Source organism: Herbidospora galbida, from assembly GCF_005233835.1.
GTDB lineage: Bacteria > Actinomycetota > Actinomycetes > Streptosporangiales > Streptosporangiaceae > Herbidospora > Herbidospora galbida.
This window is the reverse complement of the sequence record NZ_SZQA01000003.1, coordinates 168285-269814: the sequence shown is the minus strand read 5'-3', so window position 1 is coordinate 269814 and position 101530 is coordinate 168285. Positions and strand designations below refer to the sequence as shown.

Below are 101530 nucleotides of genomic sequence, written 5' to 3'. Positions count from 1 at the left end.
CAGCAACACCCACCGCGCCGACGCCCTGCAACCATGGATGGAGCACTACAACACCCGACGACGTCACAGCGCACTGGACGGTCACCCTCCGATCAGCCGACTGTCACCAACGTCATGACCGAGTACATCTAGAGCCAGCCGTTGCGCCGGAACGCCCGGTGCAGCAGGGCGCAGGCGACGACCATGACGCCGACGACCACCGGGTAGCCCCAGACCGCGTCGAGCGCGGGCATGTGCTCGAAGTTCATGCCGTAGATGCCGGCGATCATGGTCGGTACGGCCAGGATCGCCACCCACGACGAGATCTTGCGCATGTCCTCGTTGGCCAGGGCGTTGGTGCGGGCGAGCGCGGCCTGCAGGATCGAGTCGGAGAGCTCGTTGCTCGACTGGACCTGCTCGCACACGCGCGACAGGTGGTCGGAGACGTCGCGGAAGTACTCGCGCATGTCCGACGGGATGCTGCGGCGCTGGGGAAGCTGCGAGAACGGGGTGTGCAGCGGCGCGACGGCCCGCTTGAGCTCCAGCATCTCGCGCTTGAGGTGGTAGATCCGGTTGATGTCGCGCGAGCTGACCTCGGCGAACACCGCGGCCTCGACCTCTTCGAGCTCGGCCTGCATCTGGTCGGCGACGTAGAGGTACTTGTCGACGACGTGGTCGGCGATGGCGTGCAGGACGCCGGTCGGGCCCCGGTTGAGCAGCTTGGGCTTGTCTTCGAGCTTGTCGCGCACGTCGCTGAGCGGGCTGTGGGCGCCGTGGCGCACCGTGACGACGAAGTCGGGACCGACGAACACCATGATCTCGCCGGTGGCGATGATCTCGGCCGACTCGGTCAGCACCTCGTGGTCGAGGAAGGCGACCGTCTTCAGCACCACGAACAGGGAGTCCCCGTAACGTTCCACCTTGGGCCGCTGGTGGGCCTTGACCGCGTCTTCGACGGCAAGGGGGTGCAGCCCGAACGTCTCGGCCAGCCACTCGACCTCGGGGGCCTCCGGCTCGAAGAGCCCGACCCACACGTAGGCGTCGGGCTTGGCGGCGTCTTCGTTGTGCTGCCGGACCAACTGGACGGCCTGCGCTATTCCGTCGGCCGCGACCTTCCGGCCGCCGATGTAGGCGCCGAAGGTGATGAGCGAGTCGCTCGACGGGACGCAGGGGAACTTCTTGTGCTCGAGAACGGGGGAGGCCACGGTGGCGGCACGGGTGTAACGACGGGGGAAAAGCGTGGCGGAGCGCATGTCGGTCCCTTCGAAGGCCGAGCTCACATGCTCCACGCGAACAGCGGAGTCACCCCTTACAAGGGCGCGGGCATGCGGGCGGCGTGCATATGGAAATGGACAGGGATGTCGCGCACGTCAGACGTGCGCGTGCACGTACTGACGGGATCGCCAGAAGACACCCGTACCACCTCCAATCGCCACTTGACACCGCAAAGCCAACCCAAAATATCACAGGGTCCCAGGATAACCGTGGTTGCCGGGCCTGAGAGAATGCGTGGGTGCGAGTTCTGGTGATCGGTTCAGGAGGCCGTGAGCACGCGATCTGCCGTGCTCTCCGACCCGCCGAGGTGCACTGCGCGCCCGGCAACGCGGGCATCGCCGAGGTGGCGCGGCTCCATGACGTGTCGCCGCTCGACGGCTCGGCCGTCGCGGCGCTGGCGCTCGACCTCGCGGTCGACCTCGTGGTCATCGGCCCCGAGGCGCCCCTGGTCGCCGGGGTGGCCGACGCCGTCCGGTCGGTCGGCGTGCCGTGCTTCGGCCCGTCGCGCGAGCCCGCCGCGATCGAGGGCTCCAAGAGCTTCGCCAAGTCGGTGATGGAGGCGGCCGGCGTCCCGACCGCCCGCGCCTTCTCCTGTACGACCCCCGAAGAGGCCCTCGACGCCCTCGACACCTTCGGGCCGCCCTACGTGGTCAAGGACGACGGCCTGGCCGCGGGCAAGGGCGTCGTCGTGACGACCGACCGCTCGGCCGCGCTGGCCCACGCCGCGGCGTGCGAGCGCGTGGTGATCGAGGAATACCTCGACGGCCCCGAGGTGTCGCTGTTCGCCCTGTGCGACGGCAAGACCGCCGTGGCCCTGCAGCCCGCACAGGACTTCAAGCGCGCCCACGACGGCGACGAGGGCCCCAACACGGGCGGCATGGGCGCCTACACCCCCCTGACGTGGGCCCCCGAGGGCCTGGTCGACGAGATCATGACGACCGTCGTGACCCCGACCGTCAACGAGCTGGCCCGCCGGGGCATGCCCTACACCGGCGTCCTCTACGCCGGCCTGGCCCTGACGAGCAAGGGCCCCAAGGTCATCGAGTTCAACGCGCGCTTCGGCGACCCCGAGACCCAGGTCGTCCTCGACCGCCTGGAGACCCCTCTGGCCGACCTGCTGCTCGCCTGCGCGACCGGAGAGCTGGCCGCCCAGCCCGCCGTGGTCAGCCGTCCCGGCGCGGCCGTCACCGTGGTGATCGCCGCCGAGAACTACCCCGGCACCCCGGTGAAGGGCGACGCCATCGAGGGCCTGGCCGAAGAGGTCGAGGGCGCCTACGTCCTCCATGCCGGGACCGCCCGGAAAGACGGGCGGGTCGTCTCCAACGGCGGTCGGGTGCTGAACGTGGTGGGCACGGGCGAGACCGTGGCGCAGGCGCGCGAGCGGGCCTACGACCTCGTCGGCCGCATCGAGATGCGCGGTTCCTTCCACCGAAGCGACATCGCCGCGGGGCGTTAGTCACACGAGTCGCTGTTTTCCCTGATCCGGGCGCCGCGTCCTGACAAAATAGGACAAGTGAAAGGGCGGTATTCCGGCAAGGCGCGCTGTCGGTACGTGACCGACGGCGCCGCCCGGCCGGTGGTGGCGGTGTGCCGGATTTCGGACCTTGGTTGCGTACACGAGACCGTAAATCGCTGTGCGGGAAGTGGGGAAACCTGCCCCTCGCCAGGGCGGATGTCGGTTTTGGGGTTGAATTCGAAGCGTTTCGGTCGTTCGATCAGTCGTTCGTGTTCCTTGCGCTGAAATCCGGCGAACTTCGCATTCCTGGTCAGAACACCGGGGCTCTAAGTGGGGCCCTTTAACGGCCTTACGGGCCGTACTTTCCAGGGGTGGTTTCGCCGCGAATGACCCCGGCTAACGGCTACTGTGGGCCGATACCCGGCTACCGCACCTGCCGCACCATCCTCTCCACCCCCAACCGAGGAGACTCATTCATGGTTCGTTACCGCGTGCGCGGTGGCAATGCGCTGCGTGGAACCGCGTTCGTTCAGGGCGCGAAGAACGCCGTGCTGCCCATGATCGGGGCGGCCCTGCTGGCGGCAGAGGGCCGGACGGTCCTCCGCAACGTCCCGCTGATCGAGGACGTCCGGCGGGCGATCGAGCTCGCCGAGGCCGTCGGCGCCCGGGTGCAGTTCCACGAGGCGGAGCGCACGCTGGTCATCGACGCCTCGGGGGTGCACACCCCCGTGCTGCCCGAGGAGATCGCGTCGCGGTTCCGCGGCGTGATCCTGTTCGTGCCGGCGCTGCTGCACCGGGTCGGCGAGGTCATCGTCGAGGGCGTCGGCGGGTGCAATCTGGGCGCCCGCAACCTCGACTTCCACTACAACGGCTACAAGCGGCTCGGCGCCCTGGTCGACGAGCAGGAGAGCGCGATCCACATCAAGGCCGCCGGGCTGACCGGGGCCACGCTCTACCTCGACCGGCCCTCCCACACGGGCACCGAGAACCTCATCATGGCCGCCGCGCTGGCCCAGGGCACGACGGTCATCGAGAACGCCGCGCTGGAGCCCGAGGTCCTCGACGTCATCGAGATGCTGCGCAAGATGGGCGCGAACATCAGCGGTGAGGGGACCGGCTTCATCACCGTCGAGGGCGTACGCGAGCTCAAGGCCGTCGAGCACACCGTCATGGCCGACCGGCTCGACGCCGGGGCGTTCATGATGGCCGCCGCGATCACCGGCGGCGAGGTGACCCTGCTCGGCACCTCGCTCGAACACCTCGGTGTCGTGCGGTGGAAGCTGGAGCAGATGGGCGTGGAGTTCTTCCAGGAGGGCGCGGTCGTGCACGCCCGCCGCGACGGGCAGCTGCGGCCGATCAACGTGATCACCGACACCTACCCGGGCTTCGCGACCGACCTCCAGCCGCAGCTGATGGCGATGGCGGCGCTCGCCGGCGGCCCGAGCTACATCCACGAGCGCATCTTCGACGGCCGGTTCGCGCTGGCCCGCGAACTCAACAAGATGGGCGCGCGGGTCGAGGTGAACGGCAGCCGGGCGGTCGTCCACGGGCCCACTCCGCTGCGCGGCGCGACCGTCGAGGCGCACGATCTGCGGTCGGGCATCGCGCTCGTGCTGGCGGGTCTGGCGGCCGAGGGCGAGACGGTGATCGAGTCGGGCTACCGCATCGACCGGGGCCACGCCGACATCGCGCAGCGCCTCCGAGCCCTCGGAGCCGATGTGGAACGCGAGATTTCCCCTTTTGCCTAGTTCGACGTCCATAATGGCATTGACCAGCCACAACATAATGGGAAAGGACCGTGCCGCCCTTCTCAGAACGGTATTCCGGAAAATCCGGGCGTGACATTACGGCCTCCGGGAGCGATCGTTCCAAAGAGAAGTCAATCGAGAAGGCGCGCGGGATGGGACGAACATTGGTCGAGCGCACTGAAGACTCGCCGCGCGGACGCGTGGGGGGCGGAATGGGCGCTGGGACGCCGGACCTCACCATCGGTGTGGTGGGTCCCCATGACCTCGTCGAGCGGGTCATGCTCATGGGACACGCCGCCGCCCCGGTGCCGTGCCGCCTCGTGGCGGCCGCATACCGGGACGAGCAGGAGGCATCCGACAAGGTGACCCGGCTGGGCGGCGTCGACGCCTGCCTCTTCGCCAGCCCGATTCCATACGAGCTGGCGCGGCGGGCCGGGGTACTGACGATGCCGGCGACCCACGTCCAACTGGGCGGGGCGGCCCTGACGGCCGCGATCGCACGGGCGGCCCTCGACGACCGCATCGACCCCAGACGGGTCAGCGTCGACGTGCTGAGCCGGGGCGAGGTCGACGAGGCGTTCGCGGACCTGGGCATATCCACGGCAGAGGTACACAGCCGCGACGAGCCGGGAGCGACCGGCACGATCGCGGCCTACCACGAGCGGCTGGTCCGCCAGGGCGCCACTACGGGGGCCCTGACCTGCATACCGGGCGTGGCCGACCGATTAACGGCCGCGGGCATCCCCACGGTCCGCATCCGGCCCACCTCGGCGGCGGTCCGGACTGCTCTCCACACGGCGGCCCTGCTCGGGGCGCACCACCGGCTGGAGGAATCCCAGCTGACGGTGATCCTCGTCGAGGTGCCGACGCTGCGGGAGCCGATAAGGCGGGCGGCGCCGCGATACTGGCGTGACGAGCTGCGGCTCTCCCTGCACCGCCTGCTGGTGCAGGAGGCCAACCGCATCAACGCCAGCGTGTGGCCGATCGACGACCACAGCTACCTGGTGGTCGCGACACGGGGATCGATCGCCGGCGCGACCGACGGCTTCCGGGTGCTGCCCTTCGCGGCGAGGATCCGCGACGAGCTGGGCCTGGCGGTCGAGGTGGGCGTCGGCATGGGCCGGACCACCCACGACGCCGAGACCCACGCACGGGCCGCACTGGCCCGCACGCAGGCCGGCAAGCAGGCCCAGGGCTTCGCGGTCGACCGGGAGGGACGCACGCTGGTGCCCCCGCCCCGGATGCCTCCGCAGTCGGCGGGCCCCGCCAAGCCGAAGGGCGTCGAGGTCCTGGCCAGGCTGGCGGCCAAGCTGGAAGGCGGCGACACCGTCGTCGACGCCGAGGGCGCGGGCAAGATGCTGGGGGTGACACCGAGAACGGCGCGGAGACTGCTGCGCACGCTGGTCGACGAGGGACTCGCGTGGCCGCTCCCACCGAACCGGACACCCCAACCGGGCCGGCCCCGGCAGCTCTACCGGCTGATCGTGGAGAAGCTGAACCGCTGAGACGGCGGGCGAGTGCCCGGCATCCTCTTTCCCGAGGGTGCCGGGCACTGCTTTTTGTGTACGGATACGTCCGGATAAATCCGGACAGGGAATTCACTTCACCGGATAGAAGAAAGTGCGGGACGGGCGGGGCTGGAGTTGCGCAACATTGCGCAAATTCGATGAAAGTCGTGAAATGCCAGCCTTGTGAACGCCCGCCCGGTGTGCGGCCTGGAGAACGCGAGTTCGCCCTCACAGAACGTTTATGGCGTGTCTCTGGAGGCGACCGTCTGGCGCCGGCCAAGGGCTCGACGGCTTTCCACCAGGTGGAGTCATCGTCGGCTCTCGTCGCCGATGGCGGCGGTCTTCTGGAGGGCGGCCTCCACGTGCAGGAAGGCCTGTATGAAGATCACGTTGCGTTTGGCCGGGTGGGGCCGCCGGAAGGCCAGCTCGCCCGCCGCGCGGAGGAGGCCGTGGCCGTGTAACGGCAGGGTCAGCGCCTCGGCGACCGTGCCGGTCGCCTCCTTCTTCCATTCGGCCGCCGCTTCGAGGAGCAGGCGGCGGTAGGCGGGCGTCACCTCCTCACGCGTGGCCTCACAGGCCAGCAGGACGGCGGCCTGGTAGGCGGCGACGGCGTCGCCCTGTTCGGCTCGGCGGAGGATCGAGGCGCCGATGCGGCCCCACGCTCTCGGCATGCGGAAGGCCGCCGACTTCACCGGGGGCAGGCGGACCTCGTCGGGAGCCTGTTCGAGGATGTCGCCGGGGACGTAGGGCATCCGCGTCACCGGCCTGGCCGGGGCGTCGCGGGTTTCGACGGCGTCCCACACTTCGGCGAACTCCCGGGTGAGCGTACTGATCGCCTGCGGCGAGGCCGCCATGCGGCCGTTCATCGTGCCGAACTTGTAGAGGACCGTGACGATGGTGCGGATGAGGGGCCAGCCCGGCAGCAGGGTGAACCTGCCCTTCATGATGTTGGACAGGTGCGAGGTGGAGAGCGAGCGCCACTCCTCCCCGGTCTCCGCCCTGATCATCGACTCCGCCAGCTCCACCATCCGGCCATAGCTGGGCCGGCCCACCTTGCGGTACAGGCTGTCGAGCTTGGCCAGGAGGACATCGCAGTCGATCCGCTCTCCACGTGCATCACCCATGAGCGAGTTCCGTTTCTCAAAACAGTCAGACAGCGCGACCGCGCGTGGGCCGGAAAAGGCCGAGAACCCCGTTGAAAGATCACCGGAGCGACCGGTGATGATGGCGAGATTAGTGGGTTCACAGGGGCTACGCCCCATAATTCCCAAACGTCGTGAGCGCGAGGATTAACCAGGTCATCCGGTTACGTCCAGAGTCGTCCACAGGCGTCCAGACCTGCGGAAATCCGTACAGGAACAGATGATCTTCGGGTCTCCGGCGACCGGCGCTGATATCTGTCTGTGGTCACCCACTATGCGCTATCAGAAAGAAAGTCAGGAAATGTCGCCTGTCGTTTCTTTGATCATCGCGGCGCTCGTTTCCGCCGTCATCGCGCTGATCTGCTACATCGTCAGTCTCCGGTCGGGAAAGACCGCACCGACCGCGCTCATGACGTCGGGAGGCGCCTATCTCGGGACGGCCACGCTGTGCCTGCTGGTCCTGGAGTACCTCCGGTGAGCCGGCTCCGCCTGAAGGAGGTGCACCCCCGGCTCACGGCCACGATCGTCGACCTGCTCGAGGGCGATCCCCTCGCGGGGACCGTCGAGGATCTCCCTTATTTCGGGGTCTGCGCGTGTACGCAGGCCTGCCGGAACCTGCTCACCTCACCGCCGGGGTCGGCGAGCCCCCGGTCGCTGCCGTTGCTGCTGGCCGGGACGGAGGTCATCGGGCTCAGCCTCGACCCGACGGGCACCGCCATCACCGACATCGAGGTGCTCGACCCAGCCTTTTACGGTTGATGCCCGATTTCGGGCCCCGCTCTGGAGGGGTTTGCCGACGTTTGGCTATTGTCAGCAGTCATGCAGCGGGACGGTCGTGACATACGCGTGTGGGTCCTCCTGACGACCGTCTACATCGTCTGGGGATCGACCTATCTGGGCATCGGAATCGTCATCGAGACCATGCCGCCCTTCGTCTCCGGCGGCCTCCGGTTCGTGGTGGCCGCCGCGATCCTCGGCGTGTTCCTGCTGGTCAAGTCGGGCCCGCAGGCGTTCCGGATGAACCGCCGCGAGTTCCTCGACGCGGCCCTGGTCGGGCTGCTGCTCCTCACGGGCGGCAACGGCATGGTCGCCGTGGCCGAGCAGCACATCTCCACCGGGCTCGCCGCGCTGCTGGTCGCCTCGACGCCGCTCTGGCTCGTCATCATGCGCACGGTCTTCCGCGACCGGCCCCACGTCCTGACGTTGACCGGCGTGCTCATCGGGTTCCTCGGCGTGGCCGGGATCTCGCTGACCGGCGGGGCGTCGGGGGGCACGGTCGGCGTGGTGGTGATCCTGCTGGCGTCGTTCTCATGGGCCGTGGGGTCGTTCATGTCGGGGCGGGCGCCGATGCCGAAGAACCCCTTCGCCGCCTCGACGGTGGAGATGGTCGTCGGCGGGGCCGGGTTGCTGGCGTGCAGCGGGCTGGCCGGGGAGCACCTCGTGCTGTCGGAGGTGTCCGGGCGGTCGTGGCTGGCGCTGGCCTACCTGATCGTCGTGGGGTCGCTGGTGGGGTTCACGTCGTACGTGTGGCTGCTCGGCAACGCGCCGATCTCGCTCGTGTCCACCTACGCGTACGTGAACCCCGTCGTCGCGGTCGCCCTGGGGATGATCATCCTGGGCGAGACCGTGACGGCCATGATGGTGGCCGCCGGTCTCGTCATCGTCGCCGGGGTCGCGCTGGTGGTCTCTACCGAGCGGAAACGTGTGTCCTGAAGGCCTGCGCGGCCCTCAGGAACGCGTCGTTGGCCTCACGGTCACCAATGGACACACGGGCACCCTCCGTGCCAAATGGACGCACAGCGACGCCCTCAGCGGCGCACGCCGCCGCGAACGCCGGGGTGTCGTCGCCCAGGCGGAGCCAGACGAAGTTGGCCTGCGACTCGGGGACCGTCCAGCCTTGGGTGATCAGCGCCTCGCGGACGCGGGCGCGCTCGGCGACGACCCGCTCGACGCGCTCCAGCAGCTCGTCCTCGGCGGCGAGCGACGCGACGGCGGCGGCCTGGGCGAGGTGGTTGACCGCGAAGGGGATCATCGTCTTGCGGACCGCCGCGGCGACGGGCTCGGGGCCGATCAGGTAGCCGACGCGGAGCCCGGCCAGGCCGTAGGCCTTGGAGAAGGTGCGCAGCACCGCCACGTTGGGGCGTTCGCGGTAGACGGTCAGGCCGTCGGGGATCGCCTCGTCGCGCACGTACTCGCGGTAGGCCTCGTCGAGGATCACGAGCACGTCGGACGGGACCGCGTCGAGGAACGCGGTGAGCTCGGCCGCGCGGTTGGCCGTGCCCGTCGGGTTGTTGGGGTTGCAGACGAGGACCATGCGGGTGGCCGGGGTGATCGCGGCGCGCATCGCGTCGAGGTCGTGGGTCTCGCCGGCGAGCGGGACCTGCACGGAGGTGACCCCCGACAGGTCCGCTAGCACCGGGTAGGCCTCGAACGAACGCCAGGCGTAGACGACCTCCGCACCGGGCTCGCCGATCGTCTCGAAGAGCTGCTGGGCGACGGTGACCGAGCCCGCGCCGAGCGCGATGTGCTCCGGCGGGACGCCGTAACGGGCCGCGAGCGCCTCGGTCAGCCGGACCGCCGCCGGGTCGGGGTAACGGTGGACGGTCGCGGCGGCCTCGGCGATGGCGGCGACCACGCTGGGGAGCGGCGGCTCGGGGGATTCGTTCGACGACAGCTTGTACGACCGCCCGTCGGCCGACACCACCGCCTTGCCCGGCGCGTAGGCCGGCATGGTGTCGAGCACGGCCCTGAACTGCGGCATTCTTGCACCCCTCCGTTGCGGCGATGTGCCCACACCCTACTTGAGGTCATTCGTGCCGATCTCAGAGTCGTCCCAGGAACACCCCTTAGGATTCGGCACCATGCGCGTGATCGTCCGGGGGGCACTCGCCCTCGCCTTAACCACGTCCCTGATCGCCCCGGCCGCACCGGCGAACGCGAAGGCCAAGCCGTACTGCGAGCGCCACAAGTGCATAGCGCTCACCTTCGACGACGGGCCCTGGCCCTACACCCCCGCCCTGCTCGACACCCTGAAGAAGCACAAGGCCAAGGCCACCTTCTTCGTGCTGGGCCGCAAGGTCGAGAGCCGCGTCGAGATGATGAAGCGCATGGTCGACGAGGGGCATGAGATCGGCAACCACACCTGGGACCACCCCGACCTGACCAAGCTCTCCGACGAGGAGATCATCTCCGAGATCGTCGGCACCCAGGAGGTCATCCAGCAGACCGCCGGCGTCACGCCGACGTTCATGCGCCCGCCGAACGGCGCGACCAACTCCCGGGTGGGCTCCCTGATGGAGACGCTCGGCCTGCCGCAGATCCTTTGGACGGGCTCGACCCTCGACTGGCAGGCCCGCAACACCAAGGTCATCAAGGAGCGCACGCTCAAGTTCGCCCGGCGCGACGCCGTCATCCTGCTGCACGACATCGTGCCGGAGACCGTCAAGGCCATGGAGACCGTGGTCGACACCCTGACGAAGAAGGGCTACAAGCTCGTCACCGTCTCCACGCTGCTCGGCGACCGCGTCCTCAAGCCCGGCGAGGCCTGGCCGAAGCCGCCGAAGCCGGCCGAAAAGAAGTAGCTAGTCGGCGATTTTGAGCGAGCGGGACAGCGCCGCCTTCAACCGTGGCTGGGCGGGCACCTCGACGAACCGGTAGACCGCCCACGCCACGACCAGCACGATCCCGATGACCACCGGCAGCGTGACCCGGTGGCCGAGGATCGGGTTGAGCCACTGGATCATCAGGAATCCGACGTGGTGGTGGAACAGGTAGAGCGGGTAGGTCAGCGCGCCCAGCAGCGTCAGCCCGCGCCAGTCGATCCCGTCGAGCCGCCCGAGCGCGACCAGGATCATCACGAGGAACATCAGTGAGATCACGCCGACGACCAGCGCCGTGCCCAGCGGCTCGCCGAACCGCTCGACGGCCGACGGCCCCTCGCCGAGCAGCTGCACCAGGCCGAAGGCGTAGGCCAGGCCGACGAACAGCCACGGCAGCAGCGAGCCGCCGAACCGGTAGATCAGGTAGAGGGACATGCCCGCGATGAAGTAGGGCGCCCCGAACTGGGCCAGCCCGACCTTCAGCAGCGAGATGTCGAGCCGCTCGGCCAGCGCGAGCAGGAAGATCCAGCCGCCCATGAAGCCGAGAACCCTCCGGTATGTGATCCCGACCACCGCGAAGCAGGCGATCATCACGTAGAAGACGAGTTCGTGCCAGAGCGTCCAGTAGACGATCTCCAGGTCGCGGATCCGCAGGCCGTGCTGGAACATCGTCAGGTTGGCGAGCAGTTCGCTCAGAGTGGGCCGGTGGTCGGTGATGAACCCCATCAGCGCGATCGCGCCCAGGATGATCACACTGGCCCAGTAGGCCGGATAGAGACGGGCGATCCGGGAGACCACGAACTCACCGGGCGTACGCCCCCAGGCGCTCATCAGGATCACGAAGCCGCTGATCATGAAGAACAGCCGGACTCCGTAGGAGCCGAACATCGTGACGCCGGATAACGCCGGGAAGGCGTTGACCGTCCCCCACGCGCGCGTCTCCCCGAAGTGGAACAGCACCACCGCCATGGCCGCGACGAATCGCAGCAGGTCGAGCACCCGTAAGCGGGGCTGGACGAAGGGTGGGTCAACGGCGGCCGCCGCCGGCACAGTGCGCGGCTCCGATATCAGCACAGGGGGAGAATATCCCCAATCACACTGACAACAGTGGGCCCAATCACGTCAAACGGGTCAGATCCGCAGCATCGGCGGGTGCAGCGCCTCCGCCGGGCCCCGCCGGTAGAGCATCGCGGGGCGGCCGCCGTCGCGGGTGGTCGTCCGGCCCGACGGCACCAGGAAGCCCTCGGTCTTGGTCACCTTGCGGTGGAAGTTGCGGGGGTCGAGCGGGCGGCCCCACACGATCTCGTAGACCCTGCGCAGCTCGGCGACGGTGAACTCGGTCGGGCAGAACGCGGCCCCGAGCGAGGTGTATTCGAGCTTCGACCGGGCCCGCTCCAGCCCGTCGAGCATGATGCGGCGGTGGTCGAAGGCCATCTCGGTCAGCTCGCTCAGCGGCTGCCAGCTCATGTGGGCCTCGGTCGAGGCCGGCAGGTCGGGGGCCAGCCCCAGGTAGGCGACCGACACGACGCGCTGGCGCGGGTCGCGGTCGGGGTAGCCGTAGGTCCGGAGCTGCTCCAGGTGGACCGGCGCCCCTGCCATGCCGGCCCGTTCGGCCAGCACGCGGGCCGCCGCCGCCGGAAGGTCTTCGTCGAGGTGGATGAAGCCGCCCGACAGCGCCCACAGATCGGGGTAGGGCGGCCGATCCCGCCGCCACACCAAGGCGCACAGGGCGCTCGACCTCACTGTCAGCACGACGAGATCCACGCTGACGGGGATGCGCGGGACCATGTCAGGCACGTTACACGCTGTCGCGATCAATCGTTGTTGTGGTAGTAGACCGGCTCGGCGGCCTTGCGGCCGTCGGCGGAGGTCACCTCTACCCTGACCCACGTGCCGGGCGGCACGCTCGCCCAGTCGACCGGGATCCAGACCTGGCCGACGGCGGGTGGTAAGTCGGCGATCGGCTGCCCGTCGAACCAGCCCACCGACTGCGAGTCGACGACGCGCGGGGTCTCCAGGCCGGTCCAGCTCAGCGTCACCCGGACGTTCTCCAGGTGGTAGCCGCGGATCTGCAGGCCGTCTTGGATCTGCCGCTTCTCCCTGATGGCCTGGATGGCGATGGGGCGTTCCCAGTCGGTCGCGAGGTCCTCCGACAGCGACGGGGTGCCGCAGGTGAAGAAGTCGCTCCACATGTACGAGATGATCTTCGAGACGTACGGCCCGACCAGCGTGACCGCAGTGTCGAGGCGGGGTTTGTCGGTGCGTCCCCGGGTCCCCTGCGTGCCGCACTTCTCGGTCGCCGACGGTTCGAACGCCTCGACGTTGGCCCACAGCTGCACGTCGATGTCTTCCTCGTCGCGCAGTTCGAGGCGGGATTCGTACATGGCCCGGTAGTAGTCGCGGGTGGCGCCGTAGTAGGCGGTGCCGTAGGTGCTCTCCCCCACCACCGGCTTCAGCCGTTCGTCCACGGGCTGGTTCTTCCAGTTCGGCCAGAACAGGCCGACCTTGCCGGTGCCGCGCGAGTCCTGCGGCGCGATGATGCCGACGCCCGTGCGGGCCAGCGCCTTGAAGCCCTCGCCGACCTGCGCGGGGGTCGAGGTGTAGTCGACCCGTTTGCGGGCGTCGAGGTAGGGGCTGACCAGGATCGGCTTGCCCGGGAGTACCTGCTCGACGATGCGGTGCTGTTCGGCGTACACCTGCAGTGTCGGAACGTTCTCAGGGTCGGCCCAGTCTCTGATGACGAGCTCGAAGGGCTGGTAGACGCCGCCGAGCGACTCGCGGCCCGCGAAGCGGGTGCCGTAGTCCTGCAGGATGCGGCGGGTCAGCGTGGTGAGGGTGCCGATGTGGCGCGGGTTGGCGCGGGTGACGCCGGTCGGGTCGCGCGGGGCCAGCGGCAGCGACGGGAAGACCTTGATGCCGAACTGGTCGCCCAGGTCGAGCAGCTCGGTCAGGCTGTCGGTCGCGCCGGCCGACACCAGGATCAGGTGGTAGCCCTTGCCCTTGCTGGAGAAGTCGCAGGTCGCGTCGTCGGAGCCGTCTTCGTCGGCGATCAGGCGGAAGAACACCCGCTCGCCGACGACGATCTTCTTCTCCATCTGCGGGCAGCGGAAGACGCCGTCGCCGTACTGCTCGTCGGTGCGGAAGACGAACGACCACGAGACGCGGTTGCCGGGGTTGGCCGCCTTCAGGTCGCGTTCGGCCGCCTGGTAGCAGGTCAGACCGTCTTCGACGCAGTAGCCGTAGCGTTCGTCGGGCTTTGCCTCGCTCCCGTCGTCGGGGGCGGTCTCCAGGATGCGGCCCTCGTCGTCGACCCCGCGCGGCTGCAGGCCGAAGCCGATGCGGACCACCGTGTCGCCGCCGACCTTGTGGATCTCCTCCAGCTGGCGGCGCCAGTTGCAGCGGTCGGCCGACGGCATGATCCAGTAGCCGGTGATCGCGTAGGGGGTGCGCATGTTCGTGTCGAACGTGCCACACGGGTCGGTGAAACCGGTGTCGGACGGGGTCGGGCTCGGCTCGGACGGCGAGGTGCTGCCGATGCGCGCGGCGTGTGGCGTCTCGGGCTCCTGGAGGGCGATCACCACGGTGGCCACGCCACCGAGGATCGCGATCCCTAGAAGCAGAGCAAGCCAGCGCAAACCGTCACCTCATCCGATCGACGTTCCGGGGGCTGATTACGGCTTGACACCGTTCCAGGCTTCGAGCTGGGAGACGAATCGGCGCGCGGAGTTGGGCCAGTGGTGGTTGCCCCGGGCGGCGGCGTAGCCGCGGGCGCCGGCGTTGCGGCGCTCCTCGACGTTGTCGCGCAGCGCGAGCACCGCCTTCGCGACGGCCTGCGGGTCGCTCCAGGGGACCACGACACCGCTGCGGTACCGCTCGATGAGCTCGACCGCGCGGGGCGAGGGGGTGGTGATGACCGGGATGCCGTGGGCCATGTACTCCACGATCTTCGTGGGCATGGAGTGGCGGTAGTTGGGTTCGTCGTGCAGCAGCGACAGCCCGGCCAGGGCGCCGTCGAGCCGCTTGAGCGCCTCGTCGTTGGGCATGAAGTCGCGCCATTCGAGCGCGCCCTCTTCGACGGCGGCCGCGAGCATGCGGCGCGACTGCGGGTCGGCGTACCCGATGAGTTCGACGACCACCCGGTGCGGCCGCAGCAGGCGCCCGACCTCGATGGCCTCGCGCACGCCCCGCGCCTCGGACAGCCAGCCCAGGTAGACCACCCGGTCGTCGCCGGGCGGCGAGACCGTGTCGGGCACCCAGGTCTCGTTCGGTACGACCAGATGCGCCTCCCGGAACCGGCCCGCGTAGGCGGTCTCGGCGAGCAGGAGGTGGAAGTTGCGTTCGGCCCAGCTCTCCAGCATGCGGGCCACGAACCGGGTCGGCGGCCGCAGTAAGGCCGGCAGCCACGGCTTCAGCGACAGCGTCGCGGGGGTGTCTTCGTGGACGTCCCACACGACCGTCGGCCGGTTGCGCACCCCGGCGACCGCGAACAGCAGCTCGGGGTCGTGGATGAGCGCCATGTCGACCTTGCCGCGCATGCTCTTGAACACCTTGCGCGCGGCCCGCACGGCGGACATCCGCCGCCGCTCGGCCGCCCGGGGCAGGTCGACCCCGTTCACCCACGACCGGGGCACGACGCCCCGCGCCGAATACGGCGCGGCGTACGTGACCTCATGACCGGCGTCCACGAGCGCGCGGATCTGCCGGTGCAGGATCCGGGCGTCCTCGGGGTGATGCACCACCGTCATGACGAGCACGTGCACGCGCCTGGCCCCCTTACAGCCGCTCGACGCGTTCGCTGGTGGCCAGCACGCCCCGGGTGTCCAGCACCAGGCGGGCCTGCCGTTCGACCAGCTCCAGGTCGAACATCGAGTGCTGCTGGAGCAGCACCGTGACGTCTGCCTCCCGGATGGCGGTCGCGAGGTCTTCCTCGCGGGGCACCGGGCTGCCCTCGACCGACCACTCCTTGACGTAGGGGTCGGCGTAGCTGACGACGGCGCCGAGCTCCATGAGCGCCTCGGCGACCGGTATCGCGGGCGTCTCCCGCTCGTCGGCGATGTCGGGTTTGTAGGTCACCCCGAGCAGCAGCACCTTCGAGCCGTTGACGGCCTTCTTGTCGCGGTTCAGCAGCCGCTGCACGCGGGTCACCACGTAGGACGGCATCCGCTCGTTGATCTCCTGGGCCAGCTCCACGAACCGGAAGGGGAAGCCCAGCTTGCGCACGGCGTACGACAGGTAGGACGGGTCGACGGGGATGCAGTGACCGCCCACGCCCGGACCCGGCAGGAACTTCTGGAACCCGAACGGCTTGGTCGCGGCGGCCTCGATCGACTCCCAGAGGTTCACCCCGAGCTCGTCACAGAAGATCGCCATCTCGTTGACGAGCGCGATGTTCACGTGGCGGTAGGTGTTCTCCAGCAGCTTGGCCATCTCGGCCTCGCGCGTTCCGGAGACGGGGACGACGCGTTCCACGAACCGCGCGTAGAACTCGGTCGCCCGGTCGCGGCAGGCGGTGGTGTAGCCGCCGACCACCTTCGGGGTGTTGCGCAGGCCGAACTTCGGGTTGCCGGGGTCGATGCGCTCCGGCGAGAACGCCAGGTGGAAGTCGGCGCCGGCGACGAGGCCGGACTTCTCGAGGATCGGCCGGGCCACCTCGTCGGTGGTGCCGGGCCAGGTCGTCGACTCGAGCACCACGAGGGTGCCGGCGGTCAGCTGCTCGGCGACGGCGCGGGTGGCGCCCTCGACGGCGGACAGGTCGGGACGGTGGTCTTCGTCGAGCGGGGTGGGCACGCAGATGACGATGGCCGCGGAACGGGCCAGGACCGTCGGGTCGAGCGTCGCGGAGAAACCGTTCGCGAGCATGTCGTCGAGGTCGGCGTCCGTCAGGTCGTCGATGTAGGAACGTCCCTCGTTGAGCGCGTCCACCTTGCGCGCGTCAACGTCGAGGCCGACGACTTTCAGACCTGCCGCCACAGCCTCCTTGGCCAGCGGCATGCCGACGTAGCCCAGCCCGATAACCGTGAGATCGATCTCGCTCACGACATGGCCTGGGGGTGGAGAGAACACTTCATGGTCGCAAAGGCTATCTCAAGTCGGCACCAATGATGCCTGATGCTGCACATCCGGCGTCCCCGGTGAATTTATCTAGCGGGCCAGTGATTCGTAAATTTCCCGATACGTGTTGGCGAGGCTGCTCCAGGTTCGCTTCGCGGCAACCTCCTCCTTGCCGGCCGCGCCCATCTTGCGGCGGCGTTCGGGGTCGTCGCGGAGCTCCGCCACGGCGTTGGCCAGCGCCTGCGCGTTCCCGGCGGGCACGAGGACCCCGGGCTCGCCGTCGCCGATGAGCTCGGCGAGGGCCGGCAGGTCGCTCAGGATGACCGGCTTGCCCAGCGCCATCGCCTCGACGGGCTTCAGCGGCGTCACCAGACGGCATACGCGCAGGTCCTCGCGGGGGCAGATGAAGATGTCGATGGCCGCCTGGGCCTGCAGGGCCTCGTCGGGCCCGACGCGCCCGGGCACGATCGCGATGTCACCTATACCGAGTTTGTTCACCTGCGCGAGCAGGTTCTCGCGCTCGGTGCCGTCGCCCACCAGAAGCACCTTCACGGGGGTGCCGGCGCTCTTGAGCAACGCGGCCGCCGACAGCATCGTCGCGAAGCCCTCGTAGGCCACGATCGACGACACCGAGCCGATGACGATCTCGTGGTCGCCGATGCCGTACTGGCGGCGCAGCGACGCGCCGTCGTACTCGGCGGTCAGCAGCGACGCGTCGACGGCGTTGGGCGCCAGGAAGATGCGCTCACGCGGGACGCCGCGCTCGACGATCTCGCCGACCATCGTCTCGGCCAGGGTCACCACGGCGTCCGCCGAGTTCATGATGGTGGCCTCGCGCTCCCGCATGAGGCGGTGGCGCTCGGTGCCGACCCGGGCGGGGTCGCGGCTGGCCCAGGTCTCCTCCAGGAAGCCGCGGACCTCGTACACGAACGGGGTGTTGGTTCTCTCCCGTACGGCCATCGCGACCGACCCGTTGCGGTGGTCGGTGGCGGCGTGGAGGACCTGCGGGCGCAGCTGGCGGACCAGCTCGGTGATGTCTTCGGCGCCGCGGGTGATGCGGCCCCGGGTCTCCATCGGGATGTCGGGACCGCTCGGCAGCAGGCGGCGGTAGGGGATGCCGTCGATCTCCTCGAACGGCTCCACGTCGGGGAAGCCCTGAAGGGCCGGCCAGCCCCAGCTCGTCACCACGTGGGGGTCGAGCCCGGCGGCCTTCTGCGCGGTCACGATGCGGTGGGTGCGCACGGTGTAGCCGGCCTGGGTGAACGGCAGCGCGTTGGTCACGATGTGCAGCGCACGGCCCGGCACCCGCTCGCCCATGATGACCTTGGGCTTCGGCGGGATCGGGTTGGGCAGCAGCGCGCCGCGCTCGCCCTCGTACAGGGCCAGCCGCTTCTTGATGAACACCCAGCGCTCATGGGGCTTGAGCATGTCGATGGCCTGGGTCATGTGCCCGGCGTCGAACACGGCCCTGGAGTCGTTGAGGGGAGCCCTGGCCATCCGCCGCCACATCTTGCGGATCGTGACCTTGGCGACCCGCGCGACCGGCCAGGCCACCTTGCCCACGAGCGGGCGAAGCGGTTTCGGCACGGTCTCCGCGGCTGCGTGCGCCACCCGTAGCGGGTCCTGCACGACCTTCCCCACGAAGATCCGGGAAGTAGTCACCGGGTTCTTGACGAACCCCTTCATGAACCTTCGGGCACTGGCCTTCGCGGCCTTTGCCGGAATGGGCTTGTTGGCCTCAGCTACCACGGCGTGACCGTACCATAGGCAACGTTTGCCCCCATCATGGATGAAAGGCAAGGTCAGTGAGGGAATCGAGTCTCCAGGACACCCTCGTCCTGCACGTCCTGGGTGCCCGGCCCAACTTCGTCAAAGCCGCTCCCGTGGTCAACGGACTCGCCGACCTGGGCATCCGTCAGGGGATCATCCACACCGGGCAGCACTACGACGCCCTCATGTCCGACGTCTTCTTCGCCGACCTCGGGCTGCCCGAGCCGATCGCGAATCTCGGCGTCGGCAGCGGCTCCCACGCGAAGCAGACCGCGGCCCTCCTCGTCGGTCTGGAGGAGGTCGTCGAGCGGGAGAACCCGTCTCTGGTCGTCGTGTACGGCGACGTCAACTCGACCCTCGCCGCCATCCTGGTCTGCGCGAAGCTGGGCGTGCCCACCGCCCACGTCGAGGCGGGCCTGCGCTCGTTCGACCGCACGATGCCCGAAGAGGTGAACCGGATCGTCGTCGACAGCCTGTCCGACATCCTGTTCGCGACCTCGCCGGAGGCGCTGTCCTACCTGGCCAACGAGGGCGTGCCGTCGTCCAAGGTGCACCTGGTCGGCAACCCGATGATCGACAGCCTGTTCGCCGCGCTGCCCAAGCTCGACCCGGTGCCCGTGCAGGAGCGTCTGGGCGTCACCGGCAAGTACGCCGTCGCCACGCTGCACCGCCCGGCCAACGTCGACGACCCGGCCGCGGCGAAGGAGCTCGTCGACGCGGTCCTCGGCGTCGCCGAGCAGGTGCCGGTCATCGTGCCGCTGCACCCGCGCGGCCGCACCCGCCTGGCGGAGGCCGGCCTGGTCGACGGCCCCAACCTGCGCATCGTCGACCCGCTCGGCTACGTCGACTTCCTGTCGCTGGTGCGCGGTTCGGTGCTGGTGGTGACCGACTCGGGCGGCGTCCAGGAGGAGACCACGATGCTGGAGGTGCCGTGCCTGACCGTGCGGCCCAACACCGAGCGCCCCATCACGGTGACCCACGGGACCAACCGCCTGGTGACCCCCGCTTCGCTCCCCGCCGCCGCAACGGTCGCGCTGGCCGAGGGCGCCACCACCCCGTCGGGCGACCTGCCGATGCTGTGGGACGGCAAGGCCGGTCCGCGCATCGCCCGGGTGATCGCTTCTTGGCTCCAGGGTGAGAACCTCTCCCCCGCCTCTCGGAACGCCGTCGGGGACTAACTCCGACAAACACACCAAACGACCACGGCCTGCGCCGTACGATATCGACCCTTGAGACGACGAGCAGGGACGAGGCATGTCTGAGACCGACGAGACCCCCGACGAGCCGAGATTCCAGCGCCTCGGCCCGGTCAACTGGCTGCCCGAGGACCGTCGCACCGTCGAGTTCTACGAGGAGACGATCCGCGAGCTGGAGACCCGGCTCGCCTACCAGGAGGCGCGCGCCGAGTACGCCCTCTGGAAGGCCAAGGCCACCCAGACCGGACGTCAGTACCGCGTGGGCGAGGCCATCACCAAGGCCGGCTCCAACCCCAAGAAGATCGTCAAGCTGCCGGGCGACCTGCGCAAGGCGTGGCGGGGAAACAAGGCCCCCAAGGCGCCGCCCTCGGCCTTCGACGTCCAGGCCGAGGCCGAGAAGCGCGGCCCGACGGTCAGGATCCCGAACCTGAAGTGGCCCGAGCCCGAGGGCATCCAGAACCGCCCCGACCTCAAGGTCGCGGTCATCCTCGACGACTTCTCGCGGCTCGCGTTCAAGTACGAGTGGGACCAGATCGAGTTCGGCCTGCACGACTGGCGCGAGATCTTCGCCGAGAAGCGCCCTGACGTGCTGTTCTGCGAGTCGGCCTGGCACGGCAACCAGGGCCGCTGGCGCTACCAGATGACCGGCACCAACGCCCCCAAGCAGGAGCTGCGCGACCTCATCGCGTGGTGCAGGTCCGAGGGCATCCCAACGGTCTTCTGGAACAAGGAAGACCCGCCGAACTTCGACTTCTTCATCGACACGGCCAAGCTGTTCGACCAGGTGTACACCTGCGACGGCGACATGATCCCGAAATACCGGGAGATCCTCGGCCACGACCGGGTCGGCGTCCTCCAGTTCGCCGCGCAGCCGCGCATCCACAACCCGATCATGACCCGCTGGGGCCGCAAGTACGACGTCGTCTTCGGCGGCATGTACTTCCGCGACAAGCACCCCGAGCGCCGGGAGCAGATGGAGACGGTCATCGCCCCCACCCGGGAGCTCGGCCTGCACATCTTCGCCCGCAACGCCTCCGTCGCCGACAAGTACGCCTGGCCGGAGGAGTACCGCCCCCACATCGTCGGCGAACTGCCCTATGAGCAGATGCTGGCGGCGTACAAGATGTACAAGGTCTTCCTGAACGTGAACTCGGTGATCGACTCGCCGACCATGTGCGCCCGCCGCGTCTTCGAACTCTCCGCCTGCGGGACGACGGTCCTGTCGGGCTGGTCGCGCGCCATCGAGGAGACCTTCGGCCCGCTGATTCCGATCGCGCACTCGCAGGAGGAGGCGTACAACCGGGCGCTGTACTACATCAACAGCCCCGAACTGCGCGCCCGGCAGGGCCACCTCGCGATGCGCGAGGTCTTCGACAAGCACCTGTTCTCCCACCGCGTCGACCAGATCCTCGGCGACCTGGGCCGCCCCGTGTCCGAACGCTCCCTGAGCGTGTCGGTCGTGCTGCCCACGAACCGGGCCGGCCAGTTGGAGCACGCCATCTCCCAGGTAGCCCGGCAGCGGCACCGCAACCTGGAGCTGATCCTGGTGCTGCACGGGCTGTCGGAGGACGCCGACGTGGTGCGCGACAAGGCCCTGGCGGCCGGCATCCCGGCGGTGAAGGTGCTGCACGCGCCGCCCCACTTCACGCTGGGCGAGGTGCTGAACCTCGGCATCGCCCAGGCCGAGGGCGAGCTCATCTCCAAGATGGACGACGACAACCTCTACGGGCCCAACTACCTGTGGGACCTGGTCCGCGTCTTCGACTACGCCGACTGTGAGCTGACGGGGAAGGGCGCGCACTACACGTACTTCCCCGACTCGAACACGACCGTGTTCCGGCTTCCCGGCCTGGAGAACCGGTACACGCACCTGGTGCAGGGGGCGACGATCCTGGCACGGGCCGACCTGCTGCGGACGTACCCCTTCGAGGCGGTCAACGCCGGCGAGGACACGCGGCTGGTGCGCAAGCTGAAGGAGGAAGGGGTCCGGATCTACTCGTCGGACCGCTTCAACTTCGTGTACATGCGCGGGTCGGACGCGTCCCAGCACACGTGGCAGGCGGCGGACTACAAGCTGACCCGCAACGCGGTCTTCTCGTTCGTGGCCCACCCGGATGAGCACGTGATGATCTGACCTGTACGCCACCTGACGGCGCCACCTCTTTGTTTGGAGGGGCGCCGTTCGGCGTTTCAGGGGTGGCCGGGTGGGGGTGTGCGGTCGCCGGGCCGGGGATGGAGGGCGCCGCCCTGTGCAGTTTGCTGCGGGCCCTCGTTTGCCCAGGCCGGTGTGGTCGGCTGGGCGGGCGGAGTCGTGCGCTCATCTGGCCAAGCCTGGGATGTGTGGCCCTGTGGCCAGCCGGCTTGCTGCGGGGGGTCCTGGTTCGGCGGGGTGGGTGGGGGTGATTGGCGGCCGGGGTCGGATTTGAAGGCCCACTTCAGGTTGGGCTCGATCGCCCATTTGAAGAGGCGGCGGAACGGTGGTGTGCACAGGACGGCCGTGAGGGCGATGCCGAAGAGGATGACGGCGGCCACGCCGATGGGGTTGTTGAGTTCGTCGTGGAAGCGGTCGAGGCCCTTCACGACGAAGCCGTGCAGCAGGTAGGCGTAGATGGTCAGCCCGCCGAGCGCGGTGAACCACGTCTTCCTGGACGTGATGATCGACAGGAACGCCCCCACCAGGACCGCCCCGATGACGAGCATCAGCAAGCGGATGCCCGCCCCGGTGAGGTTGTCGACCCCGATCTTCGTGTACGCGTGACGCCACCGGATCCACTCCGTCGGCACGTCGTAGTGGACCAGGAACGTGATCCCGAGCCCCGCCACCAGCACGAGCGCTCCCGAGATCCTGACCCACTTCCTCTTCAGGATCTGGAAGTGCTGCGGCGTCAGCACCAGGCCGAGGACGTAGAACGGCAGCAGACCGAGGGTGCGGTTCATCGACAACTCGTCGGGCAGCGCCGACGCGCCGCTGATCAGCGAGATGCCCACCGCTACCGCGAGCGGCCACTTCACCTGGAACCAGACCGGCGTCGAGAGCCGCCAGATGAACAGCGACAGCAGGAACCAGGTGAGGAAGTAGGGGTCGAGCAGGGTCAGCTGGAACTTGCCGTAGAGGATCCACCGCGGCAGCGAGTAGGCGATCTCGAAGATGACGTAGGGGACCAGCAGCGTCGAGACGAGCTTCTGCGCCCGCAACCGGGTGAAGTTCCGCGACAGGTAGCCGCTGATCGTGATGAACAGCGGCATGTGGAACGTGTAGACGAAGAGGTAGAGCGCGTGCGCGTACGGTACGTCGCGCAGATCCTCCACCAGGTGCCCGCACACGACCAGGACGATCGCCCAGAACTTGGCGTTGTCGAGGAAGGGGTCGCGCTGCGAGACAACCGGGGGGCTGGAAGAAGTCACTGCCGCTGCCACCCGGGGACGCTATCGGCCCGAAAGAGAACGGACCAGGGAGCTGACGAAAACGCTAGGAGAACACTTGTGGGGACGCGTTTGGGAGCGCCGGCGGGAGAGAATCACGCCTGGTTCCGCCGTGGGGCGAGGGTGTGGCGGGGTGGGCGACTCGCTGCTTATGGGCACTGACATCGGCCTCCACCTTCCACTCGACCGCTGAACGACGGCTCACCCTGCTGTTCTATTCGACCGCTGAGCGACGGCTTACCCTGCTGTGTTCGATTGCGCCAATGTCGATTCACACATCCCGCCAAGGTTCGGGAACCTCCCCATCCAGACAGGCTGTGTTCCCAGCGATCCAGACGGTGCCCCGCTCGGGGAAGCCGTGTACAGACATCTCGATCAGCCGCCCACGGACGATCACTTCAGGCCTGTTGGGATGCTGTGTGCGATCCATCTGGATGGTGAGCCCCTCCCGGCGCCACAGTTCGCCGACGGCGACGACGGTCGCTCGCGGATCGCGGGCAGCAGCGGTGAAACCGAGCTGGAACGCCTGCCCCTCCCCGAGCTTGCACCACCACCTTCCGGGTGTGCGCTTGGGAATCTCGGTGAGTGAACTGACTCGTATTGCCCGTGCAAGCGCGGCGTCGAGATCTCTGAGCGCTTCGGATATCGGTGGCCGAGGCTCGGACGCGCATCCGGCGACCAGTAGAAGAAGCGCCATCACGATCCGCTTCACAGAGCGGCCCTCGCTTCCTCGTATGTCTCGTAGTCGTCACCGACGATCACCCTGGCCAGATTCAGCCCAGCGAGACGACCCGCCTCGCTGCCGCCGAAGTAGTCAGAGTGGGCATCCATGTCGATGCCAAAGACAGGGTGCGCTTCCGATCCTGACGACAGACGCTCCACCCCAGCCATGTAGACGGGGTCATCACCGTGGCCTGCGACAGTGTCTGGTAGCGGCACGAGCACGCCGAGGGTCTCGTCAGCGGTCGGGGCGAGCTTGATGATGTCGCCCTGGTGCCGCATGGCGAACAACTTCGTCCCGGGAGCGTTGAGCTCGTCGACGGACGTGACACCCCACCCCGGACTCGCGACCGCGACCAAGTTGTCGGGGTGGAGGCCCGCCCTCACCGCGTGCCCCGTGACCACGCTCCCGTAGGAGTGACCGATCAAGGTGGTACGCACCTCGGGCGCGAGGCGAAGGTCGTCGACGAAGTCCCGCAACTCCGGTGCGCCACGATCGGCCTGGAGGTCGAGCGTTGCCGCTCCCAGACTCTGCGGCAGTGGCGAGCCCATCCAGAGAATCGTGGCGGTGCTCACAGAGAGACCGGCGGCTGCCCCGTGGAGGGTCTGCAGAGTGCCCTCGGACCCAGCGAGATAGTTGGCCAGATGGTTTCCGGTGCCCGGAACGAAGACGGCTACATGTTTCGCGGTGGCGAGGTCGCCCTTGACCTCGGCGATCTTGCCCAGGCCTCTTGGATCGAAGAGCAGAAGTTGCCGGTCGGGGTTGAGAAGTCTGGTGTATCTGGCCGCGGCCGCCTGGTCACCCACTCGAACGGCCTCGGCGTGTGCCTGGCGTACCAGCTGCCGGTTCGCCGCGAAGCGGAGTTCGAACGGAACCCCCGCTCTGGCACCCACCTGCGCCGCACGAGCCAACGCCACGCCGAGCGCCTGAACCGGCGTGAGCGCCGCGAAGAACGCCGCCACGTCACCGTCTTCACCCAAGGTGTCGAAGGCGGCAAGCTGGTCGTCCAAGCCACCCGCCGCCGCAGTCATCAGGGCGTCGTAGGCGAGGTTGTCGCCGGCCGGGCTCCAGCCGATGAGGTCGGCCTGCGCGGCGACGGCCGCTCGCCTGCGGATCTCGGCGGCCGAAGTGTGGCACCACTCGACCAGGTTGCGCAGCGGTCCTTCGTAGTGCGCCAACTCGGGCGCAGCCGTTATGGGAAGCCCGACGGCCACCGAAGCGCCCTGGAGCCGGGTGATCTCCTCGGCCGCCTCATCGAGGCGGGAGGCCAGGAGGCGCATCGACGTGGCATCCGCGAGACAGAAGGTCACCAGCAGATGGTAAACGAACCATCACGCAAAGTTACCTCATAGTCCATATCCGCTATAGGACGCTGCGCCACGCACCCGGCACCTCGCCGTTGAGGCAGATGGTGTTGCCGCCGATCCACACCGTCCCGCGGTCAGGGAATCCATGGATCGAGATCTCTATGAGGCGACCACCGACGACGGCCCAAGGCCTGTCGGGATCAGCCGGCCTGTCCGCTTCGACGCGCAATCTCTCCTTGCGCCAGAAGGCGAGCGGAGCGGTGACGGCGGCCCTCGGGTCGGCCGACTTCAGGTCGATGTCCACGCTGAACGCGCTCTGCCGCTCCGTTCGACACGGCCAGGGACTGTTCTCCCGCTCCGGCGGAGCCGTCGGCCGCACCACTTCGACGGCTCGGCCCAGCGCATGCTCCAAGTCGGCCAGACCTTCCGCGATCAGCGCATCGCGGGGCTTCTTCATCAGGAATCCTCCGATCACGAGAACGACTACGGTGGTCAGGCCCACGGCAGCGGTCCAACGGGTCATCGCGCACCCTCCGCTTCGCCGGACCCGACCGGCTGTCCAGCCACCACGATCTCCGCGATGTTCATCGTGGGCAGGCGTGCCCGCCCCTCGTCTCCGAAGTAACTCGAATGCGCTTCGAAGTCTCCGCCGATCGGCAACAGGCGGTCATCGGTTCCGGAGGTCACGCGGGTCACTCCCGGCATGAACGCGGGATCACTTCCGTGTCCCATGACGGAGGTCGGCGAGACGACGCCCACCGATTTGGCGACCTCGTCCAGGGGCGGGATGAGGCGGATGACGTCGTCTGGATGTCGCACCGCATACAGAGAGGTGTCGGGTGCGTTGAGTTCCCCCGCCAATGTCATGCCCCACCCGGGGCTGCCCACCGCGATGAGATTGTCGACGGCGGGGCCGGCCCGTGACCTCAGCGATCTTGCCTTGGCCTCGTGGGTCGAACAGCAGAAGTTGCCGGTCTGGGGCCGGCCTCTCTGCCGCCGTCCTGTCACCCACTCGAACGGCCTCCGCATGCGCAAGACGTACAAGACGGCGGTTGGCCGCGAAGCGCAGTTCGAACGGAACCCCACCCCGCGCCCCCACCTCCCCGCCCGGGCCAGCGCCACCGCGAGCGCCCGCCCCGGCGTCAGCCCGACGAAGAACGCCGCGTCCCTGTCTTCCCCCAACCCGTCGAACGCCGCGAGTTCGTCGTCGAGGCCACCCGCCGCCGCCGACTTCAGCGCCTCGTAAGCGCCGGCAAGGGGTCGATCAGGTCGGCCTGGGCCGCGACGGCCGCTCTCCGTCTGAGGTCGGCGGCCGAAGAGTGGCACCACTCCACGAGGTCACGAAGAGGCCCCTCGTAGTGGGCGAGTTCAGGCCGACGGCCACCGACCCGCCCTGCAGGCGCGTGATCTCTCCGGCCGCCTCGTCAAGGCGGGTGGCCGGCAGGCGCATCGATTCGGCATCCGCCAGGCAGAACGTCACCAGCAGACGGTAAACGAATCATCACTCTCAGTTAGGCCAGCCCGACCGCTTCCGCGCTCGTCTTCCACAGGCGTTCGGCCAGGTCAGGGTCTTTCATTCCGGTCGGGACCTTGTCGGGGCGGTTGTCGCGGAAGTAGGCGCCGGCCAGTTTCTCGCCGTCTTCCGAGGTCGCCAGGTAGGCCAGGCGGGCGGCCGCCTTCTCCACCGGCTCGTGGAGGCCGGGGAGGGTGACGAGTTTCATGAACAAGGTTCCGCCGGCAAATGACGTCTTGATGACGCCGGGATGGAAACAGGTCGCTTTACAGCCGCGGGCGGCCAGGCCGACCGTGAATAGAGCGTTCGCTTGTTTGGTATCGCCATACTGCAGCCAGCCGTTCCACCGGCGTCGTTCACGCGAGAGGTCGGCGGGGTCGAGGCGGGCCGTCTTCGCGGCGCGGGAACTCGTCGTCACGACACGCCCGACGCGATCTAGAAGAATATTCGTCAACAGGAACGGCGAGAGGTGGTTGACCTGGATCATGAGTTCGTGACCGTCCGCAGTCATGCGGCGGTCGGGGACCATCACGCCGGCGTTGTTCGCCAGAACGTCGATCCGGTCGTACTTCGCACGGATTCGGGAGGCCAGATCACGGACGTCGTCGAGACGCGCGAAGTCCGAAACCTCCACGGCCACTTCACTGTCGGTGGCAGAACGGACACGGGACGCAGTCGACTCTAAGCGTTCGCGATCCCTCCCAACCAACACAAGTTGGTATCCCTTTTGGGCAAGATCCAGGGCCGCAGCAGCACCAACGCCCGAACTGGCCCCGGTGATCACGCTAATCATCAATTCCTCCACTGCGCTCGAACTGTATCGGTGCTAGTCTCCTGTGCGATCTTCCGGAGGTGCATTTCCCCCCAAATGCGGCGCGAGCCTCCACGCACTGCAGGAGTGGCCATGGGTTCAAGAAACCGGTCGATTCGGTTCAAGATCTTTCTCTTGTTGCTTCTGCCTCTTCTGACGTTGAGCGCACTATGGGGATTCGTCCTCAACCTCACCGTCGGTGACGGGCTGGCCCTGTTACGCACCGGCCAGCTGTACGACTCCGTCGGTGTCAGCTCCACCGACCTCGGGCTGCGGCTCCAGGCCGAGCGCGCCATGGTGGCGGAGCTGCTGAGCGAGAACCGGACGTCGTCGCCCGAGCTCAACGCGCTCCAGGCGCAGACGACGTCGACCGTGAACTCCTTCGTCAAGGTCGCCACCCTGCCGGAGAATCGGTCGATCATGTCCGAGAACCTCCAGCGCTCGATGGACGACCTGCTCGGCGCGCTCGACGAGCTGTCGACCATCCGCGACGCGGTCTCCGTCGGCAAGTACAACGTGCTGGAGGCCATTGTGGCCTACAACACGATCTTGGATGAGATGTTCGACGTGTACGAACAGATGGTCCAGATCCCCGACGTCCCCATGTACCAGCAGGCCAGCGCCCTGGTCACGATGGGCACCGCGCACGAGATGCTGGCCCGCGAGGACGCCCTGGTCAAGGGCTCGCTCGCGCAGAACCAGATGTCCGCCGAGGCCCACCGGTCGTTCGCCGAGTTCGTGGCGCTGCGCAAGCACTACTACGCCAAGAACCTGCCGACGCTGATGCCCGAGGCGCGGGCGCCCTACCAGCGGGTGCTCGACTCCGACCTCTACGCGCGGTTCTCCGAGCTCGAAGACCTGATCCTGTCGCAGCAGCGCCTCGGCGGCGCGCTGCCGGCCGACGTGATGCGCTGGCAGCCCACCACCGACAGCCTGGTCGGCGAGCTCGACCGGGCGCGTGTCCCGGCCACCGAGGCGCTGAACACCTACACCGCGGGCGTGGCCACCGGGATCCTCGGGCGGATCGCCATCGCGGGTGGCGTGGGTCTGATCGCCGTCGTGGCGACGATCGTCTTCTCGGTGCGGTTCGGCCGCCGGCTCGTCGCCGACCTGGCCGACCTGCGGAACGCCGCGCTCGAACTGGCCGACCAGCGGCTGCCCCAGGTCGTCGACCGCCTCAAGAAGGGCGAGGATGTCGACGTCGAGCACGAGGCGCCGCCCATCGACGCCGGCGGTTCGATGGAGGTCGAGGACGTCGGCCACGCGTTCAGCTCCGTCCAGCGGACCGCCATCGAGGCGGCCGTCGGGCAGGCGGCCCTGCGGCGCGGCGTCGGCCACGTGTTCCTCAACCTGGCCCGCCGCAACCAGAGCCTGCTGCACCGCCAGCTGACCCTGCTCGACTCGATGCAGCGCCGGTCGAAGGATCCGGAGTCGCTGGAGGACCTGTTCCGCCTCGACCACCTGACGACCCGCATGCGCCGCCACGCCGAGGGCCTCATCATCCTCTCGGGCGCCGCGCCCGGCCGGTCGTGGCGCAAGCCCGTCCCCGTCGTGGACGTCATGCGCGCCGCCGTCGCCGAGGTCGAGGACTTCACCCGGGTGACCGTGCTGCCGATGCCGGGCGCCTCGCTGACCGGCGCGGCCGTCGCCGACGTCGTCCACCTGCTGGCCGAGCTGATCGAGAACGCCACGATCTTCTCGCCGCCGCAGACCAAGGTGCAGGTCCGGGCCGAACTGGTGGCCAACGGGCTGGTGCTGGAGGTCGAAGACCGCGGTCTCGGGCTGACCCCCGAGGAGTACGCCGAGATCAACGCCAAGCTCGCCGCACCGCCCGAGTTCGACCTGGCCGACTCCGACCGGCTCGGCCTGTTCGTGGTCGGCCAGCTCGCGGCCCGCTACGGCATCGGCGTGGTGCTCCGATCCTCCCCGTACGGCGGCACGACCGCCATCGTGCTCATCCCGCGCAGCCTCGTCTCCGACGGGACACCGGGAGGCGCCCTGCCGTCGCGGAACGGCGCGCAGCCCGTGCTGGCCACGGCGGAGGACGTCGACACGAGCGACCACGAGCCCCGGCACAAGAAGCAGGAGTCCGAGCAGGCACCCGTCTTCGAGGTCGAGGAGGTGCCCCCGGCGGCCGAGCCGGAGCCCTCCCCGTACTTCACTCCGTCGGAGCGGCGCATCGAGGCGGTCCCGTCCGTCGAGCTGGTGCCGCCGATGGAGCCCGAGGAGAAGCCCGCGCTCTCGGCGCGCGGCCTGCCGACCCGGACCCGCACCACGGCCACCCGGCCGGCGACGCTGCCGAACAACATGCCGACCTCGGTCGCCAGCGGCACCCACAACGGGCTGCCCCGCCGGGTCCGGCAGGCGAACATGGCACCGCAGCTCACAGAGACCCCCTTGACCGCGCCCGTCGCCGAGACGACGGAGGAAAGGTCGCCGGAACAGGCGCGCGCGATGTTCTCCGCCTTCCAGCAGGGAGCGCGCAGGGGCCGTGAGGATGCAGACTACGCAGATAACGCGAACGGCGAGAAGGGTGAGGAATGACCGGGAAAGTCTCGGGGTCCGGCGAACTGAACTGGTTGCTCGATGACCTCATCAGCCGGGTGGGGGCCGTCCGTCAGGCGGTGATCCTCTCCACTGACGGTCTGGTCGTGGGTGCTTCCCAGGGACTCTCACGTGAAGACAGCGAACACCTGTCGGCGGTGGCCGCCGGGTTCCAGAGCTTGGCCAGGGGGGCCGGACGCCACTTCGGCGGCGGGGAAGTCCGCCAGACCATCGTCGAGATGGAGGCCGCGTTCCTGTTCGTGACGGCCGCCGGGCAGGGCACCTGCCTGGCCGTGCTGGCCGCCTCGGACGCCGACGTCGGCCACATCGCGTACGAGATGGCGATGCTGGTCAAGAGGGTGGGGCAACACATCTCCACCAACCCCCGGCGGACGACACCGTGACGCGCAAGGAGTGGCTGGACGACGACGCCGGGCCCGTCGTCCGTCCCTTCGCGCTCATCGGCGGACGGGCCCGTTCCTCCGGCGACGACCTCGACCTGATCGCGCTGATCACCACCACCGGTGTCAGCCCGCGCGACCGGGCCGACATCTCGCCGGAACAGGCCACCATCCTGGAGCTGGCGGCCGACACCGCCTCGGTCGCCGACATCGCGTCGGATCTGAACCTCGCCCTCGGGGTGGTGCGGGTGCTCATCGGTGATCTGCAAGACCAGGGGCTGGTGCGGGTGCGCCCGCCGGCTCAGGTTGCGCCGCTGCCCAGCGCGCGCATTCTCAAGGAAGTGATCAATGGCCTTCGCGCCCTCTGACGAGCCGGTCGCTCTCAAGATCCTCGTCGCCGGCGGCTTCGGCGTCGGCAAGACCACGCTGGTCGGCGCGATCAGCGAGATCCGCCCGCTGCGGACCGAAGAAGTGCTGTCCGACCGCGGCGTGGGCGTGGACGACCTCGACGGCGTCGAGACGAAGACGACCACCACGGTCGCCATGGACTTCGGCCGCATCACGATCCGCGAGGGACTCGTCGTCTACCTGTTCGGCACGCCCGGCCAGGAGCGTTTCTGGTTCATGTGGGACGAGCTGTCGTACGGCGCGCTGGGCGCGGTCGTGCTGGCCGACACCCGCAGGCTGACCGACTGCTTCCCGTCGATCGACTACTTCGAGCAGCGGGGTACCCCGTTCATCGTCGCGGTCAACTGCTTCGACGGTGCCGAGCGCTACGAGCCCGACGACGTCCGCATCGCCCTCGACCTCGACCCGGAGATCCCGGTCATGCTCTGTGACGTACGTCGCCGGGCGTCGGCCAAGGTCGTCCTGGTGACCCTGGTCGAGCACGCGCTGAAGACCCTGACCGCCACCCAGCGCTAAAGCGCGCGCAGGCCGCTGATGACCTCGCGGAGGATGTTCTCCGCGGGGGGCTTCGCCGTATTCGCGGGGCGGACCAGGATCAGGCCGTGGTCGAGCAGGTCGCCCAGCAGGATCCGGACCACCCCGAGAGGCAGGTCGGCGTCGGAGGCGACGTCGGCCACCTGGCGCGAGCGCGGGATGAGGGCCAGCAGCCGCTGGTGTTCGCGGTTGAGGTCGGCCCCGGCCTGGATTCTGGCGCCGGTGGCGGCCACCACCGACATGAGGTCCAGGGGCGCGTCGGTCGTGGCCCGCCCCCTGGTGAGTGCGTAGGACCGGACGACCGGCCCGTCGTCGACCCATTCCTCCGACGACGCGGTCATGAGCGGACCCCTTCCAGCACCGGCTCCGGCGCGAGCGCCGAGGACGGGATGAGCACAATGGCGGTGGTTCCGCCGAACGGCGACTGCCGCAGTTCCACACGTACTCCCAGTCGGGTGGCCAGCCGTCCGACGACGACCAGCCCGAGCCGGTCGGTGTCGGCCAGATCGAACTCCGGCGGGCTGGCCAGTCGTGAATTGATCTTTTCGAGGTCGGCCGCGCCGAGCCCCAGTCCCCGGTCCTCGATCTCGACCGCGAACCCCTTGGCGACCGTCTCGCCCCGGACCGAGACCTCGGTCTGCGGCGGCGAGTAGGTCGTGGCGTTCTCGATGAGCTCGGCGAACAGGTGGATGTAGTCGGCGACGGAGGCGCCTTGGACGGCCGCCTCCGGCATCGGGTAGATCCGGACCCTCGTGTAGTCCTCCACCTCGGCCACCGCGCCCTGGAGCATCTCCGCGACGGCCACGGCCTGCCGGTAGGTCCGGCCCGGCGTGCCGCCCGACAGGACGATCAGGCCTTCGGCGTGCCGCCGCATGCGGGTGGTCAGGTGGTCGAGCCGGAAGAGTTCCTCCAGAGAGCCGGGGTCTTCGGTACGGCGTTGCATCCCGTCGAGCAGTTTGAGCTGCCGCTGCAGCAGTCCCTGGCTCCGGCGGGCGAGGTTGCGCAGCGCGAGGCCGACGCTCTCGCGCAGCCGGGCCTGGTCGACGGCCGCGTCGACGGCGGTGTGCTGCACGGCGCTGAAGGCGTGCGCCACGTCGGCGACCTCGCCCGTGGTCCCCGGCGGCTCCAGCGGTGGCGCCTCGGCGGTCACGTCGACCTTCTCGCCGCGCCGCAGGCGCTCCACCACCCGGGGCAGCCGGACCTCGGCCAGTTGCTGTGCCGCGCTGCGCAGGGCGGCGAGTTCCCGGGTCAGGGCGCGCCCGAGGCGTACCGACACGAAGAGGCTCAGCACGACGGCGACCAGCCCGAGCAGCCCGGCGACGCCGGTGCGGACGAACGTGCCCACCGCCACCGGTTCGGCCCGCACCGACAGGCGCTGCTCGCTCGACAGCAGGGCGTCGCGGAAGGCCTTCTCGGTGGCGTCGACGGCCCGGCGCCACGCCGTGTGACTGACCGGCGCGGCGCTGACGAGCCGCGTCTCCAGCCGGATGTAGGAGCGGTAGGCGTCGGAGACCAGCATGTCCTCGAACGGCTTGCGCAGTTCGGGGTCGAGCTCCTTCATGCCCTGGAGGAACAGGAAGTCGCGGGTGCCGGAGTAGCGGATGAAGGCCCGGCTCTCCTCGACGGTGAACGGCCGGTCGTTGATGAGCACGCCGGCGCCCAGGGCGCTCTCGCGGGCCAGGAAGTCTTTGGCGAAGGAGAGCAGGCCCAGGCTGCGTGACTGCTGGTACAGCGGGACGTCGTTGTTGAGCGTGATGGTGTGGTCGAGCGCCTGCATCGCGGTCGGCAGCAGGCCGAACCGCTCGCCGAGCGCGGTCAGCCCGACCGCCTTGGTGTCGATGTCGTTGCGCAGGTCGTCGAGCTCGTCGACGGCCGCCATGACGTCGCTGAAGCGCCCGGCCATCGCCGGGGTCAGCGCGTTCTGCACGTCGGCGGTGTCCGCCATGCGGCGCAGGTCCTTGCGGGCCCGGTCGGTGACCTGGCGCTGTTCCATGAGGGCGTCGGAGGCCTCACGGGTGCCGGTGGCGGCGTACTCGGCCGACAGCAGGTGTTCCCGCTGCAGGGCGAGGACGAGCGTGTCGCCCGGCCGGCCGAGGCCGTCGTAGAGGCGTTCGACCTTGAGCAGGTCGAGCGATTCTCCGGTCGTGATGACCGCCGCGAAACCCCAAAGTCCCACCAGGGAGACCAGTGGAATGATCAACAGCGTGGAAATCTTGAACCGGATGGATCTGCTCGAAGCCATGGCACCTCATCGGCCGTACGTAGCCGATGAGGTTAGCAGTTTGCCCCGGTTTGATTCATTCGAGGATCACGTTTGTCTGATCACGCGGCGTGAGCGTGCCGACTTACGGGCTCGGACGTGGCGTTTTGTGTCGGGTCCGCAACAGGCTGACGGACGACTCCCGGAACTGTAGTGATGGTGGTCATGAGCCCGACTCGGAGCAGCTGCCACGAGATCGAGGCCACCAGCGCGAACTCGACGAGCAGCAGACCGCGCTCGGCCACGCCGATCAGCACGCCCCGGCCGGGCAGCGCCGCGTACGTGACGGCGGCCAGGCCCAGACCCGCGAGCAGGGTCAGCCATTCGAGCGTGCGGGCCACCGGCCGCCACTCGTCGTGGTCGCCGAACCGGCCGGCGAGCTGCGCGGTCGCGACGGGCAGCGCCAGGAACGCGACCGCCACGAGGTAGTCCTGCGCGCGCGCCCACGGGATCGCGGCCACGCCGAGCAGGGTGAGGGACCAGAGGAGGATCAGCCGCTCGGGCCAGCCGTCGATCGGCGCCGATGCGGCCTTCAGCCCGGCGAGCAGGGCCAGTGAGGCCAGGCCCAGCATCGCGAGGGCGAACTCGGTCAGCACGCCGCGCTCCTGGGCGGCGTACTCGCTGATCGACAGCGCGACCGGGTCGAGGTGAGGGGAGGGATCAAGCTGACCGGCCACGACGGCGGCCATCGCGAGCACCAGAGCGGAGATCGCGATCATGGGAGAGAGCCTCTTGACCATACTTCGAGAGTGCCTCGTCCACCGCCGGATATGCATCCGGTTAAGACCCCATTCACCCCTGATGGATACCCCCTAGGGGGGCTCAGGGTCGCCCCAGGGCCGGGGGTGGGCCCAGGCCCACCCCCGGCTGGGTCACGCGGCGGCTTCTCTGTACCGGTCGCGCAGGCCGGGGATGGGATCGCCCTCGAAGACGGTGACCTCACCCGAGGCCCACTCCGGCGGCTCCTCGCCACCGGCGAGCAGCCAGGCGGCCTGGCGGGCGGCGCCGTCGGCGACGTACTCCCCGGGCGGGGGCACGTGCACCGGCACGCCGAACACGCTCGGCGCGATGGTGCGCACGGCCTCCGAGCGCGCCCCGCCGCCGATCAGCAGCACCCGGTTGGGCGCCAGGCCGAGGGCGTCGAGCGCGTCCGCGAGACCGCAGAGCATGCCCTCGACGGCCGCGCGGGCGAAGTGCCCCGGCGTCGCGTTGGCCAGCCGCAGCCCGTGGAACGACCCGGTCGCGTCGGGCCGGTTCGGGGTCCGCTCGCCCTCCAGGTACGGCACCAGCGTCAGCCCTCCGGCCCCGGGAGGCGCCCCCAGGGCCAGATCGCTGAGCTCGGCCGGACCGACGCCCAGAACCCTGCCGACCGCGTCGAGCGTGCGGGCGGCGTTCATGGTGGCGACGAGCGGCAGGAACCGCCCGGTGGCGTCGGCGAAGCCGGCGACACCACCGGAGGAGTCCGCCGACGCGTGCTCGGCGACGGCGAAGGCCGTGCCGGACGTGCCGATGGAGACGATCACGTCGCCCGGGTGGGCGCCGACGCCGAGGGCGGCGGCCATGTTGTCACCGGTGCCGGGCGCGAGCAGGGCCTGGTTGTACGTCCCGGCCTGCTCCCTCGGCCCGAGGACCTTGGCGACCTGCGGGGTGTGGCCGATGGCCAGCTTCAGCAGGTCGAGCCGGTAGGCCCCGGTGGCCGGGGACCAGTAGCCGGTGCCCGAGGCCTCCCCGCGGTCGGTGGTGACGGTCGCGGGGGTGCCGCCGAGCTTCCAGGTCAGCCAGTCGTGCGGGAGGCAGACCGACGCGGTGCGCGCGGCGTTCTCCGGCTCGTGCTCGGCGAGCCAGCGCAGCTTGGTGACCGTGAACGACGCGACGGGCACGCTGCCCACCGCCTCGGCCCACATCTCCGGGCCGCCCAGCTCCGCGATCAGGTCACGGGCCGCCTGGGCCGACCGGGTGTCGTTCCACAGCAGCGCCGGGCGGACCACCTCGCCGTTCTCGTCGAGGCAGACCATGCCGTGCTGCTGGCCGCCGACCGACACCGCGGCGACGTCGTCGAGGCCGCCCGCCTGGGCGATGGCCTCCTGGAGCGCCGTCCACCAGTGGCTCGGGTGGACCTCGGTGCCGTCAGGGTGCTTGGCGCGGCCCTCGCGGACCAGCGCGCCGGTGGCGGCGTCGCGTACCACGACCTTGCAACTCTGGGTCGACGAGTCGACCCCCGCGACGAGCGTCATTACCGCACGCCGAACAGGTGCTCGAGGGCGAGCTGCGACAGACGGGTGAAGTGGTAGCCGCGCTCGGCCACGCCGTCGAGGTCGAAGTCGTCGTTGAGCAGGTCCTGGAGGGTCTCGCCCTCGCCCAGGGTGCGGGCGCCCAGCTCGTCGACCTTGCTGGCGGCCAGGGCCTCCTGGACCTCCGGGTCGGCCCGGTAGGCCTTGGCCTTCTCCTTGAGGATCAGGTAGGTGCGCATGTTCGCCGCGAGCGAGTCCCACGCGTCGTTCTTGTCGTCGGTGCGGACCGGCTTGTAGTCGAAGTGGCGGGGGCCCTCGTAGCCGCCGTGCTCCAGCAGGTCGACCAGGAAGAACGCGTTCTGCACGTCGCCGTGACCGAAGATGAGGTCCTGGTCGTACTTGATGCCGCGCTGGCCGTTGAGGTCGAGGTGGAACAGCTTGCCGTGCCACATCGCCTGGGAGATGGCGTGGAAGTAGTTCAGGCCCGCCATCTGCTCGTGCCCGGTCTCGGGGTTGAGGCCGACCATCTCGGGGTGCTCGAGCTCGTTGATGAACGCCAGCGCGTGGCCCACGGTCGGGAGCAGGATGTCGCCGCGGGGCTCGTTCGGCTTGGGCTCGATCGCGAAGCGGATGTCGTAGCCCTTGTCGATGACGTACTGGCTCAGGATGTCCATGGCCTCCTTGTAACGGGAGAGCGCGGCGCGGATGTCCTTGGCGGCGTCCGACTCGGCGCCCTCGCGGCCGCCCCAGCAGACGTAGGTCTTGGCGCCCAGCTCGGCCGCGAGGTCGAGGTTGCGGATCACCTTGCGGATGGCGTAGCGGCGAACCTCGCGGTTGTTGCTCGTGAAGCCGCCGTCCTTGAACACCGGGTGGGTGAACAGGTTGGTGGTCGCCATCGGCACCTTGAGGCCGGTGTCGGCCAGGGCCTTCTTGAAGTTCTCGATCGCCCTGTCGCGGTCGGGCTCCACGGCGAGCAGGTCGTCGTCGTGGAAGGTCACGCCATAGGCGCCAAGCTCGGCCAGCTTGTGCACGGTCTCGACCGGGTCGAGCGGGGCCCGGGTCGCGTCACCGAACTGGTCGCGCGCCTGCCAGCCGACGGTCCACAGACCGAATGTGAACTTGTCCTCAGGAGAGGGGGTGTACACGGGGCGCCTCCGAATTAGTCTACGTTGTGGACTAAATATGGAACGGGGACTCGTGCCGGTCAAGTAGGCGTGTCTAGGATTTCGTCCAGATTTCTGGACCGGCAGTCAGGAAGGTGCGAATGGCGCAGGCCGTACGGCACGACGCGATGCGGGCGCGCAACCTGTCCCTCGTCCTGCGGGAGGTCCGGACGCACGGGTCGCTCACGCGGGCGTCCCTGGCCGAGGTCACCGGGCTGACCAAAACGACCGTGTCCAAGCTGGTGGGAGACCTGCTCGACGCCGGACTGGTGGTGGAGACCGGCGCCGTCAGGGCCGGCGAGCGCGGCCGTCCGGGGGTCGAGGTCCGGGTCAGCGGAGACCGCGTCGCGGCCCTCGGCCTGGAACTCAACGTCGACTATCTGGCGGTCAGGGTGGTCGATCTCGCCCGCCGGGTGAGGCTGCGGCTGACCCAGACGGTCGACAACCGCTTGTCAGAACCGCTCGACGTCATCGGCGACCTCCGGCGCCTGGCGCTGTCGGCGCTCGCCCAGGCTGAGGGGACCGGCTTGCGGGTCGTCGGCGCGGGGCTGGCCGTGCCCGGCCCGGTCGACGTCGAGTCGGGCGAGATCCACAGCGCTCCCAACCTCGGCTGGCGGAACGTGCCCGTGGGCGCCGCCCTCGACCTCGGGGTGCCGATCAGGGTGGAGAACGAGGCCAACCTGGCCGCCCTCGGCGAGCTCTGGTTCGGCGTCGGCCGGGCCGACTTCCTCTATGTCTCGGGCGAGATCGGCATCGGCGCCGGCCTCGTCGTCAACGGCGCCCTGTTCCGCGGCGCGCGCGGCTTCGCCGGCGAGCTCGGCCACGTGGTCGTGACGCCCGAGGGCCCGCAGTGCCGCTGCGGGGCCCGGGGCTGCCTGGAGCAGTACGCCGGCCAGGACGCCTTCTTCGACGCGGTCGGCGATCGCAGCCCGTACGCCCACGGCATCGACGCCATCGTCGCCCAGCTGGAACACGGCGACGCCGCCACCCTGGCGGCCTGCGACAAGGCGGGCTGGGCGCTCGGGGTGGCGCTGTCGTCGGCGATCAACCTGGTCGACCCCCACACGATCGTGCTGGGCGGCATCTACGCCCCCCTGTTCCCGTGGATCGGCGGCGTGGTGGCCGAGACGATGGGCGGACGCCTGGCCCAGCTGCGCGCCCAGGCCCCGCCCGTCGAGGTCTCGCAGCTCGGATCAGAGGCGGCGGCGCTCGGCGCGGCCGGCCAGGTGCTGGAGACCGTCGTCGCCGACCCCGCCGCGCTGTCGGAACGGCTCACAGACCGGAGGGATCCCGCCCCACGCTGATCTGCTCGGCGATCCGGCGCACCTCGTCGCCCGACAGCCTCGGCGCCGGAGGGAGGTTGCGCAGCAGCGCCGCGACCACGTCGTCGACCGCGCCTCCGGCATGGTCGCGCGCGACCTCGTGGACCGCCTGGAACAGCATCTGGTTCTCCGCGCGCTCCCGCGCCACGCGGTCGACGATCATCGTTCACGTCCCCCTTAGAAATGGCCGCCGACCACCCTAGGACCTGGGACCGACAGTTTCCCGGGAACAAGCTGAGATCCCCGGTTGCTGCTGCAGACATGCCGGTTCAGCGACTCAACCACGCCGTGCTGTACGTCCGCGACGTCGCACGCAGCGTCGACTTCTACGAGAAGGCCCTCGGGTTCCGAGTGGTCATGGGGTTCCCCGGAGCCGCGTTCCTGCAGGCGGAAGGGTCGTCCAACGACCACGACCTCGGCCTGTTCGAAGTGGGCGCCGACGCGGGCCCCACCACCGCCGGGCGCGGCGCGGTCGGGCTCTACCACCTGGCGTGGGAGGTCGACACGCTGGCCGAGCTCGAACGGATCCAGGTCCGCCTTCTTGAGCTGGGCGCGCTCGTCGGCGCCTCCGACCACTCGACCACCAAGGCCCTCTACGCCAAGGACCCCGACGGGCTGGAGTTCGAGGTGTCGTGGCTGGTCCCGGCCGACCTGATCACCGAGGCGATCGCGGGCGGGAAGACGTCGGTCCGGCCGCTCGACCTCGCGAAGGAGATCGAGCGGTTCGGCGCGACCACCCCGGGCGGCATCGGGGTGTCACGCTAGCCTCTCCCACTGGGCCTCGGTGAGCTTGATCGCCCCGGCGGCGACGTTCTCCTCCAGGTGCGCGATCTTGGACGTACCGGGGATCGGGAGCATGACCGGAGAGCGGGCCAGCAGCCAGGCGAGGCCCAGCTGGGCCGGGGTGGCGCCGAACCCGGCCGCCAGCTCGCCGACCGCCGGCAGCACCGGCCGCCACGGCAGGAAGGCGATGCCGGCCGCCTCGCAGGCGTCCAGGACCGGTTCGTGCTCGCGATCGAGCAGGTTCTAGCAGTGCACTTCATGCCGGCGAGCCTGGAAGACAAGGAGATGCAGCGGCGGCAGAACTCCGAACCGCAGGTGTGGACCGGAGAACAAGAACTGGTTGAGGCTCAAGGGCGTTTGAAGGCACTTGCCGCCCGGTGGAGTTCAGGCGGGATGACCAACGATCTCTTCTTCGAGCTGGCGGCGGGTGAAGAAGCCACTATCGCCCAGTTGCGCGCCGAGTCTAAAAGGCACACGGCGAAGGTCGAGCGGGAAGCCGTAAGACAGGTCATCGACATCGACGACTTCCGACGTCGCTGGTACCTGCCGGAAGAGCAGGGCGGCCTGCCGGTCTCCACCAAGCGGGCCTACCTACGGGAGGCGTTCCGAGCGATCATCGTTCATTCGGCGCTCAAGGGAGGCACGGTCTTCAACCCGGATCTTCTAGAACTGGTTTGGTCTGAAGGTTGAATCGCTGTTGGAACTGTCGGTGCGGCTGGGTAGTCATAGAGCACGGAGACACGCGAGTGGCTCTCAGGCAACACGAGTCGCAGGCCGGGGTGGCGTCCGGCAGGGGTAGCGCCCCAGCGGGGCATTTGACCGCGAACAGCTTAAACCAATAAGCCACCACAAAATAAATAATGAGGCCGGGATAGGCACCGGCCGCCGGGCGGCATCAGTGGAGATCACATCCACATGCTTAGCCAATTACATATTGCCTCCAAAAAACTCTCGATGAAGCGACTCGTCGGGGCCGTCGTCGGAACCGGCTATGCCCGACGACGGCTCCACCTGCGAGCTTGCTTCCTGGCGTGCCTCCACTCCCCGAGAGTTAGGAGGCCCTTATTGAAGTCGCGCCCCAAAACGTCTGCACGTGAGTGGGGTAAAAAGAAAGCCGCCGAACGCCCCCGGTGGTCACAACAGAAATGGCAGCGAATCGGCGTCATCCTCGGCGTCGATATCAACGGCGATGTCGACGAGCCTCACTCACCACCGCAAGATGAGGCGATCGCGTCATGACCGGCCCGTTCACTGCCGACATCTACGCCGCTGCCAAGCGAGCCAGCCTGCCCGACTTCCCGCGATGGCGGCAGATGGTGAAGGCCACGGGCGGGTGCGCGCAACCGATCCGGCTACACGGTGAGCGCTACACAGTCGACGTGCCTACCGGTGAGGTGGTCGAGTCTTACCGGACCGCTGACGAACCGACCGGGTACTTGCTGACCGCGTGCGGCAACCGACGTGCCTCCCGGTGCCCGGCCTGCTCGGAGGTGTACCGGGATGACACCTTCCACCTGATCATCTCCGGGTTGCAGGGCGGCAAGGGTGTCCCTGAAGAGGTGAGCGCGCACCCTCGCATGTTCGCCACCTTCACCGCGCCGTCCTTCGGGCCGGTGCATGCCCGGCGTGAGCGCGACGGCAAGACCTTGCCGTGTCGCCCTCGGCGGGATGATCCCCTCTGTGCGCATGGACGGCCGGAAGGGTGCCGGGTGCGTCATGGTGAAGACGACTCACGGCTTGGACAGCCCATCTGCGTCGACTGCTATGACTACTCGGGCGCGGTGTTGTGGAACGCCCATGCGGGTGAGTTGTGGCGGCGCTTCACCCGTGACCTGCTCGCCGTGCTTGCTCGGCAACGTGGGGTGTCTCGGGCGGACCTGCGGCGGCAGCTCCGGGTGTCCTACGCCAAAGTTGCCGAATACCAGACGAGGGGCCTGGTCCACTTCCATGCCGTGATCCGTCTCGACGGCCCGGACGGCCCCGGCGATCCTTCGCCTTCCTGGGCGACCGTCCCCCTGCTGGAAGAGGCCATCCGGCGCACTGCCGAACAAGTGACGGTCACCGCCTCGACCGGAGTGCGCGGCGACGACGGCCCCGGCTTCATCCTGCGGTGGGGTCGGCAACTGGACGTGCAACCGGTCTACCTCGGTGAGGAACTGGGCGGGATGTCTGACGGCCGAGTGGCGGCCTACATCGCCAAGTACGCCACCAAGGGCGCGGAGTCAGCCGGGACGGTAGACCGGCCGGTCAAGCAGCCCATCCAGATCGAAGACCTGAGGGTGAGCGAGCATGCCCGAAGGATGATCTACACCTGCTGGGCGTTGTCGATGATGCCGGGCTTCGATCACCTGCGGCTCAAGCAGTGGTCACACATGCTCGGCTACCGGGGGCACTTCTCGACCAAGTCACGCCACTACTCCGTCACCTTGGGTGCGCTGCGTCAGGTCCGGGCGGACTATCGAGCCGAGTTCGCCCGTGCAGCCTCGGGGCTGCTGCTGGACGGCAGGGAGACGGTGACGGTGTCGCAGTGGCGGTATGCCGGGAGCGGGCTCAGCGAGGGTGAGCACTTCTGGGCGGAGATCGCCCGGCAACAGGTCTCGACGGCCCGGCGCATCAAGCGGGAGAAGGACCGACAGGGCTCGTCAGGTTGAACGGCGGGAGTGGTGGGCCGGCGGAATGCCGTAGGCACCCGAAGGGCGAGCAAAGCGAGTTCGGCCAGCCCACCACGGCTGACTGATGGCGGACATGTGCGGGTCAAACCCGCACATCTTGGTTCGCCGGTCTCCCGCCTGCCGTCGCCCACCCCTCGACCCGCGCCCTAGAGCGGAACTTCGTCTTCTACGCGAAGGGCGCACCCAGTCAAATGTCTCGGTCCTGCATGCTGGCCTCAGGTGTCGAGGGGACACCTGTCGAAGACTCCAAGAATGAGCCCTGGCCGGGTGGGAACATTGGACAGCTACGCAGCCTGTCGAATTGAAGTCGACGCCGAGATCCACGAGTCGGTGTCCACGCGCATGCCGACCCTCGACGAGGCGAAGATTCTCCAGATGGGGACCGGCATTCCGGTGATGACGATCACGCGCCGAATGACCTCAGGAGGTCGCGTGGTGGAGGTCGCCGATCCGATCATCATCCCTGGCGATCGGGCAGTCCTCGACTACCTGATCCGACTCAGATAGAGGCGGCGTCAGGCCGCTAGATCAGACACGCGCCACCATTCGGTGAGCGTCGCCAGGGTCATCGTGGAAGCAGCGGTACGTCATTACCTGATCGGTGAATCAGCCCTTCTCAATCACGCTCTTGGAGCTGCCAAAACTGGAAGAGATACTCCTCTGATCGATCTCGGTCGGACGTGAGACGGCGATGCGCTCGCACATGCCAGGTCTTATCTTCAACGCCTAACATTAGATAGGCGGTTTGAGTGAGCAGGGAGAGGGTTCCCACGCATACCTCGCCACTCTCAGAGAACATCTGACTGGATACGTTATCTTGCCACTCTCCCGGGATCGGAGGCGGAGGTTGCGCATCCCAAGTCTCTAAGCGCACGCCGGCGCTCAATCCTCCCGTGCCAGCCAGGATTAGCGCACCATTATCCATTGTCTCAAACCAGTTGGCTTCCGCTGCGCCAGGGAACTCCGACCAGTCGAAATTCACGCTGACATCGAGTAGCAAGAATTGGCCTTCTTCGAGCTCAATATCATCTTCGGCACTGTCTATCATCGACACAGAATGCTACTTTCTTCTATTTGAGATACGAAGCCTAATCCACGATGGCGAGCCCCAATCGTGATGGTTGAGTTTGCCTTGACCTCGTGCGGCTGAGGATCGAACTTGATCTGCTGGACCTTCTTGGCGTCGGTCAGGCGGTTGCACAGCCTGACCGACGCCAAGCGACCTCATTGTCAGCAGTACGACATCTTGTCGGCGAGAATGTCGGGTCCCCCGAATCGAGCTTCCATTCGGGCTCGGGTGACCTTATCTCCAGCGGCACGACCTCGCCTGAAACCGTGGACAGGAGAAAGCTGGCCTGTGGCCGCCAGCAGCGCGATCAGCCCGGTAGCGATCGTCACGCCAGCCCACGAAAGGCAACATCCAGCGCCAAGCCGATGCTAAATGACCCTTGGTGTCAGCAGTAGGACGGCTCTCGGGCCAAGAATTCTGACTGCGGATATGTCACTTTTCCGCTTCCAGATATCACTTGCCCAGGTTGTAGCGAGGCAACATCATCGACGGTGAATATGGTCTGGGCGAAGGAATCATCGTCTCCATCACCGGGCGCGGCAATGACGAAATACTCCACGCCCGGCGACAGCGTTGGATTGCCAGTCTCCAGCTCCCAACCTGATCCTGGCGATCTTATTTCGAACGATGCGCTCTCGCCTGAAACCGTTGTGGTGGAGAATTTGGCTATGATCCGCCAGTTGCCGTCACTGTCGTAGATGCCTAGCTTCGTGTGGATTTTAGTAGGCCGCTCGCACCACCGAAAAAGCACCGCCGGACCCGTGGAACCTTTGTATACGGCCGTTTCTCCACTGATCCTGTTTATGCAGCCTGCAGTCAGGAGAAGCATGAGTGCGATTATGGCCCCATATTCGACCCGGCGTATCCGCCGAGAGTTACAGACAAGACCAGTATTCTCCCCAGCCAAAATTCACCTCCTCTTCGAATCTGTTCTTGCACTCATTGAATCCATTGCCGATTTCTTCGGCCCAGTAGGCGGCCTAGTATGACCACCACTCTCCGGTCATTTTCTGGTAGGCGTACCACTGCCACACATGAATTTGTTCATGCTGCATGAGTAACGGCTTAGCAAAGGCTTCTTCCAGAGACATGCCGGTCAGGAACACATTCCCGATGGTAGTTCCGCCTCCCGCGAAGAACCAATTACTCATGTTGCCGCACACGATGAGCGAATTAACGCGGTCGCTGCGGGGAGCACTTTTGCAGTCACCTCCGGCCTTGCCGGCGAAGTCGACCAGTGCATTGCTGAGTTCGATTAAAATGCCGATACCCAGGAAGAAGTCGTAGGGAAGTCTCAGCCAGGTTCGAAGAAATGTTTCTGTGGCTTTCTTAAGGCCCTCCCGTTCTTGCTTGTCTGCTGGCTTGCCCTGGGCGACGGCAGGTAGGGAGACCGGCCCCTACCTCAGCCATCGCCGCGACACGGACTGACCTCCGGACCGCTCCCTGAGCCGGAGCCCCTCCCGGAGGGTCTTTTTTCAGTGGGACTTGGAATGCGAATCGAGCTGTTCGCGGGCCGGGCCAACCTCGGGATCTTTCGCCCAATGGCTGGTCTTTTCGAGGATGCGAGCCACGCGGACGGTCATCCGGCCTGATGAAACGAAGGGGAGAACCCTCGCAAGAGCGTGCATGCGATCGGCGGCGAACGACGCATCGGCGCTTGCGATTGCGGTAAGGACTTGGCGGCCGATGTATTGCGATTGGAAGAGAGGCGACCGAGAGGCGATCTGGGCTGCGGCCTCGTCTAGCAGTGAGTTGGCGTTGGTGTAGTCGCGCAGTTGGCCAAGCCCGATCCCCACATCGCCCAAGAGCGCGGCTGACGAGAAAGCCGTCAATCCGTCCGTGTTGAGCGCCTGTTCCAGCGCTTCTCTTGATTGCTGGGACTGGCCCGGCGTTGCGGCCAGTGCTCTGCCCAATCGCATGTGGATCTGTGCGGACTGATCTGGGGAGAGATCGGGAATGGCTAGGCCACGCTGCGCGTACTCGATTCCTCGGGGGTGGTCTCCCTTGTAGAGGTGGACTCGGCTCAAGATGTCGAACGCCCGAGCCTGCGCCGAATGGTCTGTCGCTTGTGTCGCGTACCTCAGGGCTAAGGCCCCGACGTGCTCGGCCTGACCGAGGTTGTTCGCGTCGTAGAGGATGAGGGTTGCTTGGGCCATCAGCTCGGACGCGGCAGTGAAGAGAGCCGGGCTCTTCGCGCTTCCCATCACGTCGCGGACCCTGGCGACCTGTGCCAGAGCTTGCGGCACAAGCGGGTTACCGCCCATCGCGTACCGGTTGTTGGCGAGAGACGCGGATAACGCGCGTAGGTAATCGGGGTCGTGGTACGGCGTTGTCGTTGGCGAAGGTATGAACATGACCGAAGCGGCGGCGGCCAAAAACTCCCTGCGCTTCACTTCATCCCCCTCGTCGCGTTGCGTGACGATCCGGATTTCTAGACCTATACGGGCGAGCAGCGGGGCTGCCTTGCCGATGCCGGGGTCTGTGGCTCCCCGGATCACTCGGGAGACCCATACCTGGGTTGTACCCAGTTGGTGGGCCAACTCGTTCTGAGTCCACGAGCGTTCGAGCATCGTTCGGCGTAACGCCTCTGAGAGCGTGCGCGCTTCCATGACCTCAGGCTATTCAGAATCTGAATATCGCGCTATGGCCGCAACGTGAGCCTGAGACAGAATCCCGAGGGAACACGACGTGGCCGAAAGGTCGCAAAAAGAAACGGACCCGCCCCGGTGCCTTGCACAACACCGTGACGGGTCCTTGATCGCACACTGGAGGTGCGACCCACGTGGAGTCTAGAGGTAAGCGAACAAGCCGTAGACGGCAGACCAACAGGGAAGATCGACGCCAAACGGGCGGGCTCTTATCGCCTCGGGAGGCCCTTCGATTCAAGGGCTATTTGCTGCTGGCCCAACTCGCCTACGACCTGGAATGGCGCGGGGTGCCCTGCCATGTGCGCCTACCGGGAAAGCGCGATGAACTGCCCGTACTCGACTTTCCGGGAGGCGTGACCGGCGTCATCCGGGTGGGCGTCCGCAAGGAGTCGAACGGCTGGCTTTACACCTGGAAGGACCGTTCGGTGTCGGCTGACGCCGCCGCGTCAGATCTCATCCTCTCGGCGGTGTCCTAGTGTCGGCCACCGGCGCGGGCGTAGAGGCGACGTTCGAAATCCCCGGTGATGCGGAGGCCGTGAGCTTCGCGCGAGCAGAGGTCCGCAAGCTACTTGCAGACGTCGGAGCGCCAGAAGGTGACACGCTCGTGCTGCTCTCCGAGGTCGTGACCAACGCTGTCCGACACACACTGTCCGGTCAGGGCGGTCACGTCGTCATCGCAGTTGCCGAGTGTGGTGACGGGCTCCTGCACCTGGAGGTGCTGGACGACGGGTCTGACAGTGATCCGACTCTTCCGCCGATGGATGACCTGACGGTCCTGGAGGAGAGCGGACGGGGCCTCTGGCTGGTGTCACAGCTCGCCCACCAATGGGGCTGGTACGGCGATACGTACGGCCGCTGTGTCTGGTTCCGAGTGAAGAGATAGACCTGCCTCCGACCTGGTGTGACTCCCCCGGTTCACAGGGCTGGCGGTTGAGCACCTCGTAAGTCCCCCGCTTACGGAAGGTGCCGGGTCGAAGGTAGCGGGGCGGGGTGGGCGAGCGATCTGTCCGGAATTGCTCCCCACTCCGCCCCAGCAAGCGACAGAACCCCTTAGTGATCAAATCCCGATCAACCATCGCGGTCTGGCGATGCAGGTAGGAGGCAGAACCGGTGCGGGTGGTTCCGAGTGGAGAAGCCGCTACGCCCGACGATGAGGGTAGGCCGGATCTCAGCTTCTATCTTCGCTGGTGGGAGATCATCGACGGTAGCGGCGGTTCGTTGATCGCGATGCGCAAGGCGTTGTTGCCAGACGAGCTCTTGGGCAAGGGACTATCAAACGTCCGATGCGGCAACTCCAAGACCGAACTCGTGCGCTGCCTGTACGAAGAGTCTCAGCTTGAGGCGCTGGTGCGAAGAACCGGCCCGCTTGCCGGGAAGAGCTAGGCAAGCTTCACGAGCTGGCTGACTTCATGACTGCGGGCGGCTTGCCGTTCCCGCCGGGACCGGCCCCCCAGGGCCGCACGCCCGGCGGGAGGGCGGCGCTCTGCCGCCCGCGCGGCGCGAAGCGCCGCCTTGACCTTGTAGAGAAAATCGTCGCCGAAGTCGCCCTAAGGCAAAGATCGCCAGGTCACTTCATCCTGGCGTGGATCGTCGTGGAGATCGCGCCAGAAGGAGGTCTCGCCGGTCCTGACGAACCCGGCCCGTTGCAGGACCCCGCGCGAGCCCCGGTTCGCGAGGTCGGCCTCGGCCCGGAGGCTGCGCAGGCCGTAGCTCTTCGCGAGGTCGCAGAGGTCGCGGACCGTCCGGGTGGCCAGGCCCTTGCCCGTCATCTTCTCGGCCAGGCGGAAGCCGAGTTCGGCGGTGCCGTTCTCCAGGTCGTACAGGTTGAAGCGGCCCAGGATCTCGCCGTCGTCGGCGACCAGGACGTGGAAGCGCAGTCTGCCCTGGGCCTGCTCGTCGAGCACGGCCTGGTGGTGGTCGGGGAAGGTGGTGAAGTAGTCGTCGCCGCGGTCTTCGACGGTGCGGGCGAAGAAGGCGCGGTTGTCGGTCTCGAAGGTCAGGAGCCGATCGGCGTGGTCGGCCCGCAGCGGTTGGAGTTCCGGCATGCCTACGAGTCAAGCAGGTCCAGCATGTAGGTGATCTGCGCCGACCGCGCGACGTCGATCTGCTCGGCCAGGCCGATCGCTCCCGGGTTGGCGCCGCTGCCCTTCTCGTACCGGGCGAACTGGATGGCGTCGTCCTGGTGGGCGATGAGGGCGTTGAGAAGCTCGCGGGAGAAGTCGGCGTCGTCGGTCTTCCGCAGGCGGGCCAGGTCCTTCCGCGCGTCGATCGCGGTGCCGCCGTGGGCGTGGTGGGCCTCCTGGTCCATGGTCAGCGGCTGCTCCCACCGCATCAGCCAGGTGGTCATCGTGCTCGTCTCGGTCTCCTGGGTCACCCGCATCGCCGCGGCCAGCTGCTCGACCTTCTGGGGCAGCTCGCGGCCCTCGGCGAGCCGGGCCAGCTCGTGGCCCTGTTTGTTGTGGGCGACCATCATCTGCAGGAACATGACGTCGGCCGCGTTGACCGGCGCTTCCTCCTCCTGTACGCCGGCGCAGGCCGTACAGGCGAATAAGAGAACGATGAGCAGCCGGCGCATGCCCGCCTCCTTCGACGGCGGGCCGCGCCCGTCGGGCGCGGCCCGCGTTCACTCACGAGATCAGACGCGCAGCCACAGGGCCGGCACGTTCGGGGGCTCCCAGCCGACGAGCGAGGTGTGCGGCTGGCGGCACTGGTAGGTCACGCCGCCGTAGGTCACCCGGTTGCCGGTCTGGTACGACACGCCCGCCGCCCAGGTGCCGCCCGGGTTCTGGGTCGGCGTCACCGTCGGAGTCGGCGTGGGCGTGGGGGTCGGCGTGACGGTCGGCGTCGGCGTCGGGGTGGGGTTGGGGTTGTTGCCGCCGCCGAAGACCACGTCGGAACAGGTGTAGAACGCCTCGTTGGAGCCGACCACGCGCTGCCAGATGGAGAAGAGGATGTGGCGGCCGGTCCGCTGCGGGATGTTGATGGTCCAGTTGGTGAACGTGGTGGGGTTGAAGTTGTTGAACGTCTGGATGTGCACCAGGTCCGACCACTTCAGCTGCATCGACGGGTTCCAGCCCTCGCGGGTGATGTAGAACTCGAAGTTGCTGTTCGAGTGGGGCGCCGTCGCGTGGTAGGTGATGGTGCGCGGCCCGGCGGAGAACGGCGTGGCCGGCCAGTCGGTCCGCTGGAGGTCCAGCCCCCGGTACTTGTCCCGGCCCGCGCTGCACAGCTTCCCGTCGGGGATGAGCTGGCGGTGGCGTCCGCCCGCTTCGAGCAGGCTGACCTCGTTCCAGTCGTAGAAGGCCTGGGTCCCACCGGCCGCGACGGCGGCGGCGCAGGCGGCCGAGTCGGGCGACTCGGGGCCCTCGTTCTTGCACTGGTAGACCCGGCTCGGGGGGTTCGACATGGTGCCGTGGGCACTGGCGGGCGCGGACGGCAGGATCACGAGCAGCGAGCCGGCCATCAGGCCGGCGGCGGCTGCTGCCACCTTGTTACGTAACACTGGCTCTCCTCCGTGGAGCGGATACGCGAACTCCGGCCACCTCGTGAGGAGAGCCGGAGCCCATGGCGGAAGGATGAGCGGAGGAACGCGGGGTGACGGCCGCGGACTTCAGCTTTCTTTAAAGAAACCTTCCTAAGAGGAGGATCACCCAGACTTCCTGACTCCGCAAGTCATCTGATGACATCAACCCGGATGACTGCAGGATGGCGCGGCGACTTCGTGACTCTCACCTCCCGCGCCCAGCAGGCGGAGGCGATGAGCGACGCGGTGTCGGCGAAGTCGGCCTCGGTGATTCCGGCCCGGCAGTAGACCCACACCCGCTCCCCCTCGCGGCTCGGCCGGGTCCAGAGCACGATCGGCAGCCTGCCGCGCCGGGTCACGACGAGGGCCTCGGCGCAGGCGGCGCGGATCCGGTGCGGGATGACCACGCACCAGAGGCGGGCCAGGGCATACCTGCGCGCGAACGGCGACACCGAGACGAGCGCGACGAGCAGCCCGGCGACCGTGACGACGATCTGCCACCCGGCCAGAGAGACGAAAAGCGGCCCCCCGATGAGGAGAGCCGCCTCGTAACGCCAGCGCCAGACGACCACGAAGGGACCCGGCGGCGCCACCCTGCTTTCCAGTGCCCGGACGAGCTGCCTGGTCATCTGCGACTCGCCTGCGACTCGGCCGGCCGAGCGGCCCGGAGCTGGTTGAAGCGAGGGTCCCGGTACGTCCGGCGATTCCACTTCCGTTCGACCTCCCAGCCGACGACGAACGCGAAAGCGTCGGGTTCGGCGAAGAGGTCATCGGTGAGACGTTTGACGATGACGGCGATTCGGTCCAATAAGCCACGAGGGGGCGACAATTCCCTATCTCTTGGGTTAATCTGCATTGTGGATCGTCCTTTACTGAGCGGTGAGCGGCGGTCTCCAGCTCCGGGGCCCGATGCGCCAACATCGGGCCCCACCCATTTAGGTCAGAGACTGGTCGATAGGGTCCTCAATCCGTTTATAACGCCATTCGACCGGAAACGTACCTAGGCGACCCTCATTGGCAATTACCACTTGGGCGGGTCGCGGTACGCGTCGCTCGCCTGCCGGGTTCTCGATCACCTGGACAGACCATGGCTGGGACCAACTTGACCTTGCGCCGACGCCAACTGGCAGCGCGGCTGAAGAGACTGCGTCAAGAGTCCGGCCTGACCCTCGAAGAGGTAAGCGTCAGGCTTCATGCGTCGCCGGCGAAGATCTCCCGTCTGGAGAACGGCCAGCGCGGAGCAAGCAAGGAAGACATACGAGCGCTTGTCGCCATCTACGATGTCGCAGATCCCGCTGCGATCTCTGAGCTCATTGAGATGGCGAGCGAGTCTCGGACGCAGGCGCTACGCCAGGAGTACGGCGACCTCGGACACGCCAGCACATACACTTATATTGATCTTGAAGCCGCCGCCGTTGCGATCACCGAACACCAGACTGCTGTTATATTGGGCCTGCTCCAGACAGAGGGATATATCCATGCTCTGATCCACAGCCTCAACGCCGGGCGCGTGGAATCCGAGGTGATCGAAAGACGAATAAAAGCCCGGCTCGCGCGACAGAAACTGTTGAGCAAGGCGAACAGGCCCCGGTACACGACGTTCATCGACGAGGGGGCGTTGGCTCGGCGCGTGGGAACTCCCGAAACCATGCACGGCCAAGTAGACAGGCTCATCCGGTCAGCCCGCGACAAATTGGCAACCATCAGGATCCTGCCATTCAAGCTAGGTCCATATATCGCGGACGACGCACCTTTTGTGTGCTTCGAGCTCCAAGATCCAGAGGCCACCATCGTTCATCGAGAATCATTCGCCGCCTTGGAGTTCATCGAGCGCCCGGGCGATGTACTGGCCTACAAGAGGGCCATTGAGATCATGAACGATATTGCTCTTACGCCTGATGATTCAATTGCTCTTCTCAGCCAGATACGGGATCGCGACTGGCTCTGAGCCCCCGCAAAGACATCCGATGACGGAATTCCGGGAACTCTCGCGAAGCGCCATGAATCCAACCACTCCCTCTGGTAGGTTCCCCCCGGTCAAGTGATCTCCGAGGGAGATGAGCGGATGTTTGACATGGATCCGGTACACCACGACCAGTGGATCAGAGCCTGCATCAACAATGACTGCGTCGAGGTCGGATTCGCCGACGACATCGTGCGGGTACGCGACAGCAAGCGGGGCACCGACAGCGCGGTTCTCGATTTCACGTGGGAGGAGTGGCGCGTCTTCCTTGAGGGTGTGCGCCGGGGCGAGTTCGACGCGAAGTAGTTCAGAAGCCGAAGTTCTCCAGGTGGATCTGCTGTTTCGGCACGCCTGCGCGGCGGAGTGCGTTCAGCGCCTTCTGGGTCATCCCTCGCGGCCCGCACACGAACACGTCATGGTCCGCCAGATCGGGAATGGCGCGTGACAACGACCGGCCCGTGAGAGGAACCGTCAGGTCCTCGTTCACCGTGTAGTGCACCCGCGCCCCCCGCGCCGCCGCGATCGCGTCGAGTTCCCCCCGCAGCACCAGGTCCTCGACCGTCCGCGCCAAATAGAGCAACGTCACCTGACCCGGCATCGACTCGAACAGCGCCCGTAGCGGGCTGATGCCCACGCCGCCCGCGATCAGCAGCACGCGGTCCGACCGGCCACGGGCGGCGGTCAGCGCGCCGTAGGGCCCCTCGGCCCAGACGCGGGTGCCGGGGCGCAGGGAAAAGAGGGCCCGGCTGTGGGCTCCGGCCGCTTTCACGGTGATGCGCAGGTGACGGCCGCTCGGCACCGCCGACAGCGAGTAGGGGTTGGCCGCCCACCACATGCCCTTGGTCAAAAAACGCCAGCGGAAGAACTGGCCGGGCTCGGCGCGCAACCGGTCGAGGTCGTCGCCGGCGATGTACACCGACACCACGTCGGCCGACTCTCGCCTGATTCCGGCCACACGCAGACGGTGCCGGCGCGACCGGATCACCGGCACGGCGAAGCGGTACCAGAGCAGGAGCGCGGCCACGCCCAGGTAGAGGCCGCGCCACGCCCACGCGCCGACGCCTCCGAAGGACGGCCCCGTGAGCTGGTGGGCGAAGCCCAGGTAGATGGCCGCGTAGGTGAGGAAGTGGGCGTAGTGCCAGGCCTCGTACGACATCCGCGACCGGATCGCCGGGGCCGAGATCACGCCCACCGCCAGCAGGAACGCCAGGGAGACGGTCGCTTCGAGGATCCCCGGGCCGTACAGGACGAGACCGAACGTGCCCTCCCACACGCCCGACCTGACCGCCCGCGCGGACATGGCGAAGACCATGTGCGCCACTGACAGCGCCAAGGTCCCGCGGCCTCCCAGCGCGTGCCAGCGGGAGAGGCGGTCGGAGCCGATCGTGCGGTCGAGGTAGGGGATGCGGGCCATGAGGGCCACCAGGATCGCCGCGCCGTAGCCCGCCAGCAGGCCGGTCAGGCGGCCCAGCCAGGCCAGGCCGTCGGCGGTGGAGGCGACTTCTGGCAGGTCGGCCCAGCAGCCGGCCGTCGCCAGCGCCGCGCCGGTCCAGAGCAGGGCGCCTACGAAGCTGCCTGGCCGGCGTCGTGGCGCGGGCTTGCGCTGGGTGCGGCGGCGGGCGCGTGGGATCGGGTGCAGGGTGCCCGTCTCCGGGCCCCCGCCGGTGAACCCGCCGGTGAACCCGCCGGTGAACCGGTGGGGCCTCGTGGGGGCGGGTTCCGGCGGGACGGGGTGCAGGCTGCCCGTCGCGGGGCCCTCGTCGTCGAGCAGGGACACCCAGCGGGCGTCTGACGGGGGCCGGAGCAGGGATTCCCAGTCAGTCGTCATTTCAGGTCGGCCAGCGTCGTCGAGCGGGCGGCCGAGAGGGTTTTGGCGAACTGCTTCGTCGCCTCGTTCGCGCCGGATGTCTGTTCGCCTTTCGCGACCAGCAGGGACTGGGTCAGGAAGTCCTTCAGGTGTTTCCGGAACAGCTTGTCGAACGGCTCCGCGTTGAGACGTTGCGCTATCAACAGGTCGCTCTTCGTCACCATACCGGGCATGTCATGACCCTCGTGGACGTTTGTCGGCGGAAGCCCCGCTTCACGCAACAAACCACGTAGTCCCGCAAGTTGCTGCTGCTGTTCGGCCGCGACCTGGGACGCCAGGGCCAGCACTGACGGATTCGCTGTGCGTTCAGGCGCCAGGTCCGTCAGTGCCAGCACCGACTCGGTCATGGGGATCTCGAGCTGGATCCAGGCCACGTCCGTCGGGTTGAACGCAGCCGACGGCTGCGTCACCGCAGAGGGCTGCACCGCCGCCGCAGCAGGACCATGAACCTGCGGGGCGGCGCAGCCCGACACCAGGAGGGCCGCGAACGCGACCGCCCAGGGTGCGCCAGTTGTCAGCCGCACTTCACGTACCTCCCAGTGGGATTCAGTCGCTCTGATATGCCTCTTCTGTTACCGGAGACCCGCAGGTCACAGCAGAACAACAAAAATCCACCGAAAAGGTCAGTAGATTTCCGTAACCCCGGGCACTGCCGGGGGGTCTCCGAAGCACGGCCCTCAGAAGGGGATGCAGCATGCCAGCGAGGAGCGGACCCGACACGGCGATGGTCGCGGCGGCGCGCGACGGGGATCAGGCTGCCCTCGACCGCCTGGTCGCCGACTCGTTGCCGCTGGTCTACAACATCGTCGGCCGGGCCCTGAACGGCCACAACGACACCGACGACGTCGTCCAGGAGACCCTGATCCGGATGGTCCGCGGGCTGCCGGGGCTGCGGGATCTCGACGCCTACCGGTCGTGGCTGGTGGCCATCGCGGTCCGTCAGGTACGCGACCACGAAGCCGAGAAGCGCACCGCACAGCACCGCAGGACCGACCTCGACACGGCGACCGAGGTGGCCGACCCCGCCTCCGACTTCGCCGGCCTGACCATCCTCCAGCTGGGGCTGACCGACCAGCGCCGCGAGGTCGCCGAGGCCACCCGCTGGCTCGACCCCGACGACCGGGCGCTGCTGTCGCTGTGGTGGCTGGAGGAGACCGGAGAGCTCGGGCGGGCCGACCTCGCGTCGTCGCTCGGGCTGTCGGCCAAGCACGCGGCCGTGCGGGTGCAGCGCATGAAGGAGCAGATCCAGATCGCGCAGTCGGTCGTGCGCTGCCTCAACGCGCAGGCCCAGTGCGCCGAGCTCCGGGGCATGTTCCTGGGCTGGGACGGCGTGCCCTCGCCCCTGTGGCGCAAGCGGTTCGCCCGGCACATCCGGGGGTGTACGTTCTGCGGCCGCCGCACCCAGGGCATGGTCCCCCTGGAGCGGCTGCTGCTCGGGCTGCCCCTGGTGGCGGTGCCCGCCGGGTTCATGCTCACCAAGCTGGTGCCGGTCACGATCAAGGCGACGGCCGTGGCGGCCAAGAACGTCTGGATCCCCCTCACGGCCGCGGGGGCGGCGGCGGTGACGGCGGGGGTGTTCGTCCTGCAGCCCTGGACGAGCGCCGCGCCGCCGAAACCCATCGCCGTTCCACCGCCCGTGGTGGTCGCCGAGAGCCCCACGCCGTCGAAGGCGCCCGTCCGCAAACCCAGCCCGAGCCCGACGCCGAAGGCCTCGAAGAAGCCCTCGCCGAAGCCGTCGAAGAGCCCCGAGCCGCCGCCTCCGCCGCCCGCCGCTCCGGCGGTGAAGAAGGGCGTCGGGGTGTGGCCGATGAACGGGGTCAGCAACTCCCTGGCCAAGTCGGGGGCCCGTTGGTACTACACCTGGGCGACCCACCAGAACGGCGTACAGACCCCCAGGAACGTGGAGTTCGTCCCGATGATCTGGGGCGCCGACAGCGTCACGCCCAAGGCGCTCGCGGAGGCGAAGAAGGCGGGTCCGTACCTGCTGAGCTTCAACGAGCCCGACCTCGCCCAGCAGTCGAACATGACCGTCGAACGCGCCCTGGAGCTGTGGCCGCAGCTGGAGAAGGCCGGGAAGATCCTCGGCTCCCCCGGCGTGGCCTTCGGCGGCGACACCCCGGGCGGCTGGCTCGACCGCTTCATGAAGGGCGCCAAGCAGAACGGCTACCGCGTCGACTTCGTCACCCTGCACTGGTACGGCGGCGACTTCCGCGCCGCCGCCGCGACACAGCAGCTCAAGAGCTACCTCCAGCGCGTCTACCAACGCTACAAGAAGCCGATCTGGCTCACCGAGTACGCCCTGATCGACTTCTCCGACGGCGCCAGGTACGCCTCCGACGCCGAACAGGCCGCCTTCCTCGCCGCCTCGTCGAAGATGCTCGCCTCCCTGCCCTACGTGCAGCGGTACGCGTGGTTCGGCCTCCCCGCCAAGGAGGCCGAACCCAACAGCGGTCTGTTCACCGAAGACGGCGTCGCGACCCGGGCCGGCAAGGCGTTCCAGCAGGCCCGTTAGCGGACGAAGCCGTTCACGATCAGCGGCAGCGACGCGTCGAGGCCGACGACGTTGAGCGAGTTCGGGTCGCTGTGGTCGGCGATCGAGTAGCCGGCCGCCGTCATGGCCGCCACGACCACCCGGGCGTCGCGGTTGACCGTCTTGCGGTAGCGCGACAGGGCGTCGGCCGGGGCGCCCCGGCCCGCCCACGTCTCGTTGTCGGTGAAGACGACGACGCCGTCGACGTGCATGCGCTCGTCGAGCAGGTGCCGGAACGGCAGCGACAGGTCGGTGCCGCCGCCCGACGCCCGCCACTTGGCGATGTCGCGGAGGTTGGTGCGCGCGCTCACCTTCGAGCGGTGCACCGCGGTGTCGACCTCGATGGCGTGCACGTTGCCCTTCTCGATGCGCGCCAGCATGACCGCCATGGCCGAGCCGACCTCGTAGGGCGTGCCGACGGGCGAGCCGCCGACCACGCACCGCGAGTAGGTCATCGAGCCGGACGAGTCGACCGCCAGGAGCAGCTTCTTGCCGGTCGGCTGCACGAAACCGAAGGTCTTCTCGTACGCCTCCTCCAGCGCGTCGAGGATCGCCGGGACCGGCGTCCACGTCGCGCCGTTGCGGCCCTGGCCGGAGGCGTAGACGCGCATCGCCAGCCACACGTCCAGCGGGTGGACGCGGGCCTTGCGGAGCTGGTGGAACGCCGTCAGCCGGGCGACCGCGCGCCGGGTGGCGTCGCCGAGCGGCACGAGCGTGCCGATGCGGGTCATCCGGGCGAGGTTGCGCAGCAGGGCCGTCATGCCGATGGTGTCGACGAGGTGGTCCCAGACCTTCGGCTCGGTCAGCATCGCGTCGGGCAGGAACTCCCACGGCACGTCGAGCCGGGTCGCCTCCTCGACCGTGGTGACGGCCTTGGCGGCGAGGAACCGGTCGACCGAGGGCAGCGCCGCGCGGGCCACGTCGTCGCCCACGTTGCCGGCGACCCACCCGAACAGCACCTTGCGCTCGTCGGTGTCGCCCGCCGGGTGGGCCATCCGCAGCACGTCGCGCAGCGCGAACGACTCACCCGTGGGGGTCTTGCGCTGACCCGCCTTGCAGACCTTGAACGCCACGTCGTCGGCCGAACCCTGCAGAAACCACGAGCCGAGCACGGTCCGCAGCGAGCGGCCCATCACCGGGCTGGTGCCCCGCTCGGTCCGCTTGCCGCCGAGGTTCTTGTAGTAGCCGAAGAAGGTCGCGAGGTGGTCGGTGGTGCGGGCGACCTTGGGCAGCGCCGACTTGGCGGCCCGGCGGGTCGCCTCGTCGCCGCGCGCGTACGCGGCCGCGAGCGCGAACAGGGCGGGCTGGTTCTTGGGGGCGCGGGGCGGCCGGGCGGTGGAGATCTCGGTGAGCAGCTCGACCACGCGCGGGCCGTCGGTGTGCAGCGCCTTGTAGAGGACGCCGACGTTGATCTCGGTCAGCTTGCCGCCGTCGACGTAATAGGTGCCGCCGGTCGTGCCGAGAATGAGGAAGTCCTCGACCCGCTGCCACAGGTCCTTCTCGAACACGACGCCGCCGGCGGCGTTGCGCACCTTCTTCGCGCCGATCTCGGAGACGTCGGCGAGGGGGTCACGAATGTCGTTCACGACGGTTCCTCCGGAATTCTCGAGTGGACGGATATGGGGATACGACCGGTGTTCGCGGCGCCTCTGCCATTTGGGCCAGACCTCGTTTTCACCGAGGCCGCGGGATTCGAACCCGCACTTTCCGCGTCTGGGATAACCGACCGAATTCGACCCGTCCGGTACCGGTGCGAGAATGGCGCGGATATGTTGTGTCAACCGGTGTAAGCGCTCTGGCCACTGAGCTACCGGGGCAGGTGGCACCCCGGGCGGGATTCGAACCCGCGACCACTCGATCCGAAGTCGATAACCGATTGTCTTCGACCCGCGCCATCCGCGAACCGATGTTGAAGACGGTACAGATCACCGTTCAATTCGCCCACCCGTTTTCAGCGCTTTGCCGGGCGTGCGGTACAGTGATGGCGTTTGACGGTCAGCTATCGGATGAGGAGGTGAGACCCATTCCCGCCCAGTTCCGCCCAGGAAGGCAGGTCTCGTGTCCCTCTCATCAGTCGTCTCCGAACTCCGCAGCGCCGGATGCGTCTTCGCCGAAGACGAAGCGCGGCTGATCCTCTCCACCGCCGGCTCCCCCGAAGAGCTGCGCCGCATGATCGGCCAGCGGGTGGCGGGGCTCCCTCTCGAACAGGTGCTGGGCTGGGCCCGGTTCCGTGATCTGCGCGTCCTCGTCGATCCCGGGGTGTTCGTGCCCCGGCGGCGGACCGAGTTCCTGGCCGGCGAGGCCATCGCGCGGGCCCGGCCGGGGTCGGTGGTCGTCGATCTCTGCTGCGGTACGGGGGCCGTGGGGGCCGCCGTCGTCGCCGAGGTGCCCGGAGTGATCCTGCACGTCTCCGACATCGACCCGGCGGCGGTCGCGTGCGCCCGGCGCAACGTGCCGCGCGCGCTGGTCCACCAGGGCGACCTCTACCAGGCGCTGCCGCTCCTCCTCCGGGGGCGCATCGACGTGCTGGTGGCGAACGCGCCCTACGTACCGACGGAAGAGGTCGACTTCCTCCCGCCCGAGGCGCGGCTGCACGAACCCCTGGTGGCCCTCGACGGGGGTGAAGACGGGCTGGAGCTGGTCAGGCGGGTGTTCCGGCTGGCGCCCGAGTGGCTGGCGCCCGGCGGGTGCGTGCTCGTCGAGACCTCCGACGACCAGGCGGCCGGGGCGTGCGCGGCGGCACTGAAGGCCGGGCTGGAGCCCTCGATCACCTCTTCCGAGGAGCTTGACGCGACTGTCATCGTCGCGCAAATGCCGATTCGATAACAGGTGTTTCCGGCCGTCCCCAACACCGTCAGATTGTCTCCATGAACGACACCGCCCCGCTGCTCCGCGAGCGCGACCGCTCCTCTGTGATCATGGCCTTGGCGCTCGCGACCCTCATCCTCGGCGGCGGGTGCGGTGTGCTGATCAGCTCCGTCGACGGCTACTACGCCAGCCGCGCCGAAGCCAGGGAACAGCTGGTCAGGAAGGGCGGGACGATGCCCGACGTGACCGGCATGAAGTGGGCGGAGGCGGTCGAGCGGCTCCAGGGCTCGGGCTACTGGCTGCTCAACCGGAGCGGAGTGACGTTCGCCGACCAGTCGCGATTCGTCACCCGGCAGGATCCGGCGGCGGGGACCCAGGTGCCCTTCTCGTCCCGAATCACCCTGCACACCGACAATTAACCGAGCACCGCTTGGCCGACTCGGACCAGCAGCCAGCCCTGCGGAGCCGTGTCCGTCTCGCGCGGTTCCCAGCGTCCGCGGGCGACCGGCGCGAACCCGGCCCCGTCGAGCAGGCTCGCGACCGTGTCGGGGTCGAGGCGGCGGAAGTCGATGTCGCGGACGCGCTTGATCTCGTCGCCGATCTGGAAGGCGACCAGGAGCAGGCCGCCGGGCGCGAGCACCCGCCGGAACTCGGCGAACACGCCGGGGAGCAGTTCGGCCGGGATGTGGATGATCGAATACCAGGCGATCAGGCCGCTCAGCGACGCGTCGGGGAGGTCGAGGGAGCGCATGTCGCCCTCGGCGAACTCGATGTCCGGAAATGTCGCCCGAGCGTGGGCGAGCATTCCGGGCGACAGGTCGACGCCCGAGATGTCCAGACCCCGCCGGTGCAGCCAGGACGTCACCCGGCCCGGCCCGCACCCCGCCTCCAGGACCTTGCCGGGTGGGACGAGGTCGGTGAACAGTCCCAGCACGGCCTGGTCGAACGGGTTGTTCTCCAGGTCGTCCATGAACAGGTCGACGTATTCGGCGACGAGGGCGTCGTACCCGGCGCGGGTCTCGGTGAGGAAGTCGGTCACCCCGGCACCCTAAGGGCGGACCGGCCCGGCCGGTCCGCCCCCGGGGTCAGTCGACGACCGGCAGCGGCACCGTCTTCCGCCATTCGCGCTGGCGGCGGGCCGCGTACCGGCCCGGGGCGAGCCCGGTCGCGCCGTGTTCGGGATGCATCAGGTAGACCGGGGCGGTGGCGGTGAACACCGGGCCGTCGGGGCCGTCGGTCGAGAGACAGGTGCCGGGGTCGGCCACCAGCACGTGCGGGTGGACGCCGTCGAGCAGGACGAGCCCCTCCGGCGGCACCGGCCGCCAGCCGGCGTCCGGTTCCGGTGAGGTCTCCAGCAGGTGGGCCGGGATGACCAGGAGGTCTCCCTGGGCCTGGATTCCGTCGAGGACCGGGATGGTCAGGCTCCGGTCGAGATGGTCGTCGAACGCGCGTCCGGTGCGCGTGGACAGGGCGGCGAGTGTGATCATCATGTCCTCCTCACGAGCTGTCTGTAGAGCGGGGCGGTGATTCCGTAGGTCCAGGCGGCGGCCTCGACGGGGTCGGCGACGTCTTCGGGGACGATCAGCCCGTAGCGGCGGCGGGTGCCGTCGCGTTCGACGGTTCCGTTGACGACGATCAGGACGGTGTGCTCCATGACGTCGTACAGGAGGAGTTCGGCGTCGTTCCCCGGGTCGGGGGCGGTCGCGATGAGACGCCCGGCGGTCTGGTCGACGAACTCGGGCCAGCCCATCCGCTGGATGGCGGCGAGCCGGATGTCGGGGTCGGATTCGTCCCTGATCCGGGCGGCCGTCGGCTCCTCGACGACCCAGGGCGGCACGCTCAGGCCGCGCCAGGCGTAGGCCGACCGGCCGTCGCGGTAGACGACCGCCGGTCCGTCGTCTCCGTGGACGAGCACCACTCCGGGTTCCGGCCCGGGTTGCGTGTGGACGACGCACGGCCGGTCAACCACCACGCACACCTGCCGGAAGGGCACCCACCAGCCGCCCGCGCGGGCGGCCCGGTCCCACAGGTCGATGCCCTCGACCCCGGGCACCCAGGGCAGGCAGTCGTAGCCGGCCAGCCACGACACGTCGTGGACCTCCGGCCAGGCCCGGTCGTGGTCGTACACGACGAGTCTGTTGGGCAGGCCGCTCCGGGCCAGCGGATCGACCACCTGCCAGAAGACCTGCCTCCTCCGGCCGGGGCGCGCGGCCATGCCGGAGTCGAGGGCGCGCGTCATCGTCTGCCGCCGCGCCTCGAACAGGCGGGTCAGCGACTCATGACGATGCGCACGCAGGAGGTCGGCCGCGGCGGCCGGGGAGGAGACCCAGTGGAATCTGGGCGGGGGAAGCCCGTTGAGCCGGTAGAGGCCCGCGATGGCGGACTCGGCTTCTGGGCGGTCGGCGGGCTCGGTCGACAGGGCGACCCGGAGCCATTCTTCGCGGATGGAGGCGGCGTCTCGCCGCGTCGTGACACTCACCGGATGAAGGGAGTGTCGTCCTTTCCAACGATCATGTCTTCGATCATAACCTGATCAAATGCGCTCGAACTTAACGATTTATCTCATCCTCGGGCTCGTCGTCGCCGCCGGGGTCATCTCGCTGGGCACGCTGACCTCGCAGACGATGACGTCGTTCGGCGTCGGCTCGGGCGTGGTGACCTCGATGAGCGCCCTCATCTCCTCCCTCGCCGCCGGCATCTCGGCCATCGCTGCGTGGCGGACCAGCGTCCGCCCGGCCGCCGAGGACGACGAGGCCGTCGTGCGGCTGCTCGACATCGCCGAGCGGGCCGACGGCGAGATCCGCAAGCTCGCGCTCGCCGAACTCAACCGGACGATTCCGCCGCTGCTGCGCAAGCGCCTGGCCGGACGCGACCGGGCCCCCGTCGTCGCCATGCTCGACACGCTGCTCACGCAGGAGGACGTACCGAGACTGCGGCTGTTCCTCGCGGTCTACGGGATCGCCTGACGAACCACTCGGCGCCGATAGGTTCGGCACCCAGCAGATGCCTCGAACGACCCCAGCGCGGGCACCCGGCGGGGCTGCCCGGCGCCCGCGCGTTCGTCTCAGGAGGAACGTCCACCCGATGCGGCCGACCGCCACCGGCTTCCGGGTCAGGCTGGTCATCGCCGCCGACGATCCGCTGGTGCGCCAGGTGCCAGCGGTCGTGTGGGCGTATCGCAGCGGCTTCATCCGCAGGTGACAGGAACATTGACGACCCCGTAGCACATATGTAACATTCGACCAGCACTACGCAAGAATCTTGCAATTTGTCGTCTAATTTCTCTCTGTTTCTCGCAACTCTTCAGGGAATGCACTGCGTCCGTGCTCCCGCCCCCATCCGTGTCTCCACCTGTCGACCCTGACGAGAGAAGAACGCGAATGAGAAAGCTGCACGGACCTGTGAGGCTGGTGGCGGCCGTCGTCGCCGCCGGCCTCGTCGCGTCTGGGCTCCTCGCCCCGCCCGCGTCCGCCGCCGGCGGACCCAACCTGTCTTTAGGCAAGGCCACCGCGGTCTCCAGCTCCACCGCAGGCCAGTCGGCCTCCGCCCTCAACGACGGCAACCAGTCGACCTACTGGGAGAGCGTCAACAACAGCTTCCCGCAGTGGGCCCGCATCGACCTCGGCAGTGCCACCGCCGTGGACCAGATCGTGCTCAAGGTGCCCGGCGCCTCCGCCTGGCAGACCCGCACCCAGACGCTGACCGTCCAGGGCAGCTCCGACGGCAACTCCTTCTCCAACGTGGTGGCCTCGGCGAACTACACGTTCAACCCGGCCACGGGGAACTCCGTCACGATCAACTTCGGCTCGGCCACCCACCGCTACTGGCGCGTCGACGTCACCGCCAACACCGGCTGGCCGGCCGCCCAGATCTCGGAGTTCGAGATCTACGCCACCGACGGCGGCGGCAACACCGGCGGAAATCTTGCCTCGGGCCGTACGATGACCGGCAGCTCGGTGTCGCAGAATTACGTCGCCTCGAACGCGAACGACAGCAACCAGGCCACCTACTGGGAGAGCAACAACAACGTCTTCCCCGAGTGGCTCCAGGTCGACCTGGGCGCGTCCACCTCGGTCAACCGGGTGGTGCTGAAGCTCCCCGCCTCCGGATGGGCCACGCGAACCCAGACGCTCGCCGTCCAGGGCAGCGCGAACGGGTCGAGCTTCTCCGACATCGTCGGATCGACGGGCTACGTCTTCAACCCGGCCGGCGGGAACACGGTGACGATCAACTTCACCGCGACCTCGACCCGGTACGTACGCCTGAACATCACCGGCAACACCGGCTGGGCCGCCGGGCAGATCTCCGAGTTCGAGGTCTACGGCCCCACGACCCCCGGTGACACCCAGGCGCCCTCCACTCCGGGCACGCTGAGCTTCACCGAGCCGGCCACCAACCAGATCAGGCTCGCCTGGGGCGCCTCGACCGACAACGTCGCGGTGACCGGCTACGAGATCTTCCGGGGCGGCTCGCTCGTCACGACGGTCGCGGGCAACGTGCTGACGTACACCGACACCCAGCCCTCGACGGCCACGGTGACCTACCACGTGCGCGCCCGGGACGCGGCCGGCAACACCTCCGGCAACAGCAACTCGGTCACCCGCCAGGGCCAGTCGGGCGGCGACACCCAGGCGCCCTCCGCGCCGGGCACGCTGAGCTACACCGAGCCCGCCTCCGGCCAGATCCGCCTGGCGTGGGGCGCCGCGACCGACAACGTCGGCGTGGCCGGATACGAGATCTTCCGGGGCGGCGCCTACGTCGCGCAGGTCGGCGCGGGCGTGCTCACCTACACCGACAGCCAGCCCGCCACGGCCACCGTCACCTACCAGGTGCGGGCCAAGGACGCGGCCGGCAACATCGGCCCGTTCGGCAATTCGGTGACCCGGACCGGCTCCAACCCCCAGCCCGGCACCAACCTGGCCACCGGCAAGGAGATCACCGAGTCGGGGCACGTCCACACGTTCGTCGCGGCCAACGCCAACGACAACAACCTGGACACCTACTGGGAGGGCGCGTCCGGCGTCTGGCCGAGCGTGCTCACGGTCAAGCTCGGGTCGAACGCCGCCGTCACCTCGGTGGTGCTGAAGCTCAACCCGTCGTCGGCGTGGGGCTCGCGTACCCAGAACATCCAGGTCTTCGGACGCGACCAGGCCGCCACCACCTACACCAGCCTGGTCGGCGCGACGGCCTACACGTTCAACCCCGCCGCGCAGAACACGGTGACGATCCCGGTCACCGCGACCACGGCCGACGTGCAGCTCCGGATCACCAGCAACACCGGCGCCCCGGCGGGCCAGATCGCCGAGTTCCAGGTGTTCGGCACCCCGGCGCCCAACCCCGACCTGCAGGTCACCGCGCTGAGCTGGTCGCCCTCCTCGCCCAGCGAGGTCCAGGCGATCACCGTCACCGGGACCGTCCGCAACAACGGCAACTCGGCCGCCCCGGCCGACAGCGTGAACGTCACCGTCGGCGGCAGCCTCGTCGGCACCGTCAACATCCCGGCCCTCGCGGCCGGCGCCGAGGCCACGTTCACCCAGAACATCGGCACCCGCCCGCAGGGCACGTACGCGGTCGCCGCCACGGTCGACGCCGACGGCACCGTGTTCGAGCAGAACGAGGCCAACAACACCTTCACCGCGCCGACCCAGCTTCAGGTCGCCCAGGCCCCCGGCCCCGACCTGCAGATCACCGGCGTGACCTCCAACCCGGCCAACCCGGCCGTCGGCTCCCCGGTCAGCTTCACCGTCGCGGTCAACAACCGCGGCACGACCGCGAGCGGCGCGAGCGTCACCCGGGTCCAGGTGGGGTCGACCACCCTGAACACCTCCACCGGTTCGATCGCGGCCGGGGCCACCGCCAACGTCGCGATCACCGGCACCTGGACGGCCGCCTCCGGCGGCGCCACCATCACCGCCACGGCGGACGCCACCGGCCAGATCGCCGAGACCAACGAGTCGAACAACACGTTCACGCAGGCCATCGTGGTCGGACGCGGCGCCGCGGTGCCGTACACCGAGTACGAGGCCGAGGCCGCTCAGCACAACGGGACGGTCCTGACCGCCGACGCGCTGCGCACCTTCGGGCACACGAACTTCGCCTCGGAGTCGAGCGGCCGCAGCTCGGTCCGCCTGAACAGCACCGGCCAGTACGTCGAGTTCACCTCGACCGTGCCGTCGAACTCGATCGTCATCCGCAACTCGATCCCGGACTCCGCCGGCGGCGGTGGCCAGGACAAGACGATCAGCCTCTACATCGACGGCACGTTCAACCGCAAGATCACCCTGTCGTCGAAGCACTCGTGGCTGTACGGCTCCACCGACGACCCCGAGGGCCTCGTCCAGACCCCCGGCGGTGACGCCCGGCGCCTGTTCGACGAGTCGAACGCGCTGCTCAGCCAGAGCTACCCGGTCGGCACCAAGTTCCGCCTCCAGCGGGACGCCGGTGACGACGCCGCGTTCTACATCATCGACCTGATCGACCTGGAGCAGGTCGCTCCCCCGCTGAGCCAGCCCTCGGGCTGCACCAGCATCACCCAGTACGGCGCGATCCCGAACGACGGCCAGGACGACACCCAGGCCATCCAGCGCGCGGTCACCGACGACCAGAACGGCGTCATCAGCTGCGTGTGGATCCCGGCGGGCCAGTGGCGGCAGGAGCAGAAGATCCTGACCGACGACCCGCTGAACCGCGGCCAGCACAACCAGGTCGGCATCAGCAACGTGACGATCCGCGGCGCCGGCATGTGGCACTCGCAGCTCTACACGCTCACCGAGCCGCACCTGGTCCAGGGCGGCATCAACCACCCGCACGAGGGCAACTTCGGCTTCGACATCGACAACAACACCCAGATCTCGGACATCGCGATCTTCGGCTCGGGCCGCATCCGCGGCGGACCCGGCGGGGCCGAGGGCGGCGTGGGCCTCAACGGCCGCTTCGGCCAGAACACCAAGATCACGAACGTGTGGATCGAGCACGCCAACGTGGGTGTCTGGGCCGGCCGCGACTACACGAACATCCCCGAACTCTGGGGCCCCGGCATCGGGGTGGAGTTCAGCGGCATGCGCATCCGCAACACCTACGCCGACGGCATCAACTTCGCCAACGGCACCCGCAACTCCAAGGTGTTCAACAGCTCGTTCCGCACCACCGGCGACGACGCGCTGGCCGTCTGGGCGTCCAAGTACGTCAAGGACCAGTCGGTCGACATCGGCTCCAACAACCAGTTCATCAACAACACGATCCAGCTGCCCTGGCGGGCCAACGGCATCGCGGTCTACGGCGGCTTCGGCAACAAGATCGAGAACAACCTGATCTACGACACCGCGAACTACCCCGGCATCATGCTGGCGACCGACCACGACCCGATCCCCTTCACCGGGACGACGCTGATCGCCAACAACGGCCTCTACCGGACCGGCGGGGCGTTCTGGAACGAAGACCAGGAGTTCGGCGCGATCACCCTGTTCGCGCAGGGCGCCGGCATCCCGGGCGTGACCATCCGGGACACCGACATCGTCGACTCGACCTACGACGGCATCCAGTTCAAGACGGGCGGCGGCGAGGTCACCGCCCAGATCACCAACGTGAAGATCGACAAGTCCAACAACGGCGCGGGCATCCTGGCGATGTCCGGGGCGCGCGGCTCGGCGACCCTCACGAACGTGACCATCACCAACTCGGCCGATGGGGACATCGTCCGCCAGCCGGGCACCCAGTTCATCATCAACTGACCCTTCGGAAAGCAGGACCAGCCGTGGGCCGAGGGCTCACGGCTGGTCCGTTTTATGTACGTTGATGCGATGGACCTGCGCTGCTCCTCGTGTGACGTGGTCGCCGATCCCCTCGCCTGGGCCTGCCCCTCGTGCGGGGGCGCGCTGGACGTGCCGCCGATCCCGCTCGAAGGATCGCCCTCCGGGGAGGGCGTGTGGCGCTACCGCGACTGGCTGCCGGCCGTCGACGGGATCTCGCTCGGCGAGCCGGTCACGCCGCTGGTCCGGATGCCATGGGACGGGCTCGACCTGACCCTCAAGCTGGAGGGCGCGCTGCCGACGGGGTCGTTCAAGGACCGGGGCACCGCCGTGCTGGTGTCGTGGTTGAAGGCCCACGGCGCGTCGTCGGTCGTGATCGACTCCTCCGGGAACGCGGGGGCGGCGCTGGCGGCGTACAGTGCGCGGGCCGGGTTGAAGTGTCACGTCTTCGCGCCCGCTTCGGCCTCGCCGGGCAAGCTGCGGCAGATCGCCGCCTACGGTGCCGAGCTGCACGCCGTTCCCGGCACCCGCCAGGCGGTGGCCGACGCGGCCGTCGATCACGCCCGCGTCACCGGAGACGTCTACGCCTCCCACGCCTGGCACCCGATGTTCATCGTCGGGACCAGGACGTTCGCGTTCGAGGCCTGGGAGCGGATGGGGGTGCCCGACGCGGTCGTGCTGCCGGTCGGGGCCGGGACGCTGATGCTCGGCATCGCCCACGGCTTCGCCGACCTGCGGGCGGCGGGGCTGACCGACCGGGTGCCGGAGATCTACGCGATCCAGTCGACGGCCTGCGCGCCGCTGCTGGCCGATGGGCGCGAGCCGGTCGAGGTCGTCGTGGGCGACACGGCGGCGGAGGGCATCAAGATCGCCCACCCGCCCCGGGGCCGGGCCGTCATCGCGCACGCGACCGACGTTCTCGCCCTCGACGACGACGCCCTGTGGGCGGCCCACGCGCGCTTTCGCCTCGCCGGCGTCTACACCGAACCCACGTCGGCCATCGCGCTGGCAGGGCTGACGAACCTGGCGGAACGCCTGGAGGGCAAGAAGGTGCTGGTCCCGATCACGGCGACCGGTCTCAAGTCGCCGGCCTGAGATTCACGCGACGGCGGACTCGCCCATCTCCAGGTGCAGGCCGAGCTGCGAGTAGAGCTCCAGCTGGTCGAAGTACTCCCGGTGCGTGCCGATCTTTCCGTCGTCGTCGACGAACGAGGCGCAGGTGCCGCGCAGAGTGATGCGGCGACCCGTCGGTTCGAGGTCCCGTCCGTCGGGCAACAGGAACGGCCCGGTGTGCGTGCCGACCGCCGTCCACTCGACCACCAGGGGATTGTCGGTGCTGGTCGCCTCATACCAGACCGCGAGGTAAAGGTCCGGAAATCCCCTGAAGAACTGCTCGAAGAGCCACACGATCTGTTCTGATCCCTCTGCCACTCCTACAGGCGAGACGTAGGTGGCGTCTTCGCTGAAAATATCGAGCATCCGGGGCACATCGTGGTCGTTGATCGCGTCGGCCAGACCGCGCTTGACTTCCCACTTGTCCACCATGGATGTTCCCCTCCCTGGTCAGGACATCAACCCATAGGTCACATTACCTACGGGCAGGCAGACCACGTCCCACGCGGCCGTCGCGGGACGTCCAGGGAATGCCGGCAAAGGCAAACTCAGCCCTTTCGGGTCAGCAGCGGCACCACCACCTCGTCGACCAGCCGCTCGGCCAGGCCCGGCGTGTCGCCGAGCCATAGCGCCTCCGCCACCAGCGGGCCGATGAGCAGCCGGTCGACCATGTCGAGGATCGGGTTGTCCGGATCGATCTCGCCCGCCGCGACGTGCCGCTCCAGCGCCCGGCGCAGCACCGCCAGCTCCGGCTCGATCATCAGCTCGTGGAAGGCGGCCCGCAGCTCTTCGTCGACCAGAACGGCCTGGGCCAGCCCTGTGAGAGGCCGCGGCACGCTTCCCCGTCCGGTCGCCTCCAGCAGGTCGCCCCGCAGGGTGCCGGTGTCGATCTCTTCGGGGCGGGCGGGCTTGCTCACCTTCACCGCGGTGATGACCATCTTCGCCTTCCCGCCCCACCGCCGGTAGAGCGTCGCCGTGCTCGCGCGGGCGGCTTTCGCGATGTCGTCGATGGTCACCTCGTCGTAGCCCCTCTCGCGGACGAGGGCCAGGGCGATGTCGAGCAGTTCGCGTTCGCGCTCCTCGGTGAGGCGGCTGCGCATGAGGGCTCCTTATCGAAAACGCGTTGTCGACTGTCCGTTTTCTATCGTATCGTCATTGGCATGGAGACAGTTCTGATCACCGGCGGGACGGGCTTCCTCGCCACCCGTGTCATCGCCGCCGCACAAGAGGCCGGCTACGACGTCCGCACCACCGTCCGGCACACCCCCGTCGACGGCGTGCCCTCGGTCGTCGCCGACCTCACCTCCGACGAGGGGTGGGACGAGGCCGTGGCGGGGTGCGACTACGTCCTGCACGTGGCCTCCCCTCTGCCGGCGGCCCAGCCCGTCCACGAGGACGAGGTGATCATTCCAGCCCGTGACGGCACCCTGCGCGTGCTGCGCGCGGCCCGCGACGCGGGGGTCCGGCGGACGGTCGTGACCTCCTCGTTCGCCGCCATCGGCTACGGGCACCCGGAGACCGACCGGCCCTTCACCGAGGACGACTGGACCCGGCCCGACGCCGACATCGCGGCCTACCCGAAGTCGAAGGTGATCGCCGAGCAGGCCGCCTGGGCGTTCGACCGGGGGGCCATGGAGCTCGCGGTGGTCAACCCGACCGGGATCTTCGGTCCCGTCGTCGGGCCCCGCTACGCCAGCTCGATCAGGATCCTGGCCGGGCTGCTCGACGGCAGCATGCGGGCCATCCCGAACATGTGGTTCGGGATGGTCGACGTACGGGACGCGGCCGACCTCCACCTCCGCGCGATGACCTCGCTGAAGGCGGCCGGGGAGCGGTTCATCGGGGCGTCGGGCGACGCGGTGTCGATGGCCTACATCGCCCAGGTCCTGCGGGAGCGCCTCGGCGCGACGACCCCCACCGACCTCCTCCCCGACGAGGTGGTCAGGGAACTGGCCGAGACCGACGACCGGATGGCGGAACTGGCCAGGAACGTGGGCCGGATCAGGCACCTGTCGAACGCCAAGGCCCGGTCGGTACTCGGCTGGAACCCCCGCCCGACCGAGGACGTCATCGCCGACACGGGCCGCAGCCTCATCGAAGGCGGCTACCTCTGACCGGCGAATCCCCCTATGGACGTTTCGCGATCATCGTCGGATAATTCGACTGCTGTTGCTCGCGAGCCCCAGTCACCGTGGCCCGCACCCCACCCCCGGTGATCTGCGCTGCCCGGGCGACAGAAGGGTTTCCTCGTGAAACGTGCTGTGTTCTCAGCAGTGGCCCTGGTGGCCGCGCTCCTCATCCCCTCGCAGGCCAACGCGGCCAACCTGCTCGCCAACCCCGGGCTCGAATCGGGATCGCTCTCTCCCTGGACGTGTACGGGAGGCCTCGGGTCGGCGGTGGCCTCGCCTGTTCGTACCGGAACCAGAGCGCTCGCCGGTGCGGCCAGCGCCTCCGACAACGCCCGGTGCAGCCAGAACGTGTCGGTGCGCCCGAGCACGGCCTACGTGCTGACGGCGTGGGTCCGGGGCAACTACGTCTACCTGGGCGTGCAGGGCGGCAGCTCGGTATGGACGTCGTCGGCCGACTGGCGGCTGCTGACCCTGAACTTCACCACCGCCGCCGGGCAGACCTCCGCGCAGGTCTACCTCCACGGCTGGTACGGCCAGGGCACCTACTACGCCGACGACATCGGCTTCGACGGCCCGGGAGGCACCAATCCCAGCCCCTCCCCGAGCCCGTCACCCTCTCCCTCGCCGTCGCCCACCCCGACGGCGAGCCCGTCGCCGACGCCGACGGTGACCCCCACGAACGGCCCGACCTGCGCGGTCAAGGGCAAGCCCGCCGGGAAGGTCCTCCAGGGCTACTGGGAGAACTGGGACGGCGCGGTCAACGGCGTCCACCCCCCGCTCGGCTGGATCCCGATCACCGACACCCGCATCAGGCAGCACGGCTACAACGTCATCAACGCCGCCTTCCCGGTGATCCGGTCCGACGGGACGGTCCTGTGGGAGGACGGCATGGACGCGACCGTCAAGGTCGCCACCCCGGCCGAGATGTGCGCCGCCAAGGCGGCGGGCGCGACGATCCTGATGTCGATCGGCGGGGCCACGGCGGGCATCGACCTGTCGTCGGCCACGGTGGCCGACCGGTTCGTCGCGACGATCGTGCCGATCCTCAAGCGGTACAACTTCGACGGCATCGACATCGACATCGAGACCGGCCTGACCGGCAGCGGCAACATCAACCAGCTGTCGACGTCGCAGGCCAACCTGATCCGGATCATCGACGGCGTGCTGGCGCAGATGCCGTCGAACTTCGGCCTGACCATGGCCCCGGAGACCGCCTACGTGACCGGCGGCAGCGTGGTCTACGGCTCGATCTGGGGCGCGTACCTGCCGATCATCAAGAAGTACGCCGACAACGGGCGGCTGTGGTGGCTCAACCAGCAGTACTACAACGGGTCGATGTACGGCTGCTCCGGTGACTCCTACTCGGCCGGGACGGTCCAGGGCTTCGTCGCCCAGACGACCTGCCTCAACAACGGCCTGGTGATCCAGGGCGTGACGATCCGGGTGCCCTATGACAAGCAGGTCCCCGGCCTGCCCGCCCAGGTCGGCGCAGGCGGCGGCCACATGTCGCCGGCGCTGGTGTCGCAGGCGTGGAACAGCTTCAACGGCCAGCTCAAGGGCCTGATGACCTGGTCGATCAACTGGGACGGCTCCCGCAGCTGGACCTTCGGCGACAACGTGAAGGCGCTGCAGGGCCGTTAGGGGGTACGTCCCCTGACATGCGGATCATGTGGGGTACGACCGCGCTGGCCTGCTGCGCCGGCGCGGTCGACCTCTTGACCTTCAAGGAACTCGGCGGCGCCTTCGCCGGCATCATCACGGGCAACGTGGTGACGGCCGCCTCCGGCAAGTGGATCGCCGCCCTGACGGCGGTGGCCGGCTTCGGCGCCGGCGCCTACGCCTGGGCGGTGACCTTCCGTTCGAGACGCACCCTGGGCCTGATCGCCGAGTTGGTCCTCCTCGTCGTCGTGGCCGTCGGCTGGATCGGCACCGGCACCCGCCCCGACCTGTCGGGACAGCTGGTCCTGCTGGCTTTGGCGGGCATCGCGATGGGCGGCCAGAGCGCGATGATGCTGGGGCTGCACCCGAACACGACGTACATGACCGGCGTGCTGACCACCTCCCTCCACGACCTGGCGACCGGCCGGAGGGACACGTTCGTGACGGCCCTCCGGCAGATCGGCGCACTGGCGATCGGCGCGGCGGCGACGGCCATGCTGCTGGTCGTCAGCCGCCCGTTCGCCCCGGTCCTCGCGGTCCTCCTGCTGATCACCGCGATCTTCCTGCTTCCGGTAGAAATGCGAAATGGCCGTCATTAACGTGATCAACCACTCCGACGACTGGGTCGCCTGCTGGCTTGAGCCGCTGGGTGAGGACCGCTGGATGAGACCCCGCGAGACCTTCCGGTTCCGCAGCGACTATTCGGGCGACGAAGTCGACTTCAGCGTCGTCTACGAGACGGAGCCGGACGGGATCAACCACATAGCCGTCTGGGTCGAGCACGGTGACCCCTGGGCGGAGGTGACCACAACCGACGGCGTCGTCGTCGACTGTGGCCACCAGCGTCGCGAGGCGGCGGAGTCAAGCGGTGCGGCCCGGCGCCTCATGGAACCGATCAGCGAGCCGCCATCGCATATCCCGCCGGTCTCGTCGTGAAGGCTCCTCGGCCCTGGGTGCGGCTGCGGAGCCGGGTCGCGTAGCCGAAGACCTCGGCCAGCGGGACCGTCGCCGTGATGACGACCGTGCCCGGTCTGGCTTCCGTCCCGGAGACCTGGCCCTTTCTCGCGGCCAGGTCGCCGAGCACGCCGCCCGCCAAATCGTCGGGGACCGTCACGGTCACCTCGGTGACGGGTTCCAGGACCGCCATCTCGCACGAGCGCAGCGCCTCGCGCAGGGCGAGGCGGCCGGCCGTGCGAAAGGCCAGTTCCGAGGAGTCCTTCACGTGGGTCGCGCCGTCGGTCAGGGTCACCCGCAGGCCCATGACCGGGTGCCCGCCGAGGGGGCCTTCGGCCAGGGCGTCGCGGCAACCCTGTTCGACCGCCTTCACGTACTCCTTCGGCACCCGGCCTCCGACGACCGTGCTCGCGAAAGCGAACGGCTCGGCGGAGGGTTCGACGTCGAGGCGGACGTGGGCGTACTGGCCCGCGCCGCCGTCCTGTTTGACGTGCCGGTAGAGGACGCCGGTCACGCCCGTCACGACGGTCTCCCGCAGGGCGACCTGCGGGGCGCCGACGCGGATGGCGAGGCCGCGGTCGCGGCGGATCTTCTCCACGGCCACCTCCAGGTGGAGTTCTCCCAGGCCGGACAGGATGGTCTGGCCGGTCTCCGGGTCGGTTCGTACACGAATGGATGGGTCTTCGGCGGCCAGGCGGGCCAGCGCGACGGCGAGCCGCTGGTGCTCGGCCCCGGTCGCGGCCTCGACCGCGACCGACACGACCGGTTCGGTCGTCGACGGAGGCTCCAGCACGAGCGGCGCGGCCGGGTCGGCCAGCGTCGCGCCCGTCCGCACGGACTTGGGCCCGACGACGGCCACGATGTCGCCCGCCTCGGCACGGTCGATCTCGGTGTGCCGGTCGGCCTGGATCCGCAGGATCCGCGACACCCGCTCGGTCTTCCCGGTCGTCGTGTCGAGGACGGTGTCGCCCTTGCGCAGCGTGCCCGAGTAGACCCGCACGAACGCGGTCCGCTCGGCCACCTTGAACACCAGCCCCGAGAAGGGCCGGTCCTCGACGCGCGGCTCCGGCAGGTAGGCCACCACGGCGTCGAGCAGCGCCTCGATGCCCTGGTTGCGGTAGGCCGACCCGCTCAGCACGACGACCGCCTCGCCCGAGAGGGTCAGCTCGCGCAACGCCCTCCGCAGGGTCGCAGGGGAGACGCGCGGGTATTCCTCTAAGACGTCCGGATGTCGCTCCGCGACCTGTTCGACCAGGTCAGGGTGCCCGAGAACGAGCGGCACCGGATGCAGCCGCCGCCGGATCGCCTCGACGGTCGCGTCGAGATCGGCCCCGGGCCGGTCCATCTTGTTGACGAACACGATCCGCGGCACGCCATACCGATCGGCCCGCCGCCAGACCGCCTCGCTCTGCGGCTCGACGCCCGCCACCGCGTCGAACACCGCGACCGCCCCGTCGAGCACCCGCAACGACCGCTCGACCTCGTCGGAGAAGTCGACGTGCCCGGGAGTGTCGATCAGGTTGATCTGCGCGCCCTGCCAGTGACAGGTCACCGCCGCCGCGAAGATCGTGATCCCGCGGTCCCGCTCCTGCGGGTCGAAATCCGTGACGGTGGTGCCATGGTGCACTTCACCCTGCTTGTAGTCGCCCCGGTCGCGAACAGGATCCGCTCGGTGACGGTGGTCTTGCCGGCGTCTACGTGGGCGAGGATGCCGATGTTACGGAGAGTCATGGCCGTTTCTCTTTCGAGAGGTGAATCCGGAAAGGACGGCGCGATGAAGCCTTCTACGAGAAGGCGGACAACCGGAATCGGGCGCGCAGCCGAAGCCGGGCACCGGAAGACACGCGGATCACCTCATGACCGAAGGGAGGGACGACGGCACGCGTGGCGTGGCGCATGATCTCCCCCTCTCGGCTACGAGAGCAGGGTAACGACCGATTCAGCGCGAACGCGAGCTATTTCCGAGGTCGTGATGTCTGGTTCGTACAGCCAACCGCGCGGCGCGTAGTCGGTTAGCCACCCCGCGACAGCTGATGCGCAGGGACTCCAGTTGTGGTACACATGTGGCATATGGTGCAGGTACCACATAGGTACCACAACACAGAGGACTCAGGGTGCGCACGTCCATCTACCTCCCCGACGCCTTGGCCGAGCAAATAAAGCAGTACGAGATCTCCATCTCCGAAGTCGCCCAGGCCGCCTTTCAGGTAGCCGTCGAGCGAGCGCAGCTACAGGAGAAAGTCATGAGCGACATCGCAGCGGTGGCAGCACGACTTCAGGGCGGCATCACAAAGATCATGCAGATGCAATATGCCACAGGACGTGACGCCGGCATTGCCTGGGCCAAACGAAATGCTTCAATCGAGGAACTCCGGGCAATCACCGACAAATACTGGAGCGATCACTCCAACATCATTGACCTGATCGCTGAAGCCTATTCTCCAGGTTCGAGCGTGGACTACGAAGACGACGTGAGCGAAGAAGAGAAAACGGCCATGTACGACGCCTTCGAGCAGGGATTTGTACAGGGCGCAGGCGAGGTGTGGGAAGCCGTCAAGCCGCTCCTGGAGTGGTAGTTGAGGTGACACGAGAGGTCGCATTTCATGTCCGGCGAAAGGCCAAGTGAAGCTTCCATGAATAATGCAGTCGTTCACTGCTTGACGTTATATTACGGTACGCAGTACGAGAACTCAGTAGCCTCCTTTGTGAGGTACAGGCCAACTGACCCTTTCTTCGTATCCGTCGACATCCCTGGCCATTCCCTGCAGATCGACATGACCCGCTCCACCCTCTCGGCGGGGCTTAATGCACCAACGGAATCGGGTCATGTCCTGGTAGGGCCCTCCGAAGATCGTGAATGGACCATTATTCGCATACGAATTCCCGACGGCAACGAGCTGTTGTTCTGTACGTCACGCGCCCTAGTGGGTGAGTTCCTCGCGGAGACCTACCAGGCGGTTCCCATGGGCCAAGAGAACGAGCAGATAAATTGGGACATCGCCCACAGCTTTTTCTTACATGAGTCTGAATAAAGCGGCTAAACCGCCCAGCGGTAGCGGTGTTCCGGGCGGCCCGCCGTTCCGTACCTCGGCCGGAGTTCGGCCTGCCCCGTCGCGCACAGATACTCCAGGTACCGCCGCGCGCTCACCCGCGACAGCCCCGTCGCCGCCGCCGTCTCCGCCGCAGACAGGTCTCCGCCGTTGGTGCGCAGCGCGTCGGCCACCAGGGCGCACGTGGCCGTCGACAGGCCCTTGGGTAGCGCGGCGCCCCGGTTCGTCCCGCCGAAGAGGCGGTCGATGTCCTCCTGGACGGCCGGGCCGGCCACGGCCAGGCGTCGGCGGGACTGGGCGTACTGGTCGAGGCGTTCGGTCAGTTCGGCTGCCGTGAAGGGTTTGACCAGGTAGTTCACCACGCCGGCCCGCAACGCGGCCCGGACCGTGTCCATGTCGTTGGCAGCGGTGATCATCAGGATGTCGACGGGGTGGGCGAGGCCGCGCAGGTGGTGCAGGACGTCCAGACCCGACATGTCGGCCATGTACACGTCGAGCAGGACCAGGTCGGGGCGCAGGTCCTCCACCGCCGCTATGGCCGAACGGCCGCCGTGGGCGGTGCCGACGACGGTGAAGCCGGGGACCCGCCCGACGTATCCCACGTGGATGCGGGCCACCATGAAGTCGTCGTCGACGACGAGAACCTTGATCATCCTGACCGCCTCGGCAGCAGCGCGGTGAAGACGGCGCCGCGCTCGTTGTGCACCTTTACCCAGCCGCCGCGTCGTAGGCATGCCTGCCGGGTCAGCGCCAGGCCCAGGCCGCGCGGGCCCGACTGGGCGGCCTTGGTGGTGAAGCCCTCCCGGAACACCTCTTCGGCCAGGTCGGCCGCTATGCCGGGGCCGTCGTCGCTGACCCGCACGTGCAGGCCCTCGTCCGAGGTGCGGACGCAGACCTCCACCGTCCCGCCCCGGCCGTCGAGGGCGTCGAGGGCGTTGGCGACCAGGTTGCCGACGACGAGGACGGCGTCGTGGGGGTCGCCCAGGGCGCCCTCCTCGACGCGGGCGTCGGCGGCCAGACGCAGGGCCGCGCCGCGTTCGGCCGCCTGGGCCGACTTGGCCAGCAGCAGGGCCGCCAGCGTCGGGTCCTTCACCTGTTCGCGGAGGTCGGCGGCGTACTGACCGCCGGCCGATTCGGTGATGTAGCGGACGGCCATCTCCTGCTCGCCCAGCTCCAGTAGGCCGACCACGGTGTGCATCCGGTTGGCGAACTCGTGGGCCTGGGCCCGCAGCATGTCGGTGGTGTTGGTGGCCTCGTCCAGCTGGTGGGAGAGGCGGATCAGCTCGGTGCGGTCGCGCAGGGTGACCACCCAGCCGCGATGCTGGCCCCGGACCTCGACCGGGGTGCGGTTCAGCACGAGGGTGCGGCCGTGCCGGAGCACGATCCGGTCGTCGCCGACGTCGTCGCCCGCCATGACGTCGCGGAGGCGGTCGTTCGAGGGCAGGTCGTCGAGGGAGTCGCCCACGTCGCCGAGGAGCTCGTGGGCGGCGTCGTTGATCAGGGTCATCCGGCCGTCGAGGTCGAGGGCGACGACGCCCTCCTTCACACCGTGCAGGACGCCTTCGCGCTGTTCGAGCAGGGCCGCGATCTCTTTGGGCTCCAGGCCGAAGGTCTGGCGGCGGACCCGGCGGGTGATGAAGGCTGCCGCCGCCGATCCCAGCACCAGCACGCCGAACGCGGTCCAGATCAGCGGCGGGAGGGCTCCGCTCAGTTCGGCGGCCACCGTCTGCTCCAGTATCCCGACGCTGGCCAGGCCGATGACCTCGCCGTTCAGGCCGAAGATGGGGGCCTTGCCGCGGACCGAGGTGCCGAGGGTGCCGGTCTGGACGCCGGTCCACTCCACGCCCGTCGTCATCACCTCGGTGCCGTCGGTCGACAGCTTCTGGCCGATCAGGGCGGCGTTCGGGTGGGCGTAGCGGATCTCGTCGCGGTTGGCGATGACGACGTAGTCGGCGCCGGTGGCCTTCTGGACGCTCAGCGCGATCGGCTGCAGCGTCTGCTCCGGATGGGGGTCGTCGAAGGCCTCCCGGACTCCGGGCAGGCCGGCGACCGACTCGGCGATGGCGAGGGCCCGCTGCTCGTGCTGCTCGTTGAGCTGGCGGCGGGTGTGACCGACCCAGACGGTCGCGGTGCCGACGACCGTGAGAAGCACGATCACCATTTGGAGGACGAAGAGCTGGGTGCCCAACGAGGCGAGACGCGGACGGCCGAAGGCCGGCCGTGGCTCGCGCTGTGAATCTGCCCTTATGAAGGCGTTGAGCAGCCGTTTCACGCGTTCACTATAAGAGCCGGGCCGAAAGACGGGTCGTGACCAATACGACCTATATGACGTCAATCACATAAAGGATCGACGGATCGTGCGGGTTCGCTCAGCATCCTCACCACGTTCAGGTAACCAGTGTGGGAGTCGGCGATGCGACGAACTCTGATATTGGCGGCGGCTCTGCTGGCCGCCGTCGCGGCATGCGGGTCCCCGTCGTCCGGCGGCGGCACCTCGGCCCTCAAGATCATGGCGCCGGCCGCGCCCGGCGGCGGGTGGGACACCACGTCCAGGACCGCCGAGCAGGCGTTCAAGTCGGCCGACCCGAACCTCAAGGTCGAGGTCTACAACGTGCCCGGCGCCGGTGGCACGATCGGCCTCACCCAGCTCGTCGGGGAGAAGGGCAACGGCAACCTGCTCATGACGATGGGCCTGGTCATGGTGGGCGCCATCGAGCAGAACAAGTCCCAGGTCACGCTGGCCGAGACGACGCCGATCGCCAAGCTGACCGAGGAGTACGAGATCGTCGTCGTCCCGGCGAACTCGCCCTTCCAGAACCTGCAGGACCTGGCCACCGCCTGGAAGACCGACCCCGCCAAGGTCGCCGTGGCCGGCGGTTCGGCCGGCGGCACCGACCACATCCTGGCCGGGCTGATGGCCAAGGCGGCCGGGGTCGACCCGAAGCTGGTCAACTACATCGCCCACTCGGGCGGCGGTGAGGCGCTGAACTCGCTGCTCGGCGGCAAGGTCGCGATCGGCATCTCCGGCATCGGCGAGTTCGCCGAGCACGTGAAGTCGGGCAAGCTGCGCGCCCTGGGCGTCTCGTCTCCCGCGCGTCTGGACAGCATCGACGCGCCGACGCTGAAGGAGGGCGGGCTCGACGTCGAACTCGCCAACTGGCGTGGGTTCGTGGCTCCGGGCGGGCTCGACGACGCCGCCAAGAAGTCGCTCATCGACCTGGTGACCAAGATGCACGACTCGGCGGCGTGGAAGGACGCGGTCGCCAAGAACGGCTGGATCGACGTCTTCGAGACCGGCCAGTCGTTCGCCGACTACGTGAAGTCGGAGGAGACCCGGGTGAAGGGCATCATCGCCGAGATGGGGCTCGTGTCCTGATGCGGTGGAAGAACCCGGAACTGCTGCTCGCGGGGGCCGTGCTGGCCCTCGGCGTGTTCGTCATCGTCGGCACCGCCGACGTGACGGCGGCGGCCTCGACGCTCGGGCTGGGACCGCGGTTCTTCCCGATCATCGTCGGCTCCGCCATGATCGCGACCGGCGTGTTCTACGTGGTCGACGTGCTGCGCGGCGGTCAGGGGGACCCGGAGGAGAGCGAGGACGTCGACCCGTCGGCGACCTCCGACAAGAAGTCGGTCGCCCTGATCAGCGTGATCTTCCTGGCGTTCGCCGTGTCGGTCGACCTGCTGGGCTGGATCATCGCGGGCGCGCTGCTGTTCTTCGGGGTGTCGTGGGTGCTCGGGGCCGAGAACCGGCTGCGGGCCGGGGCGCTGGCGATCGTGCTGGCCGTGGCGTCCTACCTGGCCTTCGTGAAGGGCCTCGGCGTGACGCTGCCCGGCGGGCCGCTGGAGGGGCTGATCTGACATGGACTCCCTTCAGCTCCTCTTCGACGGCTTCGCCACCGCGCTCACGCCGGTCAACCTGCTGTACGCCCTCGTCGGCGTCACCCTCGGCACCCTCGTGGGCGTCCTGCCCGGCATCGGCCCGGCGATGACCGTGGCGCTGCTGCTGCCGATCACCTTCAACGTGCCCCCGGCCAGCGCGTTCATCATGTTCGCGGGGATCTACTACGGCGGCATGTACGGCGGCTCGACCACGTCCATCCTGCTGAACACGCCGGGCGAGAGCTCGTCCATGATCACGGCTTTGGAGGGCAACAAGATGGCCCGCCGGGGCCGCGCCGCGCAGGCGCTGGCCACGGCCGCGATCGGTTCCTTCGTCGCCGGTACGATCGCCACCGGCCTCCTGGTCGTGGCGGCCCCCTTCGTGGTCGACTTCGCCATCTCCTTCGGTCCCGAGGACTACTTCGCGCTGGCGATCCTGGCCTTCACGGCCGTGTCGTCGGTGCTGTCGCGGTCGGTCGTGCGAGGCCTGGCGTCGCTGGGGATCGGCCTGGTCATCGGCCTGATCGGCATCGACCAGCAGACCGGCCAGGCCCGCCTCACCCTGGGCATCCCGCAACTGCTCGACGGCATCGACGTCGTCGTGGTGGCCGTGGGCCTCTTCGCCCTGGGCGAGGTCCTGTACGTCGCCTCCCGGCTCCGCCACGGCCACCCCGAGGTGATCCCGGTGGGCCGCGCGTTCATGGGCCGCTCCGACTGGGCCAGGTCGTGGAAGCCGTGGCTCCGGGGCACCGCGCTGGGCTTCCCCTTCGGCGCCCTGCCGGGCGGCGGGGCCGAGATCCCGACGTTCCTGTCGTACTCGGTGGAGAAGCGTCTGGCCAAGGGACGCGAGTTCGGCGAGGGCGCGATCGAGGGCGTGGCCGGGCCGGAGGCGGCCAACAACGCCTCCGCCGCCGGGACCCTGGTACCGCTGCTGACCCTGGGCCTGCCGACGTCGGCCACGGCCGCCATCCTGCTCGCCGCCTTCCAGCAGTACGGCCTGCAGCCCGGCCCCCAGCTCTTCGACCACAACCCCGCGCTGGTCTGGGGCATGATCGCGTCGCTGTTCGTGGGCAACGCGATGCTGCTCGTCCTGAACCTGCCGCTGGCCCCCGTGTGGGCCAGGGTGCTGCACATCCCCCGGCCCTACCTGTACGCGGGCATCCTGCTGTTCGCGGCGCTGGGCGTGTACGCGCTCAACGCGTCGTGGGTGGACCTGGTGGTCCTCTACGTCCTGGGCCTGATCGGCTTCGCGATGCGCAGGTTCGGCCTGCCGCTCGCCCCGGCGGTCATCGGCCTGATCCTGGGCCCGATGGCCGAGATCCAGCTCAGACGTGCCCTCGCGATCGGCGCGGGCGACCCGGCGGTGCTGGTGACCAGCCCGATCGCGGCCGTCCTGCTGATCCTGTCGGCGCTGATCCTGGCGGCTCCATTGGCCCGCCGCCTGCTGGCCAGACGACGTCAGGTCGACGCGACGGCGTGACAGGCGCCGAAACCCTCGGCCCTGGCCACGACGCGGCCGTTCGCGACCCGGACGGCCGCCTCCGTCGCAGGCCCGCCCTCCGGCCCGTAGAGCACCCGCAACGGGGGCGCGGCCCGGAGGGGCGCCAGGCAGTTCAGGGTGTCGCCGATGACGAGCTCGGCCAGCAGCGCCAGTTCGTCGCCGGCCGCCACGATGAGGGTCACGTCGTCCGACGTGGCCCTCATCGCCTCTTCGACGGCCGACACGCGGTGCGGCGCGAGGGTGACCACGACGCCGTCGGGCAGGTCGCCGGCCGGTTCGTCGACCACGTCGACCTCGGCCGCGAAGGCCAGGTGGGGCGGCGGCCAGGAGTCGTCGAGGTCGAGGGCGGCCAGGTGCTCGCAGGCGCGGACCACGTCGAACAGGTCGGCGAAGCCGCTGAACTGACCGGCGCCGTGGAGGATCGTGAGGGCCTGCTCGGCGATGCGGACCTGCCGTCCGGCGCCGGGGTCGAGGCGTTCGAGGGTGAGGCCGAGCAGGATGGCGCTCAGCCTGACGAGCTGGGCGAACGGTTTGCGGGTGGCCTCGTCGGCCATGACCTCGGGCAGCAGGTCGCGGCCCAGCCAGGGTTCGGAGCTGATCGGCACGCCCGCCAGCCAGGCGCGGGCGAACTCGTGGAGGGCCTCGGCCCGGGTGGTCGCGGGGGCGGCGGTGACGACGGGACGGTCGGCGGCCAGGACCGCGAAGTAGAGCGCCCGTTTGCCGGGGAAGTTGGAGTAGACCGCGCCCCGGGTGAGCTCGGCCCGCTCGGCGATGTTGTCGATCTTCGCGTCGCGGAAGCCGTACAGGAGGAATTCGGCGCGCGCGGCGGCGAGCACCTTCTCACGGGTGAGCCGCTGGTGCTCCACACGGGACAGCCGGGCCATCGCGCCTCCGCCTTGCCGGATCGACAGCACCCAGGATAGCGTCGCCATCCAGATGTTCTCATCATCTGAATGTTCGGAGTTCTCATGTACGAGATCGACCTCGCCGCCACCATGGGCGACCCGTTCGGCGTCTACGGCCAGGCCAGGGAGGCGGGCCCGGTCGCCGTCCTCCGGATGCCCGGCGCCCCCGAGTGGATGGTGGTCACCCGCTACGACGACATCCGGGCGGCGCTGACCGATCCGCGGCTGGAGATCCGGTCGGAGAGCTTCATGCGTCCGGACGTGCCCGACGACTGTCTTCCGTACATGCGGACCATGAGCGAGATGAACGGCGCCGAGCACGCCCGCCTGCGCAAGGCCGCCGCCCCGGCCTTCACCCCGCGCCGGGCCGAGGCGTTCCGCGCCCGGATCACCGAGATCGTCGTCCGCCTGCTCGGCCCGCTCGACGGCGAGACCGACCTCATTCCCGCCGTCACCCGCCCGCTGCCGATGGACGTCATCTGCGCCCTGGTCGGCATCCCCGACGACGACCGCGACCAGTGGCGCGCCTACGGCCTGGTCGTCGACACGCCCGGCGGCCCCGGCTTCGCGGCGGCGATCCCGGGCATCATGGCCGGCGCGAAGGCGGCCGTGGCCCGGCGGCGCGCCGAACCGGGCGACGACCTGCTGTCCGACCTGACGGCCTCGGAACTGACCGACCAGGAGCTCGTGACCATGGTCTGGCACCTGGTCCTCGCCGGTCAGACCCCCACGAACCTCATCGCCAACGCGGTGCTGGCCCTGCTCACCCATCCCGAGCAGCTGGCCATGCTCCGCGTGCGGCCCGGCCTGATGCCGAGAGCGGTCGAGGAGCTGACCCGGTTCTGCGGCCCGACGATGCTGTCGATCCCCCGCTACGCCCGGGAACCCATGGACCTGTGCGGCGTCGAGATCGCCGCCGGCACCCCGGTGACCTGCGCACTCGTTGGCGGCAACCGCGACCCGAGGGTGTTCGACGCCCCCGAGGAGCTCGACGTCACCCGCGAACGCGCCCCCCACCTGGGCTTCGCGCACGGCCCGCACTTCTGCGTCGGCGCCTCGATCGCCCGGGTGACGACCCAGGTCGCGCTGACCGAACTGCTCAAGCGCGACCTGGAACTGACCGCCGACCCGGCGACCCTGCGCACCCCCGACCCGGGCACCTACCGCCTGACCTCGCTGCCGGTCCGGCTCTAGCGTCTCCGCTTGCCGCCGATGACGATGATCTTCTGCCGGCCGTCGGCGAAGTTCGAGGCGACCGAGGCGTTGACGCTGTTGGCCGACCCGTTCACGTTGGAGAAGTTGCCGCTGTTCACACCGTTCTTGCGATTGCGGTAATTGCCGCTGTTGTAACTGTTGCCGGTGTTGGTGATGCCGCCGCGGTCCTTGGTGACGTTGGTGATGCCGGCCGACGCGCTCGGCCCCGGGCCGCCGCCGCTCATCAGGACCGGGACGAGGGTCAGCGTCGCGATGATCATCATCGGAGGCTCTCCCCGATCGTGGTCTTCTGGCGTCCGTTGGCGAGGTTGCCGCTGCTGGTCGAGTTGTTGCTGCCGGTCGCCCCGTTGGCGTTGGAGAAGTTCCCGCTGTTCACCGGGTTCCCCTTGTTGCTGTAGTTCCCGCTGTCGACCGAGTTCCCGCTCGCGATGGCGCCGTTCACGCAGAGCGTCGGCGAGTTGTCGACCGGCGAGTTGTAGTTGATCAGCCGGTTGCCGCAGACGAGGCTCGGCACCAGCCCGACCACCGTGCCGAGGTCGGCCCCGACCAGCCCGCCGAGCAGCGACCCGTCGGGGTCGGCATGCGCGGCGGGCGCGCTCAACGCCACACCGCCGACGGCCACGAGGGCCACGAGAGCCCGAAGCAAGAACCTCATGGACCGGCACCCTAGTGAGTGGACGATCACCAAGGGTGACGGCATGCGAGGATCATGCACATGTCCACCGCCGATCTTTACGACGAGCATGGCGAGGCCCTGCAGTCGTGCAGCCTCCAGTTCCGTCAGTACGGCTCCCGCCGCGCCTTCCACGGCCTGATCACGACGCTCCGCTGCCACGAGGACAACGCGCTGCTCAGGTCGATCCTGGAGGAACCCGGTGACGGCCGCGCCCTCGTCGTCGACGGCGGCGGCTCCCTGGAGGCCGCCCTGATGGGCGACGTGATCGCGGGCATCGCCGCCGCCAACGGCTGGGCGGGCGTCGTCATCCGCGGCGCCGTCCGCGACGTGGTCGCCCTCGGGGCCGTCGACCTGGGCGTCAAGGCCCTCGGCAGCAACCCGCGCAGGAGCAACAAGCACGGCCTCGGCACCCGCGACGTCGCCGTCATCTTCGGCGGCGTGCTGTTCCACCCGGGCGCCACGATTTACAGCGACGACGACGGCATTCTCGTGACCACCCGAGGAAGATGACCGACATGACCACAGACCGGGAACGCGCCGACCTCCTCGAATCCCTCGCCGCGCAACGCCGCTTCCTCCGCCACGCCGTCACCGGCCTGATCGGCGAGATAGCCCAGCACGCGGGCCACGCCGACATCATCCGCGAGACCCTCGACGGCCAGAAGACGATGGGCTGACCCGGCGAGCCTCCGGCCTTCGCCGGGCGCCGCGACGGAGCATGACGTCCATGACATGGACTCAGGCCGAGCTCTCCGCCATCGGGGAGGCCGAGGAACTCGAGATCTCGCCCCGGCGTGCCGACGGCAGCTACGTCAAGCCCGTCACCGTCTGGGTCGTCCGGCACGACGACGACCTCTACGTCCGCTCCTACAAGGGTGAGGACGGCCGGTGGTTCCGCGCCGCGTGTGAGCGGAGCGAGGGGCACGTCACCGCGGGGGGCGTCAGCAAGGACGTCAGCTTCGTGCTGGAGGACGACTCGATGGTCAACGACGGGATCGATCTGGCGTACCGGATGAAGTATCGCGACCAGGACACCGCCTACGTCGACCCGATGGTCGCCTCCCCGGCCAAGGAGACGACCATCCGGCTCGTGCCCCGTTAGGCCGCCACGCGGTAGAAGCCGGGCAGGCGGTCTCTGCTCACGTCGATCGGGTCGACTCTGATCACCGTTCCGGTGCGCAGGGCGTTGATGACCTTGCCGTCGCCGATGAAGACGGCCACGTGGCGGGTGTCCGACGGGCTGCGGCCGTAGAAGACGAGGTCTCCCGGGCGGCCCGTCGCCGACTTGGTCAGCTTCCTGAGCTGGCCGTTGGTGTTCTCGCCGCCCAGGACGTCGCGGCCGTAGGCCAGGTGGTAGACCCACCGGGCGAAGCCCGAGCAGTCGACGCCGAAGGTCACGTTGGCGCGGCACGGGAGCGGGCCGGTGTACCAGTTGCAGGTGCCGAACGACGGGCCGGGGGCCGAGCCGTGGCCGCCGCCCCACGCGTAGGGGACGAAGCCGCCGGGCCAGCCCTGCATGGCCTGGCCGTCCTTGATCGCGGTGGCGATCTTCACGATCTCCGAGCCGGGGGTGGGCTCGGGCGGGGCGCAGTCGGCGGCCGTCGTGACGGCGTTGCCCATGAAGCCGTCGGTGCCGAAGGTGAAGACGGCGCCGTCGCCCGCCGCGAGGGTGTAGCCGTCGGCGGTCGCCGCCGCGACGCCGATGATCGGCTTGGCCAGCCGCAGGGGCGCCGCCGAGCCGTGGAACGCCGCCCCTGCCAGGGCGAACACCGCGCCGTCGGCGCCGGCGAGGACCAATCCGGTGCCCACCGAGGTCGCGGAGACGATGGGCGCCTTCAGGTCGGCGGGCTTCTTCGGTACGGCCGCCGCGTCCCCGTATCCCCAGACCGAGCCGTCGGCGGCGACGAGCCAGTAGCCCTTCCCGGACGCGGTGGCCACGATGTCGACGACCGCGCGCTTGCGGGCGGTGAGGGCGCCGTCGGGGGCGACCACGGTGCCGTCGGCGGTGGTCAGCCACAGGCCGGCCTCGGTCCGCGTCGACCCGACGACCGGCGAGGTCAGCGCGGGCGTGGTCGTGCGGGCGACCTTCGCGTCGCCGTACGCCCAGACAGTGCCGTCGGCGGCGGCGAGCCAGTAGCCCTCCCCTGACGCGGTCGCCTCGATGGCGACCGCCGGCTTGCCCGGGGAGCCGAACAACTTAGCGGTGCCGTAGGCGTGCACGCGTCCGTCGCGGCCGGCCAGCCAGTAGCCGCCGTCGAGCGACGTGATGCCCGCGATCTCACCCGGCGGGCACTCGTCGGGCGGGGCGGCGGCGCGGGCCGGGACCGCCACGAACATGGCGAGCAACAGGACACAGGCGAGCACGATCCTTCGCATGAAGCGGAGCATGCCGGGCCATCACCGGCCTTAAGGGTCACTGGTGACGATTGGTATGACAGGGAACCCGGCGGGCAGGTCGTCACGTCTGACCCGGGTGCGCATACGGCATGCCCGGCACCTCGGCCTCGCAATCAGCGGGGGCAGGTGCCGCCTGGGTCGGCGGCGTCGGTGATTCGGCGGCCGATGTCGCGTAGTTGGCGGATCTGGGCCTTGGTGAGCGGGTTGATGACGACTTCGCGGACGGTCGCCACGTGGCCGGGGGCCGTCTCGACGACCTTGTCCCAGCCCTCGTCGGTCAGCATCGCCAGGGTGTAGCGGCCGTCGCCCGGGTCGGTGCAGCGGCGGACCCAGCCGCGCTTCTCCAGGCGGCTGACGACATGGGAGAGCCGCGAGAGCGAACCGTCGGACAACTGGGCCAGTTCGCTCATCCGGATCGTGCGGCCGGGGCTCATCGAGAGGCCGGCCAGGACCTGGTATTCGAAGTGGCTGATCCCGGCGTCGCGCTGGAGCTGGCCGTCGAGCGCCTGGGGGAGCTTGATCAGCAGGCTGACCAGGGCCAGCCAGGCCTCCATCTCCTCGTCGGTGAGCCACTGCGGCTGGTCGTCCATGGGGCCCACTTTACTTGACGCTTCAAGTCATGGAGGGCTAGGTTTCGGTTGAATCTTCAAGTCACAAAGGAAGCACCATGAACATAGCCCTCTGGGTCGTCACGGCCCTCCTCGCTCTCGCCTTCCTCGGCGCGGGCGCGATGAAGATCGGCCGTCCCAAGGAGGAGCTGGCCAAGTCGGGCCTCGCGTGGACCGAGGACTTCTCGGCCGGGCAGGTCAAGGCGATCGGCGCGGTCGAAGGGCTGGGGGCGCTCGGGCTGGTGCTGCCGTGGGTGACCGGGATCGCGCCGATCCTCGTCCCGATCGCGGCGACCGGGCTGGCCGTCGCCATGGCGGGCGCGGTGCTCGTCCACGTGCGCCGCAACGAGCTGCCGGCGGCCGTTCCGGCGGCCGTCCTGCTGGTGCTGACGGCGTTCGTCGCCTGGGGGCGCTTCGGGCCCTACCCGCTCTAGGACGACATACCGAAGGCCCGGTTCCGCCTCGGGACCGGGCCTTCGTCGTCGGCCTCACTTCGCGTGCTTCAGCGCCCAGTCGAGGACTTCGTCGGCGATGGCCTGCCAGCCCGGGGCGGCGGGCAGGAGGTCGCCGACCTGGGACGGCGCCTGTAGCTTTCATGTCAGGGGCAGAAGGCGGCTTCGATGAACTCCTCCACCGGTTCGTCCAGTTGATTGGTGTCGGCGAGGTTCAGCGACATACTCACCTGCGTGGTGGCCTGGCGCGAGGACCACGCCTGCGTCCGGTAGCCGGGGAACGAGCCGGTATGCCCGTACCTCAGCCCCGCGCAGGGGGTCTTCGTCCCGATGACGCCCAGCCCGTAGGGCCGGTCATCAGTGACCTCCAGCATCTGTTTCAGCAGTTCGGCGGGGAGCAGGCGGCCGGTCAGCAGCGCGGCGTAGAAGGTGTTGATGTCGGCCGCAGTGGAGATCATCTCCCCTGCCGGTCCCGCCTCGGCCGGGTTCAGCTCTGTGACGTCCTGCGGCTCCCGCCGGCCGGAGAGGGGCGCGTAGTGGTGAGCGTGCGGGCCGGGGATGGCGATGTTCTGCCCCGGGAGAATGGTCTGTTCCAGCCCGGCCGAGGTGATCACTCGCCGAGTCAGGTACGTGCGCCACGGTTGGCTGGTCACCTTCTCGATGATCAAGCCGAGGATGGCGTAATTGGTGTTGGAGTAGGCGTGCTCGCTGCCCGGCGTGAATGCCAACCCCCGGGGTGCGACGCTCGCCACCAGATCGCGCGGCTCGGGATCCGTCGCGCGCAGCTCCTGCGGTGTGGAGGGCAGGTCGCCCACGTAGTCGGCTATGCCGCTGGTGTGATTGAGCAGGTGCCGCACCTTGACCTTGCCGCCGTCCGGCAGGAGTCCCGGCAGGTGGGTCTCCACCGTGTCCTCCAGCGAGAGGCGCCCGTCGGCGACCAGCTTGAGCACCCCGGTCGCGGTGACGGTCTTCGTGATCGACCAGGCACGGAACCGCCCGTCCGCGACCGGAGGAGTCTGGCCGCCAAGTTCTGCCTTTCCGCTGGACAGCAGGTAGGTCCGGCCCTCATGGCGGACTTCGGCGAGCACGCCGACCGCTCCGGCTTCGACGATCGCGGCCAGGCGTTCCTGGAGGAGAGATCGGTAAGCCTGGAAGGACATGGGGGTCGTCGCGGCGGAGCAGCCCGCGGCCAGGGTGAGCGCGAGTATGAGCAGTAGGCGCATGCTTCAGTGTCGAGGTGATCGCGGAGGACACACATCCGGGATTGACCTGAACACACCCTTAGGTGAGCATTTCCGACTCGTGATGGTGAAGGCCGCGCTTCTTCGGCAAGTACCTGCCCCAACGTTGAGAACAAGGCGAACGCAACACCACCTGCCCGTGCTCCCGATTCGACTATCCGCAGGTGACCGCGACCGGAACTCCGGTAGGGGTACAGGGCGTGACTTCTACCTGTGCGAGGGTCGGGCAGCGATCTTCCAGGAGGCGCATACGGCGGAGGATGCGTTCGAGGTGGTCGCCTCGGGGCGGGCGGTGGTGCTGGTGTTGATGTCGGAGGGCAACATGGACCTCTACCGGCGCGACGACGTGATCTGCCGGCCCACCGCTCCCGCCGTTCAACCTGACGAGCCCTGTCGGTCCTTCTCCCGCTTGATGCGCCGGGCCGTGGACACCTGTTGCCGAGCGATCTCCGCCCAGAAGTGTTCACCCTCACTCAGCCCGCTCCCGACATAGCGCCACTGCGACACCGTCACCGTCTCCCGGCCGTCCAGCAGCCCCGAGGCAGCGCGGGCGAACTCGGCGCGATAGTCCGCCCGGACCTGACGCAGCGCGCCCAAGGTGACGGAGTAGTGGCGTGACTTGGTCGAGAAGCGGCCCCGGCAGCCGAGCATGTGTGACCACTGCTTGAGCCGCAGGTGATCGAAGCCCGGCATCATCGACAACGCCCAACAGGTGTAGATCATCCTCCGGGCGGCTCGGTCACCCTCAGGTCTTCGATCTGGATGGGCTGCTTCACCGGCCGGTCTACGGTCCCGGCCGACTCAGCGCCTTTGGTGACGTACTTGGCGATGTAGGCCGCTACCTTGCCGTCAGACATCCCGCCCAGTTCCGCGCCGAGGTAGACCGGCTGGACATCCAGTTGCCGACCCCACCGCAGGGTGAAGCCGGGGCCGTCGTCCCCGCGCACTCCGGTCGTGGCGGTGACGGTCACTTGTTCGGCAGTGCGCCGGATGGCCTCTTCCAGCAGGGGGACGGTCGCCCAGGAAGGCGAAGGATCGCCGGGACCCTCCGGGCCGTCGAGCCGGATCACGGCATGGAAGTGGACGAGGCCCCGCGTCTGGTATTCGGCAACCTTGGCGTAGGACACGCGGAGCTGCCGCCGCAGGTCTGCCCGAGTCGCCTTGCGTTGCCGAGCCAGCACGGCGAGCAGGTCACGGGCGAAGCGCCGCCACAGCTCACCGGCATGAGCGTTCCACAGCACCGCACCTGAGTAGTCGTAGCAGTCGACGCAGATGGGCTGCCCAAGCCGGGAGTCATCCTCACCATGACGCACCCGGCAACCTTCCAACCGCCCATGAACGCAGGGCGGATCATCCCGCCGAGGGCGACACGGCAGCGTCTTGCCGTCGCGCTCACGCCGGCCATGCACCGGCCCGAAGGACGGCGCGGTGAAGGTGGCGAACATCCGAGGATGCGCGCTGACCTCCTCTGGGACACCCTTACCGCACCGTCGACCACTGGGCCGCCCCGCGCGGCTGCGCGCTGCACCTGTCGCTGTCGGCCCGCAATCTGGCGCTGGCCGCGATGGCGCACGGGGACTACGAGACGGCGTACACGCACTGGACCTCGGTCAGCCGGCCGGGAGAGATCGACCCCTTCGTCGCCTACGCCCCCTGGGCGGTGTTCGAGCTGGTCGAGTCGGCCGTGCGGACCGGGCGCGTGGAGGAGGCCAGAGCGCACGTCGCGGCGGCCGAGGCGCTGACCGACCGGGCGCCCCGGCTGCGGCTGCACGTGCTGGCGGCCCAGGCGCTGGTCGCGTCCGACGACGAGGCGGTGGGCCGGTTCCGGGCCGCGCTGACGCTGCCGCGGACCGAGCGGTGGCCGTTCGACCACGCGCGGGTGCGGCTGGCCCTCGGCGAGCTGCTGCGGCGGCGGCACCAGCCCGGTGAGGCCCGGCCCGAGCTGCGCCGGGCGGCCGACCTGTTCGCCGGGATCGGGGCCACGGCCTGGCGGCAGCGCGCCGAGCAGGAGCTCCGGGCGACCGGCGTGGCGGTGACGCAGAAACCGAACGCGGCCCACGGGCTGACCGCGCAGCAGCTGGAGGTCGCCCGGCTCGCGGCGTCGGGGCTGAGCAACAAGGAGATCGGCGAACGCCTCTTCCTGTCGTCGCGCACGGTCAGCGCGCACCTCTACCGCATCTTCCCCAAGCTGGGGATAACCTCGCGGGCCGCCCTGCGCGACGCCCTGGGGTGAGGCGGCCCGCCGTGCAGCACGATGATCGACGACGCCGCCACCGCGACCACGGCCGCCAGCACGTCGGTGGGGTAGTGGACGCCGAGATAGACGCGGGCCAGCATCTGCCCCACCACGAGCACCGCGCCGACCGCGACGACCCAGCGCCGCCCGGTCAGCACCCAGGCGGCGACGGCGACGGCGGCCGTGAGGCAGACGTGCCCCGACGGGAAACTCGTGTCGCCCATGTCGCCGAGCATCGAGAAGGCGGCCGGCGGCCGGGGCCGGTCGAACACGATCTTGAGCAGCGCCCCGGTCCCCCACCCGGCGAGCACCACCAGGAGCGCCCGCACCGCCTCGGGGGTCCGCACGACCAGCGCGAACACGGCCATGACCAGGGAGAAGACCACACCCGCCTCGGTGCCGAACCCGAGGTTCAAGAGCATGGCGACCCCGGTGAGGAACGGGTTTCTCGCGTCGTGGACGACCTGACCCACCGCCCAGTCGGCGGCGGTCCAGCCGGGGGTCTCGGCGACGAGCCCGAGCACCGTCACGAGAACCAGCAGGGGCAGCCCGACGACAAACCTGATCACCATTTCACGCTAGGGAGGACCTGGTCAGCGGCCGATGAGGGTTTGGTTAACCCTCCGTTCACTTTCCCCACCAGCTGGGACGATACCGACATGACGCCCGAAGGGACCCCGCTGCGGCAGCGCGCCCTCGCCGCGATCCTCGGGGTGACCGCCCTCGCGATCGTGCTGTTCGCGGTGCCGCTCGCGGTGCTGACGAACGACCGCTACCACGACCGGACCGCCTCCGAACTGGCCCGCAGCGCCTCCCGCCACGCCACCGCGCTCCGCGACGACCCCACGGTGCTGCCCCGCGAGGACGACGAGGACATCGTCATCGGCCTCTACTCGCAGGAGGGCAGGCTCACGGCGGGCGCCGGCCCGGCGACCTCCCCCCTCGCCGCCCGCACCATCCGCGACGGCCTGCCCCACCAGGGCGAGGAGGGCCCCGACTACGTCGCGGCGGCCCCGATCCCGTCGGGGACGGGCGTGGTCAGGGTGGCCACCCCGTCGGAGGAGGTCACCGAGGAGGTGTACGAGGCCTGGCAGCTCATCGCGATCCTCGCGCTGGCCGCGCTGGGCGTCGGGGCGGCCGTGGCCATCTACCTGTCGCGGCGGCTGGCCATCCCCCTCGAACGGCTCACCGGCGCCGCGCAGGCCCTCGGCGACGGCGACTTCACCGTACGGGCCCCCAAATCGGGTGTTCTGGAGGTCGACCAGGCGGGCGAGGCCCTCGCGGCCACGGCCGGGCGGCTCGGAGAGGTGCTGGCCCGGGAGCGGGCGTTCAGCGGCGAGGTCTCCCACCAGCTCCGGACGGGCGTGACCGGCCTGATGCTGGGCCTTGAGTCGGCCCTCGACCGGCCCTCGCCCGAGAAGGTGGCCAGCGCCATGGCGCGGGCCGAACGGCTGCAGACCATCATCGAAGACCTGGTCACCCTTTCGCGCGACACCGGCCACGCCCCACTCGACCTGCCGGTTCTGATCGCGGAGATCCGCGCCGACTGGGAGGGAGTGACGATCCGGGTCGACGACGACCTCCCGGAGGTGACGGCCTCGACGGCGGCGGTCCGGCAGATTCTCCTCGTCCTGCTCGACAACGCGCGCCGGCACGGCGCGGGCGAGATCACCCTGACCGTGACCGACGTCGGCGCGGGCATCGCCCTGAACGTCTCCGACGAGGGCGACGGCGTGCCCGAGGGCCGCGACATCTTCGGCCGCATCCCGCGCGACGGCCACGGCATCGGCCTGGGCCTGGCCCGCTCACTGGCCGAGGCGGAGGGCGGCCGGCTGATCCTGCGGCGCGAACGCCCGCCGACTTTCAGCCTCCTGCTGCCGAGCCGCTAGCCGTCAGGCCTCCATCCGATAGCCGCGCCCCCGGACCGTCGTGATCCGGGGCGCCCTGCCGCCGGGCTCCTCCAGCTTCCGGCGCAGCGCGAACACGTGGACGTCGAGGGTCTTGGTCGAGCCGAACCAGTTCTCGTCCCAGACGCGGTCCATCAGCTCCTCGCGCGTGACGACCTCGCCCGGCTGCCCGGCCAGCACCGCGAGCAGGTCGAACTCCTTGGGCCGCAGCGACAGCTCGATCCCGTCGAGGTAGGCCCGCCGGGCCGCCACGTCGAGCCGCAGCCCGCCGACCGACAGCGCCCGCCCCGGCGACACGACCGCCTGCCGCCGCAGGTGGGCCCGCAGGCGGGCCATCAGCTCCGCCAGCCGGAACGGCTTGGTCAGGTAATCGTCGGCCCCGGCGTCGAGGGCCACCACGACGTCGAGCTCCTCGGTCCGGGCGGTCAGCACGACGATCACCGCCTCGGGCGCGGCCAGCCGCAGTTTCCGGCACACCACCACGCCGTCGACGTCGGGCAGCCCGAGGTCGAGCAGCACCAGGTCGGGCGCTCCGTCGTGGGCCAGCTCGATGGCCGACCGCCCGGTGACGGCCAGCACGGGGACATAGCCGTTGACGCCCAGAGCCTCGACCAGTTCGGCCCCGATCACGGGGTCGTCCTCGACGACGAGGACTTTCGCAGCTGCCACCCGTTCATCCTGCCGGATCACGCTCGCGACCCCTACCTGAGAGTGACGCGGACCAGCCGCCCGGCTTCCTACCTTTGAGCCATGAGGTTCGGACCGCTTCTCCGCGCACTGGTCGTCGTGGCCGCCGTGCTCCTGGCCATGACGGGCGACGACCAGTTCGCCCAGATCGTGGCCGTCGTGCACGCGGCGATGCTGGTCACCGCCCTGTGGTGGCCGGTGCCGGCCTGGGCCGCGTCGAGCGTGCTGCTCGTCTGGGTTCAGCTGACCCATCCGCCGGGCTTCAACGACGCGATGTACGGGTGGCTCGTCCAGGCCGGGATCGTCCTCCTGCTGGCCCTCAGGCTCGACGCCAGGAGGACGGCCCTGTTCACCGCGGCCGGCATGCTGCCGGTCCTGTCCGGCGGCCCGGTCGCCGTGATCGCGGTCGCGGGGGCCGGGGCGGCCGGGTGGCTGATCCGCAGCCGCCGGGAGACCCAGGCCGCGCTCGCCGAGGAAAGGGGGCGGCGGGCACTCCTCGAAGAGCGGGCCCGGATCGCCCGGGAGCTCCACGACGTGGTCGCCCACCACATGTCGGTGATCTCGATCCAGGCCGACGCGGGGCCCCACCGGGTCGCCGACCCGCCGCCGGAACTGGCCGAGGCGTTCGCCACGATCCGCTCGACCGCGCTGGAGGGCCTCGGCGAGCTGCGCCGCCTGCTCGGCGTGCTGCGGGCCGAACCCGGCGTCAGCCCGCAGCCGTCGCTGGCAGACCTCGACCGGCTCGCCGCGGGGGCGACCCTGGAAACCACCGGTGACCTGGGAGACGTCCCACGCGGGGTGGGGCTGAACGCGTACCGGATCGTGCAGGAGGCACTGACCAACACGATGCGGCACGCGCCCGGCGCGTCCGTCACGGTGCGGGTCGTCCGCGACGACCGCGAACTCCGGATCAGCGTCACGAACACCCGTCCGCACGACGCGCCCAAGGCGACGCCCGGAGCCGGTCACGGCATCCTGGGCATGCGGGAGCGCGCGGCCATGCTGGGCGGCACCCTCACCACCGGACCCACCGGCGACGGCGGCTACGCCGTCAGCGCCGTGCTGCCCCTCATGGAGACGCCATGACCATCCGCGTGCTCATCGCCGACGACCAGGCCATGGTCAGGGAGGGCTTCTCCATCCTGCTCGGCGTCCAGCCGGGGATCGAGGTGGTCGGCACGGCCGTCGACGGCGCCGACGCCGTGGTCAAGGCCGCCGGGCTGGAGCCCGACGTGATCGTCATGGACGTCCGGATGCCCGAGATGAACGGCATCGAGGCCACCCGGGAGATCACCCGTACCCTCCCGGCCCGGGTGCTCATCCTCACCACGTTCGACCTCGACGAATACGTCTACGAGGCGCTCCGCGCCGGAGCCAGCGGCTTCCTGCTGAAGGACGCCTCGGGCGACCGGCTCGCCGAGGCGATCAGGGTCGTCGCGGCGGGCGACGCGCTGCTCGCACCGGCCGTGACCCGCCGGCTGATCAGCCAGTTCGCCCGCCAGGGCGGAATTCCCCTGCCCGACGTCACCGAGCGCATCGCCGGCCTGACCGAACGGGAGACCGAGGTGCTGATCCTGGTCGCCCGAGGTCTGTCGAACACCGAGATCGCCGCCGCCATCCATGTGGCCGAGCAGACCGTCAAGTCCCACGTCGGCCGCATCCTGTCCAAGCTCCACCTGCGCGACCGCACCCAGGCGGCCGTCTTCGCCTATGAGACCGGCCTGGTCACCCCCGGCCGGATGACCTTCTAAGGAACCCCCTCATGACAAGAGTTCTCTTCGGCGTGCTCAGAATCCTGATCGCCCTCGTGGCCTCGTTCCTCGCCTTCGTGGCCGGGGCCCTCGTCCTCGGCGGCTACGTCCCCGCGATCCCGAAGGCCGGCATCATCGGCGCGGTCCTGACCGGCCAGTATCCGCTGCACGTCGCCCTCATCGGGCTGGCCGGCCTGCTGCTCGGGCTGCTGGCCCTGCGGCTGGGCCTGCGGCGGTGGGGCCGCGCGCTGACCGTGGTCACCTCGGTCGCCACCGCCGGGGCGGTGGTCGTGGCGGGGCTCCAGGCCAAGGCGGCCTACGAGGCCGGGACCGACGTCCAGTGGGCGGAGATGTTCACCGAGATCGCCTACCCCGGCGCGAAGCCCGACGTCACCGAGACGTTCGCCGGAGACCTGCAGGCCGACGTCTACCTGCCGCGTGCCGCCTCGGCCAAGACCCCGGCCATCGTGCTGGCCCACGCGGGCGGCTTCCACACCTTCGACCGCGGTGACCTGCGCGGCACCGGCCGCTGGCTGGCCGACCACGGCGTGGCCGCCATCGCCGTCGACTACCGCCTGTCCGCTCCGGGCGCGCCCACCTGGGACAGGGCCCCGCAGGACTTCGTCTGCGCCCTCGCCTGGACCCGCGCCAACGCGGCCCGCTTCAACCTCGACGTCGACCGGCTGTCGATGGGCGGCATGTCGGCCGGCGGCGGGCTGGCCCTGAACGCCGCCTTCCGCCTGCAGGCCGGAGAGATCACGTCGAGCTGCGGCGACGTGCCCCCGCCGCCCGCGAGCGTGGTCGGGTTCTACCCGGTCACCGACGTGTCCGAGATGTGGACGCGCAACGTCACCGGCAGCCGGAACGCCGCGGTCCTCTACACCGGCGGCAGCCCGTCGGAGTTCCCCGACCGCTACCGCGAGGTCTCCCCGAAGACCTTCGTCCGGCCGGGCCTCATGCCGACCCTCCTGGTCGTCGGAGACCGCGACCGCAGCGCCCGCCCCGAGGACGTGACCGCCTTCGCCCGGCTCCTGACGGACAACGGCGTCCCGGTGACTACGGAGATCCTCCCGTTCGCCGAGCACTCCCCCGACGACGCCTACGGCAGCCTCCCCGCCCAGCACAGCCGTCAGATCCTGCTGGACTTTCTTTCCTAGCCTTATTGATTTGGTTATCATACAAACAAAAGCCTCGGGCCCCGCCGCACTCTCCCCGGCGGGGCCCACCGAGCTATTCGTTCGGCAGCAGATACCGCCACGACAGCACGAACACACCCGACTTCGTCTCGAAGATCGGGAGCCCGGCGTCCGGGACCGGCGGCGCGGCCTTGACCAAGGCCGGGACCTCGGTGCCCGCCAGGTCCTTCTGCCACACCGGGTCGATCTTGCCGGACGGCTCCGGCACGCCCGCCGGCCAGGGCGTGCGCTCGCCCTCGGCGGTCGGCACCGACTCGGCGACCACCCGCACCCGGTCGGAGGTGTAGGCCTCCTTCTTCTCGGCCGCCTTGGCCGCCAGCCCGTCGAGGAGCTTCTTGGCGTCGACGAGCTCCTTGGGGTAGAAGTCGGCGACCTGGTCGAGCGCCTCGGCCCGGACCTCGATCAGCTTGCCGTCGTCACCCGCCACGCCCAGCACGGTCGCCGGGATGTCGGTCACCATCGGCGCGCCCGGCTTCGGCGTGGCCGTCGGCGGCTGACCGGTCAGGTACTTCTTCAACGCGTCGACGGTCTGGGTGACCTCGGCCGCTGAAATCGTCATCTTGTACGCCGCGTCGGCGATCACCAGGCCGTCGCCGTAGACGACGACCCGAGGGGCGCGCAGCACGTTCATGCTGGCGGTGACGAACCCGCCTTCGGCCCGCAGGACCGCGACCGGCGTGGCCGGCGCGCTCCGCTCCGGCTCGGCCGCGGTGGCGGCGGGTTCGCCGCCACCACAGGCCGTGACCAGCGACAACAGGGCCACCAGCAGGGTGGTTCTCAGTCTCATGCCCCAGAGACGTAAGGCCGGTCACGGTGGTTCAGGCGGGAGTCGCATGTCACAGGATCGGGTCTGTGTCAGAAGGCGGTTAACACTGGCTTAACCCATTTTGTTTATGCCGCCCAGATGCGAATTCTGGTGGACTGCCCGGCGATGTCATTCGCCTCGCCACTCTTCCTGTGGTTCTTCATGCCGGCCACTCTCGTGGCCTATTGGCTGCTGCCCCGATTCAGGAACGGGATCGTCGCGGTGGCCAGCCTGGTTTTCTACGCGTGGGGCGCGGGGGCGTACACGCTGCTGCTGTTATCGGCCATCGCGGTGAACTACGCCGCGGGCCGGGTGCTCGACCGGATCGAGCACCGCCGCACGGCCGTGCTCGTCGCGGCCGTCGCGTGGAACCTGGCGATTCTGGCGGTCTGGAAGTACGCCGGATTCGCCACCCAACAGATTCGCGCCCTCGGCGTGGAGGGCGTGCCGCTGGTCGAACTGGCGCTGCCGATCGGCATCTCGTTCTTCACCTTCCACCACATCTCCTATGTCGTGGACGTCTACCGGCGCAGCACGCCGGCGCAGACCAGCGTGGTCGGCTTCGTGACGTACATCGCGATGTTCCCGCAGCTCGTGGCCGGTCCGATCGTGAGATATCACGAGATCTCGGGGCAGCTGGCCAAGCCCGTCGAGGGCGGGCTCGCGGCCGGGTTCCCGAGGTTCGCGCTGGGGCTGGCCAAAAAGGTCGTCATCGCCGACTCGCTGGCGCCGATCGCCGACGCCGCGTTCGCGCCCGGCGCGGAGATGTCCACCGTGACGGCCTGGGTGGGCGCGCTGGCGTACACGCTGCAGATCTATTTCGATTTCTCCGGCTACTCGGACATGGCGATCGGCCTCGGGCTGATGATCGGATTCCGGCTTCCGGAGAACTTCGACCGGCCCTATTCGGCCCATTCGATAACCGATTTCTGGCGGCGCTGGCACATGTCGCTGTCGAGGTGGTTCCGCGACTACGTCTACATTCCGCTCGGCGGAAACCGGCACGGCCCGTGGCGGACCTATCGGAATCTGCTCACCATTTTCGTGCTGTGCGGCCTGTGGCACGGCGCCGACTGGACCTTCCTCGTCTGGGGCCTCTATCACGGCGTTCTCCTGGTCGCCGAACGGCTGCTCCGCGTCCCGCCCGGCCGCCTGGTCACCTTCCTGCTGGTCGTCTTCGGCTGGGTGCCGTTCCGCGCCGAGAGCCTGCCGGCCGCGTGGAACATGCTCGGCGCGATGGTGACGTGGCGGCCCGGCCCGCTCGACGAGTTCGTCGCCCACGCCGCCAACCCGCAACGCCTGGCCGTCTTCGCGCTGGCGCTGGTCGTCGTGCTCCTGCCCGGCCGCCCGCTGGGCCCGATCGTGGCGACCGGCCCGCGCCCGCTCCGCGCGGCGGTGACCTGGCTGGCGGCCCCCTACGCCGCGCTGCTGGTCGCCGCCGGCACGTTCAGCCCGTTCCTCTACTACCAGTTCTGAGGTGTACGCCCATGCGCACCCGCCTGGCCGCACTGCTCTTCTTCTTCCTCCCGGCCATCGCCTTCACGGTCGGAGCCCGCGCCGTGGAGATGGAGAACAAGCCGCTGCCGCCGGTACCCGCCCTCGACGGCGACTGGAACGCGTGGGCCACCGCCCACCTGCCGTTACGCGACCACGCCGTACGCGCCAACGTCTTCGTGACCGAGACGCTGTTCGGCCACGCCCCGGCCTACGGCTTCGGCTACCCGAAGGTCATCGAGGGCGAGGCCGGCTGGCTCTATTTCGGCGACGACGTGACCGAGGCCTGCCGTCCCGGCCGCCCGATCGGCGAGACGATCGACGCGCTGCGCCGGCTGGGCGAGCGCGTCGAGGCGGCCGGGAAGCGCTTCGTCTTCACGGTCGCCCCCGACAAGACGACGGTCTCCCCGCAGTGGCTTCCGTCCCGCTTCCCCGGCCAGGACTGCCTGCGTAAACGCAAGGAGGAGTTCTGGGCCGCACTCCGCCAGGCCGGCCTCCCCTGGTACGTCGACCTGCGCGCCCCCTTGGAACGACTCCAGCGGACGACCGGCCGGCCCGCCTACTGGCGTACCGACAGCCACTGGACCGACCACGCCGCCGCGACCTACGCCGCCGAGCTGGCGCGCGCTCTCGACCCCGCCCTGGCGGCCGGCACCCGCCTCGACTTCACCGGACGCCAACCCAGGAACGGGGACCTGGGCGTGCTGCTCGGCGCCCCCCGCGAGGAGACGATCGACCGCTACCGCCTCGACCGCACCGGCGCCGCCCGCTACGAGCCGAAGACCGTGCTGATCGGCGACTCGTTCACCCGGAACTCGATGCCGTGGCTGACCCCCTACTTCGCGAACCTCACCTATCAGCGCAACGACGGCCCGGTGACGTGGGCCGACGCCGACACGGTCATCGTGGAGATCGTCGAACGCCACCTGGTCGGCGGCAGCTCACCGATGCTCGGCCTGGGCTGAGACGCGGGCGGTCAGACGATGCGCTTCTCGCCTGCTGTCACCTTGACGTCGAGGCGGTTGCCCGGGGGCGGGAAGAAGCAGAGGAAGTGGTCGGTCAGGGCGCACGGCGGCAGGTGCGCCTTGTTGAAGTCGGCCTCCAGCGTCCCATCGGGTCCCGGGGCGGGCAGCGGCAGGGTGCGGAAGCGGAAGGTCTCCTCGCCGTTCGTCAGATCTCCGAACTGGGCCGACAGGCCGCCGGGGGCCTCGGTGACCGCGAGGGTCCGGCTGCCGCCCGGCAGGTCGATCACCACCTCGCCGACCAGGAGGAGGTCGCGGTCGCGGCCGTCGGCGGTGGGAACCGTCTCCGGGCGGGTCTCCCCATAGGGGCGGAAGACGGCCGGTCTGACCCACGCCGGGTCATGAGCGAAGGACTCGATGCCCGTGAAGGCGCGCAGGGTCGGGGCGTCGGGGTCCCACGTCCGGATCGCGGGCCGGCCGTCGCGGATGACCAGCTGGATCCTCACCCGGCCGTGGAACAGGGCCGTCACGTCGGGGGTGATGACGACCGGGCCGGTCACCGGTTCGCCGTCGATGGTCAGGCCGTCGTCGAGGCCCGCCTTCAGTTCGACGCCGCCGCCGGTCGGGCTCCACACGCCGGGCACGCCCGGGACGACGGTCTCGCCGTCGATCCAGGTCGTGCCGGTCAGTGTGAGCAGGTCCCGCACTTCGTCCTCGCGAGCGGTCATGAGAGCTCCTTCCAGGCCCGGCCGAGCAGTTCGGCCGAGCGGACGCGGTCGGCGTGGTCGTGGGTGATGGTGGTGACGAGCAGTTCGTCGGCTCCGGTCACGTCGCGGAGGATCCGCAGCTTCTCGACCACCTGCTCGGGCGTGCCGACGAACTGGGTGTCGAGGCGGTCGGCGATCAGCTCGCGGTCTTCGGGCGACCACTCGTGCGCGCGCGCCTCCTCGGGCGTGGGGAAGGGGATCGCCCCCTCGCCGGTACGGATGCTGCGGACCCACAGCCCGTAGGGTTCGGCGATCCGCTTCGCCTCGGCCTCCGTCTCGGCCACGACGACGTCGGCCGAGACCATGACGTGCGGCTTCGCGTGCAGCTCCGACGGCTTGAACGCGTCGCGGTAGGCCTCCACGGCCTCCAGCACCGCCGACGGGCTGACGTGGTAGTTGGCCGCGAACGGCAGGCCGCGTTCGGCGGCGACCTGGGCGCTCTGGCCGCCGCTGCTGCCGAGGATCCACAGCTCCAGCTCGGCGCCCTCGCCCGGATTGACGTGGGCTTCCAGGCCCTCCGCCGACCGGTAGGCGCCGGCGATGAAGGCCCTGATGTCGTCGACCTGCTCGGCGAAGTCGGGCGACTCCGCGCCGGGCTGCTGGAGCAGCTGCGCCCAGAGCGTGAAGATCGACTTGTTGGCGATCGAGGCGAACGAGAACGGCTTGGGGATCAGCAGGCCGTCGACCACCCGCGCCTCCTGCGGCGGTGGCGGGGGCGCTTCGGCGGCGGCGCGGAACTCCTTGGCCCGCTGGCCCGACCGGCCGAGGCCCAGGTCGATGCGGCCCGGGTGGAGCGCGTCGAGGGTGCCGAACTGCTCGACGACGCCCAGCGCGGTCTGGTGGCCGAGCTGCACCGCGCCCGAGCCCACGCGGATGGTGCTGGTCGCGGCCGCGACCGCGCCGATCAGCACCGCCGGGGCCGAGCTGGCCACGCCCGGAGTGAAGTGGTGTTCGGCCAGCCAGTAGCGGTGATAGCCGGCCGCCTCCGCCACGCGCGCCAGGTCGAGGGTGTTGGCGAGGGCCTGCCGGGCGTCGCCGCCGGAGACGATCGGGGCCAGGTCGAGGATGGACAGCCGGGTCATGTGAGCCCTCCCAGGGGTCTGCTGGGGATTTCGGCGCGGAGCACGGGCGCGATCTCCGCTTGGAACAGTTCGAGCGAGGCCCGGTGCCGCGCCTCCGGCAGCCCGTCGGCCTCGGCCGAGATGTGCAGCACCTCGTGGCCGAGCCGGTCGTGGTAGCGATGGACCTTGTCGATGATCTGCTGGGGGCTGCCGACCAGGATCGAGCTGCGCTCGATGGCGTCCTCCAGGCTGTGGAAGACCGGGTCGAGGCCGCGCGCGGCGAAGAACTTCAGCCGCGCGTCGAAGATCGGCCGGTACGTCTCGATCGCGTCCTGCGACTTCGGGGCGCTGTAGTAGCCGGCCGTCCCGGCGCCGACGACCGCGTCCTTCGGGTCGTGGCCGTGGTGCTCCCAGCGTTCCCGGTAGTAGGCGACGAGTTCGGCGTACGGCTCGACCGGGTTCGAGACGTTCGCGGAGAACAGCGGGTCGCCGTAGGAGGCGGCCAGGTCGACCGACTCACGGCTGGTGGCGCTGCCGTGCCACACCCTGATCGGCTGCTGGAACGGGCGGGGCAGCACCTCGGCGTCGGCGAGCGAGGGGCGGAAGCGGCCTTCCCAGGTCACCCGGTCCTCCCGCCAGAGGCGGCGGAACAGTTCGTAGCTCTCCCGGTTGCGGTCCCACTGGTCGGCCTCGGTGACGTGGAACAGCTCGGCCTGCGCGGTGCCGTTGCCCTTGCCGATGATCAGTTCGAGCCGGCCGCCCGACAGGTGGTCCAGGGTCGAGTAGTCCTCGAACGCCCTGACGGGATCGAGCAGCGCGAGCGTGGTGACGGCGGTGAACAGGCGGATCGTCGACGTCTTGGCGGCGATGTGGCTCAGCACGACCGTGGGCGACGACGACAGGAACGGGCGT

General features: G+C 69.1%; 104 protein-coding genes and 3 pseudogenes (1 of these 107 running past the window's edge). 52 read left to right on the top strand and 55 right to left on the bottom strand.

Annotation, left to right across the window (positions count from 1 at the left end; translation table 11 throughout):
* Positions 1-118 (top strand): integrase core domain-containing protein (locus FDA94_RS06255; RefSeq protein WP_137246055.1); only part of this gene is annotated, 118 nt, incomplete at its 5' end.
* A gap of 10 nt (positions 119-128) precedes the next feature.
* Here the strand turns inward: FDA94_RS06255 and FDA94_RS06250 are convergent.
* Positions 129-1232, bottom strand: coding sequence for a magnesium and cobalt transport protein CorA (locus FDA94_RS06250; RefSeq protein ID WP_137246079.1), 1104 nt, complete (start codon positions 1230-1232; stop codon positions 129-131).
* 260 nt (positions 1233-1492) lie between these two features.
* Here FDA94_RS06250 and purD point away from each other — a divergent pair, with 260 nt between their 5' ends.
* From purD to FDA94_RS06235, 3 genes are all read left to right on the top strand, one after another.
* On the top strand, positions 1493-2710 hold the full coding sequence (purD, locus tag FDA94_RS06245) for a phosphoribosylamine--glycine ligase (RefSeq protein ID WP_137246054.1): 1218 nt from the start codon (positions 1493-1495) through the stop codon (positions 2708-2710).
* A 476-nt stretch (positions 2711-3186) separates the two neighbouring features.
* Positions 3187-4458, top strand: coding sequence for a UDP-N-acetylglucosamine 1-carboxyvinyltransferase (murA, locus tag FDA94_RS06240; protein WP_137246053.1), 1272 nt, complete (start codon positions 3187-3189; stop codon positions 4456-4458).
* 212 nt (positions 4459-4670) lie between these two features.
* The gene (locus tag FDA94_RS06235) at positions 4671-5963 is read left to right on the top strand and encodes a transcriptional regulator (RefSeq protein ID WP_030456307.1); all 1293 of its coding nucleotides are present in this window, start codon (positions 4671-4673) and stop codon (positions 5961-5963) included.
* Between the two features lie 311 nt (positions 5964-6274).
* Here FDA94_RS06235 and FDA94_RS06230 read toward each other — a convergent pair whose 3' ends face one another.
* Positions 6275-7090 (bottom strand): hypothetical protein, encoded by an 816-nt coding sequence (locus FDA94_RS06230; RefSeq protein WP_137246052.1) that lies wholly within the window; start codon positions 7088-7090, stop codon positions 6275-6277.
* A gap of 319 nt (positions 7091-7409) precedes the next feature.
* Between FDA94_RS06230 and FDA94_RS39025 the strand changes: the two genes are divergently transcribed.
* The 3 genes from FDA94_RS39025 to FDA94_RS06220 are packed head-to-tail and all read left to right on the top strand — an operon-like array spanning position 7410 to position 8821.
* Positions 7410-7586, top strand: a complete 177-nt coding sequence (locus tag FDA94_RS39025) for a hypothetical protein (RefSeq protein ID WP_170990803.1) — start codon at positions 7410-7412, stop codon at positions 7584-7586.
* Positions 7583-7867 carry a hypothetical protein gene (locus FDA94_RS06225; protein WP_137246051.1) on the top strand — a complete coding sequence of 95 codons (285 nt, stop codon included), beginning with the start codon at positions 7583-7585 and terminating at the stop codon, positions 7865-7867. Before FDA94_RS39025 ends, FDA94_RS06225 begins: the two co-directional genes overlap by 4 nt.
* Positions 7868-7927: 60 nt before the next feature.
* Complete coding sequence (locus FDA94_RS06220; protein ID WP_137246050.1) at positions 7928-8821, top strand: EamA family transporter; 894 nt, start codon at positions 7928-7930, stop codon at positions 8819-8821.
* Here FDA94_RS06220 and hisC read toward each other — a convergent pair.
* Entirely contained in the window at positions 8796-9869 is a 1074-nt protein-coding gene (gene hisC, locus FDA94_RS06215) for a histidinol-phosphate transaminase (protein WP_137246049.1), read from the bottom strand. The genes FDA94_RS06220 and hisC overlap by 26 nt on opposite strands.
* 100 nt (positions 9870-9969) lie before the next feature.
* Here hisC and FDA94_RS06210 point away from each other — a divergent pair, with 100 nt between their 5' ends.
* A complete protein-coding gene (locus tag FDA94_RS06210) occupies positions 9970-10689 on the top strand; it encodes a polysaccharide deacetylase family protein (protein ID WP_170990802.1) in 720 nt (239 codons plus the stop codon).
* Here the strand turns inward: FDA94_RS06210 and FDA94_RS06205 are convergent, their stop codons facing one another.
* From FDA94_RS06205 to FDA94_RS06180, 6 genes are all read right to left on the bottom strand, one after another.
* Positions 10690-11781 (bottom strand): acyltransferase family protein, encoded by a 1092-nt coding sequence (locus FDA94_RS06205; protein WP_137246047.1) that lies wholly within the window; start codon positions 11779-11781, stop codon positions 10690-10692.
* Between the two features lie 57 nt (positions 11782-11838).
* Positions 11839-12495, bottom strand: coding sequence for an NUDIX hydrolase (locus tag FDA94_RS06200; RefSeq protein ID WP_137246046.1), 657 nt, complete (start codon positions 12493-12495; stop codon positions 11839-11841).
* Positions 12496-12521: 26 nt separating this feature from the next.
* Entirely contained in the window at positions 12522-14297 is a 1776-nt protein-coding gene (locus tag FDA94_RS06195) for a DUF4434 domain-containing protein (RefSeq protein WP_246059568.1), read from the bottom strand.
* An 81-nt stretch (positions 14298-14378) separates the two neighbouring features.
* The gene (locus FDA94_RS06190; RefSeq protein ID WP_170990801.1) at positions 14379-15467 is read right to left on the bottom strand and encodes a glycosyltransferase; all 1089 of its coding nucleotides are present in this window, start codon (positions 15465-15467) and stop codon (positions 14379-14381) included.
* A gap of 13 nt (positions 15468-15480) precedes the next feature.
* A complete protein-coding gene (locus FDA94_RS06185) occupies positions 15481-16743 on the bottom strand; it encodes a nucleotide sugar dehydrogenase (protein ID WP_137246044.1) in 1263 nt (420 codons plus the stop codon).
* A 105-nt stretch (positions 16744-16848) separates the two neighbouring features.
* Positions 16849-18444 (bottom strand): glycosyltransferase family 4 protein, encoded by a 1596-nt coding sequence (locus tag FDA94_RS06180; protein ID WP_137246043.1) that lies wholly within the window; start codon positions 18442-18444, stop codon positions 16849-16851.
* Positions 18445-18563: 119 nt separating this feature from the next.
* Here FDA94_RS06180 and wecB point away from each other — a divergent pair, with 119 nt between their 5' ends.
* Both wecB and FDA94_RS06170 read left to right on the top strand, forming a co-directional pair.
* The gene (gene wecB, locus FDA94_RS06175; RefSeq protein WP_137246042.1) at positions 18564-19706 is read left to right on the top strand and encodes a non-hydrolyzing UDP-N-acetylglucosamine 2-epimerase; all 1143 of its coding nucleotides are present in this window, start codon (positions 18564-18566) and stop codon (positions 19704-19706) included.
* A 76-nt stretch (positions 19707-19782) separates the two neighbouring features.
* The gene (locus tag FDA94_RS06170) at positions 19783-21858 is read left to right on the top strand and encodes a glycosyltransferase family protein (RefSeq protein ID WP_137246041.1); all 2076 of its coding nucleotides are present in this window, start codon (positions 19783-19785) and stop codon (positions 21856-21858) included.
* A 56-nt stretch (positions 21859-21914) separates the two neighbouring features.
* Here the strand turns inward: FDA94_RS06170 and FDA94_RS06165 are convergent, their stop codons facing one another.
* The 5 genes from FDA94_RS06165 to FDA94_RS39020 all read right to left on the bottom strand — a co-directional run bounded on the left by FDA94_RS06165 (position 21915) and on the right by FDA94_RS39020 (position 26204).
* The gene (locus tag FDA94_RS06165; RefSeq protein ID WP_137246040.1) at positions 21915-23141 is read right to left on the bottom strand and encodes an acyltransferase family protein; all 1227 of its coding nucleotides are present in this window, start codon (positions 23139-23141) and stop codon (positions 21915-21917) included.
* A gap of 277 nt (positions 23142-23418) precedes the next feature.
* The gene (locus tag FDA94_RS06160; protein WP_137246039.1) at positions 23419-23859 is read right to left on the bottom strand and encodes a hypothetical protein; all 441 of its coding nucleotides are present in this window, start codon (positions 23857-23859) and stop codon (positions 23419-23421) included.
* Positions 23856-25178 (bottom strand): alpha/beta hydrolase, encoded by a 1323-nt coding sequence (locus FDA94_RS06155; protein ID WP_137246038.1) that lies wholly within the window; start codon positions 25176-25178, stop codon positions 23856-23858. The genes FDA94_RS06160 and FDA94_RS06155 overlap by 4 nt, the downstream gene beginning before the upstream one ends.
* A 52-nt stretch (positions 25179-25230) precedes the next feature.
* Positions 25231-25698 carry a hypothetical protein gene (locus tag FDA94_RS06150; RefSeq protein ID WP_137246037.1) on the bottom strand — a complete coding sequence of 156 codons (468 nt, stop codon included), beginning with the start codon at positions 25696-25698 and terminating at the stop codon, positions 25231-25233.
* Positions 25695-26204, bottom strand: coding sequence for an alpha/beta hydrolase (locus FDA94_RS39020; RefSeq protein WP_281286540.1), 510 nt, complete (start codon positions 26202-26204; stop codon positions 25695-25697). The genes FDA94_RS06150 and FDA94_RS39020 overlap by 4 nt, the downstream gene beginning before the upstream one ends.
* Here FDA94_RS39020 and FDA94_RS39015 point away from each other — a divergent pair.
* The gene (locus FDA94_RS39015; RefSeq protein WP_170990799.1) at positions 26203-26421 is read left to right on the top strand and encodes a hypothetical protein; all 219 of its coding nucleotides are present in this window, start codon (positions 26203-26205) and stop codon (positions 26419-26421) included. The genes FDA94_RS39020 and FDA94_RS39015 overlap by 2 nt on opposite strands.
* 265 nt (positions 26422-26686) lie before the next feature.
* Here the strand turns inward: FDA94_RS39015 and FDA94_RS06140 are convergent, their stop codons facing one another.
* Positions 26687-27481 carry an SDR family NAD(P)-dependent oxidoreductase gene (locus FDA94_RS06140; RefSeq protein ID WP_137246035.1) on the bottom strand — a complete coding sequence of 265 codons (795 nt, stop codon included), beginning with the start codon at positions 27479-27481 and terminating at the stop codon, positions 26687-26689.
* A 177-nt stretch (positions 27482-27658) separates the two neighbouring features.
* On the opposite strand from FDA94_RS06140, the gene FDA94_RS06135 reads away from it, so the two are divergent.
* The 4 genes from FDA94_RS06135 to FDA94_RS06120 are packed head-to-tail and all read left to right on the top strand — an operon-like array spanning position 27659 to position 31368.
* Entirely contained in the window at positions 27659-30043 is a 2385-nt protein-coding gene (locus tag FDA94_RS06135) for a sensor histidine kinase (RefSeq protein ID WP_170990798.1), read from the top strand.
* Positions 30040-30447, top strand: coding sequence for a roadblock/LC7 domain-containing protein (locus FDA94_RS06130; protein WP_137246033.1), 408 nt, complete (start codon positions 30040-30042; stop codon positions 30445-30447). The genes FDA94_RS06135 and FDA94_RS06130 overlap by 4 nt, the downstream gene beginning before the upstream one ends.
* On the top strand, positions 30444-30812 hold the full coding sequence (locus FDA94_RS06125) for a DUF742 domain-containing protein (protein WP_137246032.1): 369 nt from the start codon (positions 30444-30446) through the stop codon (positions 30810-30812). The genes FDA94_RS06130 and FDA94_RS06125 overlap by 4 nt, the downstream gene beginning before the upstream one ends.
* Entirely contained in the window at positions 30793-31368 is a 576-nt protein-coding gene (locus FDA94_RS06120; protein WP_061296721.1) for a GTP-binding protein, read from the top strand. Before FDA94_RS06125 ends, FDA94_RS06120 begins: the two co-directional genes overlap by 20 nt.
* Here the strand turns inward: FDA94_RS06120 and FDA94_RS06115 are convergent.
* The 5 genes from FDA94_RS06115 to xylA all read right to left on the bottom strand — a co-directional run bounded on the left by FDA94_RS06115 (position 31365) and on the right by xylA (position 37022).
* A complete protein-coding gene (locus tag FDA94_RS06115) occupies positions 31365-31727 on the bottom strand; it encodes a DUF742 domain-containing protein (RefSeq protein ID WP_137246031.1) in 363 nt (120 codons plus the stop codon). The two genes, FDA94_RS06120 and FDA94_RS06115, sit on opposite strands and share 4 nt — an antisense overlap.
* Positions 31724-33628: a sensor histidine kinase gene (locus FDA94_RS06110; RefSeq protein ID WP_137246030.1), complete on the bottom strand. Its 1905-nt coding sequence runs from the start codon at positions 33626-33628 to the stop codon at positions 31724-31726. Before FDA94_RS06110 ends, FDA94_RS06115 begins: the two co-directional genes overlap by 4 nt.
* An 80-nt stretch (positions 33629-33708) precedes the next feature.
* On the bottom strand, positions 33709-34365 hold the full coding sequence (locus tag FDA94_RS06105) for a DUF998 domain-containing protein (RefSeq protein WP_170990797.1): 657 nt from the start codon (positions 34363-34365) through the stop codon (positions 33709-33711).
* A gap of 153 nt (positions 34366-34518) precedes the next feature.
* Complete coding sequence (gene xylB / locus FDA94_RS06100) at positions 34519-35880, bottom strand: xylulokinase (RefSeq protein WP_137246028.1); 1362 nt, start codon at positions 35878-35880, stop codon at positions 34519-34521.
* Positions 35880-37022, bottom strand: coding sequence for a xylose isomerase (gene xylA, locus FDA94_RS06095; protein ID WP_137246027.1), 1143 nt, complete (start codon positions 37020-37022; stop codon positions 35880-35882). Before xylA ends, xylB begins: the two co-directional genes overlap by 1 nt.
* Positions 37023-37141: 119 nt before the next feature.
* Here xylA and FDA94_RS06090 point away from each other — a divergent pair, with 119 nt between their 5' ends.
* Positions 37142-38344 (top strand): ROK family transcriptional regulator, encoded by a 1203-nt coding sequence (locus tag FDA94_RS06090; protein ID WP_137246026.1) that lies wholly within the window; start codon positions 37142-37144, stop codon positions 38342-38344.
* On the opposite strand, the gene FDA94_RS06085 is transcribed toward FDA94_RS06090, so the two are convergent.
* The gene (locus FDA94_RS06085) at positions 38313-38525 is read right to left on the bottom strand and encodes a hypothetical protein (RefSeq protein ID WP_062341079.1); all 213 of its coding nucleotides are present in this window, start codon (positions 38523-38525) and stop codon (positions 38313-38315) included. The genes FDA94_RS06090 and FDA94_RS06085 overlap by 32 nt on opposite strands.
* 98 nt (positions 38526-38623) lie before the next feature.
* Between FDA94_RS06085 and FDA94_RS06080 the strand changes: the two genes are divergently transcribed.
* Positions 38624-39127: a VOC family protein gene (locus tag FDA94_RS06080; RefSeq protein WP_137246025.1), complete on the top strand. Its 504-nt coding sequence runs from the start codon at positions 38624-38626 to the stop codon at positions 39125-39127.
* Here FDA94_RS06080 and FDA94_RS06075 read toward each other — a convergent pair.
* Positions 39119-39376: pseudogene (locus tag FDA94_RS06075) on the bottom strand (aldo/keto reductase); the annotation flags it as partial. The gene FDA94_RS06080 and the pseudogene FDA94_RS06075 overlap by 9 nt on opposite strands.
* On the opposite strand from FDA94_RS06075, the gene FDA94_RS06070 reads away from it, so the two are divergent.
* The 3 genes from FDA94_RS06070 to FDA94_RS06060 all read left to right on the top strand — a co-directional run bounded on the left by FDA94_RS06070 (position 39368) and on the right by FDA94_RS06060 (position 42324).
* A complete protein-coding gene (locus FDA94_RS06070) occupies positions 39368-39835 on the top strand; it encodes a hypothetical protein (protein WP_137246023.1) in 468 nt (155 codons plus the stop codon). The pseudogene FDA94_RS06075 and the gene FDA94_RS06070 overlap by 9 nt on opposite strands.
* Positions 39836-40380: 545 nt before the next feature.
* Positions 40381-41796, top strand: coding sequence for a replication initiator (locus tag FDA94_RS06065; protein WP_212735203.1), 1416 nt, complete (start codon positions 40381-40383; stop codon positions 41794-41796).
* A gap of 297 nt (positions 41797-42093) precedes the next feature.
* Entirely contained in the window at positions 42094-42324 is a 231-nt protein-coding gene (locus FDA94_RS06060; protein WP_170990796.1) for a UTRA domain-containing protein, read from the top strand.
* A gap of 109 nt (positions 42325-42433) precedes the next feature.
* Here the strand turns inward: FDA94_RS06060 and FDA94_RS06055 are convergent, their stop codons facing one another.
* From FDA94_RS06055 to FDA94_RS06045, 4 genes are all read right to left on the bottom strand, one after another.
* Positions 42434-42865 carry a hypothetical protein gene (locus FDA94_RS06055; RefSeq protein WP_137246021.1) on the bottom strand — a complete coding sequence of 144 codons (432 nt, stop codon included), beginning with the start codon at positions 42863-42865 and terminating at the stop codon, positions 42434-42436.
* 406 nt (positions 42866-43271) lie between these two features.
* On the bottom strand, positions 43272-43715 hold the full coding sequence (locus FDA94_RS06050) for a hypothetical protein (protein ID WP_137246020.1): 444 nt from the start codon (positions 43713-43715) through the stop codon (positions 43272-43274).
* A 151-nt stretch (positions 43716-43866) separates the two neighbouring features.
* On the bottom strand, positions 43867-43992 hold the full coding sequence (locus FDA94_RS41010; protein ID WP_281286537.1) for a hypothetical protein: 126 nt from the start codon (positions 43990-43992) through the stop codon (positions 43867-43869).
* 369 nt (positions 43993-44361) lie between these two features.
* A complete protein-coding gene (locus FDA94_RS06045; protein WP_137246019.1) occupies positions 44362-45495 on the bottom strand; it encodes a helix-turn-helix domain-containing protein in 1134 nt (377 codons plus the stop codon).
* Between the two features lie 284 nt (positions 45496-45779).
* Here FDA94_RS06045 and FDA94_RS39010 point away from each other — a divergent pair, with 284 nt between their 5' ends.
* The 3 genes from FDA94_RS39010 to FDA94_RS06035 all read left to right on the top strand — a co-directional run bounded on the left by FDA94_RS39010 (position 45780) and on the right by FDA94_RS06035 (position 46917).
* A complete protein-coding gene (locus FDA94_RS39010) occupies positions 45780-46010 on the top strand; it encodes a hypothetical protein (protein ID WP_170990795.1) in 231 nt (76 codons plus the stop codon).
* A complete protein-coding gene (locus tag FDA94_RS06040) occupies positions 46010-46417 on the top strand; it encodes an ATP-binding protein (RefSeq protein ID WP_137246018.1) in 408 nt (135 codons plus the stop codon). Before FDA94_RS39010 ends, FDA94_RS06040 begins: the two co-directional genes overlap by 1 nt.
* Before the next feature lie 227 nt (positions 46418-46644).
* On the top strand, positions 46645-46917 hold the full coding sequence (locus FDA94_RS06035; RefSeq protein WP_137246017.1) for a hypothetical protein: 273 nt from the start codon (positions 46645-46647) through the stop codon (positions 46915-46917).
* A 164-nt stretch (positions 46918-47081) separates the two neighbouring features.
* Here the strand turns inward: FDA94_RS06035 and FDA94_RS06030 are convergent, their stop codons facing one another.
* From FDA94_RS06030 to FDA94_RS06015, 4 genes are all read right to left on the bottom strand, one after another.
* Complete coding sequence (locus tag FDA94_RS06030) at positions 47082-47579, bottom strand: GNAT family N-acetyltransferase (RefSeq protein ID WP_137246016.1); 498 nt, start codon at positions 47577-47579, stop codon at positions 47082-47084.
* 2 nt (positions 47580-47581) lie between these two features.
* Complete coding sequence (locus FDA94_RS06025) at positions 47582-48109, bottom strand: DUF305 domain-containing protein (RefSeq protein WP_137246015.1); 528 nt, start codon at positions 48107-48109, stop codon at positions 47582-47584.
* A gap of 60 nt (positions 48110-48169) precedes the next feature.
* A complete protein-coding gene (locus FDA94_RS06020; RefSeq protein ID WP_246059566.1) occupies positions 48170-49036 on the bottom strand; it encodes a lytic polysaccharide monooxygenase in 867 nt (288 codons plus the stop codon).
* Between the two features lie 170 nt (positions 49037-49206).
* Positions 49207-49686, bottom strand: coding sequence for a hypothetical protein (locus FDA94_RS06015; protein ID WP_137246014.1), 480 nt, complete (start codon positions 49684-49686; stop codon positions 49207-49209).
* A gap of 458 nt (positions 49687-50144) precedes the next feature.
* On the opposite strand from FDA94_RS06015, the gene FDA94_RS06010 reads away from it, so the two are divergent.
* Positions 50145-51005, top strand: a complete 861-nt coding sequence (locus FDA94_RS06010; RefSeq protein ID WP_137246013.1) for a helix-turn-helix domain-containing protein — start codon at positions 50145-50147, stop codon at positions 51003-51005.
* Positions 51006-51131: 126 nt separating this feature from the next.
* Complete coding sequence (locus FDA94_RS06005) at positions 51132-51326, top strand: DUF397 domain-containing protein (RefSeq protein ID WP_137246012.1); 195 nt, start codon at positions 51132-51134, stop codon at positions 51324-51326.
* Position 51327: 1 nt separating this feature from the next.
* Here the strand turns inward: FDA94_RS06005 and FDA94_RS06000 are convergent, their stop codons facing one another.
* Together FDA94_RS06000 and FDA94_RS05995 are read right to left on the bottom strand one after the other, a co-directional pair.
* Complete coding sequence (locus FDA94_RS06000; protein ID WP_137246011.1) at positions 51328-52848, bottom strand: ferredoxin reductase family protein; 1521 nt, start codon at positions 52846-52848, stop codon at positions 51328-51330.
* Positions 52845-53411, bottom strand: a complete 567-nt coding sequence (locus FDA94_RS05995) for a DUF305 domain-containing protein (RefSeq protein ID WP_137246010.1) — start codon at positions 53409-53411, stop codon at positions 52845-52847. The genes FDA94_RS06000 and FDA94_RS05995 overlap by 4 nt, the downstream gene beginning before the upstream one ends.
* 170 nt (positions 53412-53581) lie before the next feature.
* On the opposite strand from FDA94_RS05995, the gene FDA94_RS05990 reads away from it, so the two are divergent.
* A complete protein-coding gene (locus FDA94_RS05990) occupies positions 53582-55399 on the top strand; it encodes a sigma-70 family RNA polymerase sigma factor (protein ID WP_137246009.1) in 1818 nt (605 codons plus the stop codon).
* Here FDA94_RS05990 and FDA94_RS05985 read toward each other — a convergent pair.
* The gene (locus FDA94_RS05985) at positions 55396-57003 is read right to left on the bottom strand and encodes a TROVE domain-containing protein (RefSeq protein WP_137246008.1); all 1608 of its coding nucleotides are present in this window, start codon (positions 57001-57003) and stop codon (positions 55396-55398) included. The genes FDA94_RS05990 and FDA94_RS05985 overlap by 4 nt on opposite strands.
* A gap of 472 nt (positions 57004-57475) precedes the next feature.
* On the opposite strand from FDA94_RS05985, the gene FDA94_RS05980 reads away from it, so the two are divergent.
* Both FDA94_RS05980 and FDA94_RS05975 read left to right on the top strand, forming a co-directional pair.
* A complete protein-coding gene (locus FDA94_RS05980; protein WP_137246007.1) occupies positions 57476-58243 on the top strand; it encodes a putative protein N(5)-glutamine methyltransferase in 768 nt (255 codons plus the stop codon).
* Between the two features lie 41 nt (positions 58244-58284).
* The gene (locus FDA94_RS05975; RefSeq protein WP_137246006.1) at positions 58285-58644 is read left to right on the top strand and encodes a PASTA domain-containing protein; all 360 of its coding nucleotides are present in this window, start codon (positions 58285-58287) and stop codon (positions 58642-58644) included.
* Here the strand turns inward: FDA94_RS05975 and FDA94_RS05970 are convergent.
* From FDA94_RS05970 to FDA94_RS05960, 3 genes are read right to left on the bottom strand one after another with little or no spacing between them, the layout of a single operon-like run.
* Positions 58641-59264, bottom strand: a complete 624-nt coding sequence (locus FDA94_RS05970) for a class I SAM-dependent methyltransferase (protein WP_212735201.1) — start codon at positions 59262-59264, stop codon at positions 58641-58643. The genes FDA94_RS05975 and FDA94_RS05970 overlap by 4 nt on opposite strands.
* A 46-nt stretch (positions 59265-59310) precedes the next feature.
* Positions 59311-59715 (bottom strand): hypothetical protein, encoded by a 405-nt coding sequence (locus FDA94_RS05965; protein WP_137246005.1) that lies wholly within the window; start codon positions 59713-59715, stop codon positions 59311-59313.
* The gene (locus FDA94_RS05960) at positions 59712-60704 is read right to left on the bottom strand and encodes a DUF6745 domain-containing protein (RefSeq protein ID WP_137246004.1); all 993 of its coding nucleotides are present in this window, start codon (positions 60702-60704) and stop codon (positions 59712-59714) included. The genes FDA94_RS05965 and FDA94_RS05960 overlap by 4 nt, the downstream gene beginning before the upstream one ends.
* A 58-nt stretch (positions 60705-60762) precedes the next feature.
* Between FDA94_RS05960 and FDA94_RS05955 the strand changes: the two genes are divergently transcribed.
* The 3 genes from FDA94_RS05955 (at position 60763) to FDA94_RS05945 (ending at position 67068) form a co-directional block, all read left to right on the top strand.
* Positions 60763-61191, top strand: a complete 429-nt coding sequence (locus FDA94_RS05955) for a hypothetical protein (protein ID WP_137246003.1) — start codon at positions 60763-60765, stop codon at positions 61189-61191.
* Positions 61192-61605: 414 nt separating this feature from the next.
* Positions 61606-65955 carry a galactose-binding domain-containing protein gene (locus FDA94_RS05950; RefSeq protein ID WP_137246002.1) on the top strand — a complete coding sequence of 1450 codons (4350 nt, stop codon included), beginning with the start codon at positions 61606-61608 and terminating at the stop codon, positions 65953-65955.
* A 69-nt stretch (positions 65956-66024) separates the two neighbouring features.
* Entirely contained in the window at positions 66025-67068 is a 1044-nt protein-coding gene (locus tag FDA94_RS05945; RefSeq protein WP_170990794.1) for a threonine synthase, read from the top strand.
* 3 nt (positions 67069-67071) lie between these two features.
* Here the strand turns inward: FDA94_RS05945 and FDA94_RS05940 are convergent, their stop codons facing one another.
* Together FDA94_RS05940 and FDA94_RS05935 are read right to left on the bottom strand one after the other, a co-directional pair.
* Positions 67072-67518 (bottom strand): ester cyclase, encoded by a 447-nt coding sequence (locus tag FDA94_RS05940; RefSeq protein WP_137246000.1) that lies wholly within the window; start codon positions 67516-67518, stop codon positions 67072-67074.
* Between the two features lie 116 nt (positions 67519-67634).
* Complete coding sequence (locus FDA94_RS05935) at positions 67635-68186, bottom strand: TetR/AcrR family transcriptional regulator (protein ID WP_137245999.1); 552 nt, start codon at positions 68184-68186, stop codon at positions 67635-67637.
* 60 nt (positions 68187-68246) lie between these two features.
* Between FDA94_RS05935 and FDA94_RS05930 the strand changes: the two genes are divergently transcribed.
* The 4 genes from FDA94_RS05930 (at position 68247) to FDA94_RS05915 (ending at position 71810) form a co-directional block, all read left to right on the top strand.
* Entirely contained in the window at positions 68247-69200 is a 954-nt protein-coding gene (locus tag FDA94_RS05930) for an NAD-dependent epimerase/dehydratase family protein (RefSeq protein ID WP_137245998.1), read from the top strand.
* Between the two features lie 135 nt (positions 69201-69335).
* On the top strand, positions 69336-70856 hold the full coding sequence (locus FDA94_RS05925; protein WP_170990793.1) for a glycosyl hydrolase family 18 protein: 1521 nt from the start codon (positions 69336-69338) through the stop codon (positions 70854-70856).
* 17 nt (positions 70857-70873) lie between these two features.
* Positions 70874-71473, top strand: coding sequence for a DUF1275 family protein (locus FDA94_RS05920; RefSeq protein WP_137245996.1), 600 nt, complete (start codon positions 70874-70876; stop codon positions 71471-71473).
* Positions 71460-71810, top strand: coding sequence for a hypothetical protein (locus FDA94_RS05915; RefSeq protein WP_137245995.1), 351 nt, complete (start codon positions 71460-71462; stop codon positions 71808-71810). Before FDA94_RS05920 ends, FDA94_RS05915 begins: the two co-directional genes overlap by 14 nt.
* Here the strand turns inward: FDA94_RS05915 and FDA94_RS41320 are convergent.
* Positions 71770-72588, bottom strand: a complete 819-nt coding sequence (locus tag FDA94_RS41320) for a translation factor GTPase family protein (protein ID WP_342778446.1) — start codon at positions 72586-72588, stop codon at positions 71770-71772. The two genes, FDA94_RS05915 and FDA94_RS41320, sit on opposite strands and share 41 nt — an antisense overlap.
* A gap of 111 nt (positions 72589-72699) precedes the next feature.
* Positions 72700-73559, bottom strand: a pseudogene (locus FDA94_RS41315) (GTP-binding protein); the annotation flags it as partial.
* 383 nt (positions 73560-73942) lie between these two features.
* Between FDA94_RS41315 and FDA94_RS05905 the strand changes: the two are divergent.
* Both FDA94_RS05905 and FDA94_RS41480 read left to right on the top strand, forming a co-directional pair.
* Complete coding sequence (locus FDA94_RS05905) at positions 73943-74404, top strand: hypothetical protein (RefSeq protein WP_137245994.1); 462 nt, start codon at positions 73943-73945, stop codon at positions 74402-74404.
* A 27-nt stretch (positions 74405-74431) separates the two neighbouring features.
* Entirely contained in the window at positions 74432-74860 is a 429-nt protein-coding gene (locus FDA94_RS41480) for an SsgA family sporulation/cell division regulator (RefSeq protein WP_137245993.1), read from the top strand.
* Positions 74861-74865: 5 nt separating this feature from the next.
* Here FDA94_RS41480 and FDA94_RS05895 read toward each other — a convergent pair whose 3' ends face one another.
* Together FDA94_RS05895 and FDA94_RS05890 are read right to left on the bottom strand one after the other, a co-directional pair.
* Entirely contained in the window at positions 74866-75531 is a 666-nt protein-coding gene (locus FDA94_RS05895; protein ID WP_137245992.1) for a response regulator, read from the bottom strand.
* Positions 75528-77150 (bottom strand): ATP-binding protein, encoded by a 1623-nt coding sequence (locus FDA94_RS05890; RefSeq protein WP_246059564.1) that lies wholly within the window; start codon positions 77148-77150, stop codon positions 75528-75530. The genes FDA94_RS05895 and FDA94_RS05890 overlap by 4 nt, the downstream gene beginning before the upstream one ends.
* Before the next feature lie 141 nt (positions 77151-77291).
* On the opposite strand from FDA94_RS05890, the gene FDA94_RS05885 reads away from it, so the two are divergent.
* The 3 genes from FDA94_RS05885 to FDA94_RS05875 are packed head-to-tail and all read left to right on the top strand — an operon-like array spanning position 77292 to position 80237.
* Entirely contained in the window at positions 77292-78254 is a 963-nt protein-coding gene (locus FDA94_RS05885; RefSeq protein WP_137245991.1) for a Bug family tripartite tricarboxylate transporter substrate binding protein, read from the top strand.
* The gene (locus FDA94_RS05880; RefSeq protein ID WP_062430830.1) at positions 78254-78736 is read left to right on the top strand and encodes a tripartite tricarboxylate transporter TctB family protein; all 483 of its coding nucleotides are present in this window, start codon (positions 78254-78256) and stop codon (positions 78734-78736) included. Before FDA94_RS05885 ends, FDA94_RS05880 begins: the two co-directional genes overlap by 1 nt.
* Position 78737: 1 nt before the next feature.
* Positions 78738-80237: a tripartite tricarboxylate transporter permease gene (locus tag FDA94_RS05875; protein WP_137245990.1), complete on the top strand. Its 1500-nt coding sequence runs from the start codon at positions 78738-78740 to the stop codon at positions 80235-80237.
* Here FDA94_RS05875 and FDA94_RS05870 read toward each other — a convergent pair.
* Positions 80216-81190 carry a TetR/AcrR family transcriptional regulator gene (locus tag FDA94_RS05870; protein ID WP_342778445.1) on the bottom strand — a complete coding sequence of 325 codons (975 nt, stop codon included), beginning with the start codon at positions 81188-81190 and terminating at the stop codon, positions 80216-80218. The genes FDA94_RS05875 and FDA94_RS05870 overlap by 22 nt on opposite strands.
* Positions 81191-81211: 21 nt before the next feature.
* On the opposite strand from FDA94_RS05870, the gene FDA94_RS05865 reads away from it, so the two are divergent.
* Positions 81212-82357: a cytochrome P450 gene (locus FDA94_RS05865; protein WP_137245989.1), complete on the top strand. Its 1146-nt coding sequence runs from the start codon at positions 81212-81214 to the stop codon at positions 82355-82357.
* On the opposite strand, the gene FDA94_RS05860 is transcribed toward FDA94_RS05865, so the two are convergent.
* Positions 82354-82641 (bottom strand): hypothetical protein, encoded by a 288-nt coding sequence (locus tag FDA94_RS05860; RefSeq protein ID WP_137245988.1) that lies wholly within the window; start codon positions 82639-82641, stop codon positions 82354-82356. The two genes, FDA94_RS05865 and FDA94_RS05860, sit on opposite strands and share 4 nt — an antisense overlap.
* On the bottom strand, positions 82638-83033 hold the full coding sequence (locus FDA94_RS05855; protein WP_212735198.1) for a hypothetical protein: 396 nt from the start codon (positions 83031-83033) through the stop codon (positions 82638-82640). The genes FDA94_RS05860 and FDA94_RS05855 overlap by 4 nt, the downstream gene beginning before the upstream one ends.
* A 54-nt stretch (positions 83034-83087) precedes the next feature.
* Between FDA94_RS05855 and rraA the strand changes: the two genes are divergently transcribed.
* The 3 genes from rraA to FDA94_RS05840 are packed head-to-tail and all read left to right on the top strand — an operon-like array spanning position 83088 to position 84156.
* A complete protein-coding gene (gene rraA, locus FDA94_RS05850) occupies positions 83088-83564 on the top strand; it encodes a ribonuclease E activity regulator RraA (RefSeq protein ID WP_137245987.1) in 477 nt (158 codons plus the stop codon).
* Complete coding sequence (locus FDA94_RS05845) at positions 83561-83731, top strand: mycothiol transferase (RefSeq protein WP_137245986.1); 171 nt, start codon at positions 83561-83563, stop codon at positions 83729-83731. Before rraA ends, FDA94_RS05845 begins: the two co-directional genes overlap by 4 nt.
* A gap of 50 nt (positions 83732-83781) precedes the next feature.
* Positions 83782-84156 (top strand): DUF2255 family protein, encoded by a 375-nt coding sequence (locus tag FDA94_RS05840; RefSeq protein ID WP_137245985.1) that lies wholly within the window; start codon positions 83782-83784, stop codon positions 84154-84156.
* On the opposite strand, the gene FDA94_RS40325 is transcribed toward FDA94_RS05840, so the two are convergent.
* Both FDA94_RS40325 and FDA94_RS05830 read right to left on the bottom strand, forming a co-directional pair.
* Positions 84153-85430, bottom strand: coding sequence for a C40 family peptidase (locus tag FDA94_RS40325; RefSeq protein WP_246059560.1), 1278 nt, complete (start codon positions 85428-85430; stop codon positions 84153-84155). The two genes, FDA94_RS05840 and FDA94_RS40325, sit on opposite strands and share 4 nt — an antisense overlap.
* A gap of 134 nt (positions 85431-85564) precedes the next feature.
* A complete protein-coding gene (locus FDA94_RS05830; protein WP_137245984.1) occupies positions 85565-86041 on the bottom strand; it encodes a MarR family winged helix-turn-helix transcriptional regulator in 477 nt (158 codons plus the stop codon).
* 77 nt (positions 86042-86118) lie between these two features.
* Between FDA94_RS05830 and FDA94_RS05825 the strand changes: the two genes are divergently transcribed.
* On the top strand, positions 86119-86493 hold the full coding sequence (locus tag FDA94_RS05825; RefSeq protein ID WP_137245983.1) for a DoxX family protein: 375 nt from the start codon (positions 86119-86121) through the stop codon (positions 86491-86493).
* Positions 86494-86657: 164 nt separating this feature from the next.
* Here the strand turns inward: FDA94_RS05825 and FDA94_RS05820 are convergent, their stop codons facing one another.
* Both FDA94_RS05820 and FDA94_RS05810 read right to left on the bottom strand, forming a co-directional pair.
* The gene (locus FDA94_RS05820) at positions 86658-87734 is read right to left on the bottom strand and encodes a serine hydrolase domain-containing protein (RefSeq protein WP_137245982.1); all 1077 of its coding nucleotides are present in this window, start codon (positions 87732-87734) and stop codon (positions 86658-86660) included.
* A gap of 393 nt (positions 87735-88127) precedes the next feature.
* Positions 88128-89197 (bottom strand): annotated as a pseudogene (locus FDA94_RS05810) (replication initiator).
* 119 nt (positions 89198-89316) lie between these two features.
* On the opposite strand from FDA94_RS05810, the gene FDA94_RS05805 reads away from it, so the two are divergent.
* Positions 89317-89985 carry a response regulator transcription factor gene (locus FDA94_RS05805; protein ID WP_137245979.1) on the top strand — a complete coding sequence of 223 codons (669 nt, stop codon included), beginning with the start codon at positions 89317-89319 and terminating at the stop codon, positions 89983-89985.
* On the opposite strand, the gene FDA94_RS05800 is transcribed toward FDA94_RS05805, so the two are convergent.
* Positions 89922-90557: a phosphatase PAP2 family protein gene (locus FDA94_RS05800; protein ID WP_170990792.1), complete on the bottom strand. Its 636-nt coding sequence runs from the start codon at positions 90555-90557 to the stop codon at positions 89922-89924. The two genes, FDA94_RS05805 and FDA94_RS05800, sit on opposite strands and share 64 nt — an antisense overlap.
* A 90-nt stretch (positions 90558-90647) precedes the next feature.
* Between FDA94_RS05800 and FDA94_RS05795 the strand changes: the two genes are divergently transcribed.
* Complete coding sequence (locus tag FDA94_RS05795; protein WP_137245977.1) at positions 90648-91877, top strand: sensor histidine kinase; 1230 nt, start codon at positions 90648-90650, stop codon at positions 91875-91877.
* A 3-nt stretch (positions 91878-91880) separates the two neighbouring features.
* Here the strand turns inward: FDA94_RS05795 and FDA94_RS05790 are convergent, their stop codons facing one another.
* Entirely contained in the window at positions 91881-92564 is a 684-nt protein-coding gene (locus FDA94_RS05790; protein WP_030456385.1) for a response regulator transcription factor, read from the bottom strand.
* 81 nt (positions 92565-92645) lie between these two features.
* Between FDA94_RS05790 and FDA94_RS05785 the strand changes: the two genes are divergently transcribed.
* The 3 genes from FDA94_RS05785 to FDA94_RS05775 are packed head-to-tail and all read left to right on the top strand — an operon-like array spanning position 92646 to position 95490.
* Positions 92646-93668 carry a sensor histidine kinase gene (locus FDA94_RS05785; protein WP_137245975.1) on the top strand — a complete coding sequence of 341 codons (1023 nt, stop codon included), beginning with the start codon at positions 92646-92648 and terminating at the stop codon, positions 93666-93668.
* Complete coding sequence (locus tag FDA94_RS05780; RefSeq protein ID WP_137245974.1) at positions 93665-94333, top strand: response regulator; 669 nt, start codon at positions 93665-93667, stop codon at positions 94331-94333. Before FDA94_RS05785 ends, FDA94_RS05780 begins: the two co-directional genes overlap by 4 nt.
* A gap of 11 nt (positions 94334-94344) precedes the next feature.
* Positions 94345-95490: an alpha/beta hydrolase gene (locus FDA94_RS05775; protein WP_137245973.1), complete on the top strand. Its 1146-nt coding sequence runs from the start codon at positions 94345-94347 to the stop codon at positions 95488-95490.
* A gap of 73 nt (positions 95491-95563) precedes the next feature.
* Here FDA94_RS05775 and FDA94_RS05770 read toward each other — a convergent pair whose 3' ends face one another.
* Entirely contained in the window at positions 95564-96316 is a 753-nt protein-coding gene (locus FDA94_RS05770) for a hypothetical protein (protein WP_137245972.1), read from the bottom strand.
* Positions 96317-96433: 117 nt separating this feature from the next.
* Here FDA94_RS05770 and FDA94_RS05765 point away from each other — a divergent pair, with 117 nt between their 5' ends.
* Both FDA94_RS05765 and FDA94_RS05760 read left to right on the top strand, forming a co-directional pair.
* The gene (locus FDA94_RS05765) at positions 96434-97810 is read left to right on the top strand and encodes an MBOAT family O-acyltransferase (protein ID WP_246059558.1); all 1377 of its coding nucleotides are present in this window, start codon (positions 96434-96436) and stop codon (positions 97808-97810) included.
* An 11-nt stretch (positions 97811-97821) separates the two neighbouring features.
* Positions 97822-98793, top strand: a complete 972-nt coding sequence (locus FDA94_RS05760) for an alginate O-acetyltransferase AlgX-related protein (protein ID WP_137245971.1) — start codon at positions 97822-97824, stop codon at positions 98791-98793.
* A gap of 11 nt (positions 98794-98804) precedes the next feature.
* Here FDA94_RS05760 and FDA94_RS05755 read toward each other — a convergent pair whose 3' ends face one another.
* The 3 genes in view from FDA94_RS05755 to FDA94_RS05745 are tightly spaced (each overlapping or abutting the next) and all read right to left on the bottom strand, a layout consistent with a single transcriptional unit that may run on beyond the window.
* On the bottom strand, positions 98805-99518 hold the full coding sequence (locus FDA94_RS05755) for a DUF1684 domain-containing protein (protein ID WP_137245970.1): 714 nt from the start codon (positions 99516-99518) through the stop codon (positions 98805-98807).
* A complete protein-coding gene (locus FDA94_RS05750) occupies positions 99515-100639 on the bottom strand; it encodes an LLM class flavin-dependent oxidoreductase (RefSeq protein ID WP_137245969.1) in 1125 nt (374 codons plus the stop codon). Before FDA94_RS05750 ends, FDA94_RS05755 begins: the two co-directional genes overlap by 4 nt.
* Positions 100636-101530 carry the 3' portion of an LLM class flavin-dependent oxidoreductase gene (locus FDA94_RS05745; RefSeq protein ID WP_137245968.1) on the bottom strand. It continues 140 nt past the right edge of the window, so only the last 895 of its 1035 coding nucleotides appear in the window; the start codon falls outside the window, past its right edge; its stop codon occupies positions 100636-100638. Before FDA94_RS05745 ends, FDA94_RS05750 begins: the two co-directional genes overlap by 4 nt.

Bases quoted from the DNA above. Each gene is read 5' to 3' on its own strand.
- FDA94_RS05955 (WP_137246003.1), top strand. From the start codon at position 60,763: ATGCGCTCGAACTTAACGATTTATCTCATCCTCGGGCTCGTCGTCGCC.
- FDA94_RS05920 (WP_137245996.1), top strand. From the start codon at position 70,874: ATGCGGATCATGTGGGGTACGACCGCGCTGGCCTGCTGCGCCGGCGCG.
- FDA94_RS41480 (WP_137245993.1), top strand. From the start codon at position 74,432: ATGTCCGGCGAAAGGCCAAGTGAAGCTTCCATGAATAATGCAGTCGTT.
- FDA94_RS05780 (WP_137245974.1), top strand. From the start codon at position 93,665: ATGACCATCCGCGTGCTCATCGCCGACGACCAGGCCATGGTCAGGGAG.
- FDA94_RS05755 (WP_137245970.1), bottom strand. From the start codon at position 99,518: ATGACCGCTCGCGAGGACGAAGTGCGGGACCTGCTCACACTGACCGGC.
- FDA94_RS39015 (WP_170990799.1), top strand. From the start codon at position 26,203: ATGCGCAAGACGTACAAGACGGCGGTTGGCCGCGAAGCGCAGTTCGAA.
- FDA94_RS06045 (WP_137246019.1), bottom strand. From the start codon at position 45,495: ATGGAAGCGCGCACGCTCTCAGAGGCGTTACGCCGAACGATGCTCGAA.
- FDA94_RS05855 (WP_212735198.1), bottom strand. From the start codon at position 83,033: ATGAGGTTCTTGCTTCGGGCTCTCGTGGCCCTCGTGGCCGTCGGCGGT.
- FDA94_RS06170 (WP_137246041.1), top strand. From the start codon at position 19,783: ATGTCTGAGACCGACGAGACCCCCGACGAGCCGAGATTCCAGCGCCTC.
- FDA94_RS05945 (WP_170990794.1), top strand. From the start codon at position 66,025: ATGGACCTGCGCTGCTCCTCGTGTGACGTGGTCGCCGATCCCCTCGCC.
- FDA94_RS05860 (WP_137245988.1), bottom strand. From the start codon at position 82,641: ATGATGATCATCGCGACGCTGACCCTCGTCCCGGTCCTGATGAGCGGC.
- FDA94_RS05930 (WP_137245998.1), top strand. From the start codon at position 68,247: ATGGAGACAGTTCTGATCACCGGCGGGACGGGCTTCCTCGCCACCCGT.
- FDA94_RS05830 (WP_137245984.1), bottom strand. From the start codon at position 86,041: ATGGACGACCAGCCGCAGTGGCTCACCGACGAGGAGATGGAGGCCTGG.
- FDA94_RS06180 (WP_137246043.1), bottom strand. From the start codon at position 18,444: ATGAAGGGGTTCGTCAAGAACCCGGTGACTACTTCCCGGATCTTCGTG.
- xylB (WP_137246028.1), bottom strand. From the start codon at position 35,880: ATGACGCTCGTCGCGGGGGTCGACTCGTCGACCCAGAGTTGCAAGGTC.
- FDA94_RS06250 (WP_137246079.1), bottom strand. From the start codon at position 1,232: ATGCGCTCCGCCACGCTTTTCCCCCGTCGTTACACCCGTGCCGCCACC.
- FDA94_RS06130 (WP_137246033.1), top strand. From the start codon at position 30,040: ATGACCGGGAAAGTCTCGGGGTCCGGCGAACTGAACTGGTTGCTCGAT.
- FDA94_RS06010 (WP_137246013.1), top strand. From the start codon at position 50,145: ATGGCTGGGACCAACTTGACCTTGCGCCGACGCCAACTGGCAGCGCGG.
- FDA94_RS39020 (WP_281286540.1), bottom strand. From the start codon at position 26,204: ATGCGGAGGCCGTTCGAGTGGGTGACAGGACGGCGGCAGAGAGGCCGG.
- FDA94_RS05990 (WP_137246009.1), top strand. From the start codon at position 53,582: ATGCCAGCGAGGAGCGGACCCGACACGGCGATGGTCGCGGCGGCGCGC.
- FDA94_RS05785 (WP_137245975.1), top strand. From the start codon at position 92,646: ATGAGGTTCGGACCGCTTCTCCGCGCACTGGTCGTCGTGGCCGCCGTG.
- FDA94_RS05935 (WP_137245999.1), bottom strand. From the start codon at position 68,186: ATGCGCAGCCGCCTCACCGAGGAGCGCGAACGCGAACTGCTCGACATC.
- FDA94_RS05765 (WP_246059558.1), top strand. From the start codon at position 96,434: ATGCGAATTCTGGTGGACTGCCCGGCGATGTCATTCGCCTCGCCACTC.
- FDA94_RS06085 (WP_062341079.1), bottom strand. From the start codon at position 38,525: ATGATCGTCGACCGCGTGGCGCGGGAGCGCGCGGAGAACCAGATGCTG.
- FDA94_RS06025 (WP_137246015.1), bottom strand. From the start codon at position 48,109: ATGCGCCGGCTGCTCATCGTTCTCTTATTCGCCTGTACGGCCTGCGCC.
- FDA94_RS05975 (WP_137246006.1), top strand. From the start codon at position 58,285: ATGAACGACACCGCCCCGCTGCTCCGCGAGCGCGACCGCTCCTCTGTG.
- FDA94_RS06120 (WP_061296721.1), top strand. From the start codon at position 30,793: ATGGCCTTCGCGCCCTCTGACGAGCCGGTCGCTCTCAAGATCCTCGTC.
- FDA94_RS06200 (WP_137246046.1), bottom strand. From the start codon at position 12,495: ATGGTCCCGCGCATCCCCGTCAGCGTGGATCTCGTCGTGCTGACAGTG.
- FDA94_RS40325 (WP_246059560.1), bottom strand. From the start codon at position 85,430: ATGCGAAGGATCGTGCTCGCCTGTGTCCTGTTGCTCGCCATGTTCGTG.
- FDA94_RS05825 (WP_137245983.1), top strand. From the start codon at position 86,119: ATGAACATAGCCCTCTGGGTCGTCACGGCCCTCCTCGCTCTCGCCTTC.
- FDA94_RS05840 (WP_137245985.1), top strand. From the start codon at position 83,782: ATGACATGGACTCAGGCCGAGCTCTCCGCCATCGGGGAGGCCGAGGAA.
- FDA94_RS05750 (WP_137245969.1), bottom strand. From the start codon at position 100,639: ATGACCCGGCTGTCCATCCTCGACCTGGCCCCGATCGTCTCCGGCGGC.
- FDA94_RS05845 (WP_137245986.1), top strand. From the start codon at position 83,561: ATGACCGACATGACCACAGACCGGGAACGCGCCGACCTCCTCGAATCC.
- FDA94_RS05880 (WP_062430830.1), top strand. From the start codon at position 78,254: ATGCGGTGGAAGAACCCGGAACTGCTGCTCGCGGGGGCCGTGCTGGCC.
- FDA94_RS06015 (WP_137246014.1), bottom strand. From the start codon at position 49,686: ATGACCAGGCAGCTCGTCCGGGCACTGGAAAGCAGGGTGGCGCCGCCG.
- FDA94_RS06000 (WP_137246011.1), bottom strand. From the start codon at position 52,848: ATGACGACTGACTGGGAATCCCTGCTCCGGCCCCCGTCAGACGCCCGC.
- FDA94_RS06030 (WP_137246016.1), bottom strand. From the start codon at position 47,579: ATGCCGGAACTCCAACCGCTGCGGGCCGACCACGCCGATCGGCTCCTG.
- FDA94_RS05820 (WP_137245982.1), bottom strand. From the start codon at position 87,734: ATGCGCCTACTGCTCATACTCGCGCTCACCCTGGCCGCGGGCTGCTCC.
- FDA94_RS06220 (WP_137246050.1), top strand. From the start codon at position 7,928: ATGCAGCGGGACGGTCGTGACATACGCGTGTGGGTCCTCCTGACGACC.
- rraA (WP_137245987.1), top strand. From the start codon at position 83,088: ATGCACATGTCCACCGCCGATCTTTACGACGAGCATGGCGAGGCCCTG.
- FDA94_RS06110 (WP_137246030.1), bottom strand. From the start codon at position 33,628: ATGGCTTCGAGCAGATCCATCCGGTTCAAGATTTCCACGCTGTTGATC.
- FDA94_RS05940 (WP_137246000.1), bottom strand. From the start codon at position 67,518: ATGGTGGACAAGTGGGAAGTCAAGCGCGGTCTGGCCGACGCGATCAAC.
- FDA94_RS05885 (WP_137245991.1), top strand. From the start codon at position 77,292: ATGCGACGAACTCTGATATTGGCGGCGGCTCTGCTGGCCGCCGTCGCG.
- FDA94_RS05795 (WP_137245977.1), top strand. From the start codon at position 90,648: ATGACGCCCGAAGGGACCCCGCTGCGGCAGCGCGCCCTCGCCGCGATC.
- FDA94_RS06150 (WP_137246037.1), bottom strand. From the start codon at position 25,698: ATGACCCGTTGGACCGCTGCCGTGGGCCTGACCACCGTAGTCGTTCTC.
- FDA94_RS06230 (WP_137246052.1), bottom strand. From the start codon at position 7,090: ATGGGTGATGCACGTGGAGAGCGGATCGACTGCGATGTCCTCCTGGCC.
- FDA94_RS06140 (WP_137246035.1), bottom strand. From the start codon at position 27,481: ATGATTAGCGTGATCACCGGGGCCAGTTCGGGCGTTGGTGCTGCTGCG.
- FDA94_RS39025 (WP_170990803.1), top strand. From the start codon at position 7,410: ATGTCGCCTGTCGTTTCTTTGATCATCGCGGCGCTCGTTTCCGCCGTC.
- FDA94_RS05760 (WP_137245971.1), top strand. From the start codon at position 97,822: ATGCGCACCCGCCTGGCCGCACTGCTCTTCTTCTTCCTCCCGGCCATC.
- hisC (WP_137246049.1), bottom strand. From the start codon at position 9,869: ATGCCGCAGTTCAGGGCCGTGCTCGACACCATGCCGGCCTACGCGCCG.
- FDA94_RS06050 (WP_137246020.1), bottom strand. From the start codon at position 43,715: ATGCTTCTCCTGACTGCAGGCTGCATAAACAGGATCAGTGGAGAAACG.
- FDA94_RS05865 (WP_137245989.1), top strand. From the start codon at position 81,212: ATGTTCGGAGTTCTCATGTACGAGATCGACCTCGCCGCCACCATGGGC.
- FDA94_RS06065 (WP_212735203.1), top strand. From the start codon at position 40,381: ATGACCGGCCCGTTCACTGCCGACATCTACGCCGCTGCCAAGCGAGCC.
- FDA94_RS06210 (WP_170990802.1), top strand. From the start codon at position 9,970: ATGCGCGTGATCGTCCGGGGGGCACTCGCCCTCGCCTTAACCACGTCC.
- FDA94_RS06090 (WP_137246026.1), top strand. From the start codon at position 37,142: ATGGCGCAGGCCGTACGGCACGACGCGATGCGGGCGCGCAACCTGTCC.
- FDA94_RS05770 (WP_137245972.1), bottom strand. From the start codon at position 96,316: ATGAGACTGAGAACCACCCTGCTGGTGGCCCTGTTGTCGCTGGTCACG.
- FDA94_RS06235 (WP_030456307.1), top strand. From the start codon at position 4,671: ATGGGCGCTGGGACGCCGGACCTCACCATCGGTGTGGTGGGTCCCCAT.
- FDA94_RS06005 (WP_137246012.1), top strand. From the start codon at position 51,132: ATGGATCCGGTACACCACGACCAGTGGATCAGAGCCTGCATCAACAAT.
- FDA94_RS06115 (WP_137246031.1), bottom strand. From the start codon at position 31,727: ATGACCGCGTCGTCGGAGGAATGGGTCGACGACGGGCCGGTCGTCCGG.
- FDA94_RS05915 (WP_137245995.1), top strand. From the start codon at position 71,460: ATGGCCGTCATTAACGTGATCAACCACTCCGACGACTGGGTCGCCTGC.
- FDA94_RS06105 (WP_170990797.1), bottom strand. From the start codon at position 34,365: ATGATCGCGATCTCCGCTCTGGTGCTCGCGATGGCCGCCGTCGTGGCC.
- FDA94_RS05805 (WP_137245979.1), top strand. From the start codon at position 89,317: ATGGCGCACGGGGACTACGAGACGGCGTACACGCACTGGACCTCGGTC.
- FDA94_RS05870 (WP_342778445.1), bottom strand. From the start codon at position 81,190: ATGGCGACGCTATCCTGGGTGCTGTCGATCCGGCAAGGCGGAGGCGCG.
- murA (WP_137246053.1), top strand. From the start codon at position 3,187: ATGGTTCGTTACCGCGTGCGCGGTGGCAATGCGCTGCGTGGAACCGCG.
- FDA94_RS05895 (WP_137245992.1), bottom strand. From the start codon at position 75,531: ATGATCAAGGTTCTCGTCGTCGACGACGACTTCATGGTGGCCCGCATC.
- FDA94_RS05875 (WP_137245990.1), top strand. From the start codon at position 78,738: ATGGACTCCCTTCAGCTCCTCTTCGACGGCTTCGCCACCGCGCTCACG.
- FDA94_RS06080 (WP_137246025.1), top strand. From the start codon at position 38,624: ATGCCGGTTCAGCGACTCAACCACGCCGTGCTGTACGTCCGCGACGTC.
- FDA94_RS05965 (WP_137246005.1), bottom strand. From the start codon at position 59,715: ATGATGATCACACTCGCCGCCCTGTCCACGCGCACCGGACGCGCGTTC.
- FDA94_RS05775 (WP_137245973.1), top strand. From the start codon at position 94,345: ATGACAAGAGTTCTCTTCGGCGTGCTCAGAATCCTGATCGCCCTCGTG.
- FDA94_RS06055 (WP_137246021.1), bottom strand. From the start codon at position 42,865: ATGATAGACAGTGCCGAAGATGATATTGAGCTCGAAGAAGGCCAATTC.
- FDA94_RS05950 (WP_137246002.1), top strand. From the start codon at position 61,606: ATGAGAAAGCTGCACGGACCTGTGAGGCTGGTGGCGGCCGTCGTCGCC.